The 106598-nt window shown below is 49.0% G+C and carries 87 protein-coding genes, 2 pseudogenes and 1 other annotated feature (1 of these 90 only partly in view); of the genes and pseudogenes, 18 read left to right on the top strand and 71 right to left on the bottom strand.

Annotated features, from left to right (window positions below):
• Positions 1-21: 21 nt before the first annotated feature.
• The 23 genes and pseudogenes from BKD12_RS17550 to BKD12_RS05210 form a co-directional block, all read right to left on the bottom strand.
• A pseudogene (locus tag BKD12_RS17550) lies at positions 22-3144 on the bottom strand (N-6 DNA methylase); the annotation flags it as partial.
• 1433 nt (positions 3145-4577) lie between these two features.
• Complete coding sequence (locus BKD12_RS16410) at positions 4578-4931, bottom strand: TnpV protein (protein ID WP_083262843.1); 354 nt, start codon at positions 4929-4931, stop codon at positions 4578-4580.
• Between the two features lie 871 nt (positions 4932-5802).
• The gene (locus tag BKD12_RS05310) at positions 5803-6159 is read right to left on the bottom strand and encodes an LPD28 domain-containing protein (RefSeq protein ID WP_070088284.1); all 357 of its coding nucleotides are present in this window, start codon (positions 6157-6159) and stop codon (positions 5803-5805) included.
• A complete protein-coding gene (locus BKD12_RS05305) occupies positions 6146-6412 on the bottom strand; it encodes a hypothetical protein (protein WP_070088283.1) in 267 nt (88 codons plus the stop codon). The genes BKD12_RS05310 and BKD12_RS05305 overlap by 14 nt, the downstream gene beginning before the upstream one ends.
• Entirely contained in the window at positions 6409-6618 is a 210-nt protein-coding gene (locus BKD12_RS05300; RefSeq protein WP_070088282.1) for a hypothetical protein, read from the bottom strand. The genes BKD12_RS05305 and BKD12_RS05300 overlap by 4 nt, the downstream gene beginning before the upstream one ends.
• A gap of 152 nt (positions 6619-6770) precedes the next feature.
• Entirely contained in the window at positions 6771-11000 is a 4230-nt protein-coding gene (locus BKD12_RS05295; RefSeq protein WP_070088281.1) for a SpaA isopeptide-forming pilin-related protein, read from the bottom strand.
• A 212-nt stretch (positions 11001-11212) separates the two neighbouring features.
• Positions 11213-12145 (bottom strand): ParB/RepB/Spo0J family partition protein, encoded by a 933-nt coding sequence (locus BKD12_RS05285; RefSeq protein WP_070088279.1) that lies wholly within the window; start codon positions 12143-12145, stop codon positions 11213-11215.
• Positions 12099-12926, bottom strand: a complete 828-nt coding sequence (locus BKD12_RS05280) for a ParA family protein (RefSeq protein ID WP_070088278.1) — start codon at positions 12924-12926, stop codon at positions 12099-12101. The genes BKD12_RS05285 and BKD12_RS05280 overlap by 47 nt, the downstream gene beginning before the upstream one ends.
• Positions 12927-13069: 143 nt before the next feature.
• Positions 13070-13579, bottom strand: a complete 510-nt coding sequence (locus tag BKD12_RS05275) for a hypothetical protein (protein ID WP_070088277.1) — start codon at positions 13577-13579, stop codon at positions 13070-13072.
• Positions 13580-13589: 10 nt separating this feature from the next.
• Complete coding sequence (locus BKD12_RS16405) at positions 13590-14105, bottom strand: hypothetical protein (RefSeq protein WP_083262840.1); 516 nt, start codon at positions 14103-14105, stop codon at positions 13590-13592.
• 158 nt (positions 14106-14263) lie between these two features.
• Complete coding sequence (locus tag BKD12_RS16400; protein WP_083262839.1) at positions 14264-14803, bottom strand: DUF4062 domain-containing protein; 540 nt, start codon at positions 14801-14803, stop codon at positions 14264-14266.
• Positions 14804-14970: 167 nt separating this feature from the next.
• Positions 14971-15240: pseudogene (locus BKD12_RS05265) on the bottom strand (DEAD/DEAH box helicase family protein); the annotation flags it as partial.
• 28 nt (positions 15241-15268) lie between these two features.
• Entirely contained in the window at positions 15269-15637 is a 369-nt protein-coding gene (locus BKD12_RS16700; protein ID WP_070088275.1) for a hypothetical protein, read from the bottom strand.
• 150 nt (positions 15638-15787) lie between these two features.
• Positions 15788-16780: a virulence RhuM family protein gene (gene rhuM, locus BKD12_RS05255; RefSeq protein ID WP_070088274.1), complete on the bottom strand. Its 993-nt coding sequence runs from the start codon at positions 16778-16780 to the stop codon at positions 15788-15790.
• Positions 16781-16878: 98 nt separating this feature from the next.
• Positions 16879-18360: a MerR family transcriptional regulator gene (locus BKD12_RS05250; protein ID WP_070088273.1), complete on the bottom strand. Its 1482-nt coding sequence runs from the start codon at positions 18358-18360 to the stop codon at positions 16879-16881.
• 264 nt (positions 18361-18624) lie between these two features.
• Entirely contained in the window at positions 18625-20322 is a 1698-nt protein-coding gene (locus tag BKD12_RS05245; protein WP_070088272.1) for a carbon starvation CstA family protein, read from the bottom strand.
• A 173-nt stretch (positions 20323-20495) separates the two neighbouring features.
• Complete coding sequence (gene ytvI, locus BKD12_RS05240; protein WP_070088271.1) at positions 20496-21644, bottom strand: sporulation integral membrane protein YtvI; 1149 nt, start codon at positions 21642-21644, stop codon at positions 20496-20498.
• 29 nt (positions 21645-21673) lie between these two features.
• A complete protein-coding gene (gene yihA / locus BKD12_RS05235; RefSeq protein ID WP_070088270.1) occupies positions 21674-22258 on the bottom strand; it encodes a ribosome biogenesis GTP-binding protein YihA/YsxC in 585 nt (194 codons plus the stop codon).
• On the bottom strand, positions 22255-24609 hold the full coding sequence (lon, locus tag BKD12_RS05230; protein ID WP_070088269.1) for an endopeptidase La: 2355 nt from the start codon (positions 24607-24609) through the stop codon (positions 22255-22257). The genes yihA and lon overlap by 4 nt, the downstream gene beginning before the upstream one ends.
• 62 nt (positions 24610-24671) lie before the next feature.
• Positions 24672-25931 carry an ATP-dependent Clp protease ATP-binding subunit ClpX gene (gene clpX, locus BKD12_RS05225; protein WP_070088268.1) on the bottom strand — a complete coding sequence of 420 codons (1260 nt, stop codon included), beginning with the start codon at positions 25929-25931 and terminating at the stop codon, positions 24672-24674.
• A 26-nt stretch (positions 25932-25957) separates the two neighbouring features.
• Positions 25958-26539 carry an ATP-dependent Clp endopeptidase proteolytic subunit ClpP gene (gene clpP, locus BKD12_RS05220; protein ID WP_070088267.1) on the bottom strand — a complete coding sequence of 194 codons (582 nt, stop codon included), beginning with the start codon at positions 26537-26539 and terminating at the stop codon, positions 25958-25960.
• A gap of 31 nt (positions 26540-26570) precedes the next feature.
• Complete coding sequence (tig, locus tag BKD12_RS05215) at positions 26571-27857, bottom strand: trigger factor (protein WP_070088266.1); 1287 nt, start codon at positions 27855-27857, stop codon at positions 26571-26573.
• A 155-nt stretch (positions 27858-28012) separates the two neighbouring features.
• Positions 28013-28561 (bottom strand): DJ-1 family glyoxalase III, encoded by a 549-nt coding sequence (locus BKD12_RS05210; protein WP_070088265.1) that lies wholly within the window; start codon positions 28559-28561, stop codon positions 28013-28015.
• 130 nt (positions 28562-28691) lie between these two features.
• Between BKD12_RS05210 and BKD12_RS05205 the strand changes: the two genes are divergently transcribed.
• Positions 28692-29147 (top strand): CYTH domain-containing protein, encoded by a 456-nt coding sequence (locus tag BKD12_RS05205; RefSeq protein WP_070088264.1) that lies wholly within the window; start codon positions 28692-28694, stop codon positions 29145-29147.
• 70 nt (positions 29148-29217) lie between these two features.
• Here BKD12_RS05205 and BKD12_RS05200 read toward each other — a convergent pair whose 3' ends face one another.
• The 11 genes from BKD12_RS05200 to BKD12_RS05150 all read right to left on the bottom strand — a co-directional run bounded on the left by BKD12_RS05200 (position 29218) and on the right by BKD12_RS05150 (position 42464).
• Positions 29218-30426 (bottom strand): aspartate kinase, encoded by a 1209-nt coding sequence (locus tag BKD12_RS05200; RefSeq protein WP_070088263.1) that lies wholly within the window; start codon positions 30424-30426, stop codon positions 29218-29220.
• Positions 30420-31631, bottom strand: a complete 1212-nt coding sequence (locus BKD12_RS05195; RefSeq protein WP_070088262.1) for a cofactor-independent phosphoglycerate mutase — start codon at positions 31629-31631, stop codon at positions 30420-30422. Before BKD12_RS05195 ends, BKD12_RS05200 begins: the two co-directional genes overlap by 7 nt.
• Before the next feature lie 10 nt (positions 31632-31641).
• Positions 31642-32874 carry a homoserine dehydrogenase gene (locus BKD12_RS05190; RefSeq protein WP_070088261.1) on the bottom strand — a complete coding sequence of 411 codons (1233 nt, stop codon included), beginning with the start codon at positions 32872-32874 and terminating at the stop codon, positions 31642-31644.
• 12 nt (positions 32875-32886) lie between these two features.
• A protein-coding gene (gene prfB / locus BKD12_RS05185) for a peptide chain release factor 2 (protein ID WP_408606938.1) occupies positions 32887-33994 on the bottom strand; the annotation gives its coding sequence in 2 pieces (ribosomal slippage) (positions 32887-33930 and positions 33932-33994; 1107 coding nt in all).
• Positions 33995-34047: 53 nt separating this feature from the next.
• On the bottom strand, positions 34048-36615 hold the full coding sequence (gene secA / locus BKD12_RS05180) for a preprotein translocase subunit SecA (RefSeq protein WP_070088260.1): 2568 nt from the start codon (positions 36613-36615) through the stop codon (positions 34048-34050).
• A 144-nt stretch (positions 36616-36759) separates the two neighbouring features.
• Positions 36760-37530, bottom strand: a complete 771-nt coding sequence (gene hisA / locus BKD12_RS05175) for a phosphoribosylformimino-5-aminoimidazole carboxamide ribotide isomerase (protein ID WP_070088259.1) — start codon at positions 37528-37530, stop codon at positions 36760-36762.
• A gap of 88 nt (positions 37531-37618) precedes the next feature.
• Positions 37619-37912, bottom strand: a complete 294-nt coding sequence (locus tag BKD12_RS05170; RefSeq protein ID WP_070088258.1) for a hypothetical protein — start codon at positions 37910-37912, stop codon at positions 37619-37621.
• A gap of 128 nt (positions 37913-38040) precedes the next feature.
• Positions 38041-39993, bottom strand: coding sequence for a fructose-bisphosphatase class III (locus tag BKD12_RS05165; RefSeq protein WP_070088257.1), 1953 nt, complete (start codon positions 39991-39993; stop codon positions 38041-38043).
• Positions 39994-40015: 22 nt separating this feature from the next.
• Positions 40016-40774 (bottom strand): 4-hydroxy-tetrahydrodipicolinate reductase, encoded by a 759-nt coding sequence (gene dapB, locus BKD12_RS05160; RefSeq protein ID WP_070088256.1) that lies wholly within the window; start codon positions 40772-40774, stop codon positions 40016-40018.
• Positions 40775-40797: 23 nt separating this feature from the next.
• The gene (gene dapA, locus BKD12_RS05155) at positions 40798-41688 is read right to left on the bottom strand and encodes a 4-hydroxy-tetrahydrodipicolinate synthase (RefSeq protein ID WP_070088255.1); all 891 of its coding nucleotides are present in this window, start codon (positions 41686-41688) and stop codon (positions 40798-40800) included.
• A gap of 143 nt (positions 41689-41831) precedes the next feature.
• Positions 41832-42464, bottom strand: coding sequence for a single-stranded DNA-binding protein (locus tag BKD12_RS05150; protein ID WP_070088254.1), 633 nt, complete (start codon positions 42462-42464; stop codon positions 41832-41834).
• A 159-nt stretch (positions 42465-42623) separates the two neighbouring features.
• Here BKD12_RS05150 and typA point away from each other — a divergent pair, with 159 nt between their 5' ends.
• From typA to hpf, 3 genes are all read left to right on the top strand, one after another.
• Positions 42624-44450 (top strand): translational GTPase TypA, encoded by a 1827-nt coding sequence (gene typA, locus BKD12_RS05145; protein WP_070088253.1) that lies wholly within the window; start codon positions 42624-42626, stop codon positions 44448-44450.
• Entirely contained in the window at positions 44447-44872 is a 426-nt protein-coding gene (locus tag BKD12_RS05140) for a hypothetical protein (protein WP_242872711.1), read from the top strand. The genes typA and BKD12_RS05140 overlap by 4 nt, the downstream gene beginning before the upstream one ends.
• A 123-nt stretch (positions 44873-44995) precedes the next feature.
• Positions 44996-45529, top strand: coding sequence for a ribosome hibernation-promoting factor, HPF/YfiA family (hpf, locus tag BKD12_RS05135; RefSeq protein ID WP_070088252.1), 534 nt, complete (start codon positions 44996-44998; stop codon positions 45527-45529).
• An 83-nt stretch (positions 45530-45612) separates the two neighbouring features.
• On the opposite strand, the gene BKD12_RS05130 is transcribed toward hpf, so the two are convergent.
• Positions 45613-46272, bottom strand: a complete 660-nt coding sequence (locus BKD12_RS05130; RefSeq protein ID WP_070088251.1) for a YigZ family protein — start codon at positions 46270-46272, stop codon at positions 45613-45615.
• Between the two features lie 162 nt (positions 46273-46434).
• Between BKD12_RS05130 and BKD12_RS05125 the strand changes: the two genes are divergently transcribed.
• Positions 46435-49086, top strand: coding sequence for a transglycosylase domain-containing protein (locus tag BKD12_RS05125; protein WP_070088250.1), 2652 nt, complete (start codon positions 46435-46437; stop codon positions 49084-49086).
• 90 nt (positions 49087-49176) lie between these two features.
• Here the strand turns inward: BKD12_RS05125 and BKD12_RS05120 are convergent, their stop codons facing one another.
• From BKD12_RS05120 to ftsH, 8 genes are all read right to left on the bottom strand, one after another.
• On the bottom strand, positions 49177-50106 hold the full coding sequence (locus BKD12_RS05120) for an ROK family glucokinase (RefSeq protein WP_070088249.1): 930 nt from the start codon (positions 50104-50106) through the stop codon (positions 49177-49179).
• A gap of 16 nt (positions 50107-50122) precedes the next feature.
• Entirely contained in the window at positions 50123-51049 is a 927-nt protein-coding gene (gene hprK / locus BKD12_RS05115) for an HPr(Ser) kinase/phosphatase (RefSeq protein WP_070088248.1), read from the bottom strand.
• 174 nt (positions 51050-51223) lie between these two features.
• Positions 51224-53062 (bottom strand): excinuclease ABC subunit UvrC, encoded by a 1839-nt coding sequence (uvrC, locus tag BKD12_RS05110; protein ID WP_070088247.1) that lies wholly within the window; start codon positions 53060-53062, stop codon positions 51224-51226.
• 42 nt (positions 53063-53104) lie between these two features.
• Entirely contained in the window at positions 53105-53785 is a 681-nt protein-coding gene (locus tag BKD12_RS05105; RefSeq protein WP_070088246.1) for a hypothetical protein, read from the bottom strand.
• Positions 53785-54108, bottom strand: coding sequence for a PadR family transcriptional regulator (locus BKD12_RS05100; protein WP_070088245.1), 324 nt, complete (start codon positions 54106-54108; stop codon positions 53785-53787). Before BKD12_RS05100 ends, BKD12_RS05105 begins: the two co-directional genes overlap by 1 nt.
• A gap of 204 nt (positions 54109-54312) precedes the next feature.
• On the bottom strand, positions 54313-55086 hold the full coding sequence (locus BKD12_RS05095) for an ABC transporter ATP-binding protein (RefSeq protein WP_070088290.1): 774 nt from the start codon (positions 55084-55086) through the stop codon (positions 54313-54315).
• A 13-nt stretch (positions 55087-55099) separates the two neighbouring features.
• Positions 55100-57523 (bottom strand): ABC transporter permease family protein, encoded by a 2424-nt coding sequence (locus BKD12_RS05090; RefSeq protein WP_141736931.1) that lies wholly within the window; start codon positions 57521-57523, stop codon positions 55100-55102.
• A 441-nt stretch (positions 57524-57964) separates the two neighbouring features.
• Positions 57965-59968, bottom strand: coding sequence for an ATP-dependent zinc metalloprotease FtsH (ftsH, locus tag BKD12_RS05085; protein ID WP_070088243.1), 2004 nt, complete (start codon positions 59966-59968; stop codon positions 57965-57967).
• A 177-nt stretch (positions 59969-60145) separates the two neighbouring features.
• On the opposite strand from ftsH, the gene BKD12_RS05080 reads away from it, so the two are divergent.
• Complete coding sequence (locus tag BKD12_RS05080; RefSeq protein WP_070088242.1) at positions 60146-61639, top strand: DUF1846 domain-containing protein; 1494 nt, start codon at positions 60146-60148, stop codon at positions 61637-61639.
• 45 nt (positions 61640-61684) lie between these two features.
• On the top strand, positions 61685-63301 hold the full coding sequence (locus BKD12_RS05075) for a CTP synthase (protein WP_070088241.1): 1617 nt from the start codon (positions 61685-61687) through the stop codon (positions 63299-63301).
• 57 nt (positions 63302-63358) lie between these two features.
• Here BKD12_RS05075 and glf read toward each other — a convergent pair whose 3' ends face one another.
• Genes glf through BKD12_RS05060 form a run of 3 tightly spaced genes read right to left on the bottom strand, consistent with a single transcriptional unit; the run spans position 63359 to position 68836 of the window.
• Positions 63359-64492 carry a UDP-galactopyranose mutase gene (glf, locus tag BKD12_RS05070; protein ID WP_070088240.1) on the bottom strand — a complete coding sequence of 378 codons (1134 nt, stop codon included), beginning with the start codon at positions 64490-64492 and terminating at the stop codon, positions 63359-63361.
• A gap of 50 nt (positions 64493-64542) precedes the next feature.
• Positions 64543-67686 (bottom strand): AAA family ATPase, encoded by a 3144-nt coding sequence (locus BKD12_RS05065; protein WP_083262837.1) that lies wholly within the window; start codon positions 67684-67686, stop codon positions 64543-64545.
• A 4-nt stretch (positions 67687-67690) separates the two neighbouring features.
• Positions 67691-68836, bottom strand: a complete 1146-nt coding sequence (locus BKD12_RS05060; protein WP_070088238.1) for an exonuclease SbcCD subunit D — start codon at positions 68834-68836, stop codon at positions 67691-67693.
• Positions 68837-68943: 107 nt separating this feature from the next.
• On the opposite strand from BKD12_RS05060, the gene BKD12_RS05055 reads away from it, so the two are divergent.
• From BKD12_RS05055 to BKD12_RS05035, 5 genes are all read left to right on the top strand, one after another.
• On the top strand, positions 68944-69606 hold the full coding sequence (locus BKD12_RS05055; RefSeq protein ID WP_070088237.1) for a YkgJ family cysteine cluster protein: 663 nt from the start codon (positions 68944-68946) through the stop codon (positions 69604-69606).
• Positions 69603-70607 carry an asparaginase gene (locus BKD12_RS05050; protein WP_070088236.1) on the top strand — a complete coding sequence of 335 codons (1005 nt, stop codon included), beginning with the start codon at positions 69603-69605 and terminating at the stop codon, positions 70605-70607. The genes BKD12_RS05055 and BKD12_RS05050 overlap by 4 nt, the downstream gene beginning before the upstream one ends.
• 121 nt (positions 70608-70728) lie before the next feature.
• Entirely contained in the window at positions 70729-71424 is a 696-nt protein-coding gene (locus BKD12_RS05045; RefSeq protein ID WP_070088235.1) for a response regulator transcription factor, read from the top strand.
• Positions 71411-72466 carry a sensor histidine kinase gene (locus BKD12_RS05040; protein ID WP_242872710.1) on the top strand — a complete coding sequence of 352 codons (1056 nt, stop codon included), beginning with the start codon at positions 71411-71413 and terminating at the stop codon, positions 72464-72466. The genes BKD12_RS05045 and BKD12_RS05040 overlap by 14 nt, the downstream gene beginning before the upstream one ends.
• A gap of 125 nt (positions 72467-72591) precedes the next feature.
• On the top strand, positions 72592-73590 hold the full coding sequence (locus BKD12_RS05035; RefSeq protein ID WP_070088234.1) for a D-alanyl-D-alanine carboxypeptidase family protein: 999 nt from the start codon (positions 72592-72594) through the stop codon (positions 73588-73590).
• A gap of 138 nt (positions 73591-73728) precedes the next feature.
• Here BKD12_RS05035 and leuS read toward each other — a convergent pair whose 3' ends face one another.
• The gene (leuS, locus tag BKD12_RS05030; RefSeq protein ID WP_070088233.1) at positions 73729-76158 is read right to left on the bottom strand and encodes a leucine--tRNA ligase; all 2430 of its coding nucleotides are present in this window, start codon (positions 76156-76158) and stop codon (positions 73729-73731) included.
• A 47-nt stretch (positions 76159-76205) separates the two neighbouring features.
• Positions 76206-76501: a binding site (T-box leader), on the bottom strand.
• A 193-nt stretch (positions 76502-76694) separates the two neighbouring features.
• Between leuS and BKD12_RS05025 the strand changes: the two genes are divergently transcribed.
• Together BKD12_RS05025 and BKD12_RS05020 are read left to right on the top strand one after the other, a co-directional pair.
• Positions 76695-77117, top strand: coding sequence for a P-loop NTPase family protein (locus BKD12_RS05025; RefSeq protein WP_070088232.1), 423 nt, complete (start codon positions 76695-76697; stop codon positions 77115-77117).
• 122 nt (positions 77118-77239) lie between these two features.
• Positions 77240-78436, top strand: coding sequence for a CapA family protein (locus BKD12_RS05020; RefSeq protein ID WP_070088231.1), 1197 nt, complete (start codon positions 77240-77242; stop codon positions 78434-78436).
• 67 nt (positions 78437-78503) lie between these two features.
• On the opposite strand, the gene BKD12_RS05015 is transcribed toward BKD12_RS05020, so the two are convergent.
• From BKD12_RS05015 to BKD12_RS04995, 5 genes are all read right to left on the bottom strand, one after another.
• Positions 78504-79436 (bottom strand): AEC family transporter, encoded by a 933-nt coding sequence (locus tag BKD12_RS05015; RefSeq protein ID WP_070088230.1) that lies wholly within the window; start codon positions 79434-79436, stop codon positions 78504-78506.
• Between the two features lies 1 nt (position 79437).
• Complete coding sequence (locus tag BKD12_RS05010) at positions 79438-81051, bottom strand: hypothetical protein (RefSeq protein ID WP_070088229.1); 1614 nt, start codon at positions 81049-81051, stop codon at positions 79438-79440.
• A 12-nt stretch (positions 81052-81063) separates the two neighbouring features.
• Entirely contained in the window at positions 81064-82506 is a 1443-nt protein-coding gene (locus BKD12_RS05005; protein ID WP_070088228.1) for a TrkH family potassium uptake protein, read from the bottom strand.
• A gap of 20 nt (positions 82507-82526) precedes the next feature.
• Positions 82527-83885, bottom strand: coding sequence for a Trk system potassium transporter TrkA (trkA, locus tag BKD12_RS05000; protein ID WP_070088227.1), 1359 nt, complete (start codon positions 83883-83885; stop codon positions 82527-82529).
• A gap of 171 nt (positions 83886-84056) precedes the next feature.
• Entirely contained in the window at positions 84057-86135 is a 2079-nt protein-coding gene (locus BKD12_RS04995) for an elongation factor G (RefSeq protein ID WP_070088226.1), read from the bottom strand.
• A gap of 191 nt (positions 86136-86326) precedes the next feature.
• Between BKD12_RS04995 and BKD12_RS04990 the strand changes: the two genes are divergently transcribed.
• From BKD12_RS04990 to BKD12_RS04980, 3 genes are read left to right on the top strand one after another with little or no spacing between them, the layout of a single operon-like run.
• Positions 86327-87421: a prephenate dehydrogenase gene (locus BKD12_RS04990; protein WP_070088225.1), complete on the top strand. Its 1095-nt coding sequence runs from the start codon at positions 86327-86329 to the stop codon at positions 87419-87421.
• Positions 87411-88715 (top strand): 3-phosphoshikimate 1-carboxyvinyltransferase, encoded by a 1305-nt coding sequence (gene aroA, locus BKD12_RS04985; RefSeq protein ID WP_070088224.1) that lies wholly within the window; start codon positions 87411-87413, stop codon positions 88713-88715. Before BKD12_RS04990 ends, aroA begins: the two co-directional genes overlap by 11 nt.
• A gap of 54 nt (positions 88716-88769) precedes the next feature.
• Positions 88770-89687 carry a DMT family transporter gene (locus BKD12_RS04980; protein ID WP_070088223.1) on the top strand — a complete coding sequence of 306 codons (918 nt, stop codon included), beginning with the start codon at positions 88770-88772 and terminating at the stop codon, positions 89685-89687.
• Here the strand turns inward: BKD12_RS04980 and BKD12_RS04975 are convergent.
• The 5 genes from BKD12_RS04975 to BKD12_RS04955 all read right to left on the bottom strand — a co-directional run bounded on the left by BKD12_RS04975 (position 89622) and on the right by BKD12_RS04955 (position 94259).
• A complete protein-coding gene (locus BKD12_RS04975; protein ID WP_070088222.1) occupies positions 89622-90323 on the bottom strand; it encodes a YitT family protein in 702 nt (233 codons plus the stop codon). The two genes, BKD12_RS04980 and BKD12_RS04975, sit on opposite strands and share 66 nt — an antisense overlap.
• A 91-nt stretch (positions 90324-90414) precedes the next feature.
• On the bottom strand, positions 90415-91392 hold the full coding sequence (gene hemB, locus BKD12_RS04970; protein WP_070088221.1) for a porphobilinogen synthase: 978 nt from the start codon (positions 91390-91392) through the stop codon (positions 90415-90417).
• The gene (gene cobA, locus BKD12_RS04965; RefSeq protein ID WP_070088220.1) at positions 91389-92900 is read right to left on the bottom strand and encodes a uroporphyrinogen-III C-methyltransferase; all 1512 of its coding nucleotides are present in this window, start codon (positions 92898-92900) and stop codon (positions 91389-91391) included. The genes hemB and cobA overlap by 4 nt, the downstream gene beginning before the upstream one ends.
• Positions 92900-93805 carry a hydroxymethylbilane synthase gene (gene hemC, locus BKD12_RS04960; RefSeq protein ID WP_070088288.1) on the bottom strand — a complete coding sequence of 302 codons (906 nt, stop codon included), beginning with the start codon at positions 93803-93805 and terminating at the stop codon, positions 92900-92902. Before hemC ends, cobA begins: the two co-directional genes overlap by 1 nt.
• On the bottom strand, positions 93798-94259 hold the full coding sequence (locus BKD12_RS04955; RefSeq protein ID WP_242872709.1) for a precorrin-2 dehydrogenase/sirohydrochlorin ferrochelatase family protein: 462 nt from the start codon (positions 94257-94259) through the stop codon (positions 93798-93800). Before BKD12_RS04955 ends, hemC begins: the two co-directional genes overlap by 8 nt.
• A gap of 153 nt (positions 94260-94412) precedes the next feature.
• On the opposite strand from BKD12_RS04955, the gene BKD12_RS04950 reads away from it, so the two are divergent.
• Positions 94413-95225, top strand: coding sequence for a sirohydrochlorin cobaltochelatase (locus tag BKD12_RS04950; protein WP_070088218.1), 813 nt, complete (start codon positions 94413-94415; stop codon positions 95223-95225).
• Here the strand turns inward: BKD12_RS04950 and BKD12_RS04945 are convergent.
• The 14 genes in view from BKD12_RS04945 to BKD12_RS04885 are tightly spaced (at most 38 nt apart) and all read right to left on the bottom strand, a layout consistent with a single transcriptional unit that may run on beyond the window.
• A complete protein-coding gene (locus tag BKD12_RS04945; protein ID WP_070088217.1) occupies positions 95146-96006 on the bottom strand; it encodes an energy-coupling factor ABC transporter ATP-binding protein in 861 nt (286 codons plus the stop codon). The genes BKD12_RS04950 and BKD12_RS04945 overlap by 80 nt on opposite strands.
• A gap of 35 nt (positions 96007-96041) precedes the next feature.
• A complete protein-coding gene (gene cbiQ, locus BKD12_RS04940; protein WP_070088216.1) occupies positions 96042-96803 on the bottom strand; it encodes a cobalt ECF transporter T component CbiQ in 762 nt (253 codons plus the stop codon).
• On the bottom strand, positions 96800-97129 hold the full coding sequence (locus tag BKD12_RS04935) for an energy-coupling factor ABC transporter substrate-binding protein (RefSeq protein ID WP_070088215.1): 330 nt from the start codon (positions 97127-97129) through the stop codon (positions 96800-96802). Before BKD12_RS04935 ends, cbiQ begins: the two co-directional genes overlap by 4 nt.
• On the bottom strand, positions 97116-97889 hold the full coding sequence (locus tag BKD12_RS04930; RefSeq protein ID WP_070088214.1) for an energy-coupling factor ABC transporter permease: 774 nt from the start codon (positions 97887-97889) through the stop codon (positions 97116-97118). The genes BKD12_RS04935 and BKD12_RS04930 overlap by 14 nt, the downstream gene beginning before the upstream one ends.
• A 23-nt stretch (positions 97890-97912) precedes the next feature.
• Complete coding sequence (locus tag BKD12_RS04925) at positions 97913-98542, bottom strand: precorrin-8X methylmutase (RefSeq protein ID WP_070088213.1); 630 nt, start codon at positions 98540-98542, stop codon at positions 97913-97915.
• A gap of 3 nt (positions 98543-98545) precedes the next feature.
• Entirely contained in the window at positions 98546-100063 is a 1518-nt protein-coding gene (locus BKD12_RS04920; RefSeq protein WP_070088212.1) for a cobyric acid synthase, read from the bottom strand.
• Positions 100045-101085, bottom strand: a complete 1041-nt coding sequence (locus tag BKD12_RS04915) for a pyridoxal phosphate-dependent aminotransferase (protein WP_070088211.1) — start codon at positions 101083-101085, stop codon at positions 100045-100047. The genes BKD12_RS04920 and BKD12_RS04915 overlap by 19 nt, the downstream gene beginning before the upstream one ends.
• Positions 101086-101100: 15 nt before the next feature.
• On the bottom strand, positions 101101-102018 hold the full coding sequence (gene cbiB, locus BKD12_RS04910) for an adenosylcobinamide-phosphate synthase CbiB (protein ID WP_242872712.1): 918 nt from the start codon (positions 102016-102018) through the stop codon (positions 101101-101103).
• The gene (locus tag BKD12_RS16395) at positions 101909-102595 is read right to left on the bottom strand and encodes a histidine phosphatase family protein (RefSeq protein WP_242872708.1); all 687 of its coding nucleotides are present in this window, start codon (positions 102593-102595) and stop codon (positions 101909-101911) included. The genes cbiB and BKD12_RS16395 overlap by 110 nt, the downstream gene beginning before the upstream one ends.
• Positions 102592-102969: a bifunctional adenosylcobinamide kinase/adenosylcobinamide-phosphate guanylyltransferase gene (locus BKD12_RS04905; RefSeq protein ID WP_070088209.1), complete on the bottom strand. Its 378-nt coding sequence runs from the start codon at positions 102967-102969 to the stop codon at positions 102592-102594. Before BKD12_RS04905 ends, BKD12_RS16395 begins: the two co-directional genes overlap by 4 nt.
• Before the next feature lies 1 nt (position 102970).
• Positions 102971-103726, bottom strand: a complete 756-nt coding sequence (locus BKD12_RS04900; RefSeq protein WP_242872707.1) for an adenosylcobinamide-GDP ribazoletransferase — start codon at positions 103724-103726, stop codon at positions 102971-102973.
• A gap of 38 nt (positions 103727-103764) precedes the next feature.
• Positions 103765-104319: a bifunctional adenosylcobinamide kinase/adenosylcobinamide-phosphate guanylyltransferase gene (locus tag BKD12_RS04895; protein WP_070088207.1), complete on the bottom strand. Its 555-nt coding sequence runs from the start codon at positions 104317-104319 to the stop codon at positions 103765-103767.
• Positions 104319-105410 carry a nicotinate-nucleotide--dimethylbenzimidazole phosphoribosyltransferase gene (cobT, locus tag BKD12_RS04890; RefSeq protein WP_070088206.1) on the bottom strand — a complete coding sequence of 364 codons (1092 nt, stop codon included), beginning with the start codon at positions 105408-105410 and terminating at the stop codon, positions 104319-104321. The genes BKD12_RS04895 and cobT overlap by 1 nt, the downstream gene beginning before the upstream one ends.
• Positions 105383-106598, bottom strand: the 3' portion of a protein-coding gene (locus BKD12_RS04885) for a cobyrinic acid a,c-diamide synthase CobB (protein ID WP_070088205.1). Its footprint extends 179 nt past the window's final position; 1216 of the gene's 1395 nt are visible here — the last part of the coding sequence; its start codon lies off the right edge, out of view — the gene reads right to left on this strand; its stop codon occupies positions 105383-105385. Before BKD12_RS04885 ends, cobT begins: the two co-directional genes overlap by 28 nt.

Genomic DNA, 106598 nt, shown 5'->3' with positions numbered 1-106598 from the left:
TACAGCCCCTTACGGGCGCACTACCATAGAATTGCTGACCGGTGTTCCTGTTGAAAAGATTACCCCCTTTCCTCCCGTGATCTCATCCAGATAGCGGCATTTCATATACATATCAGAGGATTTCTGCGCTTCGGTCTGTGCGACCCCTCCCACATTCCGCATCTTGGTTGTCAGGTAAAGGTTCTTATAGCCGTCCGCCTCATCCACAAACAAACGGTCTACGCCCAGTTCCTCAAACGTGATCATATCATCTTTCCGGCTTTGGTCATGGAGCCGTTTCAGACGTGTTTCCAGTGATTTCTTGGTCCGCTCCATCTGTTTTACCGTAAAACGGCTCCCCTGGATCTTTTTTGCCTCTGCGATTCCTTCGATGATTTCGTCAATCTCCATCTGCAGCATACGTTCCTGCCGCTCGACACTTAAGGGAATCTTCTCAAACTGGGAGTGCCCGATGATCACGGCGTCAATGTCGCTGGTAGCAATCCTGCCGCAGAACTTTTTCCGGTTTTTCTTCTCAAAATCTTTTTTCGTTGCCACTAAAATATTTGCTGCCGGATAAAGCTGGAGCCACTCAGCGGCGAACTGCTCGATGATGTGATTTGGCACCACGACCATAGATTTATTGCACAGCCCCAACCGTTTGCACTCCATCGCAGCCGCCACCATCGTATAGGTCTTTCCTGCGCCCACCACATAGGCCAGCAGCGTATTCCCGCCGTAAATGATCCGGGCCACGCCGTCCTTCTGGTGTTTCCGCAAAGTAATTTCCGGGTTCATGCCATAGAAATGCAGATGGCTCCCGTCATACTCCCTTGGGCGGATGGAATTAAACTGCTCATTATAATCTGCGGTCAGCCTCTGTCTGCGCTCCGGATCTCTCCAGATCCATTCCTGGAACGCCTGCTTGATCAGATCCTGCTTTCCCTGTGCAATGGCGGTTTCCTTTCTGTTCAGGATTGGCTTACGTTTTCCCTCCTCATCCTCCACATAGTCAAACACACGGGTATCCCGCAGATTCAGCGTATCTTCTATGATCTTATAGGCATTTACCCGGTTTGTTCCATAGGTATTGGTAACACGGGGATTTCCCCGGTCCATGCTCTTCCCTTCGATATTCCATTCCCCGGTATGCCGGGAGAAATGGACTTTGATCTTCCACTGGGAATAGTTCGGCGTCTGCAACAGTTCAAACATAAAATCTGCGATATCCGATTCCGGTATCCATGTGGCTCCCAATCGTACACTGATCTCAGAAGCGGTCAGATCCTTGGGCTGTACTTTTTCCAGTGCCTCCACATTGCTCCGGTATGTTTCCGAGATTTCCGCTGCTTGCTTTGCCTCCCGCAGTTTCTTTCGCACGTTGCCGGAAAGATACTCGTCCTCAGATACAAACCGGGGCTGCTCCATGCCCTCAGACTCCGGCAGACGGAAGATCACGCCTTTTAGTTCTTCTTCCACCTCGCCGGCGCTTTTCCCGGTCAGGGAACACAGATACTCCATGTCCACGCAGGCTTTCTCAGAAAGGGACAGAGATAAAGCCTCACTTGCGGTATCCACTTTCGTTACCGTCTCGTGAGGCTTGATGGTCCGTTTCGTGAACATATCCGCCTTCCGTTCCAGCGTTCCGTCCTCTGCCACAATCTCAAGGGAACAGAGAAGAGGGTAACTGCTGTCATCAGAAAACGCCATACTGTTTGCCCTGGAATTCAGCAGTCCATACTTTCTCTGAAACAGATCATACAAATGGTTCAGCTTTTTCTGCTGTCTTTCAATCTCTTCATCGGGATACCCTTCGGTCTGGTAAGCGATCAGCTCCCTGGTACAGTCCCGGATAGCAATCATGCCTTTCACACGGTTCTGCGCTGTCACGGATAGTTCCACCGGTTTCATGCGGCTGTTTTCCCGGTAATAGATCTTCCCGTCATAAACCGTATAGGAAAAGTTTGCCACAGACGGATCAGCCGGGATGGAATGGTCCTCTTCCTCCACCAACTCTTCCGCCTCATAATCCGTGATCTCCGCCTCAAGGTTCTCCACTGCCTGCTCCAGAAGTTCCTTTAAATCCCTGTCTGGATAAGGCTTGCATACAAGCTGTGGCCCATACGGGCCGGACACGATCTCCTGCTCGCCCAGTACCATTTCCGGGTGCTGCTGAAAATAGGGATTGATACTGACCACCCGGTGTCGGCTCTCGCCCTGTTCATTCACATGGTCATTTTCATAGATCTTCTCCACTTCCACCCAGTCCGGCAGATCCACATTTAAGTCTCTCGGCGTCTCCCGCTTCTGGAAAAAGAGAATATCTGTATTGATCTCTGTACCGGCATTGGCAAGGAAAGCATTATTTGGCAGGCGGATCGCACCTAACAGGTCGCACCGCTGGGCGATATATCTCCGCACCCGGTCATCCCGCTTATCCATTGTCCCGCCGCTGATCCCGTTGGACGTAATCAGTGCAAGCACACCTTTCGGCCTCGTCTTGTCAATGGATTTTGCGATAAAATAGTCGTGGATCAGAAAGTTGTACTTATCGTATTTCCTGTCCAACACCTTATAACTTCCAAACGGCACATTTCCTATGACTACATCAAAAAAGCTGTCCGGCAGATCTGCGTCCTCAAAGCCCTGAGCAGCGATGGTGGACTTCTGGTAAAGCTGCTGTGCGATCCGGGCGGAAATGCTGTCGATCTCCACACCGTAAACCTTGCAGTCAGACAAACTCTCCGGTTGCCGTCCGATAAAATTTCCCGTTCCGCAGCTTGGCTCCAGAATGTTCCCGGATTTCAATCCCATGTTCTCCAACGCCTGATACATGGCGCTGATGACCACCGGCGGCGTATAAAAGGCGGTCAGTGTGGACTGTCTCGCAGCAGTATATTCTTCCTCTGTCAGGACCGTCTTTAATTCCAGATATTCCGTTGACCAGGAAGATTTCGTCTCGTCAAAAGCGTCAGATAAGCCGCCCCAGCCAACATATCCGGAAAGGATCTCCTGTTCCTTTGGCGTAGCAAAGCGGTTTTCTTCCTCACACTTCTTCAATAGCTGGATCGCCATGAGATTCGCACGGAACTTCTCTTTAGCGGTGCCCTCCCCCAAATGCTCATCCGTGATCCGATACTGGCTGCGGCTCTCCTGGGGAATTTCCGGGTGCAGATCAAACCCTCTTACCCTCCCGGCAGGTTTCTTCTGTGCCCATGCCGGGGCCAGATCCTCCAGAACTTCTTCCGGTTCCTTCTCAAAAGGATTGTCCTCCGGTTTTATCCCGGTAAATCCGTCCTCCTGCTCCTGCGCCATTTCCTGTGTGGGAGCCGGTTCCTCCTTGTCTTTTTCGGCTGGTTCCTCTGATGGTTTCCTGTATACCTTCAGATGATCATTCGCCGGATTTTCCCGTACCCGGCGGTCAAACACCTCTCTTGGCATTTCCTCTGTGAAGAGCGGATACATCTGGTCACGCAGAACCACCATCTCATCGGAGATAAAGTCAATGGAATATTCCTTTGTGCCTATTGTGACAATCGTATCCACCTGCAGGTCATAAGGCGGATTCATAGCAGGTAAGTCTGCAATCCCGGCGATCAGTTCAGACACTTCGGAATAGTTTTCATCCTCCGTGTCCATCCCTTCCCGGACACGGATCAGATAACTGTAAATTTCCTGCACAGACTGGGGATCTTCCAACTGTTCCTGCAACTGGCGCAGAACATCTTCCTGTGCCTCTCCTGCCTCAATTGTATCCTGATATTCATACCAGTCATATGACTGGTAAAACGCATTGAGACGTCCGGCCAGAACCTCTTCCCGGCTCTGTGCCGGGACAGGCTCCGGGGGAGCCTGCGTGTTTTCTCTTTCGGCTGGTATTGGAGTAAATAAGCTGAACGCTCCGTCCCGGTAATCCGTAAGGTCCTGGTGCGCCTGTTGCATAGACGGGTATCGCTGATCGTAATCTGCGGTTCCCGCAAGAACCTCTTCCATCATGGAAAGGATTTCTTTTACCCGGTTTGGATCATCAAGCTGCGGACGGATCTGGTCTATCGCTCTATGATAATCTGAGCCATACGGATACGGACGTAAAAACGTCTCCGGCTGATGATAGAAAAAGTTATAAATACCTCTCGCCAGAACTCCTTTTTCATACTCCGGGATATACTCCAGTTCCTTTTCTGTCATATACCGTCCGACAGAAATCAGTTCCTCGATCCGTTTTGCAACCGCTGTCCATTTCAGGGTAGTTTCATAGTCTTTCCATTTGATAAAATACCCTTTTGCACTGGTTCCCCGGTTAAATTTTTCTCCTAAATAGTCCGATCCTGATCCCCATATCCCGTATTCCTGTTTTAAAAAATCTGCTCTCTCCTTATTGCTGTGTCCTTGCAGAAAATAGGAGTAAATTCTGTATTTGCCATGTTCAAAGGAAGACCCCATCTGCAGTGCATGGTCGATGATTTCCTGTGGCATAGAAAAAGCAGGAGATTCCTCTCCTGCCAGTTCTTCCAAAAATGTCTGTTGTTCTGCCACCGTTAGCTGTGGCTCTGCAGTCGGTTCCTGCCTTTCCTCTTCCGACTGTGGTTCCTGTCCGGTTAGCTGTAGATCAGCTCTTTCATCACGATCTCTTCCGCTGCCTGCCGGATGTTGTTCATCTGCTGTACCCACGCCATCTGGTCTTTCGCTTTCAGTTCCTCTGTCACGCCCCAGGCTGCTTTCATCTGTTCGGTCAGAACTTCCATCCTCTCCTGTGCCTCTCTCTGCACTTCGTTCAGATGTCGGTTCAGTTCTCCTTTTGTCAGCAGGTTCAGATACATCCCATACCGGTAATTTTTCAGATAAGTATGACGGAGGGAAGCGTACTTCCCACGGTGTACTTCCGGTTCGTCCGGCACGGTCAGATCCGGAAGAAGATAATCGCCCTGTCTGCTGTATGTGATCGCTCTCATGTGTAACGCCCCTTTCTGTAATCTGTTCTCTGTTTTCGCTTTCATTATATCGGCCTGCCTCTCTTCCGGCAAAGGTACGATTTTTCTTTCTCTCTGCCTTTCTCAGCTTATGGACGGTATCGGAAATCTCGGATAATGCCATTTCCGCCACATCACTGGCCGCAACGCCAAACAGGTTGACCATTTCCGGCGTATTAAAATCCGTGATATTCCGGAAATCCTCTGTGTCCAGATACAGGTCAGTATCCACGCCGCACCGTACCATGACCATATAAGCAGTGCTGGCCGCTAAAAGCTGTCGGGCTTCCACCTCTACGTTGTACTCGTCCACCTCTTCCAGATAACTGCCTTTCCGTCCTGCAAGCAGATCCGGCAGATAATCCGCCAAGTTATCTTCTGCCGCAATCTTTGCCGCCTCCAGTATGGTTTCCGCAAATCCTGTCACTGTCTCATCCACACCAAAAGCATTGGCAAGGGTTTCCCGCACATCCGGCTGATATTCTTCCGGCACTTCCCACAAAGGCACTGGCCGGAGCAGGCGGCGGAAACGCCCTTCTTGCGTATCGGAAACGTCATAATAATATTTCAGCCGCAGTTTCGGACTGTCCTTGTCAAAAACGGCGATTCCTTTGGAATCCCGCTTTACCCACCGTCCAAACTTCTCATTCCAAACTTTCATAGGCAGCACTGCGGACGCCTGTGGGCGCTGTGCATAGATTAGAATCTGGTCATCAAAAGGCAGCCGGAAGTTCCGGCAGGCAGAGCGCAGGAAAGACAGCCAGTTTTCCGGACTGGCAGTTACTTCCTTGACCGCCTCAGCATAGAGGTCTGTGATCAGATCATATTTCTTCTTTGCCACAACTCTGTCCTCCTATCGTTCCTGTTCTTTTTCCTTCTGCCGGGCAGGTGGGTATTTTTCCATAAACTCCCGGACTGTGCGGCAATCTCCATCACAAAAATCCCAGTCCTTTTCTGGATCAATATCTAAATACCCGTGTGGTGGCAGTCTGATGGGTTCACGGGTAATAATAGAGCCAAAATGATTGACCATGATCCCCTTTGCAATCTGCACCGGATCTCCCCACCCTTCATCATCATGCCGCACTTCATATAAATACAGCCCTTTTGGTACGGTACTCCGGTCAATCCTCAGATCATGAAAAAGGGCTGGTTTCCCTAACACCCGGACTTCTGTAAAGGTTTCTTCCATTGCGTTATATCTTGCCATGTGTTCTGACTCCTTTCCTCTTTTTCTCACTCATGGGCCGATACCGGATTCCATTCTTCTCCATCTGCTTTGCAAACTGACGGATATTCCTGCACTTTCCATCTATTTCCACCTGTTCCTCACTGTGGTAACGACAGAAAGCGCAGGAGCAATCCCCGTTGTCATACTCCAGACGCAGAAAAGAACTGTCTGAGAGAGAAAAAAGCGGGGTTTCCCGGCTGTCTGTAAAGCAGATCATGTTTCCACTGCTCATATCTCCCCTCCTCCCAAAAATGTGATAAATTTCCCGGCTTTTACTGCTTTCTGGATCTCATTGATCATCCCGATTTCTGCCACTGTGATCCCCGGCAGAGACAAAATATCATCCATTGTCATATTTAAGACTGTTTTTTCACTGTCAAATCCCGCCTCCATCAGCTTTGAGAGGGAACGGACAGCCTTATGGTTGATCTGTGCCAACTTTTACACCTCCTTTCGTCCGGTATGTAAAGAGGCGGCTGACCGCCGCCTCCTGTCACATTCTGTCTATTTCTTACGGTTCCGCAGATTCAGCCAGATCAATGCCCCTGCGATAAATACCACTAAAATGACCGTGATCCACATCTTTGCGTTCATGCTTTATCTTCCCCCTTCCTTTTTCTCATTTTCACTGCGGTCAGAATACCAAAGACTGCCACACCTGCTCCGGACAGGGCAGATAACCCGATCCACAGGCCCGGTCTGCTGTCATCCCCGGTCTTTGGTGTCGTAATCAATTCCTCCGGGATCTTTTCATTGGTCATAGTAGCCTTTACGATCTGTCCGTCCTCCTTGATCTCAAAGGCGTATTCGGACTCATCAATCTCATAGCCTTCCGGCGCATTGTACTCCTGATAGGTGTATTTTCCATACCGCAGAGTAAAGATGGCGATCCCGTTCTCATCTGTTACGCCTGTGGCAACGATATTTCCATCTTCGTCCTTAATGCGGAATCCGGCGTTTGGAAGAGGTTTCCCATCCGCAACATCTGTCTTGGTCAGTTCCAGTTTCCCGGTAATCGGCTGATTTATAAAGCCAATGCCCGCCTCATTTTCCACATCTACAATCTTTCCGTCCTCGCTGATCTCAAAGTAATAGGCGTTCTCATCCAGCTTAAAGCCTTCCGGGGCAGTCTTTTCTTTCACAAAATATCCTCCGTAGAGCAGACCGTCCGTCTGGTAAATGCCTTCTGAGATTTCCGGGATTTCTCCCACAAGTTCATCCTTTTCGGTCAGTTTCTGGTCTTTGTCCGTATCCTCATACAGCTCAAATACAGCGCCCGTCAGCTTGTTCGCCGGATATTCTGCGTCCACTTTTGTAAGACGGACACTGCCCTCAATGAGTTTGTTAATCAGCTCCACCTCGATCACTTCCTCATCTTCCGTAACCGATACATAGTGGAGGGCCTCATTCAGCACATATCCTTCCGGGCTTGCAATCTCCCGGACGATCCATCTGCCAAAGGGTACATCCTCAAATGCAAAGGCTCCGTCCTCATCAGAAGTTGTTACCATTAAGGCGGTTTCTTCCGTAAATTCTTCTGCACCTGCGGAAAACAGACCGATTGTTGCGCCTTCCAGTGCCTCCCCGTCCGTATCTACTTTCCGTCCGGAGATTTTTCCCCGGATCAGTTCATTCTCAATGGCATTTCCCTCATTTGCAGAAATATGGACAACAGCGGTATCCTGCCCCTGGTAGGTAAAGTCCACAGGATAGGTTTCTTCTGACAAAAGATAATGCTGATCCGTGGCAACTTCTTTCACATAATACTTGCCAAACGGCAGGTCTGTGTGAAATGCGGCGGTTCCCTCTGCACTGCAGAACACGATCTCGATCAGACCGTCCGCCGGGATCACGGAACCGTCCGCTGCTGTCAGATCCTCTGCGGCATACAGTCCAAAGGCTACGTTCTGGATTTCTCCCGCATTTCCGATTCCAAAGATCTCATCCTGTTCCAGTGTCTTTGTGAGGTCAACCGTCACTTTCTGCCGCTCATTATAGAAAGCGGTGTCCGCTTCTGTTACAGATACCTCCTGTCCGGCATAGGTCAGCTCCACCTCATGGGTTTCTGTATTCAGCACCAGACCGTCCGGCGCTGTCTTTTCCACGATCTGGTATTTTCCCAGATACAGTTCTTTTGTCTCTGCCTTGCCTTCCTCATCTGTGGTAATGGTATCCACCACATCCCCGGCGTTTGCCCGCACGGTTCCGTCCGGCGTCACAATGTCCTCGGCGGCGATCACTTCATATACCGCCCCGGCCTGCCCGGTTACTGCATAAACAGGCGTGTAAATATTCTCGCCTTCCGCAAGGTTCCCGTCTTTGTCCACCACACCGTCTCCGGACACCTGCACAGAAGAAAATTCCTCGCCGGTTTTGCTCACAAGGATCTTGCCTTTCTGCGGCATATCCTCTTTTTCCACCGTGATCACAGTCACTCCGCTGTCCTCCCCGGACTGTTCCTCAGATACTGTAAATGGAACCGGCGTACTGTCCAGTACATACCCATAAGGAGCCTGTACCTCCACTAATGTGTAATTTCCATAAGGCAGTACCTCCGGTGTGATCAGATAACCGTCACTTCCGGTATAGAAAGTATCCAGCTTTGTGACTTCCGGATAGGTATACTGCATGGTCACAAGGTTCCCGGATTCGTCATAGATCTGGAACCCGGCTCCCGCAAGGGGGATGGTGTTTCCCGTTTCTGCGTCTTTCTTGACTACTTTGATATAGGATTCAAACAGGCGGTTGTTGATGAGGTAGCGGTAAACTTCTCCGTCACTGCTGATATACACATCAAAGTCTCCGATCATCTCCCGGCCTTCCCAGCCTTTTGTCTGGTGTACCGTATAAATGCCATAAGGCAGGTCTTTCGTCTCGGCATATCCGTTCTCATCACACACCAGCGTATCCCGCTCGCTGTCCTTTGCGCTGTCATAGTTGCCTGCACTCTTTAAATACACTTGGAACTCTGCGCCTTCCTCCGGTGTTTCGATCTGCGTACTTCCGTCATCCGTGTGCTTGATGATAGAAATTCTTCCCTTGATAACCTGTTCCGTCACATCATTGGAAGTATCGTTCAGCTCTACCGTATAAAGGGTTGCCTCCGCTCCCACATGGTAGGAAGTCTCATCCAGCAGATACCCTTCGGACGGGCTGATCTCCCGGATTGTCCAGTTGTCTCCACACACATAATATTTCGTGGTAAAACTGCCGTTGCCGTCTGTGGTGTAAGTGTCGATCAGCGTATCCCCGTCATAAATCCCGTATACTGCGCCTGCCAGCGTAGCGTCTCCCTGCGGGGTTCCTGTCTCCCGGTCTGTCTTTGCGACGGTTACCCGGAACTTTTTCAGCACGTTATGGACGGTAGCGTTGGTCACTTCATTCCAGTTGACCGTCACGCTCTGGTCCGCCGGAACCACATACCGGTCTGCTGTCTCCACTTCCTCCAGCGTATAGGGCGTATCGCCGGAGATCAGAATATCAGAAAACATGGCAACACCTGCGCTGTCCGTAACCGCATACTCATCCACCGGAATACCGGAAAGAGAGGTTCCGTAGAGATGGAACTTCATGCCTTCCACCAGGCCGTCCTCAGAAGTCTTGGTCACTTTCAAATCTCCACGCTTGAGGATATTGGAAAAATCCACCGCAGCGGTTTCCCCGCCTTTGACCTCCACTGTCTGCGCTTTCTGCGGTTCATACCGGTTCTCCGTCAGCTCCGTTACCGTATAGGTTCCCGGCTGAAGGTTCTCCACCTTGATCGTTCCATCCTCTCCGGTGGTAACGGTCTGGTCAATCCCGTTTCCCGTGATCTGGAATTTCAATCCGGCCACCACACCGTCCTCGGAAGTTTTCACAATCTGGATATGCCCATAAGGGATTTTCACATTCAGATATGCTTTCACGGCTGCGGTATTCTCCACGCCCGTGACAATATCCTGTAAAGACGGATCTCCATAGGCGATCAGCTTGGCGCTGCTGCTCACGGTGGGGATCTTCTTGGTTGCGGATAACTGCACGTTCCCGGCAATCGCTTTACTGGATGTGATGGTCAGTGTATTTCCGGACGTGCTGAGTTTCACATCACTGTTGGATGATGTGAAATTGAATTTTGACAGAACGCCGTTGCTGTCTGTCAGTTTCAGCACATACTGTTTGCCGTCCCATTTCAGTTCCTGGGGGGCGCTGTCTGTACTTCCGGACGCAAAGCTGGGGATGGTTCCGTGGCTGACCATACCGGAAATTATCTGCTGATAGGCCCCCGCTATCCCGCTGTTCGCCCCGCCTACGCAAAGGCTGTTATAAAATTTGGCGTCCGTCTGAGCATACGGGGCGCTGGCATTCCTGCACCCGGTCACGATCTCCCAGATGACCATCTGTGTCGCAAGGACTTTCTCATCTTCCGTGCCAGACAGACTGCCCATGCTGCCCTGCGCGCCATACAGCAGGGCAAGATTTACAGCGTCCTGTTTCGCCTTTCCTAAGTTGTTCCACACCACAGAAGCGTCCTTCTCCAGTGTGTTCCCGGTATGCAGGGAGATTCCCGGCTCGATACAGTAGGCATTATCCCCGTCTGCATAGATCCGGGTTCTGGCCTCTCCCGCATGGCTGAACGTAATTCCGTTATGAGACGCCGTCTGCTGATAACGGATGGTATTCCCGTTCCCGTCATAGCAGTAAGCGAATGTGATCGTTGCCCGCTGGGACGCAGCCGATACCGTGGCAGCCGGAAGGACGGACAGTGTCGTGACCGCCGCCAGTGCCAATGCGACTCCTTTCCTGAATAACTGTTTGATTTTCTTCACTTCATTCTCCTCCATTTCTGAGCCTTTCGGCCCACATAAAAAAATCCCTGCTTGCTGGCAGGGCTGGGTACTGATCCGGCGGAATGTGGATAGCCACCGGCTCCTTATTCTTTTTTCGGCTGGTAAACTGCTGGTAATCCGGAAGGGGTAGGGTGTGGGGAGGGGAAACCAGAAAATCGGGAAAACTGGAAAGCCACATAGGAACCCACTTTCCCCCTGGTGTCCTCTTATCTCTCCCGTCCTCTCTCCCGTCTGCGGTACAGTTCCAGTGCCTTAATGATCGTGTCCTCCATCTGCTTTGGCGTAGTTCCCGGAGAGAAATATTTGTCAATCCTCTTTTTCGGGATTTTAAACTGCTCCACCTGGTTCGGCTTTTCCTCAGTCATAATCGACAGGATCACATCTTCATTCAGCTTTCCCGCCTCCGCAAACTTCCGCATTTTGATTGCCTGTGCGTGGCTGGGGGTACAATCTTCCAGTTCCATGGTGTCAAAAAGTATCTGCTGTTGCTCTTTCGGCAGGTAAGACAGCTCTACTGCCGGACGCATGGCAATCTTTCCCTCATCCACCATATCCAGAATAGGTGGAATGAGTTCGGTTAGGCGGATATATCTTTGTATTTGACTTCTACTTTCTCCAACAACCTCTCCTAAAATCTCAACTGAATACTTTGATAACTTCTGCTCCACTGGGGTAGAAGTTAAGTCTGTCCGTTGTCCTTGCCGTTTCATTGCGTCCAGTTTCATCTTATAGGCAAAGGCTTTTTCTGACGGTAAGACTTTCTCCCTTTGCAGGTTCGAGTCCACCATGATGATCGTAGCCTCGTCATCTGTCAGATTTCGCACAATACAGGGCATATTCGTTTTCCCGGCAAGCTCACTGGCGAATTTTCTCCGGTGTCCTGCCACCATTTCATAACCGCCTTCCGGTTTCGGGCGCACCAGAGCAGGATTGACCACGCCTTTTTCCCGGATACTTGCCGCCAGCTCCAGCATACTTTCATCCTGCTTTACCTTATACGGATGGTCAGGAAAGTCGCTGATCTCTGTCAGAGGAATATCTGCGATAAACTCCCGTTTCGCCTCGTCACGTTCCTCCTGCGTACTGAACAGATCATCTGCTGCGGGAAGGGGCAGTTTTATTTCTCTGCCTTTCGCCATCCCGTACCACCTCCCTTGTAAATGACGCATAGGCTTTTGCTACTGTACTGTTTTTGTCATAGCTGTAAATGCTCTGTCCTGCGGCACTTGTTTCCGCTGCTTTCACGCCAACCGGAATGACAGTCTGATAAACCTTAACCATTCTCCCGTAATTCTGCCGGATACTCTCTGCGGTCACACGAGCCAGATTGGTCCGCATATCCGCAAGTGTCAAAAGAACACCATCCACCTTCAACGCCGGATTGATCTGTCTTTGTACCTTACCGATTGTTTTCATGAGCTGTGTCATTCCCTTTGCTGGAAGATACTGGGCCTGTACCGGTACAATCACACTGTCAGACGCTGCCAGTGCATTAATCGTCAGCATACCTAAACTCGGCATACAGTCAATCAGCACATAGTCGTATCCTCTTTTCACTTCATTGAGATAGTTTTTCAGAGTGAGTTCCCGGCTCATGGCATTGACAAGCATAACTTCCAGTCCTGCCAGTTCAATATTGGACGGGATCAGATCGACGCCTTCTTCATGGTGTAAAATCCCGGCGTGGCTATCCATTTCCCGGTCAGCCACAATCCCCTCTAACTGTGTGGCAAGTGTCACAGAAAGATTATCCTGCTCCGGCCATCCCAGTGAGGTTGTCAGATCGCCCTGTGGATCAGCGTCCACCAGAAAAACCTTTTTCCCTTCTCTGGCAAGTCCGATCCCTAAATTGACGGTGGTAGTGGTTTTCCCTGTTCCGCCTTTCTGGTTGGCAATCGCAATCACTTTGCAATTCGCCATAACGGTTTCCTCCTTTCCTAAAAATTTAATAGCCATCTTCCTGTGTAGGGAAATGGCTATGTATAAAAATGGGCATGAAAAAAGCCGGAAAATTTTCGTAAATTGAAAACCTTCCGGCTATGTAATTTCTGTATTCTGAATTATTATTGGCCTGGTTTCGTGTTTGTATATCTTACTATGTGTGAACTATATTGATTGATAAAAGCCTTTCCTATAAATATAAATGTACTACTTTGCTTTTCTTTAGACTTTACAATTAATTTCGGTTGTTCACTCTTTAACACAAACCACTCTGGAACATAAAAATTAATATGTGGATATGTTTCTCTATACCATTCAATTTGCTTCTTTGCAAAGTCTATAAACCCCTGATCAGCATATAATTTACGAAGTTCCTTTTTCTTTAGTTTGCCTATACTATTTTTTCTTTCTTTTCCTGCGGGATAAATGTTCCCAGTCCAAACATCCAATCTATATCCCACATCCTTTGCATGTCCGTGTGGTACAGATGGTTTGTCATCTGGATCCCCAATTTTAAAAATCCAGATATAATTTTGCACCTTTTCACGTGGAGAATATAATTGAGGACTAAATGGCTTAGTATTTTTGAATCTCGGAGAAATTCTTTTCCATAATTTTACTCTTTTTTTCATAAATTCTTTTTTAACTCATACCAGATTGAATATTTTCTGTTGACAACAAACTCAATAATCGATGAATTTCTGAATCGATTTTAGTCATATCTGGACTTCGTAAAGTAAGCGAAAATGACAAACTCTCCTTTTTAGAGCTTTCTTCTAATCCATTAACCGCTTCATTTATTCTCTTATCATAATCCTCAATAAAATGTTCAATATCTTCAATAATAGATTTACTTAACTCCGAAGCATAATCAAGCAATTTCTGAAATACCTCTGGCACAACAATATTCTTAAATTCTAAAGACCACATATGAATACTTTTATATACTTCAATTAATTTTTCTGCCACATAAATTATATATTCTGCATTTCCCGGTTTCCCAGGTTCTCCAATGGCTTCTTGAAATGCTTTATTGATCACTATACCAAGTAACCTGCTCCTATTAATTAGTTCATTACATTTCAATTCTACAAAATCTAAAATTTCTTGAGGTTCACTATATTGAACAGTTTTCTCAAAAGAAATACCATATTTCATATCATATCGTAAATCATCCAGTTTTTCGATATTATCTTTCAGTGCTGCGGCAAATAGAAGATATTCCCAAAAATCCGGTTTTTCAATAGATAATTCAAATACTTTTCCTGAGTATTGTAATATTTTAAATGATACCCCTTCTTTATTTAAACGACGTCTTAATATAAACTATCATTAACTAGATATGCCAGTTGTTTTTTTAGGCAATTTTTAATATCTTTTCCCGTATTAAACTCGTGAACCCAGTTGCTGTCTTTATTCCTTAATAAATCAACGAACTCAAAGATTTTAGAAGAATCCACAACATTTGAAAAATCTGCTGTTTTATTTTTTTTCCATATTGGAAGAATATCTATAACTTTTCTATCTACGAAAACAAATATTGGAATACCTTTTGATTTTGCCCTTAAATATTCTAAATTAGTAATTGATTTATTTCCATGATCTGTTATATATCCATATCTTCCGCCAACGATGAGCACCATTATATCAGCTCTTTGCTCTACTACTCTGAGACAATTGTTAATAGTATCCTTGTCGGGATCAATAGGAAAGGAATCATATTCCGATAATATAGCCTCATATCCTAAATCGTCTTCTATAAAATCTCTTATATCCTGTCTTATTTGCTTTAAATCATAACAAGTAGAACTTACAAATACAGCCGGTCTGCGTGCTTCTCCAGAATTATATTTCATTTTATATTACCTCTTTCTTATTACGAATTCTCCCTGCAAAAAGTCACAAAATCTTTTTGTCCACATGATATCATCTAGTCTATTCCATCCTGTTCCCTCCACAAAATATGGACAAATCAGAGCCAAATAACACCAGATATCCCCCATTTTCCGGCTCCGGCACACTAGGAGACGAAATACTCTACGGCATTGTTCGGGAAGAATTCCTTGAACTCGCCGTAGAGCTGTGCCGCCAGAGTTTTGTTATGAGCAATGATAAGCGTCGGTTTATTCAGTTGCTGGATGACATTTGCCATCGTGAAGGTTTTACCGGAGCCAGTGACACCTAAAAGGGTCTCGCACTGGTTTCCTTCCTTAAAACCTTTGACTAAAGCCTCGATCGCCTGGGGCTGGTCGCCGGTTGGTTTGTATTCTGATACTAATTCAAAATGATCCATGATGATTTATCCTTCTATTTGTTAATGATTAATCCATTCTTTTTATAATCCAATAGCCATTTCTATTAGAGCCTTTGCGTTCTAAAATGCCTTCATTTCTCAATTCCTTAATATCCGTTTGAATCTGCTTTCTGGTTAATTCCCATTTATCTATGAGGTCTGTTTGAGTCATGATTAGATATTCAGACAAAAGTTCTAGCATTATCTGTTTTCTTTCAGCTCCCTTTTTCAGCTCTTTTTCGGCTCCTTTTTTGGCTCCTTTTTTGGCACATTCTGAAATCCGGTATTTCTTCCCTCGGTCAAATGCAATTCTTTTAGGGAATCGCCAATTCTTCGATTTCTGCACCGACGGTTGGACGTGCGATAAGATTTCAAGCCTTCTATTGCGATTAATCATTTCCCTCTTTCTTTTTCTTCTAAAAAATTTTTATATTTAAATGGCTTTCTCATGGAAAAACGAAAAGTTTTTTCTTCATTATGCATTATTCCTCCCCCAAAATTACAACTTGCTATCAATTAGGGAAACCTCGTTTCCCTAATTCCAGTTTTAATATTTCTCTTCTATTTTTCTCAATTTACCTATACTCTCAATAAACGCCTGTTCTACTGGTGATAATGTGTCTTCTTGTTTTTTCTTATATTTTTCATACTCACTATGAGCTTTTTCTAATGCTTGCTTATGTGTAACAGCCCCTTTAGTCTTAAGTATATCTCTTCTTGTCATTTTCAAGTAGTCATCTATGGTTTCCAGCCAGTCTTTCATATACATAGGCTCATGATTTAATGCATGTACCTCCGCAATATCCAAATAAGCGGTAACAATTTTATTTAATGCATCCAATTCATCTTTATTCAAATAGTTTTTTGCGATTTCCACATCTGCTCTCTTTATGGATTTCCCCTGCCAGGAAGTTAATCCCATATGTTCTTTCTCAGCATCCGCTCTTTGATATATCACTTCTGCAGCTGTATGCTTATGTGCAGCCCAATGCATTTTGTTCTGCACCTGTTTAAAGAAAAGAATCGAACTTTCTGCTCTTGGATCATAATCAATACTAGTTGCATAAATCTCCAACACTTTTCTCCAAAAAACCTTTTCTGATGACCGAATATCACGAATACGTTCTAATAATTCATCAAAATAGTTTCCACCCCCTAAGCGTTTTAACCGGTCATCATCTAAAGCAAAGCCTTTTTGCATATATTCTTTCAAAATATTCGTTGCCCAAATTCTAAACTGGGTACCACGTAAAGATTTTACTCTATACCCCACAGATATAATCACGTCTAGATTATAGTAATCCACCTGATAGGTTTTCCCATCATCGGCAGTATGGGCAAATTTTGCCCATACTGATTCCTTTTTCAGTTCCCCCTCTTTAAATATATTACGTATATGCTTTCCAATGACACTTCTATCTCTTTGAAACAATTCAGCCATTTGCTCGACAGAAAGCCATACCGTATCGTTAACAAAAGTCGCCTCGATTTTTGTTAAACCGTCTTCTGTCGTATACATTAGTAAATTCGATTCCTGCATCCATTTTACCTCTTTCCCGCTTTGCTCCTGGGAACAAATGTTCTTTCTCCATTCTATCTTATCTCCTATTCCCTGTCAATGCTGCTTATAAGTGATCTTTACAGCTTTCTGACAGAAAACTCAAGCCAATAGGAAGAGGCTTCTCCATACACCGGAGTCCGCACCTCTCCGCCCTCTGCCCAGCTGTAACCAGTTTCCTCCACCTGACACTCCACAACACATCCTGCCGCTGAGACTGTGAAATCCTGAAACTGGTCGGCGTTTGCCCGCACTTCACGATAGATTTCCTGCGGCGGATTCCGGACAATGGAATATTCTTCCTGTGCACAGATAAAAGAAAGTGCGGCCAGCGCCATAAAATCTCCGTAGGAGGTCACTGTAACATTTTCATTTTCATAGGCGAGTGAAAACTGGATTTCCCTGACTTTTCCCTGTTCTTCCTTGAACTCAAGAACCGGAAGCGCAGAATATCCCCCGCCAAAGTTCTGGGAAATCCCGGGGAGTTCCTGCCATTCTCCCTTCTCGTCTAAAACCATTGGATGTGCCACTGATTGATAAAGCGGAGTATCCGGCAGATTGACCGGCCTGTGGATTCCGTAATACTCCTGCATCTGATTGTAGTTCTCGCAGAATTCTCTCCGGGTAAGCTCTCCTCTGTTTTGCGGGATAGCTCCTGCCTGCCAGATAAAAAATCCGGCAGCTGCAAGAAATGCTGATACCGCCACATATAAGATTCCACGGACAGGAAGGCGACAGCTGCTCTTCGTTATCCGGGACTCCTCTTCCCATCCCAGAAGCTTTCCGGCCTTGCAGGCCTGATAAGACCGATACAGGCAGATCCATTCATATATAGGAATCTGAAGTCCGTATCCCTGCTTCAGTACCTGCCAGGTACGGCCAAGCGCTTCCCTCCAGGTAAGACGCCGTCCCTCAGTCGCCGCCACCCGAAATCCAAACAGGCACTTTCCAGGCGTCGTCCCAGTTAAGCAGAGCAGAAAAGGTTCCACCAAAATCAGAAGCAGGATCTGCATCACAATCCCTAAGATCATCATTCCCACAGACAACTCTCTTATATTCACATGCATCCCCAGCGACAGGAAACAACTCCAGATCAGGCCGTAAATACTCAGATCCAGCTCTCTTGCAAAAAACCTCTGCCACGGATACGCTGCATCAGATCCGTATTTTTCAAAGCCAATATCCTCTCCGGCAGGGTCCTTCTCCAGCAGATCCAGATAAGGGACCGCGTCAAAAGAAGCAAACTCAGCCTGTTCCACACACAGCTTTTCACAGATTTCCCTGGAACTCCTGTGATCTTCCTCCTGATCTCTTAGGGCGCGCAGATGAAAGTTCAGCACATCCTCCAAATGCCGTTTTCCGGAAGCCACCTGCCGGATATTCTCCAGGCTCACATGCAACGCTCTCAAAAGCCGGATCTTTTGCAGAATCCTAAGATCCTCTTCTGAATAATTACGGTAGCCATTCGTATCACGGTCCGGTCTTAATAATCCTTCCGCCTCGTAAAACCGGATATTCGCACGGGGCATCCCGGATAGCTCTTCGATTTCCCTGATCGTCATTTTCCTCCCCCTCCTGTTCTGCAGCGCCTTCCCGTATACCACATACTAGTCTGCCTATACACTTTCTGGATACAAAATAAGCTGTCAAGCCACTTTACAGTCAAGCGAAACTTCTCTCGCCCCGCACATATCTATCGATTTTCGCAAGATAAGCTTGTCTCTTCTCAAGTATAGCAAATCCTTCTCCAAAAGAAAATACAGGACAGCATCCCGCCTGTCCTGTATCTTTTCACTTCAAATTATATTACTGTGTCGGGCACCTCTTTATACAGCCGGCTCTCCCGCTTTCTTCCGGATCAGTTCCTTTCCGGAGGTATATACGATAGTTACGCCCAGGATCATCAGAAGCACAGCCACGATCAGCTGCAGGCCTTCCACCATAAACACACCTGTTCCGGCTGAGAAAGCCTGAACCAGCGCAATAAACCTCTGGATCAGTGCCGAGAATGTTACCACCAGCATGATCACGAACGGAGGTACCAGTGTCTTCAGCTCCCTTCCGGTCACTTTTAAGAATACACAAAGTGTGATCAGCACCAATGCGCTCAGCAGCTGGTTGGCACTTCCAAACAGCGGCCAGATATTCGAATAACCAACCTGTGTCAGAATATATCCAAACACCAGTGTGATCAACGTGGCAAAATATTTATTGCAGAGAACCTTTCTCCATCCTTCCGCATGTTCCATATCATCTATACTGAACAATTCCTGGAAAGACATCCGGCCAATCCTGGCAACCGAATCCAGCGTGGTAAACGCCAGCGCAGACACACACATAGTCATAAAGCTCTGTGCTACATATACCGGAATCCCGAACATCTCCAGAAATCCTGCCACGCCGGAAGAAAAGATCTGGAACGGAGTCCCCACTGCTGCCGTTCCGTCAGCTCCAGCCGCGGCCCCGGCAACGCACAGTGCGATAACCGCAAGCAGGCTTTCCAGCACCATTGCCCCATATCCTACTTTAAGCATATCTTTTTCATTCGATACTGTCTTAGAGGAGGTTCCTGATGAAACAAGGCTGTGGAATCCGGAAACCGCTCCGCAGGCCACCGTAACAAACAAGATCGGGAATAATGTCCCCAGTCCTTCATTCTGAAACCCTGTAAATGCCGGAAGGTTCATCGTCGGATGTGCAAAGACCAGTCCAAGGACTGCTCCGGCGATCATCCCGATAAACATAAAGGTAGACATATAGTCTCTTGGCTGCATCACAAACCACATCGGAAGGACTGCCGCCAGAAAGATGTAGATAAATGCAATATATACCCACATCTCTTTCCCGAGAATTACTGGAAAATTCATACCGAAAACAAACGCCAGTACGGTGCAGAGCAGGCCAAACACAACTTCCTTCCATCCGGTCAGTTTAATTTTGTGCTGTACGACCCCAAATACCACTGCAAACAGAATGAAAAACAGCGAAATACTACCTGCAGCGCCGTTGATCTTTGCATTCTCAGCAAGTGTCTGTACACCGTCTGTCACAACATATGCATTAAACGTATCTGCCACCATATCCGCAAATGCGGCAATTACGATCAGGCAGAACAGCCAGCAGAATCCCAGGAACAGCTTCCTTCCTGTTTTTCCAATATACTTCTCTATCAGAAGCCCCATGGATTTCCCGTCATTTTTAACACTGGCATACAGCGCCCCAAAGTCAGTAACAGCTCCAAAAAAGATGCCCCCCAGGATGATCCACAAAAGAACCGGTAGCCAGCCAAAGGCGGCCGCCTGGATCGCACCGGTAACCGGCCCGGCACCTGCAATAGATGAGAACTGATGTGCAAATACGGTCCACCCGTCCGTCGGCACATAGTCCTGCCCGTCATTATGTATAACAGCCGGTGTCTTTGCTTTCGGGTCTATCCCCCATTTTTTCGCAAGCCATCTGCCATACAGTACATATGCCGCAAAGAGGCAGACTGCCGCGATCAGTACAATTACTAATGTGTTCATAATCTCCACTCTCCTTTAATCTCGTAAAACATATGATTAAGAACACCCCTCGTCTGACCATACCCGTCAGAAAAAAATAGAAAGCTCTCCTGGCAGAATACTCTGCCAGAAGATGCTTTCTATTATAGCTCATATTTTTCAATTGTCAACAAAAACAGAGCACAATCTGTTTTTTATTCTTTTTCCCTGAGACTAAGGACTCCCTCTGCCAGTATTTTCACATCATCCAGGATGTAATCAAACGCACCCGCTTTATAAAGGTTGATAATGATCATGCCAATAGGAACGGCAAAGATCATACCCAGCACACTTCCCACTTTATAACCGATAAACAAAAGCGCCAGGGTGGGAAGCGGGCGAAGCCCCATGCTGTCCCCCACCAGCTTAGGCTGTATCAGCTGGCGCACCAGCTGGGTCACTCCATAGAGGATCAGAAGCCCGATCAGCATCCGATAGTCCCCGGCTATCAACTGATAAGCCGCCCATGGGATCAGTGCGGTGCCTGTCCCGAAAAACGGCAGGAAATCCAGGAATGCGATGATCAATGCCAGCAGGAAAGAAAAACGTACATTCAGGATTGCAAAGCCGATCACTAACAGTACATAAACAACGAACATGATCTTAAACTGCGCTTTAAAGTAGCCCCCTACTGCATATTTCAGATTTGACATCACCATGCTCATCCGGTGTACCAGCGGGTCCGGCGCTACTTTTTTTGCCCATACGATCAGATCTTCCCTCTCTGCGATGAAGAAATATGCTGAAATGATCGTTACGATGGTGCTGACAAGCCAGGTCGGGATCCTTTTTGCCACATTTCCAGCCGCTGTCACGGTCGGTTCACTTAGATTCCCCATCATATTACCAATGGACTGATCCAGATTTCCCATCATCTCTCTCCAGCCATTCTGGATCCCTGCAGGCAGCATCTGAAAAAGGCCGTTCAGATTCTGTCCGATATCATCCATCACCTGCTCCAGATCCGCATACATAGCAGGCATATTCCGAGTCAGGGAAGAGATTTCCCTCCACATCCTGCTTACGATAAAATATATCACAAAGACCAGAGCAGCCAGCACCAGAATGATGATCAGTGCCGATCCTAATTTTTTTACCAGCTTCAGCCGTTTTTCCAGCCAGTTGACCAGCGGACTCGCAATATAGGCTATAAACCATCCAACTACAAACGGCATGAAAAAGGCCAGCAGACGGACGCCTACATACACAAACAGAATTGTTCCGACCAGGCTGACGGCCAGACTGACCGCCACCTTCCACAGAGGCCGGTTGTCACCTAACTGTTCTCTGAAATTCGTCTCCATTGATATAACTCCACCTCTTTATATTTTTCTTACAGATATTCCGTTTCTACCAGCTCCCAGATCTCATCTCTCCCCTGTTTTGTCATTGATGAGAATGGGATGATCTTTGTCCCCGGCACCAGTGAAAGGCCTGTCCGCAGCATTTTCAGATGCTTATCTACCTGACTTCTCTTGATCTTGTCAAGCTTTGTGGCAATGATGATCGGATGATAGCCCTGAGATACTACCCACTCATACATCATTTTATCATTGGCGGACGGTTCATGTCGGATATCCACCAGCAGGAACACCGCCTTCAGCTGGGAGGATCCATGGAGATAGCGCTCGATCAGCTGTCCCCATTTTTCCTTTTCCTGTTCCGATACCTTTGCGTATCCGTAGCCTGGCAGATCCACCAGATACAGCTCTTCATTGATATTATAAAAATTGATCGTCTGCGTCTTCCCCGGCGTGGCCGAAATCCTGGCATAGGATTTCCGGTTCATCAGAGCGTTGATCAGAGAAGACTTCCCCACGTTGGACTTCCCTGCGAACGCGATCTCCGGCCGGGTATTTTCCGGCAGGACACTGGTGATCCCGCAGACTGTTTCCAGATTCACTGATTTGATGATCATAGGTTCCTCCTTTTCGGTTTCGACAACGCCTGTTTCAGCACTTCTTCCATATGGGACACAAAGATGATCTGGAGGCCTCTGGTAATCTCAGAAGAAATCTCTTCCACATCCACCTCATTTTCCTTTGGCACCAGAACTGTCTTGATCCCGGCATTTTTTGCAGCCAGCAGTTTTTCCTTCAGGCCTCCGATGGGAAGCACCCTTCCGCGCAGGGTAATTTCTCCTGTCATAGCCACGTCAGAGCGCACTTTCTTTCCTGTTATAGCTGAAAACATCGCTGTTGCCATCGTGATTCCCGCAGAAGGACCGTCTTTAGGAACCGCTCCCTCCGGGATATGAATATGTACATCATGCTCTTTAAAGAAGTCTTCCGCGATCCGGTGCTTTTTACTCACAGAACGGATATAACTGATACCGGTTCTTGCGGATTCTTTCATGACATCTCCCATCTGTCCGGTCAGAAGGATTTCTCCCTCTCCCGGCATGATATTAACCTCGATCTCCAGTGTATCTCCGCCCACACTGGTCCACGCCAGTCCCCGGACAATTCCCACTTCATCAGATTCTCCGGCCATCTGATAGGTATACAGCTCTTTTCCCAGATAAGCGGCCAGGTTTCTCTCTGTGACATGCACTTTTTTCTTTTTGCCTTCCAGGATCTCTTTTGCGGTTTTCCGGCAGATGTCACCAATCTTACGCTCCAGCTGACGCACGCCTGCTTCCTTCGTATAATTTCTTGCCATCTTCCAGAGCGCTTTTTTGCTGATGGTCAGCTCTTCTTCCGTAAGGCCGTGCCGTTCCAGCTGTTTCGGGATCAGATGCTCCATCGCAATGTGCATCTTTTCATTTTCCGTATAGCTTGACACCTCAATGACTTCCATTCGATCCAGAAGAGGACGCGGGATCGTCTGCAGTGTATTAGCCGTCGTCACAAACAAAACTTCCGAAAGATCTACCGGAACCTCAAGATAATGGTCCCGGAACCGATTATTCTGTTCACTGTCCAGCACCTCCAGAAGCGCCGAAAATGTATCTCCTTTATAGTCATTGCTGACCTTGTCGATTTCATCCAGAAGCATCAGCGGATTTTTGACTCCCGCCTGTTTTAGTCCTGATGCAATGCGCCCCGGCATGGCTCCTACATAGGTTCTGCGATGCCCGCGGATTTCAGCCTCATCTCTCACACCGCCAAGAGAAATCCTGACATATGGCTTCTTAAGCGCCCGGGCCAGAGATTTGGCGATCGACGTCTTTCCGGTTCCCGGAGGTCCGACCAGACAAAGGATCGGTGTATCCCCCTTTTTGGTGAGTGCGCGGACTGCCAGGAATTCCAACACCCGCTCCTTCACCTTCGTAAGCCCGTAATGGTCTTCGTCCAGAATCCGGCTGGCATAAGCTATATCCTTATGCTCTTCGCACACCTGATCCCAGGGCATCTCCAGAAGCGACTCAATATATGTCCGGATCACCCCTGTCTCTGCCGGGCTGTTCATGGTATTCCGGAATCTCTTGATCTCCTTATTCAGCTTTTCCTTTACCTCCTCCGGCGCCTTGAGAGCGTCCGCAGCCTGCTGAAACTCATCTGCGTCTGAGAGCATGCTATCATCTCCCAGCTCCTCACGAATCCACTTCATTTCCTCACGCAGAATGTATTCTCTCTGGTTCTGGTCCACCCGCTCTTTGACCTTTGCCTGAATCTCTTCTTTGACGTTCAGGACCTGGATTTCCTTTACCAGCTTGTATACCAGAAGCTCATAACGTCTTGCCAGATCATTCTCTTCCAGAAGCTCCTGCGTATCTTCCCACGGAAAAGGGGTATTCGCCGCCACCAGATCTACCAGCTGCTTTAATTCCGAGATTCCTTCCAGCTGTGCGCCGATTTCTTTGGAAATCTTCGGCTCCTTTGCAAGATACTCCCGAAATACATCACGAAGCCCTCTCAGCATAGCTTCTTCACTCAGCTTTTCCTTTTCTGCCGGCAGTTCTTCACTCAGGCTGTCCGTATCCGGCAGCACCGTCACATTGGCACGCAGATAAGGCTCTTCAAATTCAATAGTATTGATCACCGCTCTTGCTTCTCCTGAAATAAGCACACGGCTGATCTTCTTTGGAAGCTTTACGATCTGCCGTATCGAGGCGATACAGCCTACCTGGTACACATCTTCTGCCCCGGGATCTGCAACCTCGATGTCCTTCTGGGCAGCCAGAAAAATCTTCTGGTCTCCTTGTACCGCTTCTTCAATGGCAAGCAGAGATTTCTCCCTGCTTACGTCAAAATGGCGCACCATCTCCGGAAGGACTGCCAGTCCCCGGAGCGCCACCATGGGCAGACTTCTTGTCTCTTTGCTCATGAATCTTTCTCCTTTGATATAAAAAGGCAGGCGCAAATTTCCTTGCACCCGCCCTCGTTTTTTTATGCACTCTCACTTCTGACAGAGTTATGCTCCAAAAGGGGAACTCCCCCTCCTTTTACGACATCTTCTGTGATCCGGCACGCTTTCAGCGTTTCATCAGACGGAGCTTTATACATGATATCCATCATGACATTTTCCATGATCGCCCTTAAGCCTCTTGCACCGGTTTTCCTCTTGAGAGAAGTCTCCGCAATGGCTTCCAGTGCCTCATCATCAAAGGTAAGCTCCACGCCGTCCAGTTCCAGCATCTTCTGGTACTGCTTGGTGATCGCATTTCTTGGCTCTGTTAAAATACGGATCAGGGCTTCCTTATCCAGCATTTCCAGAGACACGACCACCGGCACGCGTCCCACCAGCTCCGGTATCAGTCCATACTTGACCAGATCCTGCGGCAGGACCTGCTCCAGCAGCTTATCGATATCATCTTCATGTTTCTCTGCGATCTCCACATTGAATCCAATAGATTTCTGGTCGATCCGCTTCTCTATGATCTTATCGATTCCTTCAAAAGCTCCTCCGCAGATAAACAGGATGTTCGTAGTATCGATCTGGATCAGCTCCTGGTGCGGATGCTTGCGTCCTCCCTGCGGAGGCACATTTGCCACCGTACCCTCAATAATCTTAAGCAGCGCCTGCTGAACACCCTCTCCGGATACATCTCTGGTAATAGACGGATTTTCAGACTTCCTTGTAATCTTGTCAATCTCGTCGATATAGATGATCCCGTACTCCGCACGTTCGATGTCGCCGTCAGCGGCCTGGATGATCTTCAGAAGGATGTTTTCCACATCCTCTCCTACATATCCGGCCTCCGTCAATGCTGTCGCATCTGCGATCGCAAACGGAACATTCAGGATCTTTGCAAGCGACTGCGCCAGCAGTGTCTTCCCGCAGCCGGTAGGTCCCAGCATCAGGATATTACTCTTGCCAAGTTCCACACCCAGATCCTTCCCGGCCATGATACGCTTATAGTGGTTGTAGACCGATACGGACAGCACCTTCTTGGCCTCGTCCTGACCGATCACATACTCATCCAGGAATTCCTTGATCTCTTCCGGCTTCAGAAGATTAATGTCTGAAAACGGATTCCAGGATCTCCCATTGTCATATTCAAATTCTTCTTCCAGAATCTCGGTACATACATCAATACATTCGTCACAGATGTATGCCCCGTTCGGTCCGGCAATTAATTTCCGGACCTGGCTCTGGGTCTTATTACAGAACGAACACCTGATCTGATCGTCGTTCTTTCCTATCATACTCTCACCTCATAATAAACTGCCTGCTAACGGCGTGAGATCACTTCGTCGATCAGACCGTATGCCTTCGCCTCTTCCGCAGTCATAAAATTATCTCTCTCGGTATCGATCCTGATCACGTCCAGCGGCTGTCCGGTATTCTCGGAAAGAATCTTATTCAGATTCTGTCTGGTCCGCAGGATATGTTCTGCCGCAATCTGGATCTCAGTTGCCTGTCCCTGGGCCCCGCCTGACGGCTGATGGATCATGATCTCCGCATTCGGCAGTGCAAGACGCTTTCCTTTGGTACCGCCTGCAAGAAGGAACGCACCCATGCTGGCCGCCATTCCCATACAGATCGTCTCCACGTCGCACTTGATATACTGCATGGTGTCGTAGATCGCCATACCTGCCGTTACAGATCCTCCCGGACTGTTGATGTATAAATGGATATCCTTCTCCGGATCTTCGGCTTCCAGGAAGAGAAGCTGCGCCATAACGATGTTCGCCGACACATCTGCCACTTCTTCTCCCAGAAAAATGATCCTGTCTTTTAATAATCTTGAATAGATATCGTAGGAGCGCTCTCCCCTGCTTGTCTGTTCAATGACATAAGGTACTAAACTCATATACACGCCTCCTGTTGCTTAATTCCATATGTTATTTCTCTGTGGCATTTTCTACGAGGAAGGTAATCGCCTCCTGAACAGCCATATCTTCCTTCATCTGCTTCTTCTCGTTTTCACCCATAAATTCTTTGATCTTATCCAATTCCATCTTATAGGTGTCCGCCATCTTCTGAAGCTCTTCGTCCAGCTTCTCATCACTGATCTCAATGTTCTCTGCTTTTACGATCGCCTCCAGCACCAGACGGGTCTCAATTCTCTTTAAAGCCTGCGGACGTAATTCTTCCATCATCTTCTCTGCTGTCATTCCAGTAAACTGGAAGTACTGCTCCATGGTAAGTCCCTGTGACTGGATTTTCTGTGCAAACTCGTCTGCCATCTGAGAAGCCTGGGTATCGATCATAGCATCCGGGATCTCATAGGAAGCATTTTTAACCGCCTGCTCCACTGCCTGATCTTCCTGTTTTCTTCTTCCTTCAGAAGCTTTCTCTTCTTTAATCTTTGCCTTTACGTCTGCCTTATATTCATCCAGGGTATCAAACTCGGAAACCTCTGCCGCAAACTCGTCGTCGATCTCCGGCAGTTCTTTCGCCTTGATCTCATGTACAGTACACTTAAATACTGCATCCTTGCCTTTCAGATCCTCTGCATGGTAATCCTCCGGGAAAGTAACCTTTACTTCCAGCTCTTTCTCAGCCTCGGCACCGATCAGCTGATCCTCGAATCCCGGGATAAAGGAACCGGAACCAATGGTCAGCGGATAATTTTCACCCTTGCCGCCTTCAAAGCTTTCTCCATCTACAAATCCTTCAAAGTCCAGGATAATTTCATCTCCATCCTGCACACCGCGGTCAGTTACCGTAACGGTTCTTGCATTCTTCTCTGCCTCTTCCTGGATCTTTGCGTCTACTTCTTTCTGTGTCACACGCGTAGATACCTTATCTACTTCCAGTCCTTTATACTCGCCAAGTGTAACTTCCGGCTTGGTAGCTACTTCTGCCGTAAAGATAAACGGTTTGCCTTTTTCGATCTGCACAACCTGGATATCCGGTCTGGATACGATCTCCAGTTCGCACTCATCATAAGCATCCGCATATGCCTTCGGAATCAGCGCATTCGCCGCGTCATCATAGAAGATCTCTGCACCGTACATCTTTTCGATCATCTGACGCGGAACCTTTCCTTTACGGAAGCCCGGAAGGCTGATCTTGTTCTTCTGCTTCATATATGCACCCTGCAGTGCTTTTTCTAAATCATCAGCAGAAACCTCGATGGTCAGTTTCGCCATGTTTTTTTCTAATTTTTCTACCTGTAAACTCATCTACTTATTTCCTCCTGATTCTATCCCTGTCTGCCGGTAAGCGCAGGAAAGGGCATACTACATTACATTCACCACGAAATTATAACACAAACAATCTCAAATATCCACCCCTGTTTTTCGGGAAAAGGCCGGATTTTCCATCATTTTTCATCTTTTTACTGATAAAGGATAGCCTCTGCAATCTCACGCGCCTTATCCGGACCTGACAAAGCATCGATCAGCTTCAGCGCAAAGTCAATTGCTGTACCCGCACCGCGTCCTGTGATGATATTCCCATCTACAGTAGCCGGCATCCGGGTGATAACTGCTCCCTGGATCTGATTCTCCACCGTGGGGAAGCAGGTGATCCTTTTTCCTTTTAATATTCCCAGGTTTGCCAGGACGGTCGGAGCCGCACAGATCGCAGCCACATATTTTCCTTCCTCATAAAAGTCCTTCACTACTCTGCGCACGCCCGCATGGTCATTCAGATTTGTAGTCCCCGGCATACCTCCCGGAAGGACGATCATATCAGATTCCACAAAATTTACCTCTTCAAACAAATCCTCCGTCTGAACATTGATGCCGTGCGCACCGTGCACAATATATTCATCTGTCGCGGACACAGTTCCCACATAGATCTGGGCTCTTCTTAAGAGATCCACGACAGTCAGAGCTTCAATTTCTTCAAATCCGTCAGCCAGTATTACACTTACCTTTTTCATTCCTAATCATCCTCCTTATTTTATATTTCCATATTACCATCGTTTACATCCATTGTAAATTATTGTATGATGATACCGGAGTTAAAAGATCGGCGCTCCCCATCACATTACAAGACAGGAGGCATTTACCTTGGAAATCGAACGCAAATATCTGATCCTTCATCTGCCGGAGCATCTTACCGCTTACCCCTGCCGGATTATTGAACAGGGATATCTGAATACAAATCCGGTGATCCGCATCCGCCGGGATAACGACCGCTATGAGCTTACATATAAATCCGGGGGACTGATGACCCGGGAAGAGTACAATCTTCCGCTTACAAAAGAAGCATATCATCATCTGCTCCCTAAAATCGACGGACGGCTGATCCAGAAAAAACGCTTCATGATTCCTCTGGATGAACACCTTACCGCGGAACTGGATATCTTCGAAGGAGACCTTGCTCCTCTCGTTCTCGCAGAAGTCGAATTCTCCACAGAGGAAGAAGCACTTTCTTTCCTTCCCCCGGACTGGTTCGGCGAAGACGTCACCTTTTCCGGGAAATATCACAACAGCAATCTGAGCCGCATCGAATCGTCACTCTAGACTCTTCCGGCAAAAAAACCGGACGAACCATTGTCGCCGGTTTTCTCAAAAGCACCGCAGGCTCTGCGGATTAATCTCCCATTGCAAATGCGTCATGAACGGCGTTCATGGCTTTTTCAATATCGTTCTTTGCCACCAGGACCGTGATCCGGATTTCAGATGTAGAGATCATGTTAATATTGACTCTGCTGCTGTACAATGCTTCAAACATTTTTGCAGCTACTCCCGGATTGCTCATCATTCCGGCTCCTACGATGGACAGCTTTGCCACATCCTCATTCCAGGTCACCTGCTGGATCGTCAGACGTTCTTTATTTTTTTCAAGAATTTTTATTGCCTCTTCCATATCGTCTGAAGCCACGGTAAAGGAAATATCCTTTGTTCCTTCTCTTCCTACGGACTGCAGGATGATATCTACGTTAATATTGTTTTTCGCAAGTGTATCAAAGATCTGGAAAGCGATTCCCGGCCTGTCCTCCACGCCGATCACAGAAATTCTGGCTGTATTCTTATCGGCCGCCACACCTGTCACTAATAATTTTTCCATATTTGAAGCCTCCTTGACTACGGTACCCTCCGAGCGGTTCAGACTGGACCGTACCACTAATTCTACATTGTATTTTTTTGCCATTTCCACGGAACGGTTATGGAGCACCTTTGCTCCGAGGCTGGCAAGCTCAAGCATCTCATCATAAGTGATCACATCAAGCTTTTTCGCATTTTTCACAACCCGTGGATCTGCCGTAAACACACCATCCACATCGGTATAAATCTCGCAGCGGTCCGCATGGAGAGCTGCCGCCAGCGCCACCGCCGTCGTATCGGATCCGCCGCGTCCAAGAGTCGTGATGTCATCATACTTATTGACTCCCTGGAATCCTGTTACGATCACGATCTTCCGCGAGTCCAGCTCATGCTGGATCCGTTCGGTGTCTACTCTTTTGAACCGGGCATTTCCATAACGCGAGGTAGAATGCATCATCACCTGGAACGCATTGAGTGAAACAGCCGGCACATCCAGGGCATGCATGGCCATGGCCATCAGCGCTACAGATACCTGCTCCCCGGTCGTAAGCAGCATATCCATTTCTCTTTGCTTTGCTTTTGGATTGATATCCTTTGCCTTTTCAATCAGCTCATCCGTCGTGTCTCCCATGGCGGAAAGCACTACCACCACGTCATTTCCTTCTTTATATTCTTCTATACAGCGCCTGGCCACATTAAAGATTCTCTCTTTATCAGCCACGGAACTGCCGCCAAACTTTTTAACAACTAACATAATTCCTCCTGCAGTAAATGTCCGATCAGCCGAAATCCATCTTTCCATTCCCTTCCGGTTCCGGCAGCGGTTTTTTCACAATATATTCTCTCTCCCGGCTCTTCCTTTGTACTGTCATACAAAAGATAGGGTACCGGATCTGCGGTATGCGTCCGGACTTCAATAGGCGTGGGGTGGTCAGGCAAAAGCAGAAGCCTGAACTCCTCACCAGCATCCCTCAATCCTCCGATCACTGTTCCCAGCACTTTTTCATCGATCGCTTCGATTGCCTGGATCTTCTCCTCTATCTTTCCCTGATGTCCCATTTCATCCGGAGCCTCTACGTGGATATAAGCAAAATCGTAACCGCCTTCTGTCAGTGCCCTCACGGCGGCATTTGCCTTCCCGGAATAATTGGTATGAAGCCCTCCGTTCGCTCCTTCCACACGGATAATATCCATTCCGGCTCCTACGGCGATCCCCTTTAAAAGATCAACCGCTGAAATCATAACGCCTTTTTGTCCTGTCCTCTCTTTAAAGGAGGTTAGTTCCGGTCTTTTTCCCGCACCCCAGAACCATGCCGCATTAGCCGGCCGCTGGCCATTCCGGCGGCGTTCCTCATTTAACGGATGCCGTTCCAGGATTTCATAGCTTTTCTCCATCATCTCCCGCAGCACGGCATCTGACGGAAGATATTCCCCGATCCTTTTTCCAAGAATATCGTGGGGCGGAGTCAGATCCATGACCTGCCCCCGTTCCCATAAAAGCAGATGCCGGTAACTGGTCCCGGCATAAAGCCGGTAGCCATCCCGCAAAATGCCTTCCTTAAGCGCTTCTAAGAGAACAGCCGCATCTTCACTGCTGATCTCATCTGCACTGTGGTCCAGGATCGTCCGGTCTTTGTAAGCTCCCTCTTCCTCCGAGAGTGTCACAAGATTGCACCGGAATGACACATCCGTATCCTCCATCTTCACGCCAATACTCAGGGCCTCCAGAGGCGAACGCCCTGTATAATAAATCCTCGGATCATATCCTAAGACCGCCAGATTCGCCGTATCGCTTCCCGGCGCCATCCCCTTTGGCACCATGGAAGCCATTCCTATTTCAGATACCCTGGCAAGCCTGTCCATCACCGGCGTCTTTGCCGCCTCCAGTGTTGTACGCCCGCCAAGTTCCCCAAGAGCTCTCCCTGCCATACCATCGCCTAAAACAATGATATATTTCATTTCTTTGCTCCTATCCTTTATGCTCCTCAATCCGGATCATATGTAAAATCTGGTCACGGTAGATTCCCGCCCTTGCTTCATAATCTCCCTCTGTCATAACAGGAGTTACAAATCCAAACTCTTCCTTAAGCTCCGGGATCCGGATCATTTCTATTTCACCAAAGGAATCTTTAAGCGCAGACGTCATCTCTTCTGCGTCTCCCTTCATCCGCACAAAGAACCTGCGCCTGGAATCTGCCTTGTTTTCCAGATGGAGTTTATCCTGTTTCCACATCGTCATAATATTCCGGTTCAGGTGCTTCGCCGCATCTACCACGTCCGCCACTACGGCGCTGGCCGTAGGCAGTTTCCCTGCGCCGCTTCCGTAGAACATGGCGTCTCCAAGCACGTTTCCATGAACAAAAATAGAGTTAAACACTCCATTTACATTATAAAGAGGATGATCCGGGAAGATTATGCACGGTGCCACGATCGCATGCAGCCGGTTTCCCGCATAGCGCTTGCTGGACGCCAGCAGTTTAATGGTACCTCCCATCTTCCTGGCATACGTCATGTCTTCCACCGTGATCTTCGTGATACCTTCGCAGTAGATATCCTCAAAATCCACCTGCTGCCCGGAGATCAGAGAAGAAAGGATCGCAATCTTCCTGCAGGCGTCATAGCCTTCCACATCTGCCTCCGGATTTCTCTCCGCATAGCCGTTAGCCTGCGCCTCCCTCAGAACGGTATCATAATCCGCCCCCTCATAAAACATCTTGGTCAGCATATAGTTGGTCGTACCATTCAAAATCCCGGTGATTTCCTCAATCTCATCTGCCGTCAGGGAAGAATTCAAAGGACGGATGATCGGGATACCTCCTCCCACGCTGGCCTCAAACAAAAAATTGATCTCGTTTTCCTTCGCAATGGACAAAAGCTCAGCTCCGTGCTTTGCCACCAGCGCCTTATTGGACGTGGCTACACTTTTGCCCGCCTGGAGGCAGCGCTTTACAAATGTATATGCCGGCTCGATCCCGCCCATAACCTCGACAACGATCTGTACATCATCGTCCTGAATGATCGTCTCGAAATCATGGATGATCTTTTCCTGTACCGGATTTCCCGGGAAATCCTTCAGATCCAGTACATACTTAATATTCAGTTCATCTCCGATCCTCTGATTGATCCGGGCCCCATTTGTATTTACTACTTCTACCACTCCGGAACCTACCGTTCCATAACCCATAACCGCTATATTGATCATAAATTCCTCCCTTTAGCTATTTGCCGTTTCCTTCAGATACGCATTGATAAACGGATCAATATTTCCATCCAGCACAGCCGTCACATTGCTGCTCTCCACATTGGTCCGGTGATCCTTCACAAGAGTGTAAGGCTGCATCACGTAAGACCGGATCTGGTTTCCAAAGCCGATCTCTTTTACCTCGCCGCGGATGTCCGATACCTTCTCAGCCTGCTCCTGTTCTTTCAAAAGCTGCAGCTTCACTTTCAGCATCTGCATGGCCTTCTCTTTATTGTGATGCTGGGAACGCTCATTCTGGCACTGCACTACGATCCCTGTAGGCAGATGGGTGATCCGGATGGCGGAAGAGGTCTTGTTGACATGCTGCCCGCCTGCTCCGCTGGCACGATAGGTGTCAATCTTCAGGTCATCATCGGAAATCTCGATGTCAATCTCATCCTCGATATCCGGGACCACATCGCAGGATGCAAAAGAGGTCTGTCGCTTCCCCGCAGAGTTGAACGGCGAGATCCGCACCAGCCGGTGCACACCTTTTTCAGATTTCATATATCCATACGCATTTTCCCCGTTCACCTCAAAGGTTACCGTCTTGATCCCCGCAATATCCCCGTCCAGGAAATCCAGCACCTGGATCTGGAACCCTTTGCGCTCCGCCCATCTGCTGTACATCCGGTACAGCATACTGGCCCAGTCACAGGACTCGGTTCCTCCTGCTCCGGCATGGATCGTCACAATGGCGTTGCAGGAATCATATTCTCCGGATAACAGAGTCTGAATCTTAAGTTCCTCAAAAACCTCCGCAAACTTCTGCAAATCCCGCTCTGCCTCCGTTGCGATTTCCGGGTCATTCTCCTCATATCCCATCTCGATCAGCGTTCCGATATCCTCATACGACCGGTAAAGCTCCCGGATCTGCTTTACCAGCTCCTGCAGATATTTTAATTCCTTCATCAGCTTCTGGGATTCCTCCGGGCGGTCCCAGAACCCCGGCTCCTCTACCTTTCTCTCCAGTTCCTCCATCCTGTGCTCTTTTCCAGCCAGGTCAAAGTGAATCCCTCATTTCGGCAAGAGGTTCTTCATATGCGTTCAGACTGCTTTTTAACTGATCTAATTCAACCACTTTCCCACCTCTTTTCAATCTATGATAACGTTCCGTCCGGATTTACTCCGGCGTTACGCTTTTCGTCCGCAGCACTGCTTATATTTTTTGCCGCTTCCGCACGGGCACGGATCATTGGGGTAAACCTTCTTCTCCGTCCTCTTCTTCGGCGCCCGGGCCGCACTGTCGTCTTTGTTCGTGCCGGTCACCTTGGCCACCTGCTCTCTTTCTACTTTCTGCTCCAGCCTTACACGGAACAGGGTACGGACCGTATCTTCAGATATCCCCTTCGTCATGGCGTCAAACATGTCATAGCCAAGTAGCTTATATTCCACCTTGGGATCCCGCTGTCCATACGCCTGGATACCGATCCCCTGACGGAGCTGATCCATGTCATCGATATGATCCATCCATTTTGCGTCAATCACTTTCAAAAGAACGACACGCTCAATCTCACGGATATGCTCCGGCTCCGGAAATTCTGATTCTTTTGCCTCGTAGGCCTTGGCCGCGCGCTCCTTTAAAAGATGCTTCAGTTCCTTCTGGTTCATATCCTTTACATCCTCAGGCGTTACAGCTGCCATAGGAATGGTCCCCTGGATAGAAACGTTCAGCTCAGTCAGGTCCCATTCATCATAGTCCTGATCCGCTCCGATCACCTTATCCACCACATTTTCGATATAATCGTTCATCATGTGGAAGATGGAATCCCTCATGTTTTCTCCATCCAGTACCTTGCGGCGCTCTTCATAGATGATCTCTCTTTGCTCATTCATAACCTGGTCGTATTCCAGAAGATTCTTACGGATACCAAAGTTATTGCTCTCAATTTTCTGCTGAGCCTTCTCTATAGCGCTCGACAGCATCTTATGTTCAATCTGCTCGCCCTCTTCTACGCCCAGTGCATTGAATACATTCATCAGACGCTCGGAACCAAACAGACGCATCAGATCATCTTCCAGGGAAATGTAAAATCTGGACTCTCCCGGGTCGCCCTGACGTCCGGAACGTCCCCGCAGCTGGTTATCAATCCGCCTGGATTCATGACGCTCTGTGCCAATGATCTTCAATCCTCCGGCAGCTCTTGCTTCATCATCCAGCTTAATATCCGTTCCACGTCCGGCCATGTTGGTGGCGATGGTCACAGCATCATGCACACCCGCCTGAGCCACGATCTCTGCCTCCAGCTCATGATATTTCGCATTTAATACGTTATGCTTGATTCCTCTTTTCTTTAACATTCCGCTCAGAAGCTCAGAGGTCTCAATGGTAATCGTACCCACCAGTACCGGCTGATGCCTTTCATGCGCCTCCTCGATGGCGTCACATACCGCACGGAACTTTTCCTTCTGTGTTTTGTAAACCACATCCTCCAGGTCAACACGCTGCACCGGAACGTTGGTCGGAATCTCGATAACATCCATGCCATAGATCTCACGGAACTCCTTTTCCTCTGTAAGCGCGGTACCGGTCATACCTGCCTTTTTCTCATATTTATTAAACAGGTTCTGGAAAGTGATCGTTGCCAGCGTTTTACTTTCCCGCTTAACCTTCACATGTTCCTTCGCCTCGATTGCCTGATGCAGCCCGTCAGAATAACGGCGTCCCGGCATGATACGTCCGGTAAACTCATCTACGATCAGGACCTCGTCATCCTTCACCACATAGTCCTGATCCTTAAACATCAGATTGTGCGCTCTCAGAGCCAGGATAATATTGTGCTGGATCTCCAGATTTTCCGGATCCGCAAGATTTTCTATATGGAAGAACTTCTCTACCTTCTTGACACCGTCTTCTGTCAGGTTGATGCTTTTTTCCTTTTCATTGACGATAAAATCTCCGGTTTCCTCGATCTCCTCGCCCATGATAGCATTCATCTTGCTGAATTCCCCGCTGGCTTCCCCCCGCTCCAGCTGCCTTGCCAGTATATCGCAGGCCTCATAGAGTCTGGTGGATTTCCCACTCTGGCCGGAAATAATAAGAGGTGTTCTGGCCTCGTCGATAAGAACCGAGTCCACCTCGTCGATAATCGCATATTTCATGCCCCTTTGCACCAGCTGTTCCTTATAGATCACCATGTTATCACGCAGGTAATCGAATCCCAGCTCGTTATTAGTCACATAGGTAATATCACAGTTGTACGCCTCGCGCCGTTCATCACTGTTCATGCTGTTCAGCACCACGCCTACCTTCAGGCCCAGGAATTCATGGATTTGTCCCATCCACTCCGCGTCACGCTTTGCCAGATAATCATTGACCGTAACGATCTGTACGCCTTCCCCGGTCAGCGCGTTTAAGTATGCCGGCAGAGTAGATACCAGCGTCTTACCTTCGCCGGTCTTCATCTCCGCGATCCTGCCCTGATGCAGGATAATACCGCCGATCAGCTGTACACGGTAGTGGCGCATTCCCAGTGTCCGGACTGCCGCCTCTCTGACAGCGGCAAATGCCTCCGGAAGGAGATCATCCAGTGTTTCTCCCTCTTCCAGACGCCGCTTGAACTCCTTTGTTTTCTCCTTAAGCTCCTGATCCGACAGCTTCTGCATCTCCGGCTCCAGTGCTTCGATGGCATCCACGATCGGATAGATCCGCTTCAGCTCATTCTCACTGTGTGTTCCAAATATTTTCTGTATCAAACCCATATATCTAAATGCTCCTTGTCAAGAATTTGCCATAAAAATGACCAATCTATTCCTTATTTTAGCACTATACAAACCCCAATTCAACTAATTTATGCAGTGTTCACAAAACGGTTACACTTCTGCCACAGATGCAGATCCGTTGCATTAACGGTATTTTTTCACTTCCTGATACGGTATCGCCCCTCCAAACAGATCCAGCGCACTTCCTATGGTAAAGTCCACCTTCCCCTCTGTCAGCTTTTCAAACCGCATCAGATCTTCAGGGCTTCCGATCCCGCCGGCATAGGTAACCCTGCGCTTTTTATGCGCTGACAGGAGGCGGGCCAGTTCTTCATCCACTCCGGCAGCCTGCCCCTCTACATCCACCCCGTGCACCAGAAATTCGTCGCAGTAATCTGCAATCTCATCCATGATCTCCCGGGTCAGTCTGACTTGGGTAAACGTCTGCCATCTATTGGTCACGATATAATAATCACCGTCCTTTTTGCGGCAGCTCAGATCGATCACCACCCGCTCTCTTCCCACGGTATTCTTAAGCCTCTCCATCCGGTCCAGACGAACCTCGCCGTCCAGGAACACATAGGAAGTCACGATCACATGGCTTGCCCCTGCCTCCAGATATTCTTCCGCATTTTCAGCAGTAATTCCTCCTCCGATCTGAAGACCTCCAGGATACGCCTCTAATGCCGCAAGTGCCTGCCTCTTTGTCGCCCCGAAATAATCAGAAGAAGGCGGGTTCAAAAGAATGACATGCCCGCCTTTCAATCCGTCTTCCTTATATAACTGCGCAAAATACTCCGCCCCCTGGCTTGAAATGTAATTTTCCCTTGCCTCATCTCCGGAATCCCGGAGGCTTCCTCCCACAATCTGTTTTACCTTTCCATTATGTATGTCAATACAAGGCCTGAACCTCATTTCTTTTGTCCTCCTGTATCAGCCGGGGGACCGCCTTCCATGCAGTCCCCCGGCTATTTTTGCTGTTTTTACTGTATTTCTACTCCGTTTACCGTGCGTTATCTGTCCGGTCGTCAGTTCCATCCGCAGCATCATCTGCACGGTCCCGGACGTCATCCACGCCATCCTTTACGTCGTCGCCAATCTCTTCCGCGCTGTCTCTTACATCATCGCCAATCTCCTCCGCACCGTCTTTTACATCATCGCCGATATCATCCGCCACACCATCACCAGTGCCGTCGGTAATATCATTGGTCTGATTATTCTCACTTCCACATGCGGTCACTACTCCCATCACAGCCACACACATCAGGGCCAACAGGAACTTTCTGAACTGTTTCATATTCTACTCTCCCTTTCGTTTTCATGTATCTCTATCATCAATCCGCTTAAGCGGCCTTGTTGATAGTAATATTTGCAGATTCCGGCAGATTATACCGCAGGAAGAGTTCCATTTTCTTACAGTTATTTTTATATACGTTCCGTGATCCGCCCGCTGCGGTACGCTTCCAGGAGCATCTCCAGATCCGCGATCTGTTCTTTCAATTCCCGGCCGATATCTGTGTCGCCCACCAGTTTTCTCTGCACCACCCGCTTGACAATGATACTGTCCGAATGGATATCGCTTTCCTTTTCAATAGCCGCCTCTGTTGACTCAAAAGGCTCGTGGGCCGCCAGGATCAGTCCATAGGAATTGTAGATCAGTGTATACCCGGCAATTCCGGTCTCCTTCTGATACGCCTTGGAAAATCCTCCGTCAATAACCAGCACCTTGCCGCCGCATTTGATCGGATTCTCACCATTTTTGGATTTTACCGGAACATGTCCGTTTATGATATGTGTTCCCTCTGCCGGAAGCCCGAACTCGGCCAGGATCCTGTCTACCACCTCTTCATTTTCCAGCATGGAATAATATGGATTTTTCTTTTCCTTGTGCGTTTCCTTTTCCGCCAGAAAATACCGTTCAAACGTAGCCATCTTATCTTTGCCAAACAGAGGAGACCCTTCTCCAAGCCAGATATACCACATCAGGTCTCTCCCCCGCTCCTTTTCCCTGGGATCCAGTGCATAGAAGCCTTTCCTTACATAACTTTCCATAGCTTCATAAAGCCCTTTCCCCTTATAAGAGTGGCCATACACCCGGACAGACTTCAGCTCTCCATTCTCAGTAAGAGGTACGCAGCCATGATAAAGCAGATTATTATTATAGACCTTGTAAAGCCCTCCCTTATTCAGCAGGAACCTCATATGCCTCTGAAGCTTCTCGCAGTGTATAAACGCCTTCTGGAGCCGCTCCATAATATCTTCTTCTTCCCTGGTTAATGTATAGGGCTTTTTCGGATCAATGGTCGGAAAATTCATATCCAGCATCTGATATTCTTTTCCGTCAATTTCGATCATGCCGGTCTCAAAATTGATGTGGTGCAGAAGATTCCGGCTGTTTAGCTTAAATCCCGGATTTTTCCGGATGATCTGTCCTTCCACCTTAAATTGTATGATCGAAATGGCTTTATGCATTTTTACGTCCAGAAGCATCTCTCCCTCGCTGTACCCCGGCTCTCCTTTCAGTCGGAAACAGGTACAGGGGTCATCTCCATAAGTATTCATCGCAAACGTAGCAAGCGGCAGCAAATTGATGCCATACCCGTCTTCAAGGATATCCAGATTGCCGTATCTTGCACAGATACGGATCACATTGGCAATGCATCCCCTCTGCCCGGCGGCGGCACCCATCCACAGCACATCATGATTTCCCCACTGAATATCAACAGAATGGTACTTGATCAGTTTTTCCATGATAATATGGGGGCCCGGTCCCCTGTCGTAAATATCACCCACAATATGAAGATGGTCTACCGTCAGCCTCTGGATCAGCTCACTTAAAGCAACAATAAATTTTTCCGCTCTTCCGATCCGGATAATAGTGGTAACAATCGAATTGTAATAGGACTCCTTGTCCGTAATTTCTGACTTTTCCGTAATCAGCTCTTCGATCACATAGGCAAAATCCGGCGGCAGCGCCTTCCTTACCTTGGATCTGGTATATTTACTGGCTGTCCGTTTACATACCTCGATCAGACGATACAACGTGATCTTATACCAGTCCTCCATGTTATCTTCTTCCTGCTTAATCCGATCCATCTTCTCTTTCGGATAATAAATAAGAGTAGCCAGGGACTGTTTGTCCCTGCTACTCATAGTATTCCCGAAAACGTCATCAATCTTACGGCGCACAGAACCAGACCCATTCTTCAGAACATGGGAAAACGCCTCATGTTCGCCATGGATATCCGTCAGAAAATGCTCTGTGCCCTTTGGCAGGTTCAGGATTGCCTGCAGATTGATAATTTCCGTTGATGCTTTTGCGATAGTCGGATACAGCTGTGAAAGTCTTTCCAGATATCTTGCTTCTAATTCTTTCATAGAGATCCTCCCCGATGGTATTTTATAATTGGATCACATCCGACATGTCATACTTTCCGGCCTTCTTTCCAGCCAGGAATTTTGCCGCCTCCACGGCTCCCTTTCCGAAAACAGCCTTGGAATATGCCGTATGCTTAAACTCGATCACTTCATCCGCTCCGGCGAAGATCACTTCGTGATCTCCCACGATCGTGCCTCCCCGCACGGCTGAAATGCCGATTTCCTTTTCTCCTCTTTTCTGTCTTACCTGGGAACGGTCAAACACATAAGTATACTGATTGTCCAGAGCTTCGTTGACAGAATCTGCCAGAGCCAAAGCCGTTCCGCTGGGGGCGTCTACCTTCTGATTGTGGTGGCGCTCCACCAGTTCAATATCAAATCCGGCCGGCCCCAGCACCTTTGCCGCATTCTGAAGAAGCTTCAGGAGAAGATTGATCCCCAGCGACATATTTGCAGATTTTAATACAGCGGTCTGCTCTGCAGTTTCTTCCACCTTCCGAAGCTGCTCTTCCGAAAGTCCGGTGGTGCAAAGTACCACTGGAAGCTTCTTCTTTGCACAGTAATCCAGCAGATGATCCACTGCAGACGCATTGGAAAAATCAATCACCACATCCGCTTCCACATCACATGCCTCAATGCTTTCAAATACCGGATAATCATTGGCAGTACCCGTATATGTATCAATTCCTGCCACAATCTCGATCGCGTCATCATCCCGGATCAGACCGGTGATCACTCTGCCCATTTTTCCGTTACATCCATGCATGATCGCACGTACCATTTGTATCTTCCTCCTGTCTTCTGTTATGCCAGTGTAATCCCAAAATCCTTCATTGCCTGTGCCAGCGTTTTCTCATGCTCCGGCGTAAGCTCAGTCATCGGCATCCGCAAAGGACCGCAGTCCATTCCCATAAGCTTCATTGCTTTCTTTACCGGGATCGGATTTACCTCACAGAACAGCTGATCGATCAGCGGCACCGCTTTTAACTGAAGCGCTGCACTTCCGGCCACGTCGCCTGCAAAAAATTTCTCACAGATATCATGAGTCTCCTTCGGCGCCACATTGGACAGCACCGAGATAACTCCTTTGCCGCCAAGAGAAAGCAGCGGCACGATCTGATCATCGTTTCCGGAATACAGATCAATGTTTCCGTCGGTCAGGGACATAATCTTTGCCACCTGGGAAATATTACCGGAGGCTTCCTTGACACCAACAATATTTTCCACATTTTTTACCAGATGCGCTACCGTTGCCGGCTCAATATTACATCCGGTACGGCTCGCCACACTATACATGATAATCGGAGCCTTTGCAGCATTCGCCACCGCCGTGTAATGAGCGATCAGACCAGCCTGAGTCGCTTTGTTATAATACGGCGTTACGACCAGAAGTCCGTCCGCTCCATAATCAGCAGCCTCCTTTGACAGCTCCACCGCAGTCCTCGTACAGTTGGAACCTGTCCCTGCAATGACCGGGATACGCCCTTTTGCACGGTCGATTGCAAATTTGACACATTCCAGATGCTCTTCCTCTGTCATAGTCGCTGACTCACCTGTCGTCCCGCAGATGATAATACAGTCAGTCCCATTCTCACAGTGAAAATCAATCAATTCATCCAGTCTATCATAATTAATACTTTCATCCTCATGGAACGGTGTGACGATCGCCACTCCGGCGCCTGTAAATATAGCCATATTCATCCTCCTGACTTTCTAAAGATAATGATGTCGGGGCTAAAAGACATTTAACCCCGTGATAATCTATAAAAATATTACCATCAAACCAGGTGGATGTCAACGGAAGTCTATAGCCCCGGGACGCTTGATTTCCGGCGGGATTATTCACTGTCCGGGCACTCCAGCTTGCTGACGGACACCTCGTAGGCCGTCCGCTTCTGGGTCTCTGTTTCCGACAGCCTTTTGATATACTCCCGGCTCTGGATCCGCCCGATTACCTGCACATGCTCTCCCACCTCAAAGGAAGAGGCGAATCTGGCGTTTCTTCCCCAGCAGATGCAGGGTATGTAGTCTGATTTTCCATACGGACGGTTCACTGCCAGAAGAAGATCCGCTATCTCCCTTCCAAGCGGGGTCTTTCGGTAGACCGGCAGTTTGCAGATATACCCGTCCAGAAAAATCTGGTTTGTCTTTGCTCCGTCCAGCTCTTCATCAATGAAGGACACCTCCCGGACAAAGAGGGACAGCACCAGACGGTTCTTCTGCTCCTCGTGCCGGTTGTAGGAACGGAACTGGCCGCTGGCCATAATGAATTCACCGGTGTAATCCCTGGACACGTCGATCAGACGCTCCGAGATCATCAGCGGGATACAGTCCATGGAATTACTCAGCCGCCGGACATTCACACTCACCATGTAGAAGCCCTCCCCGAACACCTCGTGGCTGAACGTAAATGGCGTCGCCACTTCTCCCATGATCGTTACCTGGTTGTTTTCAATAATCTTATCTGACATAGTCTTACAATCTCCCTTTCTTCTGAATCGTATATTACATACATAGTTTATGAACGGTACTTTCAATTTAGAACTAAATACTTGTAAATTTTTTGAAATATGGTACACTATTTAAGTTACGTAAAACATCGCATTAAAATAAGAAAAGGAAGCGCTATCATGAAGACAAAACGTGAAGATATCCGTAATATTGCAATCATTGCCCATGTCGATCACGGAAAGACGACATTGGTAGATGAACTGTTAAAACAAAGCGGTGTGTTCCGTGAGAACCAGGAAGTGGCCGAACGGGTCATGGATTCCAACGATATCGAAAGAGAACGCGGGATCACCATCCTCTCCAAGAACACCGCCGTTTACTATAAGGGAACCAAGATCAATATCATAGACACACCAGGACACGCCGACTTCGGCGGAGAAGTGGAGCGTGTTTTAAAGATGGTCAACGGCGTCATCCTGGTGGTGGACGCTTTTGAAGGCGCAATGCCTCAGACAAAGTTTGTTCTCCGCAAAGCCCTGGAGCTGAATCTCCCGGTAATCGTATGCATTAACAAGATCGACCGTCCGGAGGCAAGGCCCGACGAAGTCATTGACGAGGTACTGGAACTCTTTATGGATCTGGACGCCTCCGACGAGCAGCTGGACTGTCCTTTCGTCTTCGCATCTGCCAAAGCCGGTGTCGCCGTCCTGGATCTGACTGATGAAGAACGGGATATGAAACCTCTCTTCGAGACCATCCTTCAGTATATCCCGGCTCCGGAAGGAGACCCGGATGCAGATACCCAGGTACTGATCAGTACCATTGATTACAACGAATACGTGGGCCGCATCGGTATCGGCAAGGTAGACAACGGAACGATCCGCGTAGGCATGGACGCCGTTGTTGTCAACGAACACAACCCCGATCGTATGGAAAAAGTACGTATCAGCAAGCTGTATGAATTTGACGGATTAAATAAAGTGGATGTAAAAGAAGCCACCATCGGTTCTATCGTAGCCATCTCCGGCATCGCAGACCTTTCCATCGGCGATACCATCTGCTCCCCGGAGAATCCGAAGGCTATCCCCTTCCAGAAAATATCCGAACCCACTATTGCTATGCAGTTTATCGTCAACGACAGTCCTTTTGCCGGACAGGAGGGAAAATATGTCACCTCCCGCCACTTAAGAGACCGTCTTTTCCGCGAATTGAACACTGACGTCAGCCTCCGGGTGGAGGAATCCGACAACACAGACAGCTTCAAGGTCTCCGGCCGCGGGGAGCTGCATCTGTCTGTCCTGATTGAAAATATGCGTAGAGAAGGCTATGAATTTGCTGTCAGCAAGGCCGAAGTCCTCTACAAAAAGGATGAAAACGGAAAGCTCTTAGAGCCAATGGAGCTGGCCTATATCGATGTTCCCGACGAATTCACCGGAACTGTTATTGACAAGCTGAGCCAGCGGAAGGGTGAACTCCAGAACATGGGCTCCGCAAGCGGCGGCTATACCCGTCTGGAATTCCGGATTCCGGCCCGCGGACTCATCGGATACCGCGGCGAGTTTCTGACAGACACAAAGGGCAACGGTATCATGAATACTGCCTTTGACGGATATGCTCCTTACAAAGGGGATATACAGTACCGCAAACAGGGCTCACTGATCGCCTTTGAGACCGGAGAATCTGTCACCTACGGGCTGTACAGCGCCCAGGAACGCGGCACCCTGTTTATCGGCCCCGGAGAGAAGGTATACTCCGGAATGGTAATCGGAGAGAACGCCAAAACAGATGATATCGAAGTCAATGTATGCAAGACCAAGCATCTGACCAACACCCGCTCCTCCGGTTCTGACGAGGCTCTCCGCCTGACGCCGCCAAGAATTTTAAGCCTGGAGCAGGCTTTGGACTTCATTGATACTGACGAACTTTTAGAGGTAACTCCCGACAATCTCCGGATCCGCAAAAAGATCCTGGATCCCAAAATGCGTAAACGAGGAAACCGTTCATGAAAAAATATATAAATACCATTTTCAAACATTTGTCCGCTTTCCTGGAGTACTTCATTGCATTTATGCTGGCCGCAGGCATTATCCTTCTGTGTCTGCGGATGGCCTTCTCTCTGGGAAACATACCGAACCTGGACGTCTGGCCCAATTACGATGACCTGCTGGAGACCTGCTTTAACCTGATCATTGGTGTAGAGCTGATCCGCATGATGTATTACCATACGGCAGATTCCGTCTTTGAGGTGCTTTTATTTGCCATTGCAAGGCAGATCATCATAGACCACTCCTCTATCTGGGTGACTTTTGTAGGCGTGTGCTCCATTGCGGTTCTCTACGCTACCAGGAAGTTTCTTTTTTGTCATTTTCATATTTCAGATGAAGCAGATGAAAACTCCGATACTTCCACAGATGTTTTGAAAGATTAACGCAATAGATGCTATACATTGTCCTTTAAACATGCTATACTGTTTATATCAGATAGATTTGTGTCGTGGCATTTAATTGTCAGACATTATTATCTGAAATCATGTCGCAAAGGAGTGGACAGCATGAAGTTTATCATTATTGGAAAAAACATCGACGTAACGGCAGGTTTAAAGGAAGCCGTAGAAAACAAGCTTGGAAAGCTGGAAAGGTATTTTACTCCTGATACGGAAGTTCACGTAACCCTGAGTGTTCAAAGAGAACGCCAGAAAATTGAAGTTACAATCCCTGTGAAGGGCGGAATCATCCGCTCCGAGGAAGAATGTAACGATATGTATGTATCCATCGATCTTGTAGAAGAGATCATCGAGCGTCAGCTGAGGAAATATAAGACTAAACTGATCGCAAAACATCAGGAAGGCGGAAACTTCAAACAGGAATTTTTCGATAAAGAGGAGCCGTCTGAGGACGATGGAGAAATCAAGATCGTCCGTACGAAAAAATTTGGCTTCAAGCCTATGTATCCGGAAGATGCCTGCGTACAAATGGAACTCCTTGGACACGATTTCTTCGTATTCCGCAATGCGGAAACCGACGAAGTCAATGTCGTGTACCGCAGGAAGAACGGTACATTTGGTCTGATCGAACCAGAGTGCTAGATCAAATCAAAAAGCTGATTCGAATAAAGAATGAAGAAACACAAGCGAGGCGGGATTCCCGCCTCGTTTTTTTTACTCAGTTTTTACTTCCCCTCCAGAATCACCGGCTCCCCGTCAATCATCGCAAAAACACATTTCTCTTTCTCCTCCAGTTTTGCCGCGCCGCTGGTAGCTTCCGTGATTTCCTGCTTCAGTACCTCTATCTCTTCGTCCGGGACCAGGACGCTTAACTCTACCGCATCGGTATATCGGGACTCCAACGTCTTGATCCCCCTCTGCCCCAGCAGATACTGGATCTTCCCAAGGCCGGTATAGTCTGTGCCGATCAGGAGGTGTATGCCCCGAAGCCTGGTAATCAGTACAGATGCGTCAAGCCCTGCCCGTACCGCCCCCGAGTAAGCCCGCACCAGTCCTCCTGTCCCAAGAAGAGTTCCGCCGAAATATCTGGTCACCACCACAGCCACATCAGATAAGCTTTCTCCCTCCAGCACATCCAGCATGGGCCGGCCCGCCGTGCCCGACGGCTCCCCGTCATCACTGCAGCGCTTTAAAGGTGTTCCTCCGCTTATAATATATGCAAAACAGTTGTGAGTCGCATCCCAGTACTTTTTCTTCAGCGACTCGATAAACTCCAGAGCTTCCTCTTCTGTTTTTACCGGCTTTACCGTGGCGATAAACCGGGATTTTTTTTCGATGATCTCTCCCTGCCCGCCTTCATAAACGGTACGATCTTCTCTGTCCATGGTCATTATCTCCTGTCTTTTTTCTGATGCTCGGTTTTCTTCCACTTATAACTATAACGAAATTCTTAAGATTTTCCTACCTAAATATGAACTTTTTATTTTTTTCTTTATAATCCGCCGTTTCTTTGCTATAATGTCTGGGTATGAAGGAGGTCAGAATTCATGAATTATGGCAGGAAAAAAGCTTCTCAAAAACAGAAGAAGATAACGTCCAAATCCACCATGCAGGGCAAACGTGTCGGCGTCCGCCTGTTCAAAGCGTTTTTGCTCTGCCTGGTCGTAATCGCTGTCGCGGGCGTGGTCGGTGCCGGCGTTTTTGCCAAACGGATCATAGATAACGCTCCGGAAGTCACTCCGGAAAGCGTAAAGCCACAGGGCTATGCCACATCCGTCTATGCAGATGACGGTACGACACAGATCCAGGAACTTGTCACTTCCGGCTCGAACCGCGTTTATAAAACGATCGACGAAATCCCCAAAGACCTGCAGCATGCTTTCGTTGCGATCGAGGATGAGCGTTTTTATGACCACAACGGTATCGACCTTCAGGGAATCGCCCGTGCGGCTGTTGTCGGCCTTACTTCCGGAAACTTCTCCGAAGGCGCCAGTACGCTGACACAGCAGCTGATCAAAAACAACGTGTTCCCGGAATTTGTAAACGAGGATACCTTCTATGAACGGCTGGAACGAAAGCTTCAGGAACAGTACCTGGCTCTTCAGATTGAAAAACAGATGAGCAAGGACGAAATCCTGGAAGCATATCTGAACACGATCAACCTGGGCCAGAGCACTCTGGGCGTACAGTCTGCTTCCGAGAGATACTTCGGAAAGGATGTTTCGGAACTGACTTTATCTGAATGTGCGGTTATTGCGGGGATCACTCAGAACCCTACCCTGTATGATCCGGTAACGAATCCGGAAGAGAATGCAAAACGCCGGGAGAAAGTCCTTGGCAATATGCTGGATCAGGGATATATCGACCAGGCTGCCTATGATGAAGCAATGGCAGACGATGTCTACTCCAGGATCCAGACAGTCAACACTACTATGGCTGCGGATACTTCTTACAGCTATTTTGTAGATGCATTGATCGAGCAGGTTATGGAAAATCTGCAGACACAGCTCGGGTATACAGAAACTCAGGCATATAATGCTGTTTACAGCGGCGGCTTAAGCATCTATTCCACACAAAATCTTGCGATGCAGCAGATCTGTGATGAAGAGATGAATAATGATGCTAACTACCCCGGTCTAAAAGAATATGGTCTGGATTATGCACTGACAGTCACGCGCGCTGACGGTACTGTGGAAAACTATTCCTCCGGCCACATTAAACAATATGTACAGAACACCTACGGTGATGACCAGGGACTCCTCTACTCCAGCGAGGAAGAGGCCCGTGCGATGATAGAAGAATGGAAGTCCACCATTGCACAGGAAGGAGACACCTACAACGAGGTCGTCAACATCACTCCTCAGCCTCAGGCGTCTGTCACCATTATGGATCAGGCAAATGGACAGATTAAGGCCATGGTAGGCGGCCGCGGCGCCAAAAACACCAGCCTCAGTCTGAACCGCGCTTATACCGGTTCTACGAGACAGCCGGGATCTACCTTTAAGATCCTTGCATCCTATGCTCCGGCCATTGATACCGGCGCAGCATCTCTGGCTACCATCATCAAGGACGAGCCTTACACTCTGAGCAGCGGACAGGTCTTAAGGAACGCGAACAACCGATACAGCGGTAACCGTACAGTCCGGGATGCTATCACATGGTCTGTCAACGTCTGCGCCGTTAAGCTGAGCGATCAGATCGGCCAGCAGCTGGGATATGATTACTGTGAAAACTTCGGCATCAGCACTCTGGTAGACAGAGAGGAACGGAACGGCGCCGTATTCACCGACCTGACTCAGACACTTGCTCTTGGCGGTCTGACGGATGGTGTCTACAACTATGAACTCTGCGCCGCCTATGCTACTATCGCAAACGGCGGTGTTTACAACGAGCCTATGCTGTATTCCAAGGTTCTGGATCACGACGGAAATGTACTGCTGGACGGCACCGGCGAAAGCCGCACCGTTCTCAAAGAAAGTACAGCTGCAGTCCTGACCAGCGCTATGGAGGATGTTGTAAACAGCGGTACCGGTACAGCATGCCGGATCAGCAACATGCCGGTTGCAGGCAAAACAGGTACTACCTCCGATAACAAGGACCTCTGGTTCTGCGGATACACTCCATATTATACCTGCGCAGTATGGGGCGGATATGACGATAACAAAGAATGTAGCTACGATACAAATTTCCGTTTCCGTCTCTGGCAGAGCATCATGAGTCGTGTGCACAGCGGTCTTCAGACAAAAGACTTTACAATGCCGTCTACAGTGCAGCAGCAGTCCGTCTGCAGCGTGACGGGACTCCTTCCAGGATCTGGATGCCCGACTACGACCGAACTGATCGGCGTAGATGTGACCACCAAACGATGTGACGGCAATCATGGCGGACTGAGCTCTGGAACCGACACTGAAACAGACAGTGGAACAACTACCGATGACGGTTCTACAGATGCAAATACCGGCAATACCGGCAACACCGGTAATACCGGCAATACCGGCGACACCGGCAATACTGGCGGCGGTAACACCGGCGGCGGCAATACCGGTGGCGGCGGCAATACCGGCGGCGGTGGCGAGACCGGCGGCGGTGGTGAAACCGGCGGCGGTGGTGAGACCGGCGGCGGTGGCGAGACCGGCGGCGGTGGTGAGACCGGTGGCGGTGGTGAAACCGGCGGCGGTGAAGCTGGCGGTACCGGTTAGATCATTTCGCAAATGGATAAAAAGCAAAAAAACAACTCTGCATCCTGTCAGATGCAGAGTTGTTTTTTACTTTGTTCTATAAGAAAGATTCTACAGGATCAGCTTTGCGGCTCCACAGATCCCGGCATCATTTCCCAGCTTTGCCAGTACAAATTCTGTTTCCTGATTCGCAAAAAAAGCTTTTTCATGAAAATATTTTTCCACATATTTAATCAGGATTTCGCCTGCTTTTGATACCCCTCCGCCAATCACGATAACTGCCGGATCTGCAATTACTGCAATATTTGCCAGTGCATGTCCCAGATAACTTCCAAATTCTTCTATAATCTCCTCTGCTACCTGATCCCCTTCCTTCAGTGCATCGAATACTGCTTTGGCACTGAGTTCCTTACCACGCAGTAAGGAAGGCTTTTCGTCCTTCTCAAGCCGTTTCCCGGCCAGTCTGGTAATCCCCGTAGCAGATGCATATTGCTCCAGACATCCCGTCTTTCCACAACCGCATTTTTCTGTTTCTTCATAGTTCATACAGAGATGGCCGATCTCTCCTCCGGCTCCATGCGCCCCGGACAATGGCCGTCCATCAATGATGATCCCGCCGCCTACACCTGTTCCCAGTGTAACCATGACTACATTTTTCTGGCCTTTCCCGGCTCCCAGCCACATCTCGCCAAGCGCCGCCACATTGGCATCATTTCCTGCTGCCGCCTTAAGCCCGGTCAGCTCTTCCATCTCCCGGCAGACCTCTTTGTAGCCCCATCCAAGATTCGCCGTTTTCTGGACAATGCCGTTTTCCATTACCGGCGCCGGAATACCGATCCCGATCCCCCGCATCTCATATGAGCCGATTTTTCTTTCCGTCATCTTATTCTGCAGAGCCTGTGCCACATCGGGGAGGATCCTCTCTCCCTGATTCTCTGTCCGAGTGGGAATCTCCCATTTATCCAGAAGGGTTCCATCCGTGGAAAACAGCCCTATCTTTACCGTGGTTCCTCCAATATCTACACCAAAACAATATTCCATCTTACTTAATCCTTTCCTATTTTCTTGCCAGATTCTGCTGTACACGTTTGTACAGTTCCTGTGCCGCATTATATCCCATCTTCTTCTGCCGGTAATTGATTGCGGCCGTCTCTACGATCACCGCCAGATTTCTTCCTGGCCGGATCGGCAGCTGATGACATACTACTTTATTGCCCAGAAATTCTGTATACTGTTCTTCCAGACCAAGTCTGTCATATTCTTTTTCCTTATTCCACTCCTCCAGAGTAATGACCAGATCAATATTCTGGGTTTCACGTACGCTAAGCACACCAAACAAAGTTTTTACATCCACAATCCCGATTCCCCGGAGCTCAATAAAATGCCGGGTGATATCCGGTGCCGAGCCTACCAGGGTCTCATCACTGACCTTTTTAATCTCTACCACGTCATCGCTGACCAGACGGTGGCCACGTTTGACCAGCTCCAGAGCCGCCTCGCTTTTTCCGATGCCGCTTTCTCCCATGATCAGAACTCCAACGCCATATACATCCACCAGCACTCCATGAATAGAAATACACGGAGCAAGCTGTACATTCATCCAGCGAATGATCTCTGCCGTAAATGCGGAAGTCTTCTTCTCTGTAATAAAGATCGGCACATCCGCCTCCACAGCCATATCAAGCAGCATCTGCTCCGGCGGAAGATTACGGCAGAATATGATACAGGGAATCTTATAAGACAACAGCGTCTTGTAGACTTCCTTTTTCTTTTCCATATCCAGCTTTTCCAAAAATGTATATTCTACATACCCGATGATCTGGACGCGTTCGGAATCAAAATGCTCAAAATATCCGGAAAGCTGCAGCGCCGGCCGGTTAATATCCGGCACCTCGACTTCTTTGTCATTCAATTCCACGTCTGGCGTCAGATTCTTCAGATTCATTTTCTCAACAATTCTTTTCAGTTCCACTGTCTTTGCCATAGTTTTCTCCTTCCCTCCCAAAACCTTGTGCGATCATGATACCACATGCGCAGGGAAGGAAGCGGCTGCGTATGCAGACATTTACTTCCCAAGCTGTGGCCTGCCGGTATAATTCCTGCAAAGCAGGGCGGGCCGACCGGACCGGATCGCACCTTGTGCGATCATTATACCACATCAATGAAAAAATTTATACACATCCTGTGCCGCTTTTTCATTCATGGAAGGCAGTTTCTTCAGTTCTTCTACCGTTGCATTTCTGACAGCTTCAATGTTTTCAAAATGGCGCATCAGATCCTTTCTTCTGGCTGGTCCCACTCCGGGGATGTCATCCAGAATTGAATGTACCTGGCTCTGACTCCTGAGTTTGCGGTGAAAGGTGATGGCAAACCGGTGCGCCTCGTCCTGGATCCTGGTGATCAGCTTAAAGCACTCAGAGTTCCGGTCGATGGGAAGTTCCACATTCTGATAATACAGCCCTCTTGTTCTATGGTTATCATCCTTTACCATACCGCAGACCGGAATCTGAAGCCCCAGATTTTCCAAAACCTGAAGTGCGATATTGACCTGCCCTCTTCCGCCGTCCATCAGGATCAGATCCGGAAACGCGGTGAAGCCTCCCAGTTCTTTCCCTTCTTCCTGCTCCTTCAGCCCATGGGTAAACCGTCTGGTCAGCACCTCTTCCATGCTGGCATAGTCATCCGCTCCCTGTACGCCTTTGATCTTAAACTTCCGGTAATCGTTCCGTTTGGGTTTTCCTTTCTCATAAACGACCATGGATCCTACCGAAGCAAATCCGCTGGTATTGGAAATATCGTAGGCCTCCATGCGCACGATCCCCTGGATTCCCAGCAGCTTTTCCAGCTCCTTTACCGCGCCGATGGTCCGGCCTTCTTCCCGTTTTAACCGCTCCTTGTCCGTACTTAAGACCATCTTTGCATTCTTGGCAGCCAGCTCCACCAGTTTTTCCTTCGTTCCCTTTTTCGGCACCTTTAGATGAACCTTATGCCCCCTCTTTTTCGTCAGCCATTCTTCGATCAGCTCCAGGTCATCGATCTCTTCCGGCAGCATCAGCTCAGAAGGAATATATGGGGTTCCGGCATAAAACTGCTTGATAAAGCTGGACAGTGTCTCTTTAGTCGTTTCTTCCTTGGCAATCTTCAGATAGAAATGATCTCTTCCGATCAGCCGACCGCCCCGGATAAAGAAGACCTGTACCACTGCGTCCTCTCCTTCTACCGCCATGGCCAGGATATCCCTGTCGTCTCCCGCCGTATCTGTGATCTTCTGCTTCTGCGCGATTTTCTGGACACTGGCAATCAGTTCCCGGTATTCGATGGCTTTTTCGAACTCCAGAGCCTCCGAGGCCTCTTCCATGCTCTTTTTCAGTCTGTCCAGGATCTCATCATAGTTCCCATTCAGGAACCGCAGAACCGACTGGACTGATTTCTGGTACTCTTCCGCAGAAATATATCCCTGACAGGGCGCCTTGCACTGGTGGATGTGATAATTCAGGCAGGGACGTTCCTTCCCGATATCACGGGGCAGCCTGCGGTTGCAGCTGCGGATCTGGTACAGCTTCCGGATCAGCTCGATGGTATCCTTCACTGCCCCTGCACTGGTGTAGGGGCCGAAATACTTCGCCTTATCCTTTGCCATCCTGCGGACCATCATCACCCGCGGAAACGGCTCGTCCACCGTCACCTTTATAAACGGATAGGTCTTGTCATCCATCAGCATGGTATTATATTTTGGACGGTGCTCTTTGATCAGATTACACTCCAGCACCAGCGCCTCCAGCTCGGAATCTGTTACGATATATTCAAACCTGGTGATATGAGTCACCATCTGCTCAATCTTCACGCCCTTATTCCGGCTGCTCTGAAAATACTGCCGCACCCTGTTTTTCAGGCTGATCGCCTTTCCCACATAGATGATCTCATCCTTCTCATCATGCATGATATAGACGCCGGGCTTGCCGGGCAATTTTTTTAACTCTTCCTGTATGTCAAACATATGATGTGTCTCCTTTATATTTCTGCTGGATCATATCCCAACTTATTTCCAGTCATACTGGGCGGAACAGCGGTTCCAGTAACGGCAATTGATGAACCAGATCCCGGCCGCAGCTGCCAGCAAAATGACGAAGATCAGCCAGCCATGTCCGGGGAAAAATGCAATCCCCTTCATCCCTATACTTATCCATCCGACATAGAATAGGACTATTATAGCATAACAGAGGAAAACAATCCTGCTTTTCTTTTTCGAATCCTGATATCCGCTGCGCCGACGTGCAACAGCTCTTAATACTTCTCTTCCAATTTCACAAAAAACAGCAAAAAACACCACATCTATTTCCAGCCCGGTCTGATTCGAAAACCCGTTAAATACAAAATCAAAGGTATAGAAAATGAACAGCGCTAAAATAGCATCTCTCGCTATTAACAATAATTTCTCCACGCTTCGTGAAGTCTTCCCTTCCTCGATCAGTGCCTTACAGAACTCTTCTTCCGGAACCCCTAGTTTTTCTTCCAGGCTTATTTTTTCCATATCCGCTTCCGATGCCAGCCCTATCAGATCCTTTTTGACCACTTCCAACTGAAACAATGACACGGGAAATGCAGCAACATACCAAAACATCCGAATAAGTGCGACTCTGTTTTTTCCTGACACTCCGTCCAGGCGCTTCTCATTCTCCCAACAAATTCTGTCATAATCATTTCTCCAAAAATCCTTCATCACTGATCCCTCCTCATCACCTGATCCACCGACCTTTTTAACTGTTCCCACGCATCGTCAAACTCCCTGACATATGCCTCACCTTCTTTGGTCAAATGATAATACTTTCTCTTTGGCCCCATGGGGCTTTCTTTAAAGGCAGCGGCTATATACTTTTTCTTTTCCAGGCGAAGGAGCAGCGGATACAAAGTCCCCTCTTTCATTTCCTCAAATCCGTACTTTTGCATCTGGTCTACGATCTCATATCCATAAGTTTCTTTATCTCCGATCACTTTCAGGATACAGCCTTCCAGGATCCCTTTCATCATCTGCGATCTGTCCATGTCCTCACCTTCTCCCGCTACCTTGCATTGCAATATTCTTAACTATATTGTATCACAAGATAGTTAAGTGTCAACCCTATCCTGACTTTTTACAAATATGAAGGTGCTATCATACCAAAAATTGGTGCGGCAGCATTTTTATGCAAAGAATAAGAGCCAGGTCTGTGCAAGACCGGCTCTAGTATTCATATTAGCATTATAAAATCATAACATTTTCATGTGTTCAAGTATCTGTTTATAAAACATCTCGGTTGTTCCAGTTTTCCTCAGATCCTCAAGGATCTGTCCATCTTTCAGAAATAGGATCCTGCTGCAGTGGCTGGCCATCTGCGGATCGTGTGTAACCATGACGATTGTCTTCCCCATTTCCTGATTGATATGCTCAAGTGCCTCTATAACTGTCTGTCCGGACTTGGAGTCCAAATTTCCAGTGGGTTCATCCGCCAGAATGAGATCCGGATTATTAATCAACGCCCGACTGATAGCAGTTCGCTGTTTTTCGCCTCCCGACAGTTCGTGGGGATATTTCTCCAGCAGATGCGTAAGCCCGAACTTCCGGGCATATTCTTCTCCCATCTCCGTACATCTGCGGCTTTCGCATTTATCCAGAACCATAGGAAGCATGATATTCTCCCGGACAGACAGGCTGTCCAGCAGATAAAAATCCTGAAAAACGAATCCCATCTTCTGTCTACGGATATCTGACAACTCATCACTCCACAAGTCCGCGATGCTTTTTCCGCAAAAATACACCTTCCCGCTGGTAGGCTTATCGATCAAACCGATCACCTTCAGAAGCGTGGTCTTTCCACATCCTGATTTACCCATTATACCAACAAATTCCTGCCGGTTTACGCAAAAATCCACAGCTTTTAGGACTTTTACCGCCGATTCCGCCTTCTCAGATTCTCCTGCTTTTCCATAATTTTTCACCAACTGTTCTACCCGGACAAGTTCTTCCCCTTCAGTTTCGCACATATTTTTTCTGTAATCACCCATTTTTTCCCTCAACTTTCCGAACATACCACTGCCCAAGTATCCATATGTATACTCCCTGTGCAGCCACCCAGACAGCCAAAGTCCACCATCCGTTTCTAAGATATTCCCTGATCACACCGCCAGAATACATCCTTGCATGAAATGTTGCTGCGGTAAAACAGACATTCAGCACCAGTGCAATTAGCATCGGCAGCCAGAACAGAAGATACCATTCTCCTCTCAGAACCTGGATCCTCTCTTTTCTCCTCATTCCCATACATTTCAAAAATACGGCACGTTCCTTCTTTTCTTCCATTTCAGAAATTGCTTTTACATATAGAAGAAACATCCCAGCTGCCAACAGTACCAGGAAAACAAAAAGATTCACAATCCGGGTCAGCGCCTGTTCAGTTTTCATGTCTGTGACGGCCGTTTCTTTGGAATAATAGCTGCTCACCTCAGAATCAAACTGTTTTTCATAAGAGTGCATTTCTGTAAATGTCTGCATTTCCTTATCTAACTTTTCCAGATCCTTCTGCGCAGAACAAATGAGAACCAACTGGGAAGGTCCTTGTCGGATGGTCACCCCTTCAATCCTCTCTTCTTCATTCTCAATAAAATCTCCAGTATAGATATTGGTATATTTCCACATATCCTTTGCTTCTTCAAAATATTCATCTGAAAACACCACTATATTTTCCAAGTTGCCCTGTCGGAAACAGCCGATCAGACTCCCGATCTCCTCTCCTGCAATCTCCCTCTCAGTAAATGCCCGGCTTGGAGATTCCGGTATATAAGACGGACAAGGCAGACCGATATGGAGAAATGGCTCTTTGCTTCCATACAGCCAGTCGATCGGCTGAGCCTTGATGGAACGGTCCTGCTGGTGCACGATATAGATCCGCTCTCCCTCTGGGTCCAGCTGCAGATCTGAAGCCTGATATTCTGGATCCAGCAATTTTTTCAACTGGTGATATGTCGTCTCCGAGATTCCAATCTGCTGCCCCTGTGCTCTTCTCTGTCGCGGCTCTGGCTTTTCCGTCCGGTCCGCATTGGACACCCGCACCATCGGGAACCGAATGGTCTCAACCTCGTATTCCCGTTCCAGACGGTCAAAAAATTCCGTATCTTCCTCATCCGCTATACAGACATACTCATAAGGGAACAGAGATTCCGGCTCTTCTGCAATATCAACGGACACGATCTGAAAGGAGAAGTAAAAGATTCCACAGGTATTTAATATCGTCAGTACCGTCAGATACCAGGAAATCGTTTTTGATCTGTGATAGAGATGATTATGGCGCATCAATTTTGCAAGGTAACGATTCCCAGACTTTTCTTTTCTTAAATACCATGTACCGCCAAACCGTATCATAAGAAATACTCCCGCAAAACAAAGCAGCAATAGCAGAAAGCTCTCATGTCTGGTTAACTGTGCATATAATATCATACTGAGCAGAATCAGGAACACGCCAAAAACTGCTGGCAGCTTCACATGTTTGCCTGGCTCTTTTTCCTTTTGGATTCTGCGGGCCGCGGCACGGATCAGGTTAAACTCCCGCATAATATCGCGTGTAGCCATCAAGGAAACCACATACAATACCGTCAGCACACCCGCCATAATCAAATATGACCGTACTGTGACCGGTGCAAGCGTTGTCTCCGTCCCCAGTTCCCGAATCAACTCGATTTTCAGAAACCGTGTCAGGATATTTCCAGATATACTCCCAAATACAATAGAAAACAAATAGCAGAACAAAATTTCCACTGCGAGGATTATATAGAGTGTTTTCCGCCGAATTCCAAGCGTCATGAAAATGCTGCAGCCCGCCATCCATTTCCTCAGATAAAAGATCAGCAGAAACACCATCAGGAAGCAGCAGCCGACTGCGATAGGAATCATGCCTTTCAGAAGGATCATACCCAGTCCTTGCCCTATCAGAAAATTTTCCTGACGGTGAAGTCCTGCAAGCATCTGATAACAGCCCGCTCCCGCAAATGCCAGCATGGCCGCCATTGCACTGCTGGTCAGGAACAATGCATAATCCTTCCAGTCATGCCGGAAATTTTTCCACATCATCTGATAAAACTGCCTGGGATAATTCCCCGGAAAATACAGCCGCTGCTCCTTCTCCTTCTTCGCTTTCTTATCCCTTTCAGATCTCTCCTTTGCCATGGCTGACGCCTCTGGCCAGGCGTCCATCATCTTTGTGGTCAAAAACTCCAGACCACATATAATCAGGAGTACCATCGACAGAATCATCTGTCCTCCATTCTCTACTATAGTACCAAGCGCATCAAAGCTTATAAACAAATGTGCAAGTGCCAGTACCAGAGCTGCCACATTGAGATACAGGTTTTTCCGTAGCAGAATTGTCACCAGATAGCCAATACAGATAAGCTGAAACAATAAAATCAGAACAAATTCAATCTGCAAAAGAGTAAATTGCGTAAACGTATATTTATCTGTTTTATTATATAATTCATATACATAAAAAAATAGTTGAGTAAAATTATATTTCCGGCCATTTATCAAAAAGAGTGGTGAGTATATTATAATAAAAGGAAACAGGTAAATTATAAATGAAATTATAGCCCTTTTTTTATTAAAATTATTTTTATTCATATAATTATGCCTCTTCTTAACCAACTACTTTAATCAAGCAAATATTTGTCCTGTATTTACGTCGTATACATAATATCCAAACGGAACTTTCTTTACATAATCATCTTAATATTAATATATATCTATTGATTTGTTTGCGCAATATATTTTTTATCCCATTATTTTTTGTCTTTTTTAGCTCAAAAAATGCAAAAAGATGCTGCCGCATCTATGATTTTTAAATCATTAATGCGGCAGCATCTTCACAAATAATTAACCCTCTATCATATTATTTTCTGTCTGAACATCATCCGAAGCTTCCGCCACGGTTTCCTGCACGTCAGCTTCTTCCGCCTTTTCTTCCTGGCTGCTTTCTTCAATGCCTTCTACCGGGTTCATTGCGATCCGTTCTTCCTTCTTCTTTTCCTTAGTCTCCGGATCTATTCCTTCTACCTCGTAAAAGATTTGCATAAACTCTTTTCCGGTGATGGTCTCTTTCTCGATCAGAAAAGCTGCGATCTTATCCAGCGAACTTCTGTGTTCGCTGAGCAGACGTTTTGCTTCCTCATAGGAAGATTTCAGGATCTTCATGACCTCATGGTCAATTTCAGATGCAGTCTCCTGTCCGCAGTTGCTGACCGGACGTCCGTCCAGGTAACGATTCTGGATGGACTCCAGACCGATCAGACCGAACTTCTCACTCATACCATACTGGGTGATCATCGCGCGGGCGATGCTGGTGGCTTTCTCAATATCATTTGCCGCGCCGGTGGTAACCGTATCAAACACGATTTCCTCTGCCGCACGGCCTGCCAGCATACCTACCAGCATAGCTTCCAGCTCTTTCTTCGTGTTCAGGAACTTCTCTTCCTCCGGTGTCTGCATCACATAGCCAAGCGCTCCCATGGTCCTTGGAACAATGGTGATCTTCTGTACCGGTTCTGCATCTTTTTGCAGCGCGCTTACTAATGCGTGACCGACCTCATGATAAGAGACGATCCTTCTCTCTTCCTGGCTCATGATCCGGTCTTTCTTTTCTTTTCCGACTAAGACGACCTCTACCGCCTCAAAAAGATCGGCCTGGCATACAGCATTTCTTCCATGCTTTACTGCATTGATCGCCGCTTCGTTGATCATATTTGCAAGATCGGATCCTACTGCTCCGGAAGTTGCAAGTGCAATCTCTTCCAGATTTACGGTTTCGTCCATCCGCACATCCTTGGAATGTACCTTCAGGACATCGATCCTTCCTTTCAGGTCCGGCTTTTCTACAATGATCCGGCGGTCAAACCGTCCCGGTCTTAAAAGCGCCGGATCCAGGATCTCCGGACGGTTGGTAGCCGCCAGAAGCACCAGACCTTTGTTGCTCTCAAAACCATCCATCTCTGCCAGCAGCTGGTTCAGCGTCTGTTCTCTTTCATCGTTGCTGCCCAGCTGATTATCACGGCTCTTTCCGATCGCATCGATCTCATCAATAAATATAATACACGGAGCCATCTGCTGTGCCTGCTTGAACAGGTCGCGCACACGGGAGGCTCCCACACCTACATACATTTCCACAAATGCGGAACCACTTAAGGAGAAGAACGGCACATTTGCCTCCCCGGCTACCGCCTTCGCAAGCAAAGTCTTACCAGTTCCCGGAGGTCCCACAAGAAGCGCGCCCTTCGGCAGCTTTGCTCCTACACTGGTGTATTTCCCCGGATTATGGAGAAAATCTACTACCTCCTGCAGGGATTCCTTGGCCTCATCCTGTCCGGCCACATCCCGGAACGTCACGCCGGTCTGCTTTTCCACATACATCTTGGCATTGCTCTTGCCGATTCCCATCATGCCGCCGCCCTTGCTCATCCGCCTGGTCATCCAGACGATCATTCCTACCAAAAGTGCGATTGGCAGGAAGGTTGCAAGAAGCTGGATCACAATTGCCGAAGTCGTATCCGGAATCTCCTGCTCATAGTCAACCCCCGCATCATACAAACGTTCAGACAGGGTATCATCCTGTACCAGACCGGTATAATACTCTCTTCCGACCCGTTCTCCGTCCTCCGGTTTTGCGGTGATCACGATCTGATTACTCTGGATCACGACTTTTTCCACGTCTCCGTCATCCACCATTTTCAGAAATTCATTATAACTGATTTCCTGATCTGAACCAGCACCCTGGAACTGATAAAGCGCCATGACCAAAAGAGTGGTAACCAGCGTTACTATAAGAATAAACGACAGGCCCTGCCTGTTATTTTTATTATTTTGATTTTTATTCTGGTTGTCCATTTTTATCCTCCTGTATTACTCTTCCATTATAAGGACAGCCCTTCTGGAAATCAATAAAAACATTATGAAAAGATTGTAAACTCACCATATCTTGTAGTATACTTGATATATTAATGCTTATACTTCATAGTAAGTAAAAATAAACCACCATATATAGTAGTAGAGGAATGAGTACATATGAAAATAGGATTTGACAACGAAAAGTACCTGAATACCCAGTCTTCCCATATCAGGGAACGAATCGGCAAATTTGATAACAAGCTTTATCTGGAGTTTGGCGGAAAGCTGTTTGACGACTACCATGCTTCCCGCGTTCTTCCCGGATTTCAGCCGGACAGCAAACTGCGCATGTTAAAGCAGCTTTCTGACCAGGCGGAGGTCATCATTGTCATCAGCGCCGAGGATATTGAAAAAAACAAAATCCGCGGGGATCTTGGCATCACCTATGATTCGGACGTGATGCGCCTGATCAGCGTCTACCGGGAACACGGCCTTTTCGTAGGAAGCGTTGTCATCACCAAATATGCCGGGCAGGAAAGCGCTTCTTTATTCCGGAACCGTCTGAAGAAGCTGGGCATCAAGGTCTACCGGCATTATGTGATCCCCGGATATCCAGCAAATGTGCCTCTCATCGTCAGCGATGAAGGTTACGGAAAAAATGAATACATCAAGACCTCTAGACCACTGGTGGTTGTCACTGCCCCGGGACCTGGAAGCGGAAAAATGGCCGTCTGCCTCTCTCAGCTGTATCATGAGCACAAACGGGGCATCCGCGCCGGCTATGCCAAATTTGAGACCTTCCCTATCTGGAATCTCCCACTGAAGCATCCGGTCAACCTTGCCTATGAGGCAGCTACGGCAGACTTAAATGATATTAATATGATAGACCCCTTCCATCTGGAAGCTTATGGGGAATCCACCGTAAACTATAACCGGGATGTCGAGATATTCCCGGTCCTGAATGCCATGTTCCAGCAGATTTACGGCACCAGCCCGTATAAATCCCCTACTGACATGGGTGTAAATATGGCCGGAAACTGTATCTGTGACGATGAAGCCTGTAGAGATGCTTCCAAGCAGGAGATCATCCGCCGGTACTACGACTCCCTGCGCCGCCTTCTGATCGGCGCCTGCTCCGATGATGAGGTCTACAAAATTGAAATGCTGATGAATCAGGCCGGTATCACGGTGCATGACCGTCCGGTCGTAGACGCGGCCCTAAAGCGCGCGGAAGAGACTGGCGGGCCTGCTGCCGCCCTGCAGCTTGCAGACGGGCGGATGGTAACCGGAAAGACCTCCCATCTTCTGGGCGCCTGCGCGGCACTTCTTCTTAATGCATTAAAGGAGCTGGCCGGCATTGAGCACGACTGCCATGTGATCTCGCCGGAGGCCATTGAACCAATCCAGAAGCTGAAGACCAAATACTTAGGCAGCCGCAACCCCAGACTTCACACAGACGAGGTCCTGATCGCCCTGTCCGTGAGCGCAGCAACCAATCCAAACGCACAGCGGGCCTTAGACCAGCTTCCAAAACTTGCCGGCTGTCAGGCCCACACCTCCGTTATGGTCGGTTCTGTTGATATGAAACAGTTCCGCAAGCTCTCCATCCAGGCAACTTTTGAGGCAAAATATGAAAATAACTCTGTATTTTTCAAGAAAACCGGTGTATAATCGAAAAGTATTTTTTTAATCGAGAATTCACTAAAGGAGGGAACTATGGCAGTAAAATATGTGTTTGTTACAGGCGGTGTCGTTTCCGGTCTCGGGAAAGGCATTACCGCCGCATCTCTAGGAAGACTCCTGAAGGCCCGCGGATATACCGTGACCATGCAGAAATTTGACCCTTACATCAACATCGACCCGGGCACTATGAATCCGGTACAGCACGGAGAGGTTTTCGTAACAGACGATGGCGCTGAAACAGACCTGGATCTGGGACATTATGAAAGATTTATCGACGAAAGTCTCAGCAAAAATTCTAATGTCACCACAGGAAAGATTTACTGGTCTGTTTTACAGAAGGAGCGCCGGGGAGATTTTGGCGGAGGAACCGTTCAGGTGATTCCACACATCACCAACGAGATCAAGAGCCGTTTTTACCGCAATCCCGCTGCCAAAGATACAGAAATTGCCATCATCGAGGTGGGCGGCACAGTAGGCGATATTGAAAGCCAGCCCTTCCTGGAGGCAATCCGGCAGTTCCAGCATGAAAAAGGCCGGGAAAATGTGGTACTGATCCACGTAACCCTGATCCCTTATCTTCGGGCTTCCCAGGAAATGAAGACCAAACCCACCCAGGCCAGTGTCAAAGACCTGCAGGGAATGGGGATTCAGCCGGACATCCTGGTCTGCCGCTCCGAATATCCTCTGGATATCGGCATTAAGGACAAGATTGCCCTGTTCTGCAACGTACCTTCAAATCATGTCTTGCAGAATCTGGATGTAGAATATTTATATGAAGCTCCGCTGGCCATGGAAAAGGAAAATCTGGCAGGCGTGGTATGTGAATGTCTGAACCTGCCCTGCCCGGATCCGGACCTGAAGGACTGGACAGAAATGGTCGATTACCTGAAGCATCCCAACACTGAGGTTACCGTTGCCCTGGTCGGAAAATATATCCAGCTCCACGACGCCTATATCAGCGTGGTGGAAGCCCTGAAGCACGGCGGTATCTTCAGCCGGGCCACCGTAAATATCAAGTGGGTGGATTCGGAGACCGTCACTGCAGAAAACGTAGATGATCTTCTGGGCGATGTCAGCGGTATCCTGGTTCCCGGAGGTTTCGGACTCCGGGGTATTGAAGGCAAGATCGAGGCTATCAGATACGCCCGCACCCACCAGGTTCCCTTCCTGGGATTATGCCTTGGTATGCAGCTTGCCATCGTAGAGTTTGCAAGAGACGTACTGGGCTATAACGATGCCCACAGTGCGGAGCTGAAGCCAGATACTACCCATCCGGTGATCCATATCATGCCGGATCAAATCGGCGTAGAAGATATCGGAGGAACTCTGCGGCTTGGAGCCTATCCTTGTGTTCTGGACAAGGATTCCAAAGCCTATCAGCTGTATGGCACGGATCAGATCAGTGAACGCCACCGCCACCGCTATGAAGTCAACAATGACTATCGGGATGCCTTAACAGAACATGGCATGAAACTCTCCGGCCTGTCCCCGGATGGACGGATCGTGGAAATGATCGAGATTCCGGAACACCCCTGGTTCCTTGCTACCCAGGCCCATCCGGAACTGAAATCCAGACCTAACCGCCCGCATCCTCTGTTCCGCGGGTTTATTGAGGCCTCCCTGGAGTATCAAAACCAGAATCATAAATAAAAAGACAGCCGCAGGTTCGTTATTTGGAATCCTGCGGCTTTTCCATTATTTCTATTTTTATGAAAGGCTTCTTCTTACACATTCCAGCGCTTCTTTTACCACCTGATGCATGTCATAATATCGATACATTCCCAGGCGTCCTCCAAAGATCACATATTCTTCCTGGTCAGCCAGCTCGCGGTACCTTGCATACAGTGCGTTATTCTTCTCGTCGTTCATGGGATAATAGGGTTCTTCTCCTCTGCTCCAGGCGGCCGGGTACTCCCGGGTGATCACAGTCTTGTCGGAAACTCCCGATCCATCGCCGCCGTATCCGCCCTGGCATCCATATTCAAAATGCTTATGTTCGATGATTCTCGTATAAGGCACCTCATATTCTGTATAGTTGACCACCGCATTTCCCTGGTAGTTCTCCATATTCAGGACCTCCGTCTCAAACCGGAGGCTCCGGTATTCCAGTTCTCCAAAGCAGTAATCATAGTAAGCGTCGATCATGCCGGTAAATACGATGTTTTCCGCCTCTTTCGCAAGGATTTCCCGGTCCGCAAAGAAATCTGTCATAAGCCTCACCTCAGTTCCTTCCAGCATGCGCTCGATGATCTTCGTATAACCGCCGACAGGGATTCCCTGATACTTGTCATTAAAGTAATTATTGTCATAGACATAGCGCACCGGAAGCCTGCGGATAATAAAGCTGGGAAGCTCTGTGGCGCGTCTTCCCCACTGCTTCTCTGTATAACCCTTGACCAGCTTTTCATAAATATCTTTCCCTACCAGGGAAATCGCCTGCTCCTCCAGATTCTTTGGTTCCGTGATACCGGCCTCCTTAATCTGTCTTTGAATGATCTCCTTTGCTTCTGCCGGAGTCCTGACGCCCCACATCTTACTGAACGTATTCATATTGAAAGGCAGGTTATAAAGTTCATCTTTATATCTGGCCACCGGGCTGTTGGTATAGCGGTTAAATTCGGCAAATTGCTGGATATAATCCCAGACCTCCTTGTCTGAGGTGTGGAAAATATGTGCCCCGTACTGGTGTACCTGGATGCCCTCTACTTCTTTTGTATAAATATTTCCTCCAATATGGTCACGCCGGTCAATGACCAGCACCTTTTTCCCTGCCTTCTTTGCTTCATGTGCAAAAATAGCACCAAACAGTCCCGCTCCAACGATGAGATAATCGTATTTCATGTCTGCTTCCTCCTATATATATGAAAAGTTTCATGTCTATTCTCTTAACTTTAATCCATGCTCCATGCAGCCTTGCTCCCATGCTCCGTCTTCGTGATGACAAGCTTTCTGTCAATCTGCTCCTTCAGTTCATTAACATGAGAAATGATACCCACCAGGCGCCGTTCGCCTGCAAGTTCTGTCAGCACCCGGATCGCCTGCTCTCTGGCCTCATCATCCAGCGAACCGAACCCTTCATCCACGAACATCGTTTCAATCCTGACGGCACCTGCTGTGTTCTGGACAATATCGGAAAGCCCCAGCGCCATGGCAAGAGATGCCATAAAGGATTCTCCCCCTGATAACGTCCGCACATCACGCACCGAATCGCTTGCCATATGATAGATATCCAGATCCAGTCCTGCCTGTCCCTGGCTCCCCAGATGTTCGATATCTCTGCACTGAAGAAGAAATTCTCCGGAGGTCATACGGACCAGACGCTGGTTTGCCGCCTGTATGATCTGTCGGAAATACTGTCTCTGGACAAAGGTTTCGAAATCCAGTTTTACAGATCCGCTTAAGGTGCCATTTGCGGTTTTACTTAGCCTGCTGACCTTCTCATACTCTTTCCTCAGATCTCCATCCAGCTGTTCGCGTCGTTTTAGCGATTCCAGCACTTCCCGGTTTTTCTGATTCATTCCGTAGGTCTGAAGCTCAGACTCTCTCGTCTTTTCATACTCCAGCCTTGCTTCTTCCATCTCTTCTGCAATGACTTTCAGATCTACCGGATTCTTTCCCTTCAGCTGTTCCTCAAGGCTTGCAATTCTTCCTGCCGCTTCTTTTAAGGATTCCCGGTAGGCCATCAGCTGCTGCTCCTTTTCTTTGATCTCTGACGGCATCATCACTGCTCCCCGGTAGGAGGCTTCATCCTGAAACCCTTGTTCCGCAATGGTCTGACGGTATTCTTCCTGCCGTTGTTTCCTGTCTGCCCGATTCTGTTCCCAGGTATCCTGCATACGCGCCTCCTGGCCCCTGAGATGGTTCCAGTTTTCAGCCAGCCTTCGATATTCCTCCTCTGCCTTCCGCCATTTGTCTCCGGCAAGCTTTACCGAGTCTTCCATATGTTTAAGCTGTTCCTTCGCTTCCCTTTCGTCTGTCTCCGGAAGTTCACGGCTCCTGGTACGGATCGCCGTCTCCGCCTCTTTTCTCTCCAGCAGCAGCTGCTCCTTTTCCTCCTTAAGCCGCTCTTCGTCTGCTCTCATCTGCTCCTCAATATGCCGGAGCTTTTCCTCGGTTTCCCGTGCCTTCTCATACTGCTTCAGGTCATCGTCCGCACGTTTCATCTTCTGATTCAGCTCTTTGTCTCTCTGGCAGGATTCTTCTATCCCGCTCTTTATTACAGATTTTTCCTCCCCGGTTTCCTCCGGAAACAATTTGTCAAATTCCTCCCGGAAAACCAAAAGAAGTGTCTGGTAACCGGAGGCTGCCTGTTGATAGCTTTGTGCACATTGATTGCGGATTTCTTCTGCGTCGTCCCTAAGCTTTTTTGCCTCCTTCACTTCCGCCTCTGTCGGAAGTTCTTCCGGCAAAAGAGATGGAGACGGATGTTTGAGAGCCCCGCAAACCGGACAGGGAATTCCTTCTTCCAGCTTCTGGGCCAAAATCCCGGCCTGCCCGTCCAAAAATGCCTGGTACTTTTTCTCGTATATTCTATGGCAGCTCAGATATACTTCTTTTTTCTGCTCCAGTATCCTTCTGCTTTCTGCACAGTCCTTTTCTTTTTCCTCCAGTTCCCTTTGCCGCTTCAGCAGTGCCTCCAGCTGCCGCCGCCGATTGTCCAGTTCTTTCTTCTGATAAGACAGAATATCCAGCCGGCTTTTTGCATCATTACAGGTCTCCCGGATCCGGATGGCTTCTTCCTTCTGCACTGCAACCTGCTTTTTTCTTTCTTCCAGCTCCTTCTCCTTTCGCTCCTTCTCCCGGATTTTTTGCTCAGTCTTTTTTTCCTCTTCTCTTAGTTTTGCAACCTCGCTATAGATCGGAAGGGCATTTCTCAGGAAGATAATCTTTTCTCCATATGCCTCTTCTATTCTTTTCTTCTCCAGTTCTGCCTCCTGATAGCCTTTTTTCGCTTCTTTTCCCGCTTCTTCTGTCTCTGCAAGCTTTCTTTTTACCTCCTGGAGCTCTGCCTTGTTCTTTTCACAGATTGCTTTTATCTGTTCAAACAGCTGCTCTGCCCGTGCCGCCTGTTCTGCCCTCTTTCCAAGATCCAGCTTCCGCTCAAGATTTTGATAAATCTCTTCCTTTTCTGCCAGCGCCTCTCTCCTTTTCGTTTCCCTCTCCAGCGATTCTATTAACCTCTGCCAGGTTTCTCCCTTCTCCTTCTTTTCTGTTAGTTCCCGGATCCTCTTCTGAAGCTTATCACTCTGTCCGGAAATCTCCTTTTCTTTTGTCTCTCCTTCGGTGATGATTTCCTCAAGGATCTGGAAGATCTCCTGATAAGAAGGCATCTCACTCTCTTTTAACTCCTGCCATCTTTCCATAGCATGGAATGTATTTTCCACACGTTCCAGCTCGGTTTTTACATTTATTTGATTTTCTTCCAGTCTGGCAGCCAACTCTCCTGCACGCTTTTTCAGTTCTTCCTGGACTCTGCTGCAGACTTCCGTTTGAAAAATCCTGGAAAAGATTTTCTTCCGCTCTCTGGATTCTGCCAGCAGAAGCTTTAAGAAATCTCCCTGGGCGATCATGGCTGTCTGGGTAAACTGCTCTGCAGTCAGTCCCATGATCTCTATGATCTTCTGATCGGTTTCCCGTTTTTTCCCGCGGAATACCTGTCCGTCAGGCATGATAAGTTCCACCTTAGCGGCTTCCCTGACCATGCGTACCTCCCCGTCTTTTCCCCGGCGCTTTCCCGCCCGGAGATATTCCGGATTTCTCCGTATCTGAAAGACCTGGTCCTGATAGGAAAAGGTATACTCTACATAGGTGTCCGCCCCTTCCTTCGCATACTGGCTCCGCATCATATTTCCGTCTCTTCTTCCGCCGCTGGTACGGTCATAGAGCGCATACGTGATCGCATCAAAAATGGTGGTCTTTCCCGCTCCGGTGTCTCCCGTCACCAGGAAGAGGCCTCCCGATATATTTGAAAAGTCAATCACTGTCCTGCCCGCATAGGATCCAAAGGCAGACATTTCTAATCGTATTGGCCTCATGCGCCTACTCTCCCTTCACCTGTTCGAATATTTCATCCATGAACCGTTCTTCCTCTTCGCTCATTCTGGTTCCCTGCATTTTCTGGTAAAATTCTCCAAAGGCCTCCGCCGGACTTTGAATCTTCACTGTCTCATCCAGTTCCTCAAGCTTCCGCCTGGTCCTGGTATTTTCAATCCTCATCTCCAGAATATGAGAATAGACCTGATCCAGCTGCTCTCTTGGCTTGTACAATTCTTCTTCATCAGTCAGTGTGATACTGATAAAATCATTCCGTTCATCAGGCGAAACCTCTGCCAGAAGTTCTGAGAGTGTTCCTTTCTTTTTCCGGACCTCACGCAGTGGATGAAGCGTAAGCTTCTCAATCTTAAGAGGATCTCCTTTCTCTCCAAGCGTCACCAGATGGAGCGCCTTTTGATGAGACGCTTCACTTACAGAATATTTCAGCAGCGTCCCACAGTAACGGATTTTCTCCTCCCCGACACTCTGTGCCCCGTGCAGATGACCCAGCGCCGCATAGTCGAATTTCCGTATCACAGAAGCATCCACCTGATCCAGTCCCCCTACAGAAAATATTTCCGAATCGCAGGTCTCAGGATCCGAAATCCCCCGGTAAAACTGATGCGAAATCAATACATTTCTTTTATTTATAAAATCAATATTTTGATTACGAATTAATTTCTCCACCGCTTCCGTGTACGTCTCCGGTTCTTCCCCGGGGAACAGGTGCCGCACATGGGACGGTTTGATAAACGGAAGAAGATAAAATGTGACGTCTCCATACTCGTCTGTCAGTGTCACCCTGGTCATTCCCTGCTCTGTCACTTCTCCTGCCAGATAGATCTTTTGCCCCTTAAGAAGAGCTGATGCATACTGAAGCCTCTCTGCCGAATCATGGTTCCCGCTGATAATCAGAATCGGAATCCTGGGGCTGATCACAGAAAGTCCGGTCAGAAATTCGTCCCACAAACGGACGGCCTCTGCTGAAGGCACAGATTTATCATACACATCCCCGGCAATTAAGATCACATCCGGATGCAGCTGTCTGGCATACTCTGTCACCTGGCCAAGAATCTCCCTCTGGTCCTCTCTCAGGCTGTAATGATGCAGCTGTTTTCCAATATGAAGATCCGACAAATGGAAAAATTTCATGAAAACATTCCTTTCTACTTTACATCTGAATCTATCTTACACTATAATCTTCTTAGCTATCAAGAGCTATTCCAGGTAAATTCATATCGAAAAAGGATACATATATTATGTTAAGAGAACTGGATTTCAACGAGATATCTGACGGTAAATTTTATCAAAGCCAGGATATGGTCCGGGCAGACTGCGGCGGCTGCAAGGGCTGCTCTTCCTGCTGCCGGGGCATGGGATCCTCTATCGTGCTGGATCCCCTGGATGTCCACCGGATTGCTTCCGGCCTCGGGAAGTCCTTTGATGAACTTCTGGCATCCCATCTGGAGCTCCAGGTGGTAGACGGCATCATCCTGCCAAATTTGAAAATGACAGGCCCCGGGGAAGCCTGTACATTTTTGAATGACCAGGGCAGATGCTCCATCCATCCCTTAAGGCCCGGCATCTGCCGGATCTTTCCGCTGGGACGGTATTACGACGGGACAGGATTCCAGTATTTTTTACAGGTCCACGAATGTCCAAAGCCAAACAAATCCAAGGTCAAGATCCGCAAATGGATCGATACTCCGGACGTCAGACGCTATGAGACTTATATTTCCGACTGGCATTATTATCTGAAGGGGCTTCAGGAAAAAGCAGCCGCTTCTGAAGGACCGGAAATGGTCAAGACTTTAAGCATGTCTGTCCTGACCGCATTTTATGTCCGTCCTTTCCGGACTGATCAGGATTTCTACGAGCAATTTTACCAGAGATTAGAAAAAGAGAGGTTGAACAACAAATGAAGCAGATACTTATGATCGCAACCGGAGGCACCATCGCCTCCAAGGAAGGCGGGGACGGGCTGACCCCTGCCATGACAGGGGAAGAACTGGCAGCCAACGTGCCGGGCATCGAAAAAAAATGTGACCTGACCGTACTGCAGCTGATGAACATCGACAGCACTAATATGCGCCCGCGCCAATGGCTGATGATCAGCGAGGCAATTCTTTCACATTACGACAATTATGACGGCTTTGTAGTCCTGCACGGAACGGATACCATGGCATATACGGCTGCCGCTCTGTCTTATCTGATCCAGGACTCCAGGAAGCCTATCGTTCTTACCGGATCTCAGAAACCCATGGGAGATCCTTATACCGACGCCAAGCTGAATATCTATCAGAGTATCCTGTACGCCCTGGATGACAAATCCTGCCGGGTTTCGATCGTCTTCAACGGCAAGGCTGTCATCGGTACCCGGGCGAGAAAACAGCGCACCAGAAGTTTTGACGCCTTTGAGAGCATGAATTTCCCGCCACTTGCCATCATCCACGACGACCGTATCATCCGCCATTATACCGGCGTGATACCAAAGCCGTCTGATCTTAAGACTTATCACCAGCTGGACGACCGCGTCTTTGTCCTGAAGCTGACCCCAGAGGTCAAAGCCGATATTTTCTATCTTTTAAAGGATCATTACGACGCCATCATCCTGGAGACCTTCGGGATCGGAGGCATTCCGGAATATGACGATTCTTTCCAGAAAGCGATTTTTGACTGGGTAGACTCTGGAAAAACTTTAGCCGTGACTACACAGGTTCCGGAAGAAGGCTGTGATCTCCAGGTGTACCAGGTCGGTAAAAAATACAGCGATTATCCCGGCATCCTGCAGGCCGGGGACATGACTACGGAAGCCATCGTGGCCAAGATCATGTGGGTACTGGGACAGACAGACGACCGCGAAAAGATCCAGGCCATGTTTGAAAAGGTCATCAACCTGGACCGTCAGGAGGATATTTATTAATCTCCGGACGCTTTTATAAAATCTTAAGATTTTAAAAGGAAAACCTTAATCTCTTCCTGCTACGATAGAGACAACAGTGCCGCACCGCTCAGGTGCCGGCAAGCAGGAAGGAGGCAATTTCATGAATGAACGCATCTTAGTGGCAGACGATGAACCGGATATTGCGGATCTCGTCTGCCTTTATCTTCAAAACGAAAATTTCCAGACAATCCCCTGTTACTCCGGGCGGGAAGCCTTAGAACAGATTCAGAAAGAAAAGCCTGACCTAGCTATCCTGGATATTATGATGCCGGGTACCAGCGGACTTTTTGTCTGCCGGAAAATCCGGGAAACTGACGCCTATCCCGTCATCTTCCTCACAGCTAAGGGAGAAGAAATCGACCAGATCAACGGCCTGGCCATGGGCGCCGACGACTATATCACAAAACCATTCCGCCCTCTGGAAATGGTAGCCAGAGTCAAGGCCCAGCTCCGACGCTATAAAAAGTACAACGCACCACGGGAAGAAGAAGATATCCTGGCCCGCGGCGCCCTGACCATCAATGTACGGACTCATGAGTGTCATCTCGGAGGAAAGGAGTTAAAGCTGACACCCACCGAATTTTCTGTGCTTGAGATCCTGTGCCGTAAAAAAGGCAGTGTCGTCAGCTCCGAGGAATTATTCCATGCAATCTGGCAGAACGAATACTACAGCCGGAAAAACAACACGATCACCGTACACATCCGGCACCTGCGCGAAAAAATGGGCGATTCTATTGAACACCCGAAATACATTAAAACAGTCTGGGGGTGCGGATATAAAATTGAAGATCACTAAAATACTCTGGAAGCCAGCTGCGGCAGCTGTCTTCTCCCTGATCGGCGTTTATCTTTTGTATGGTTTTGCAGACCATGTCCTAAATGGCATGTTTGTAGATTGGTTCACCAGGAACTTCACAACTACCGTTGCTGCCTATTATGACCCTCAGGCAGGCTATGTAGGAACCCATGAGGAAATCTACTGGCCTGCCTTAAAAAGCTTTCTTCTCTGGACATTATGCCTTCTGGCAGTCCTGGTGGCGCTTCTGATCTTTTTCCTTACAGAAAAAAGCCGAAGGAAATTAAAATGTGAACAGGCAAAGGAATTGGAAAAACTCAGAGTAGAACAAAAGCGCCAGCAGGAAATTCTTAAAGGCGAAATGCAGAGAAAAGACGATCTGATCGCTTATCTGGCCCACGACCTGAAGACACCTCTCACCTCCGTGATCGGCTATCTGAGCTTTCTTACAGAGACACCAAAGATGCCGGAAGAACAGCGGCAAAAGTACCTTGACACAGCTCTTTCCAAATCTGAACGCCTGGAGGGGCTGATCAACGAGTTTTTTGACATCACCCGGTATAATCTGCAGAAAATCCCGCTGGAAAAGCAGAAGGTCAACCTCTGCGCCCTTCTGGTACAGGTGACTGAAGAACTATATCCCATACTGGAACAGCATGTAAATACCATACAGAACGATGTGGACGAAGAAGAATATCTCTATGCCGACCCTGAAAAGATGGCCCGGGTGTTCAACAATCTTCTGAAAAATGCAGCGGCCTACAGTGATCCGGGCACTCCTATCGTGATCCGTTCTGAGCGAAGCGTCGATTCCATTTCTATTATGATCGAAAATACCGGCGTCACCATCCCGGAGGAAAAGCTGGAGATCATTTTCGAAAAATTCTTCCGCCTGGATTCTTCCCGTGCTCAGGACACCGGCGGTTCGGGCCTGGGCCTTGCCATCGCAAGGGAGATTGCCCGGCAGCATGGCGGAGATATCACAGCAAGGAGCAGGGATCGACGTACCTGTTTTGCCGTCCAGCTTCCCGCATGGGTCTAGGGAATCAGTCCTATTAGTAAAGCCTCAACGAAACCTTAATCTTTCCTTAGTAATTTAGCAATGTCATATTAAAGTTTCCCTCGTCTCTCTCCGGTAAACTAATACCGGAAAGGAAGATCGACGTTATGACAGAGCAAAAAAGATCACAGACAACACCAAGACACGGAAAAAACTCCGTTCACAGCCGCAGCAGGCGTCAGAAAAGAAGACACCAAAGGAAAAGGCGCCGCCTCTTTCTTTGGTGTCTTCTGGTACTTTTTATCATATTAGGATTCAGAAATTTTCTGGAGATTACAGGTTTTTCCCTCCCCTTTCACAGTACCCGCGGAGAATTATCCAGTTATCTCGACGACCTTTACAGTCCACAGACAGTACTTGTCGATGCCGGAACAGGACAGGTGCTGGGCAGCCGGAATGAAAACCAGAGGGTATATCCTGCTTCGCTTACCAAGATCATGACCGTCCTTGTAGGACTGGAACATATTGAGGATCTGAACGGGACCGCCAGTGTCCCTGCGGATATTTATCAGGATCTGTACGAGGAAGGGGCTTCCATGGCCGGATTCCAGCCCGGTGAGTCCGTCACATACCGGGATCTTCTCTACGGCGCTCTTCTCCCCTCCGGGGCAGAATGCTGCCTTACCCTTGCACAGGAAATTGCCGGTGATGAGGAGGCTTTTGCATCCATGATGAACGAAAAGGCAGACGAACTTGGAATGTCAAGAACTCATTTTACCAACTGCACAGGCCTCCAAAACAATCGCCATTATTCAACGGCGGGAGATATTGCAAAGCTTTTAGTCTATGCCCTTAAGAATCCGGATTTCCGGCAGATATTTACTACAAACACCTATACCGCTTCCCCCACCGTCTCTCATCCGGACGGCCTCACCTTTGTAAGCACCCTCTCCCAAAGTCTCCCGGATCCGTCTGTGACCGGTGGCAAAATCCTGGGCGGAAAGACCGGGTACACCGAGGACGCCGGTCTCTGCCTTGCAAGCCTGGCAAGCATAAATGGCCGGGAATATATCCTGGTGACCACCGGCGCGCCAGGAGACCACGAGACAGAACCTTATCATGTCCTGGATGCCATAAAAGTATATGACCGGATCGGCGCTGCTTAAAGCTATTGTCAAACCCATACCCGGCACATATACTGGAAAAATAAGTTATTCAAGGATAGAACAGGCAGCTATCACGCCCTAGCGGTCTTAAAGAGATGCCGGAGTGCCACCCGGCTGGATAACTTATCTTTTGTCATCTTATTTCTGCACAATATTTATAATCTTCTTCGGCACATAGATTTCCTTAATAATATTTCCAGTCAGTTTGTCTGCCACAGCGGCCTTTCCGGCTGCGATAGCGTCTTCCTTGGAAATATCCGCGGAAATAGAGATCACGGCTCTGGTCTTGCCGTTGATCTGTACCGGCACCTCTACCTCGTCATCCTTCATAGCCTCTTCATCATAGGTCGGCCATCCTGCACGGAACACACTTCCTTCATGGCCTAGCTGTTCCCAGATTTCTTCTGCGATATGAGGTGCAAATGGAGACAGCAGCACTGCCATAGTCGACAGCGTCTCTTTGTCGATTCCGCCTTCCTTCTTGGCAATCTCAAGCAGCTTATTGTTGTGCTCCATGAATCCGGAGATCGCGGTATTTAAGCTGAAGCTCTCCAGACGGGTAGTAATGTCATATACCAGTCTGTGTCTTTCCTTGATCATTTCTTTTGTAGCCTTAATATCTGCATCCTTGCTGTCCTGTACCAGGTTCCAGAGACGTTTCAGGAAACGGTTCACGCCGTCGATTCCACGGTCGTCCCATTCCGCATCCAGTTCCGGCGGTCCTACGAACAGCTCATACATTCTAAGGGAATCGCATCCGTAATCTCTTACCAGATCATCCGGTGATACCACGTTTCCTTTAGACTTACTCATCTTGATACCGTTCTTTCCGGTGATCATTCCCTGATTGAACAGCTTGTGGAACGGCTCATCAAAATCAATCACTCCGATATCGCACAGGAACTTGGTGTAGAACCTCGCATACAGTAGGTGGAGTACTGCGTGCTCCACACCGCCGATATACATATCTACCGGCAGCATTTCATCCGCTTTCTCTCTGGATACCAGTTCCTTATCGTTGTGATTATCCACATACCGCAGGAAATACCAGGAAGATCCTGCCCACTGCGGCATGGTATTGGTCTCTCGTTTTGCATCCGCTCCGCAGACCGGACACTTGCAGTTTACCCACTCGTCGATAGCCGCCAGCGGAGATTCTCCGGTTCCGGTAGGCTCATAGGACTGTACATCCGGCAGACGAAGTGGCAGTTCTTCTTCCGGCACCGGCACATTGCCGCAGTGCGGACAGTGAATGATCGGGATCGGCTCTCCCCAGTATCTCTGACGGGAGAATACCCAGTCACGCAGCTTGTAGTTTACGGTTGCGCGTCCGATTCCTTTTTCCTCAATGATATGCGGTCCCTCTTTTTTCAGGACAGAGGACTCCATACCATTCCACTCACCGGAATTGATCATGATTCCTGATGCTTCGGTATAAGCTTCGGTCATATTTTCGATCTCTTTTCCGTCTTTGGCGATAACCTGGATGATCGGGATTCCAAATTTCGTAGCGAACTCAAAGTCACGGTCATCGTGTGCCGGTACACACATGATAGCTCCGGTACCGTAATCAGCCAGTACATAGTCTGACAGCCAGATCGGAACCTTCTTGCCGTTGATCGGGTTGACAGCATAGCTTCCCGTAAATACACCGGTCTTCTCTTTATCCTGCATACGGTCCACGTTAGACTTCATAGACGCTTCATAAATATACTTCTCTACTGCTTCTCTTGTCTCATCTGTGGCCAGCTCTTTTGCCAGTTCATGCTCCGGCGCAAGCACCATGAAGGTGGCTCCGTGAAGTGTATCTGGTCTGGTCGTATAGACTGTGATCTTCTCTTCCCTGTTCTCGATCGGGAAATCCACCTCTGCTCCATAGGATTTGCCGATCCAGTCGGTCTGCATCTTCTTTACCTTTTCCGGCCAGTCCAGCTTATCCAGATCATTGAGAAGGCGCTCTGCATACGCCGTGATTTTCAGCATCCACTGGCGCAGGTTTTTCTTGGTCACCTCTGCTCCGCAGCGCTCACATTTTCCATTCACCACTTCCTCGTTAGCAAGGCCGGTCTTACAGGACGGACACCAGTTGATCGGGAATTCCTTCTCGTAAGCAAGGCCCTCCTTGAACATTTTTACAAAGATCCACTGTGTCCACTTATAGTAATCCGGGTCTGTGGTGTTCACTTCACGGTCCCAGTCATAAAGAGCTGCGATCTGGTTGATCTGTTCCTTGATATGCTTAATGTTTTCTGCTGTAGATACCGCCGGATGCACACCCATCTTAATCGCATAGTTTTCTGCCGGCAGGCCAAACGCATCCCATCCCATAGGATGGATAATATAATAGCCCTGCTGCAGCTTATACCGGCTCCATACATCGGAGATCACATAGCCTCTCCAGTGTCCTACATGGAGACCATTTCCGGACGGATATGGGAACATATCCAGACAATAATATTTCTCTTTCTTATTGCCGTTTTCGTCTGTTTTAGGGTTGACCGGATTCTTTTCCCAGTTCTCACGCCATTTTTTTTCGATTGCCTTATGATTATAAGGTACTCTTGACATTTTTTATTCCTCGCTTTCTGATTACATATGAAAAGCCTTTCCATCTCCAAAGAGACGAAAAGGCTTGTTTTCCGTGGTACCACTCTTTTTCACCCGGATAACTTTTCCTGCGAAAGCAGTCTTTTCATCCGATGTGCACTCATTCTTTCTATAACGGGAATACCCGCTTCCGCCTACTTGCGTCTGTCTGCCTGTATAGGATCCCTGATGGTCTTACACCATGTCAGACGGTTCAGCAGAAGAACTCCGAGGCCAGTTGGGAGACGCTCTTTACTGCCTTGCAGCGGCCGGCAGCTCTCTGGGAAAGCAGCAGACTCTTACTATTCCTCTTCTTTGCTTCTATCTGTATTTCCAAAGATTTCTTACTTATTATAAGAATAACATTAAAATAAGTCAAGTGCTATTTTCCCACTTATGCAAACCGACGAAAAAACACATTTTCTTGTTGTGGCATTTATCACTTTCGTGTATAATGGATATAAGTTAATCGTGCTGAGGTTTTCAGTAAATATGATACATAAAGGAGAGTGTTTACCATGGTAAATTTATTAACAGGACCGAAAGGCACCGGAAAGACACAGATCATGATTGAAAAAGCCAATGAGGCGGCGAAAAAATGCAGCGGCAGCGTCGTATTCATCAAAAAGACTCACCGCGACACTACCAGTGTAGATTTCAATATCCGCACCATCTGCATGGATGACCTTCCGGCAATCAAAAATACAGACAATTATGTTGGATTCATTTATGGAATGTACAGCTCCAATCACGACATCGAATGCATTTTCATCGACGGCGTTCTGAAGCACGCAGACATTACTCTGGAAACTCTTCCAAAATTCATCCAGGATCTGAAGGGTATTTCCAAGGAATGTGGCATTGATTTTTATGTAAGTGTAAGCGCAGAAAAAGATGACGTAGCAAACGTGATCGGCGAGGACTGCTGCTATCTGAATTAGTAACACACTCTCCTGCATCAGAAGAGAATATTTACAGGCAGTCCGGATCCGGGCTGCCTGTTTTTTATGGCATATCTAAAGGACAACCCTTAAACGGGCAGGCAAACAGAAGATAGAATCGTATGGGTGGAATTAAAGATGCAAAAAAGAAAAGAAAGCGGCGCAGGCGGCTCAGAAAGGCCCGCCTTATTTTTTGTGCTCTCCTTTTTCTCTTCCTTGCCGCCGGACTTGTCCTCGGAATCCGGACCGCGGCTCCGAAAGTTTCCGGATATATCATGAATCTTGCAAAAGAACTTCAAAGCTCTGCCAGGGAAGAAAAGAACCCGCAGGATAAGAGCGACGAGACAAAAAAGCCGGATGTTGAGGTAAAAGCTCTCGTGATCAACACTGACGAGCCCGTCTTTTCCGGCGAGCCAGTATCTGTTACTGTCAGCTCCATGGGTGACTGTACACTGGGAACTGATGAGTCTTTTGCCCGTTCCACCAGCCTGAATTCTTACTACGAACAGTACGGCCCCGATTATTTTTTCCAGCATGTACGCTCCATCCTCCAGCAGGATGACCTGTCTATTGTAAATATGGAAGGCACTCTGACAGAATCGGAAAACCGCCAGGACAAAACCTATGCCTTCAAAGCCCCTGCCGAATATGCGTTGATCCTTTCCGGAAGCTCTGTAGAAGCTGCAAACCTGGCTAATAATCACAGCTACGATTACGGCGAGCAAAGCTACAATGATACCATCTCTGCTCTGGAAAATGCCGGAGTTGTCACCTTTGGCTATGAACACACCAAACTGGTGGATGTAAAAGGCATCAAAATTGGCCTTACCGGAATCTATGAGTTGGCAGAACATCTGAACAAAAAGCAGCAGGTAAAGGATAATATCGCTTTATTAAAGGAATCCGGCGCACAGCTTATCATCGTTAATTTTCACTGGGGACTCGAAAAAGAGCATGTTCCCAATGCAGTACAGAAGGAGCTTGCTCACTATGCCATAGATCAGGGCGCAGATCTGGTCATAGGCCATCATCCGCACGTACTCCAGGGGATCGAAAAATACAAAGGAAAATATATCGCCTACAGTCTTGGCAACTTCTGCTTCGGAGGAAATTCCAATCCGGCAGATAAAGACACCATTATCTTTCAGCAGACCTTTACTTTCCAGGACGGTGCACTGATCATGGATGATCAGACAAATATCATTCCCTGTTCCATTTCTTCCTCTCCGGATAAAAATGATTATTGTCCGGTTCCGCTGGACGGAACAGAACGGCAACGAGTCCTGGACCGGCTCCAGGAATACAGCCAGAAACTGTGAACAAACTGTGAAGGGGGACGTACACTTTTGGCAAAAGTGTACGTCCCCCTTCACAGTTTGTTCACAACTAGATCAGCAGTTCATATATCAGCACGGCCAGCGGCATCGTAAAGATGCAGAACACAACGGACATAACATTGATCACACTTGCATACCTTACATCTCTGTCATAAATCTGTGCAAGCTGTGTGATGATTGCCGCCACTGGAGCCGCCACCGCAATCAGGACGATCAGCAGGATATACTCAGCATCTGCATGAAGTCCTGCCCTTTCTACAGCCGCAAAGCCGGCTGCGGCAGCCAGCGGGATCACTACCAGGCGGATGAGACAAATCAGATATGGCCGTTTCTGGCAAAATACCCATCCAAGATCCACATCTCCTATCACCATCCCTATCACCAGCATACTGGCCGGCGTCACCAGGCCGCTCATGCTCTCCACGCAGGAAGCAAGGACCGCAGGAAGCCGGATCTGCGCCGCAAACAGCAAAATTCCCGCTGCCAGCGCAATAATATTGGGATTCAGCAGGATCTTGCGGTAGTTTCTCTCAGATTCCCCCTTCAGCACACTAACCCCATGGGTCCATGTCAGGAGATTCTGTACCAGCAAAAATGCCGTGGTATAAAACACCCATTCTTCTCCCAGCACGGCACTGACCAGCGGAATCACCAGATATCCCGCATTGGTATAAATGATAGACACCTTTTCTATACTGTTCAGCCTAAGCGGCTTTTCCAGAATCCATACTGCCAGGAGCATAAAAGCATGGGCGGCCGCGGCAGCCGCCACAGCCAGCAGAAGCCCTTTTGCGGTCCTGGCCGTCAGTTCAATCTGGAAGGAATTGATGATCACACAAGGGAAGCATATATACACCACCAGATTGGAAAGAACACTGCTGTCCTCCGTTTTGAATAATCTTATTTTTACAATAACGTAACCGATCGCCATCATCAAAAAGATGACGACGATCTGTTCCGCCAATAAAACACTTAATTCCATGTTATGGACCTTCTTCTGCCAATTCCAGAGAAGTGACGGTATTCGCCTTCTTCCCTTCCTGATACCCGAGTGTTACATTCATCCCCGGTTCCAGCCGGATCACGTCAAGGAACTTTTCCACCGACACATCATAAATTGCATCCGAGCCTTCCAGCATCAGATAATAATGAGAGGTGCCCTCAATGACCGCCTGTGCAACCTTTTCCACTGTTCCCGTCACTGTCTGTTCTTCCGTCCCTGTTTCTTCCGACGTCTTAACTCCGTTGCTTGCAAGAAGATCCAGATAGTTTTCTTCACACTGACTTACACTGTCACCGATAGCCACGATCTGATACTGCTGTACGTTGACCATCGCATATTTTTTCACCAATCCGGCATCATCCTTTAAGGAAAGGAAATAGGTCGGCTCATCTGAAATATTCAGAAGCAGCGGAAACGTGGCCTTATATTTCAGATTCTGTACCTGCCCTTCCGCTGAAGACATTGCTGCCGCTTCGGTCGCTCCTTCCACTTCATAATACTTCGTTTCCATTGTTCTCTGGTTGGACAGCACAAACCCTACATTTGACTGATCCTGATTCACAGAAGTTACACCAGTATACATCCACACATCATCATTCAGCGCCAGATAATTATACCCCTCTGTCGTTTTCAGGCAGTCCTTCTGGCTCAGCACACTATTCCAGAATCCATGCTTCAGTGTGCCATAGTAATCGAACAGATCCACCAGCAGATCCGCAGAATATACCCGATCGACCCACTGAGGAACATCTTCGATGTCATAGGTCTTCATCTCGCCGTTGACAGCATTGCAGATAACTACCTTTCCAACGGTTTCTCCGCCGAACAGGCCAATGTTAAACTTTTTCACCGGTGCGATCCAGTAGGGCACGCCTTCTTCATCAATCTCAAAGCTCAGCTCTCCATATATATAAGTTGGATGTGCAAATCTGAGATGACGGTATATATTACGGTTCAGATGTTCACTGGTCGTATATCTGATCCCCTCTTCAAGCTGTACCAGCTCCGTGGTCTGATCCGCCATATTGATCCGGATATACGCCGGAATTCCTTCAGAGCGGTTTGTAAACCACTTGATAATGCTGGCATACTTAAGAGGCGTTACCCGGTAAGGCCTGTCCTGGTAATTGATCTGACTGTAAATATCATCCACGTCAAACTGGGATACCATGTCCACCATGCTTCCCATCTTCCGGTCTCCCAGAATTGCAGCCGTATCCCGGTCAAGGATCGGAATCTGGTCAAAAGAAAGCTCCTCGATATCTTCTGTGAATTCTCCTTCTTCCACCTTCATCAGCTGCTGGAACTTTTTTGCGTTCACGATCGGCGAGGAAAGAAGAGTTCCCGCCAGATAAACGATCCCAAGTGCAAGGATCAGAAAGGCAAATCCTTTCAGTACCTTATTCTGCCTGATCTCTCCTCTTCCAGGTCTCTTCTTTACCAGATATAAAGCCGCCAGAATGACCAGCAGGAACAAAAGTGCAAACCAGGTCTCAGAGGAGTGCAGGTTGACCGCCGGCAGCGCCACATAATAATACAGGCCTGCAGCCAGGATCAGAACCACTCCGATGAGTACTTTTCTTTGTTTCGTCATGGACAACCTCCATTAAAATTTATTCCTGCGGAACGGAACGGTAAACAACAACAGGAACGGGAATATTTCCAGACGGCCGGCCAGCATATCAAAGCAGAAAACCAGCTTTGACAGAGGCGAGAACTCTGCAAAACTTCCCAGAGGGCCTACCAGCTCCATACCAGGTCCTACATTGCCGATGGTCGTTAAGACCGCTGAAAATGTAGTTGTAAAATCAAAATTGTCAACTGCTACTATCATCACCGAAAGCATAAAAATCAATGCATAGGCGATCAGAAAAACATATACGGTCCTCAGCACATCGCTGCTGACCTTCTTGCCGTTTACACGGATAATATTGACCGATTTGGGGTGTACCATCTGCTGGATCGAGCGCTTAATACTTTTAACCGCCATGATCAGCCTTGAAACCTTAATTCCTCCGCCGGTAGAAGATGCACATGCTCCCACCACCATCAGGAACATCAGGATCGTCTGTGACAGCATCGGCCATTCCACATAGTTCGCCGTTGCAAAACCTGTGGTTGTTATGATGGAGGCCACCTGGAAAATCGCATATCTGAACGAAGTCAGCGGATTTCCATAAATATAGTTGATATTTGCAGTAATGATCAGCGCCGCCGCAAGGATAATCCCCAGATAAGTCCGGAGCTCTTCGTTTTTCCATACCGGTTTGAATTCTCTCAGCAAAAGCAGATAATACAAGCTGAAATTTATACCAAACAGGATCATAAACACAGTGATAACGCCGTCAATGTAGGCGCTTTCAAAATGTGCGACACTGAGTGCATAATTAGAGAATCCTCCGGTTCCGGCTGTTCCGAAAGTATGGATCAGGCTGTCAAAAAGATTCATCCCTCCAAACAGAAGAAGGATGACCTGGATCACTGTCAGTCCAAGGTACATTCCGTACAGGATCCTGGCATTTGTCATCATCTTCGGCGCCAGCTTATCCTTCTCCGGTCCCGGCACCTCTGCTCTCATCAGGACCATGGAATTTTTGTCAAACGATGTCAGCACCATAACAAATACCAGCACGCCCATTCCTCCGACCCAGTGTGTAAAGCTGCGCCAGAACAGCATCCCCTGCGGAAGCGCCTCTACATCTGTCAGCACTGTGGAACCGGTCGTTGTGAATCCGGAGATTGTTTCAAACAAGGCGTCAATATAATTGGGAATACTTCCGGAAAGAGTAAACGGCAGGGCGCCAAACATCGACCAGAGGATCCATGCGCTGGCTACGATCACCATTCCCTCCTTCCCGTAGATCTCCGGGTTTTTCGGCTTTCTGACGCCTGTAAACAAATATACCACTGCAAGGATTGCCGCCGGTATGAGAAAATATATGCCATCTGTCTCCCGGTAAAGCAAAGAGACAAACGCAGGCAGGAGCAAAAGCAATGCTTCTACTCCTAACATTTTACCAAGTATGTACCGTATCATTTTTGTATTCATGTCTTCTCCCCGTGTCTCCTCTACGCCAGTATATCGCTGAATTTATTAATCATCTGATTTGTTGTTACAACCACAACACTGTCTCCGACCTCCAGATGATCGTTACCATTTGGGATGATCACCCTTCTCTTTCGTCCGATGCAGGCGATCAGATAATTTCTCTTCGTCGGCAGGTCCTTCAGCGGAACATTCGTAATCTCACATTCCTTTTTAATAATGAATTCCAGCGCCTTTACTCTGCCGCCCAGAAGCTGATACATTGTCTCCACGTTTGCACTGGCATAGGAATTATTCCGGGCAATAACATAGCTCATGATTTCATCCGCCGTAGCGCTCTTTGCCGAAATGATACTGTCAATCCCCATATTCTCTACCATCTGAGCCCTGGAATCCTCGTTTACTTTTGCCACGATCTTCGGAACCCCGCGGCTCTGGGCAAATAGTCCAAGGATAATATTTTCTTCATCCATACCGGTCAGTGCCACAAACGCATTACATTCATCCAGCCCCTCCTCAATCAGGAGTTCCTGATCCGTGGCGTCCCCGCAGATCACCGTTGCTTTTGGCAGAAGTTCACAGAGCTCCTCGCACCGTTCAGGTTTCTTTTCAATAATCTTCACCTGTCTTCCCGCCTGCAGAAGCTGAGTCGTCAGATAATAGCACATATGTCCGCCGCCGCAGATCAGAACCTTCCTTACCTTTTCACTCTTCTTTCCAAGTGATTTAAAGAAGCTTTCCAAATCCTGGTGACCGGCTGCGATATGCATCTTATCTCCGGCTTCCAGCACGAAATCTCCATCCGGAATATAGACATCTTCCCCTCTCTTCACCGCACATACCAGTATTTTGATCTGATATTTACGATAAAGCTCAGCCAGAGACATACCGATAATCCTGCTGTCTTCCTTCAATTTAAACTCAACCAGCTCTACCCGGCCTTTCATAAATGTTTCTACCTTACTTGTCGCCGGGAACAAAAGGATCCTGGCCACCTCGTTGGCCGCCGCAAGCTCAGGATTTACCGCCATGCTCAGATGAAGATCTTCTTTCAGAATCCCGATCTGTCGATAGTACAGGGGATTCCGCACTCTGGCAATCGTATGCTTTGCGCCAAGCCGTTTTGCAATGAGGCAGCTCAGCATATTTAACTCATCTGTGGATGCACAAGCGATCACCAGATCCGCATGAGGAACATCCGCCTGCTTCTGCACTTCAATATCAACACCATTGCCGGTGATACAGTAAATATCCAGCTGGTTCAGTGCTTCCTGGAGCTTTCCCTCATTCTGATCGATCAAAATTATGTCATAGCCTTCTTCCGATAACTGAGACGTCAGCTTATGACCGACTTTTCCGTCTCCAATGATTACTATTTTCATCTCTCTTTTCCTCTTTATTTTTTAGTCAGGACCGCACCGCTGACAACCTGATTGTCTGCGGCCCGGCCCTACAGTATAGAGATTATAGCACTTTTGTTTCAAGAAAAAAAGCCCCAAAGGGCTTTTCTTCTCAAGTTAATTTTGTATCAAAATTCTGCTAATTTTTTGCTCTTATGCTTCCTCTGCTGCACGCTTTTTGATCTCTGCTTCCTGGACGTCGGAAGGTGCCTGTTCGTAACGTGCAAACTCATAGGAATAGGTTCCTCTTCCACCGGTCATGGAACGTAAAACTGTACAATATCCAAACAGTCCTGTCATCGGAATATCGGCAACAATCTCCTGACAGCCTCCGGACACAGGATTCATTCCCAGCACACGGCCGCGGCGTTTATTCAGATCTCCCATCACGTCGCCGGTATAATCATCCGGAACGACCACTTTCACAGAAGCGATCGGCTCAAGAAGAATCGGTCCCGCTTCCATGAATCCTTTCTTAAATGCCTGGATCGTAGCTGTCTTGAAGGCCATTTCTGAAGAATCTACCGGATGATAGGATCCGTCATATAATGTGGCTTTGACTCCCACTACCGGATATCCGGCCAGAGGTCCTTTCTGAACAGATTCCTGAAGCCCCTTTTCTACTGCCGGGAAGTAATTCTTCGGAACAGCTCCGCCTACTACAGTCTCTTCAAATACATAAGGCGCATCCAGATCACCGGACGGTTCAAAGGTCATCTTAACATGACCATACTGTCCGTGTCCGCCGGACTGTTTCTTATATTTCGTATCTACATCTGATTTTTTCTTGATCGTCTCTCGGAATGCAACCTTTGGCGTCTCCAGCGTCACTTCACATTTATAACGCTCTGCCAGCTTGCTGACAGCAATCTCCAGATGCTGGTCTCCCATTCCATAGATCAATGACTGACGGTTTTCACTGTCATTTACTGCCTTCAGTGTTACATCCTCCGCCATCATCTTCTGGAGCGCCTGGGATACCTTGTCCTCGTCTCCTTTGTTTTTGGTTACATATCTCATATATGTATATGGCTTGGAATACTCTGTCTTTCCGTAAAGGATCGGCGTAGCCTTAGTAGACAGGGTGTCGCCCGTCTTCGTGTTCGCCAGCTTGCCGATGGCGCCGATATCTCCCGCAAACAATTCACTGACTTCCACCGGCTTATTGCCGACCATCGTGTAAATCTTTCCAAGCTTCTCGTCTGCTTCAGAATCGGAATTGTAAAGAACATCCTCTCCCTTCAATACACCGGAGCACACTTTGATGAAAGAATACTTTCCAATAAATGGATCCACCATTGTCTTAAATACATATGCGGACTTTGCTCTGGCGAAATCGTAGTTGGCTTCATAAATCTCATTGGTCTTGCGGTTGATGCCTGCACATTCTCTGCAGTCCGGGCTGGGGAAGAATCTGACAATATCAGACAGCAGGTTTGCCACGCCCTGCGCCTGGATGTTGGATCCCATAGCCACCGGTACGATATCTCCCTCCATAACCTCTGTACGCATGGCGGCACGGATCTCTTCTACTGAGAACTCTTCTCCGGCAAAATAGCGCTCCATAAACTCATCACTGGTCTCTGCAACAGCTTCCAGAAGCTTTTCACGGTAGATTTCCAGATTCGGTTTGCAGTAATCCGGGATCTCACACTCTTCTCTCTGTCCGATTCCGGTATACCGCCGTCCTGCATTTTTAATGACATTGACATATCCAACCAGCTTTTCATTTTCACGGATCGGCTGGAAATGAGGTGCGATCACCTTTCCATACCGGTCAGTCAGATCCTGCACTACCTGACGGAAGCTGGCATCGTCCACATCCATTTCCGTGACATAGACCATACGAGGCAGATTGTACTTGTCACACAGTTCCCATGCTTTTTCCGTTCCCACTTCCACGCCGGCTTTCCCGGATACGACGATGACAGCTGCATCCGCCACGCTGACCGCTTCTTCTACCTCTCCGACAAAGTCAAAATATCCAGGAGTATCCAGGATGTTGATCTTTGCCTTCTCCCACTCGATAGGTACCAGTGTAGTGCTGATCGAAAATTCACGTTTCTGCTCCTCTTTATCAAAATCGCTGATCGTATTTCCGTCCGTAACTTTTCCCATACGATTCGTGGCTCCGGACACGTAGGCCATCGCCTCTACCAGACTGGTCTTTCCGCATCCGCCATGTCCCAGCAGGACTACGTTTCTAATTTCATCCGTTCTGTAAACCTTCATATTGTGCTGCCTCCTTATTGGTAAAATCTCATGTGTACATTGTACTAAAAATTTCAGGATATTACAACTCATTTATGCATTTTTTACAGTTTCTGGCGCTTTTTTACTTTAAAGTGTGAAAGGATTGACAAAGCAGTATCTGAAAGGTTACAATATTTTCTGAATAACTGACAAAGAAAGGAAGACCTTTTATGAAACCAAAGATCGGCTTTATCGGTCTCGGACTGATCGGCGGCTCCATTGCCAAGGCTGTCCGCCAGTATTATCCTGATTATGAGATCGTAGCCTTCGATAAAAATAAAGAAACTCTGGCGCTCGCTACCCAGGAATCTGTCATTGACGTAGCCGCCACCACCATTGATGACAATTTTTATCATTGCCGCTATCTGTTTCTATGCGCTCCTGTGTCCTGTAACACAGCTTACCTGAAACAGCTGGTACGCTACCTGGACACAGACTGCATCCTTACAGACGTAGGCAGCGTCAAATCCAGTATCCACCGGGAAGTGGAGCGGCTGGGAATTGAGGAATACTTCATAGGCGGCCATCCCATGGCTGGTTCGGAGAAAAGCGGCTATGCCAATTCCAAGGCCATGCTCCTGGAAAACGCATACTATGTGCTGACTCCGACAGATAAAGTTTCAGAGGAAAAAACAAAGGCCTACGCTGAGTTTGTCCAGAGTCTGAAAGCTCTGCCCATCCTTCTTGACGACCGGACCCACGACTACGTGACCGGCACGATCAGCCACCTTCCTCATGTTATTGCGGCAAGCCTGGTCGGACTGGTCAGAGATACCGATACCGAAGATGAACTGATGAAGAGTCTGGCAGCGGGAGGTTTTAAGGATCTGACCCGCATCGCTTCCTCCTCCCCTACCATGTGGCAGCATATCTGTGTAAAAAACAAGGATAATCTTACCCGGATCCTGGATTCTTATATCGCTTCTCTGAAAACAGCCAGAGAACGTATTGCTTCCGGAGATGAACAATGGATCTATCAGCTGTTTGACAGCTCCAGAAATTACCGCAATTCTATCTCCGATACATCCTCCGGACCGATCAAGAAAGCCTTTGCCGTTTACTGCGATATCATCGACGAGGCCGGAGGTATCGCTGCCATTGCCACGATTCTGGCATCAGGCGGCATCAATATCAAGAATATCGGCATCGTCCATAACCGAGAATTTGAAGAAGGGGTTCTGCGGATTGAGTTCTATGAAGAGGCCGCCCAGGAAAAAGCGGCTGAACTGCTGCAGAAATTCAGGTATATAGTATATGAGCGTTAAAGAAATCAAAGCAATGGGAGCATTAAAAGGAGAAGTACAGATACCCGGCGATAAATCTATTTCTCACCGGGCCGTAATGCTGGGTTCCATCGCCAGAGGCACCACTGAGATCTCCCACTTTTTAAACGGGGCGGACTGTCTTTCCACCATCCACTGCTTCCAGAAAATGGGGATAGAGATCGAGCAGTCCAAAGACCTTGTCCTGGTGCATGGCCGGGGACTTCGCGGACTGAAAGCGCCGCGGGGGATACTGGATACCGGAAACAGCGGAACCACCACCCGCCTGATCTGCGGCATTTTATCCGGACAGAATTTTTCTTCCGTACTCTCCGGTGATGATTCCTTAAACTCCCGGCCTATGAAACGGATCATGGATCCGTTGAATCAGATGGGCGCCCGAATCACCAGCATCCAGGATAATAACTGTGCGCCTCTTCGCATCGAACCGGGAACACTCCACGGGATCCGATATGTCTCTCCCGTGGCATCTGCCCAGGTTAAATCATCTGTTTTACTGGCAGGATTGTATGCAGACAGTCCGGTCTCTGTCACCGAGCCTGTCCTTTCCAGGAACCACACGGAACTGATGCTTGGCAGCTTTGGCGCAGATATCTCCTCTGAACTCCATGCAGACGGCAGCGCTACAGCCAGTGTGTCTCCCTGCGCAGAATTATACGGACAGAAAATACAAGTACCCGGCGACATTTCTTCTGCTGCTTACTTTATCGCTGCAGGTCTCCTGGTTCCAGGCTCCCGGCTTCTGGTAAAAAACGTGGGCATCAACCCCACCCGTGCCGGATTCCTGGAGGTATGCCGGAAAATGGGTGCGGACATTGGTTATCTTAACCGCCAAAGCCAGGGAGGGGAGGAAACAGCCGATCTCCTGGTTACGCCAAAGCCTCTGACCGGTACTGTCATCGAAGGAGCCGTGATCCCCTCGCTGATCGATGAGATTCCGATCCTGGCTGTCATGGCAGCTTTCGCCGAGGGTACTACCGTGATCCGTGACGCTGCCGAGCTAAAGGTAAAAGAGACCAACCGTATCCAGACCGTAACTGAAAATCTACTTGCTATGGGTGCAGAGATTATCCCCACTGAGGACGGCATGATCATTCATGGTACCGGGGCTCTGAAGGGCACACAGATCCAGAGCCATCTGGATCACCGGATCGCCATGGCATTTTCTGTCGCCGCACTGGCCGCTGAAGGAACCACAACGATCCTGGACAGCCAGTGTGTGGATGTATCCTACCCAGGATTCTTTGCCCAGCTTATGGATCTCTCCGGCAAATAGATCAAATATGCTATCATGGCTGTATTACGAATAAGAAAGAAAGCAGGAATATTTATGTATCATAAAACCGACTCGCCAAAATTCAGGGTGATTCTGATCCTTCCGGTGCTCTCCGGCATTATGTGGGGCTCCGGCGGTGTTTTTGTACGCAGATTTGACGCCATGGGTATGGACAACTTCACTATGCTGTTTACCAGGATCATCGTATCCGTCACTTTGCTTGGTATTGGCCTCTTTCTCTACGACCGTTCTTTCTTAAAGATCCGCCTGAGAGATCTTTGGGTATTCCTGGGTGGCGGAATCTTAGGGATGTTCGGCATCAACCTTACCTATAATGAAGCGATAGGACACGGCACACTGGCTCTTGCTTCTGTGCTTCTTAGCATGTCGCCTCTGTTTGTCGTGACTTTTTCTGTTCTCTTTTTCCACGAAAAAATGACCCTGCAGAAAGGGATCTGCATGGCCGTCGCTTTGCTCGGCTGTGTACTTGTAAGCGGGGTGCTGGAAAATATTTCCGGATCCCCAGTCTCTCCTATTGCCGTCCTGTGCGGGATCGGATCCGCCTTTTTCTACGCCCTGTACAGTATTTTCAGCAAGGCGGCCATGGAGCGGGGCTATCACGCTCTGACCATTACCTTCTACTGTCTGGCGGCCTCCCTGATCTTTCTGATTCCCGGGACTGACTGGGACTGCATTGGCACAACGATTGAAAAGGGATGGCCCTGGATGCCCTGGTTTATGCTGCTCCACTCTTTGATTACCTCCACCCTTCCCTATGTGTTTTACACGATAGGATTAAGCTGCATTGACGCAGGGACCGCCTCTATCCTGGCGGCCAGCGAACCGGCCGCCGCAATGCTGTTTGGCTTTCTTTTCTTTGCCGAACAGCCCACGCTCCTGTCCTTTCTAGGCCTGGTCCTCACTACGGCTGCCATTATCATTCTCAGCCGTACTCAGGCCGGCAGTTCTTAAGAAATCCTGGAGGGATATACTTTTTACCAGATCCAGAAGCGTAGAGGATAAGGTTACTGTAATGAGCGAAAATGCGATCTGCCGGAAAGGAATATAGCTAAGAGACAGCAAAAGCACTGTCAGGTCTGTAAAAAGATACGCCGCCGCGATCCGGCATCCTGACGCTTTTGATATAGCCATGGCAAGGGCATCATCCCCGCCGGATGATGCGCCGCGGCGAACGACCAGACCTACTCCCAGACCGATAAATGCCGCGCCGGCCACTGCTGCTGCCAGCGGATGCCCTGACAGATCCGGAAGGAAATACGGCAGCCGTTCCCAAAGGAAGAACCATCCTGCCAGACAGACACTGGCCAGAGCCGACGTTTTTAGAAAGTCTTTTCCAAGCAGCCTGAATGCTGCAAAATAACAGATCAGATCCAGCACCGGTGACGCAATGGCTGCCGGAATTCCGAACCAGTGATGAAGAAGCAGGATCATTCCCAACACGCCTCCTTCTGTAATCCCTGTTCTCTGATGGATATTGTGAAGTCCGAAAGAGGCAATGGCCGTGCCAATCACAATACACAGTATCGTCTGCGGGGTAAATACCCGTTTACAATCTTTTAAAACCGCGGAAGCGATCCGCCGAAACATATTATCATTCCTCCTGTTTTTTATCTCACCACAAGAATAAACCCTGGTATCATACCAGGGTCAACTCTTTTTTTCTTCTTTTTTCTATTTTTTATCCAATCCGGCCCTCTTTGATAAATCCGGCCAGTTCCTTTGCATAATAAGTCAGATAGCTCTGAGCGCCGGCACGGAAAGCCGCCACTGCAGTCTCACATACGATCTGGTCTTCCATGATCCATCCTTTTTCTGCCGCCGCCTTGATCATGGCATATTCTCCACTGACGCTGTAGGCGGCGATCGGAAGATTTGTGGCTTCCTTTGCCTTGGCGATCATATCCAGATAGGCAAGCGCCGGCTTGACCATAACAATATCTGCGCCTTCCTCTTCATCCAGCAGGATCTCTTTGATTCCCTCCCTGCTGTTATGATAATCCATCTGGTAGCTTTTCCGGTCCCCAAATGCCGGAGCGCTCTTTGCCGCATCACGGAAAGGCGCATAAAATCCGGAGGCATATTTCACCGCATAGGACATGATCGGAATGTCTTCATATCCTTCTGCGTCCAGAACCGTCCGGATCTTTCCCACCCGGCCGTCCATCATATCGGAAGGAGCGACCATGTCCGCGCCGGCCTGCACATGGGAGAGGGCCGTCTTAGCCAAAAGTTCCAGAGTGGAGTCATTGTCCACCTCACAACCTTTAAGCATCCCGCAGTGTCCGTGAGAGGTATACTCACAAAGGCAGACGTCCGTAATATAGTAAAGATCGGGAAATCTTTTTTTCGCCTCCCAGAGCGCTCTCTGGATCACGCCGTCTTCGGCATAAGCCTGACTTCCCTTTTCGTCCTTATGATCCGGAATCCCAAAGAGCATGACCGCCCCTACTCCCGCATCGCTTAGCTTCTCCAGTTCCTCATACATCCTATCTACACTGTAACGGTACTGTCCCGCCATAGAAGGGATTTCTTCCCGGATTCCCTCTCCGTCCCGGACAAACATGGGATAGATCAGGGATGCCTGATCTATTCTGGTTTCCCGCACCATTTTCCGAAGTATTTCTGTTTTTCTTAATCTTCTGGGTCTTTTTATCATCTGTCTTTCTGTATCCTTTCTACTAATTCTGTCAGACTTTCTATCGTAGCCTTCTCGGCCATCCGGCAATTCATGCCGTAGCTTTCTGCCGTCTCCATGGTCTGCCGTCCGATGCAGGCGGCGGTAAATCTGGTATAGTCCGCCCCCTCACTGACCGCGGCAAAACCGTGGACCGTGGAGCTGCTGGTAAACGTCACACAGTCAATCTTCCCGGCGTCAATCTCCCGGCAGATATCCAACGCCTGACACGGTTCATATACGGTCTCATAGGTCGGAATATCCTCCGTCCGGGCTCCTGCTTTTTCCAGGATCTCTGTAAGCTTAGGATTGCCGGATGCCGACCTGGGGATCAGGATCCTTTTCCCTTTGACGTCCAGGGCTTCCAGACTGCGGGCCAGGGCTTCCCCTTCATAGGTTTCCGGCATCAGATCTGCCCGGATGCCATATTTTCCAAGAGCCTTCCTGGTTCCTTCTCCGATCACGGCAAAACGGGCCGGATAAGTATTCCTGATATCCAGGCCATGTTCTTCCAGGTACTCGAAAAAGACGCGCACACCGATCTGGCTGGTAAATACGATCCAGTCGCAGCTTTTTGTTTCCTTCAGGCACTCTGCCAGTCTGTCGCTTTTTACGGCACGTGTGTTGATCGCCGGAACCTCCAGCACCTCCGCACCTTTCTTTCGCAGTCTTTCTGCCATAGAAGAGATCAGTTCTCTTGGCCTGGTCACCAGTACCCGCATCCCGGAAAGAGGAAGCTTCTCATACCAGGAAATCTCTTCTGACAGCCGGCACACCTGGCCCACTACAATAATGGCCGGCGGCTGGATCTCTTCCTTCCAGCAGGCTTCTAAAAGCTCTGCAAGCGGCGCCAATACTTTTCTCTGTCCGGCCAGGGTTCCCTCCTGTATGACAGCGGAGGGCATCTGCGGATCCATCCCCGCATCGAGGAGTCCTTTTACGATATCGGGAAGCGCCGTTACTCCCATCAGGAAGACGAGGGTCCCCCCCGCCTGCACCAGAGCCGGATAGTCACACTCCAGCTCTCCGTTCTTCTTTTTATGCCCGGTCACGATATGCAGAGAGGAAACATAGTCCCGGTGAGTCACCGGAATCCCTGCATAGGCCGGGACAGCCAGGGCGGACGTCACCCCCGGGATGACCTCGAATGGGATTCCCGCTTCCTTAAGCTTTAACAGCTCTTCTCCTCCCCTGCCAAACAGGAAGGGATCCCCGCCCTTCAGCCGGACAACCTGCTTCCCCTGCCGGGCTTCTTCCACCAGGATCTGGCCTATCTCCTCCTGCGGGATCGGATGGTGCCCGGAGATTTTTCCCACATTCACGGCTTTCTGATCCGGCCTGATCCTGGCCAGAATATCCCGGCCCACCAGGTGATCGTAAACCACCACGTCCGCCGACTCCAGCACCTGCTCTGCCTTGCGTGTCAGAAGTCCGGCATCTCCAGGCCCTGCGCCTGCAAGCCATACTTTCCCTGTCTCTTGATGTTCCATTATGCTCCGGCACCTCCCTTTCTTCCATACTTTCGCTCCATTTCCTCTGCCAGAAGGACGCCGATCTCTTCCGCATCCTCCGATCTTCCTTCTCTGCTTCCGAGAGTATAGGAACCTTTCTCTTCTATATAATAAAGTCCCCGCAAATACAACCTGCCTTTCTCTACTCTGGCATAGGCTGCCACCGGCGAAGAGCATCCCCCGTCCAGATACCGGACAAAGGCTCTCTCTGCCAGAGCTTCCGCCCCGGCCCCTTCCTTTGCCAAAGTCTCCAGGAACCCATAATCCTCTCCGGCGCGTCCCTGGACAGCCAAAATCCCCTGCCCGGCCGCCGGAAGGATCTCTTCTGCAGAAAAATAGCGGCAGATCCGATGTTCAAGTCCCAGCCGTTTTAAGCCTGCCGCAGCCAGGATCAGTGCATCGTATTCTCCCCGGTCCAGCTTCTCAAGCCTGGTCAGGACATTTCCCCGGATACTCCGAAACTCTGCCTGCGGGAACAGCCTCTCGCCCTGGATTCTCCTTCTGAAGGAAGAGCAGCCGATCACGCCCCGGCCCTCCCAGGGTTTTCCGCTCTCCGGAAGCACCAGCACATCCCGGACATCCTCTCTCTTTGTATATCCCAGGATAGGGATCTTTGAAGACTCTTCCATCGGCATATCCTTTAAGCTGTGGACCGCCAGGTCGATCCTGCCCTCAAGAAGAGCCCGGTCCAGTTCCTTGACAAACAGTCCCTTACCGCCGATCTTATCCAATGTCACGTCCAGCCGGCGGTCCCCGGTGGTTTCCATCGTGATAAGCTCCAGCTCAATCTCCGGATGGGTTTCCCGGATCATTTCCATCACAAGTTCTGTCTGTATCACCGCCAGACGGCTTTTCCTGCTGCCGATTCTGATTTTCCTACTCATCATGCTCTGTCTCTTCCTCTAGTTTTATTAATATCTTTTCGATTTCCTCCCGGGCTCTTTTCGCCTTTCCATGGTCCCGCCCGCTGGCCGTGACTCCGGCTGTCAGATCCCCGCACACCGCGGTCCCCGGGAAATAGAAATCACACAATTCCTTTTTGTGGGACACATTGACCGGAATCCCACGTCTCCTGCACTCGTCTGCCGCCTGTTCATTGCAGACCGGATCATCCGTGGCCGCCAGCAGAAGATCCGCATCCTGGATCAATCCCGGCGCATACCGGGTTTTCAAATGGGTGACCCTTCCTTCTTTTATATAACCTTCAATCTCTTCCGTCACCTCAGGCGCGATCACACAGATCTGCCCTGCAAATGACAGGAGCGTCCTGATCCGCCGTCCTGCGATGCGGCCTCCGCCGATGACCACTACCTTCTTTTTTGACAGATCAATAAACATTGGGAAAAAAGGCTTTTCCACTATTCTCCACCTCCCGCGCCATTCCTTCATATCCTTTCATTTTCAGTTGCGGTCCTCTCTTCTCCCCTGCTATAATGACAGCAGTGCAATTTTCTTTTTTGCACCTGTCAATTTCGAAAGGAGACTCTCTTTATGATAACAAAAAATACACCTTCTGACACAGCGATTTCTCCCAAAAAAGGTATCCTTGTCGTCAGCTTCGGCACCAGCCATCCGGATACCCGGGCAGTCACGATCAACGCCATCGAAGAAAGCATCCGGAATGCCCATCCGGATCTTGCGGTATACAGTGCCTGGACCAGCCAGATGATCATCCGAAAGCTTTCACGCACCACCGGTGAGCATATCCCCACCGTCACAGAGGCTCTGGAAAACATGCGCCGGGACGGCATTACCGACGTCTGCATCCAGCCTACCCATATCCTGAACGGCATCGAAAACGACCGGATGACGGCGGACGCCCTGGCTTTCCGGGATCAGTTTTCTTCCATTAGCTTCGGCGCCCCTCTTCTGTCCTCTACGGAAGATTTGAAAGAAGTCATCTCGACCCTCGCTGGAGAATATTCTTTCTTGAAAGAAGATGAGGCCCTGATCCTGATGGGCCATGGCAGCGACCACTTCTCTAACACGGTCTATGCCGCCCTGGACTATATGTGCAAGGACTTAAGGCTCTCTCATATCCACGTGGGAACGGTAGAAGCCTATCCCGCCCCCCGGGATGTGCTCCGCCATCTGGAAGGCAGCCCTATCCGCTCCCTTCATCTTCTGCCCCTTATGATCGTGGCAGGGGACCATGCAAAAAACGATATGGCAGGAGACGATCCAGACTCCTGGAAGGAGCAGTTCCGGTCAGCCGGTTATCAGGTTACCTGCCATCTGAAGGGGCTGGGAGAATTTCCGCAGATCCGGAAGATATTCCTTCGCCATCTGGAAGCAATTCTTTAAGAGTCTTTGGCAAAGGCGAAATTCCATAGATCTTTCCTACCTCGTAGAGAAGCGGCTTCTTAAGGCCGCTTTTTTCTATCAGCGCTTCGTCTGCAAAGATTTCCTCTCCTCTGCCGTCTGCCACAAGCCTGCCCTGATGGAAGATCAGGATCCGTTTTGCCCACCGCCAGGCAAAATCCACATCGTGGGTGGCCACCACCAGAGCGATTCCCTTCTGGTGAAGCTTTTCCAAGTTCTCCTCCAGGAGGCTTTGGTTCACCGGATCTAAGCTGGATGCCGGTTCGTCCAGGAGCATCAGCTCCGGCTCCATCGCCAGGATGTCGGCAATGCTGACCCGCTTTTTCTCCCCGCCGGAGAGTTCATGAGGGGCTTTTTCCTGATACTTAAGAAGCTCCATGGCCGCAAGGGCTTTTTCCACTCGGTTTCTTACCTCCTGTTCCGAAAGCTTCAGATTCATGGGGCCAAAGCTGACCTCTTCTGCCACCGTTCCGGCGATCAGCTGATGATCCGCTTCCTGGAAGATCAGCCCCACACTCTGGCGCAGATTCAGGATTTCCTTCTTTTTCCAGGAAATCTTCTCCCCTTTCAGATACAGACTGCCTTCCTTTGGTCTTAAGATTCCGTTGCAGCACCGGAAAAACGTACTCTTTCCGGCTCCGTTATTCCCAAGGACCGCAATTTTTTCACCGGAGGAAATAGAAAGGCTTACCTCCTTAAGCGCCCATGCCTTTTCTTCCTCATACCGAAAAGACAGGTCTTTCAGTCTTAAAATTTCATCCATTCCTTGTCTCCTCCCTTCCAGCTCCTGATCGTCCACTAGATTGCCGGCCAACTGCGCCAGCAGATACAGATTCCTATTTCTAAAAGGACCAGAATCACAAGAATCACTGTCTTCCTCCAGTCTTTCCGGTATTTCCCCGAAAGGAACCGAACACTTCCATCAAAGCAGCGGCTTTCCATAGCGTCAAAATTTGCCCCTGCCTGTCGGTAACTGTAGGCCAGAAGATTTCCATAGATCCCGGCTGTGGTACGAAGAGAAGTCCGGTAATCCATGTATCCCATTCTTCCTTCCGCCGCCTGCTTCATATTTCCATGTACCTGATACATCAGAAAAATATAGCGGTACATCAGATACATCAGGCTGCAGATCAGATCCGGGCAGTGCAGGCGCTTCAAAACACCGGTCAACTCCGTCACCGGCGTAGTCATTCCTAATGCAAACAAGGCAGACACCGCTCCCAGGGCCCGGAAAGTAACAAGAATTGTCCTAAGCACCGTCTCCCTAGTCATGCTAAGATATCCCGGCCCAACGGAAAAGCTTAAGATTCCTTCCCTCACGCCAGAATATTCCCACAAAAGCACCAGTCCGGAAAGCGCCAGAAACCCAAGCGGCAGCCGGAACATCCGGAGATATTTTCCTACCGGCACCTTCCCGTATACCCTGGCCCACAAAAACATGACCACCGAAAGCTCGGCCCCCAGAAAAGGATGGGCCGAGCAGACTGCTGTTACCATCATACCCAGACAGAACAGGACTCTTGGCATAGGGGAAAGACCGCCTTTTTCCCCTCGCATCATTCCTCTTGTCCCCTGGAGTATTTCTTGCGGGCCACCAGGTAGCCAAAGCAAAACGCCAGGATCCCTACGCCAATCCCAGTCTGCACACAGAAGATCAGGCTTTCAATCTCGCCAGGGATCTCTCCTCCGATCAGGTTTTCCAATACCGGAGTGAACCAGGGCTCATACTCTGTCCCTGTTACTTCGTTTACCATCTGGCTTCCCGCGTCGTCGCTTCCGCCAAATTCCGCCCCTCTTAAGGCAAGAAAGGGAACCACCACCAGCAGGATACTGACCAGGATCAGTACGCACACCAGTCCTTTATTTGATTTCTTATGCTCTGCCATTCGTCTTCTCCTTTCTGAAAAATCCGATCGCCCGAAGTTCCGGAGCCGCAAAGCTTTCCATCCCGATCACGATCAGCACCGTCAGGATTCCCTCCAGCACTGCCAGCGGCAGCTGCGTCGGGGCAAATACACCCAGAAACTTCACAGCGCTTGCTGCCACTCCGCCCGTCTCGCTTGGATAGGCAAGCGCCAGCTGGATGCTGGTGACGCAGTAGGTCAGAAGATCTCCCAGAAAAGCAGCCGCAAAAATCACTGCCTTCCGGTTCCAACCAAACCGGATGCCAAGCTTATAGATCCCAAAACTGAAAAGCGGTCCTGCAATCGCCATGCTAAAAGTGTTGGCTCCCAGCGTGGTGAGCCCTCCATGGGCCAAAAGCACCGCCTGAAAGACCAGTACGATGATGCCTAAGATACTGACTGTGGAAGGCCCAAACAGGATGGCTCCAAGCCCAGTCCCTGTCATATGACTGCAGCTTCCGGTGACCGATGGGATCTTCAGCGATGAGATCACGAAGATAAACGCCCCGGACATAGCCAGCAGGATCAATGCTTTCTTCTGCTCCTTTACCAGCTTCCGGATCCGAAGGTACCCCGCCGCCAGAAACGGAAGGCAGACTGCTCCCCAGGCAATGCAGTAGCCTGCCGGAAGATACCCTTCCATGATGTGCATGGCCTTCGTATCAAGACCGCAGACATACACGGCAGCCGCAAGTGTGACGGCAAACAGCAGTCCTTTTTCTGATTTGCTCCATTTGTTCATTTGTTTTCATCCCTCCAAGTATTTTAACATTGATACAGTAAGGCGTTGCAGATGCAGGCTGCAATATTGCTGCCGCCCTTTCTTCCCCGGGCCACGATGTAGGGCGTATCCTTTAAGGTCAGGATCTGCTCCTTGGACTGCACCACATTGACGAACCCTACCGGAGCGCCGATGACCAGTTTGGGAGCGATTCGCCCTTCCCGGATCAGCTCATACAGACGGATCAGCGCGGTAGGCGCATTGCCGATGGCAAAGATCAGGTCCTCTTCTAAGGCACAGGCCTTCTCCATGCTGGCGACGGCCCGGGTAGTACCGGCCCTCTTCGCCTCCTCTGCCACATCTGTATCCGACATGAAGCAGTATACTTGTCCGCCGTATTGCTCCAGTACCCTTTTATTGATGCCGGACCGGGCCATCTGGGTATCCGTGACGATGGACGCACCATGACGGATCGCTTCCTTTGCTTTTTCAACTGCCCCCTCGGAAAACGTCAGATTTCTGGCATAATCAAAGTCTGCGCTGGTATGGATGCACCGCTTGGTCACTGCCTCCTGGTCTTCTGGCAGGGTCATGCCCTGCGCCTTTAACTCTTCCGAAATGATCGCGAAACTCCGCTTCTCGATCTCTTCCGGCCGTACAATCTCAATCTCCATCGACTACTCTTCCTCCTCCAAGATCTGATAAATGGCCTTCATGTCAAGATGCTCCCTGAGGGCATCTGCCAGCAGGTCGTACTGTTCTTCTTTCCAGTCTTTTAAGCTCTTGTTTTTAATCTCCTTTAAGCTTACGCCTTTCTTTTTTGCCAGGCTTTCTGCGATTTCCTCTGCCACGCCTTCCCGGTCAAAGATGCCATGGATATAGGAGCCGTACACATTTCCCCGGCTGTATCCATCCATGCTCCTCCTGCCGCTGACCTGGTCTTTGATCTGACTCATAGCTGCCTGTTCTTCCTGTCCGTCCCTTTTTCTGGTCACGCCCATATGGATCTCGTAGCCTTCCAGCTCTTTTCCTTCCAATGACTTTAATGCCCCATCCACATGGCAGAACCTTCCGCTGACCCTGGTCCTTGTTTTTTCCTTTGTAAATACCGTCTCCAGAGGAAGGAGTCCCATTCCCCGCATGGTTCCTCCTTCTTCCACTTTATCAGGGTCTCGCAGCTCTTCTCCTAACATCTGATAGCCGCCGCAGATGCCAAAGATGACCGTTCCCTGATCTGCTTCCTTTAAGATGGCCGCTTCCAGCCCATTTTCACGCATCCATTTCAGGTCTCCCATGGTATTCTTGGTTCCCGGAAGCAGGATCATATCCGGGCGTTTTAGCTGCCCGGGATGTTCCACATACCGAAGGGTCACTTCTTCCAGATGCTCCAATGCAAGAAAATCTGTAAAGTTGGAGATCCGCGGCGTGCGGATCACCGCAATGTCTATCTTTCCGCCGCTGCCTGTCTTTCTAAACCGTTCTGTCAGGCTGTCCTCATCCTCAATATCCACATGCAGATATGGAGTCACACCCAGCACCGGCACCCGGCACCTTTCCTCCAGCATCTGTATTCCCGGATCCAGGATGGTCTTATCTCCCCGGAATTTATTGATGATCAGGCCCTTCACCCGCTCTCTTTCTTCCTGCTCCAGCAGCATCAGGGTTCCCAGAAGCTGTGCGAACACACCGCCCCGGTCGATATCTCCCACCAGCAGGACCGGTGCATCCAGCATCTTTGCCAGCCCCATGTTGACGATGTCGTTTTCTTTCAGATTGATCTCCGCCGGGCTTCCGGCTCCTTCGATAACGATCAAGTCATACTCCTTTTCCAGCTTCCCGTATGCTTCCAGGATCTGCGGGACCAGCCGGCGCTTGCAGGCAAAATAATCCCGGGCGCTCATATCCTGCCAGACCTTCCCGTTTACGATGACCTGAGATCCTGTATCGTTGGTGGGCTTTAGCAGGATGGGATTCATCTCTACTCTGGGTCTGATCTTCGCCGCCTCGGCCTGAACCACCTGCGCCCGGCCCATCTCCAGTCCATCATCGGTGATAAAAGAATTCAATGCCATGTTCTGGGATTTAAAGGGCGCCGCCTTGTATCCGTCCTGATGAAAGATCCTGCAAAGGCCCGCACAGATCAGACTCTTTCCTGCATTTGACATGGTTCCTTGTATCATAATCCTTTTCGCCATGCGATCCACCTCTCGTTTTCTTCCTTTGTCCGGACGGCGATCCGGTAATATCCCTCTCCAAGTCCTCTGTAATTTCCACAGTTCCGTATCAAGAATCCGGCCTCCAGAGCTTTTTCATAAAGTCCTTTCTCACTGGCAAAAAACAGGTAGTTGGCCCGGGAGCCGATCACCCGGTCGCCAAGTTCTTCCATCTGACGGCGCAGCTTTTCCCGCTCTTCTTTTAGAAACATCCGGGTTTCTTCCAGATATTCTTTATGATTCTTCATGGCGGCCACCCCTGCGATCTGCGCCGGCACCGACACATTCCAGGGCTGCAAGAAACGGTCCATCTCTTCCAGCAGGCCCGGGTCACTGCAAAGGCCATACCCAAGCCTCAGTCCCGGCATACAGAATATCTTGGTAAAGGCCTTCACGATCAGAAGATTAGGATACTCTTTTAAAAATCCTGTCATGGTCGCCTGATCCGGATGATCCAGAAAGTCCACAAAGCACTCATCCAGAAGAAGGGTCACGCCTGCCTCTTTGCACCGCTTCAGGATCTTAAGAAGCAGCGGGCGCTCCACCACCTGCCCGGTTGGGTTATTGGGATTACACAGGATCAAAAGATCCATCTCCGGTGTGATCGCCTGCAGGATCTCTTCTGTCACCAGAAAATCCTGCTCTTCCCGCAATGTATATTCATGGATCACTGCGTCCACAGACCGAAGCGACCGCTCATACTCCGCAAAGGAAGGCTCGGGAAGCAGCACATGCTTTGGCTTTAATGCAAAGGCAGCGGCGAAAAACAGCTCCGCCGCGCCGTTTCCACAGAGCACCTGCTCCTCTTCCACCTGTTCGAACCGGCAGATCTCCCGGATCAGCGCCTCGCACTTAATATCCGGGTAATGGGCAATTTCTCCCAGCTGCTCCTTAAGAGCCGAAAGCACCTCTTTTTGCACGCCCAGCGGATTACTGTTCACCGAAAAATCCGTCACCCCCGGGTTGCGGTAAATATCTCCTCCGTGAATCTGTTCTTTCTTCATCGTAACCTCCTGTCATCACAGCCAAAGCAGGCAGCATTTGATTCCCATAAAGACTGCCAGGGCCAGGATACTGGTGCCGTAAAGCAGCCGGTGGGACCTTCTGATATCTTCGATCTCAATGGGCCTTTTCGGATCCCCGATGGTGGGCTTTTCATAAAGTTTCCCAAAATACCAGGCATTTCCCGCAAGCTCCACTCCCAGGGCGCCTGCCATGACAGACTCCGTCTGCGCCGCATTGGGGCTTTTGTGATTCTTCCGGTCCCGGCAGTAGATCCGGAATGCCCCTGGCCCGTCCATCCCCAAAAGGAAGGAGGCTGCGATCATCAGAAGCGCCGCAAGCCGGGAGGGAAGAAAGTTCGCCGCATCATCAAGCCTTGCCGCTGCCGTCCCGAAATACCGGTATTTGTCATTCTTATATCCGATCATGGAATCCATGGTGTTCACCGCCTTATAGGCAAATCCAAGTACAGCGCCGCCGATCACCATGTAGAACAGCGGAGCGATCACGCCGTCAGAGGTATTCTCGGCCACCGTCTCCACCGCAGCCTTTGTCACCCCTTCTTCCGATAATTCTTCCGTATCCCTTCCCACGATCATGGACACCGCTTTTCGCCCGCTTATCAGGCCCTCTTCCTTTAGCGCCCGGCAGACCCGGTCACTTTCCACCTTAAGCGACTTCACCGCCAGGATCTGGTAGCAGAAAAAGGTCTCGATCAAAAGTCCCAGGGGGACAAAAAAGCGGTACACCGCCAAAAGGATCCCCAGAGGAACGAGCGCGCTTATACTCACTACGAAAATCACCAGGACCACTCCGCCCAGGCGCTCACCGCCTCTGGTCTTTGGCAGACATTTTCTGATAATTTTTTCTCCCTTTTCGATCAGAAGCCCGATCAGCCGCACCGGATGATAGAGCCATGCCGGGTCCCCCAGCAAAAGATCCAGGACAAATCCCGCAAGTACCGGCACCGTCATCTGTAATAACCAGTTCATATCCCTCTCCATTTCCCACTTGAAAATCATAATAAGAGCCCTTAGGTCTGGCATAAGCCTCCATGATGCTCATGATGGTGCCTCCATGGACGATCAGAGCCGCCGTCTCTATGCCATCCCGCCGGCAGTCTTCCAGCACCTTATCAAATCCTTCCACGCAGCGTCTCCGGAATCCGCCGGGCTCCTCTCCTCCCGGGAATCCAAGCGTCCCGCCGCTGTCGATCCAGGCCTGATACACCGGATCCCCGCTTAGATCCTGATAATTTTTTCCCTCAAAGCTTCCGAAATCACATTCCCGGAATTCTTCGATCTTTACCGGAGCCCGCCCCGGATACAGGATCTTCGCTGTCTGGATGCACCGCCGCATCGGACTTGCATAAATCCTTTGAACCTCCGGCGCCTCCTGTCCTTTCAGAGCAAGGATTCCTTCCTCACACAGGTCTTCCTCTGTCCTTCCGATATACTGGTGTTCCCTGTTCCCCGGCGTACTGCCGTGCCGGATGAGATACATCCTTATCATCCCTTGATCACCGTCCCTATACCGCAGATTACCCGGTGAACCCGGCTGGCCTTCCCTGCAAGCGCCGTGCAGACCCGCCCGGTCTGCTCCCTTACTTCCCTCTGGAAGGGATCCATAGGCACGATGCCGCAGCCGATCTCATCGGTCACGATCACCAGCTCCGGATTCTCCTGATACAGAATTTCCGCCAGATCCGCCACCGACTCTCCTGCTGCCATCCGCCGTTCCAGATAGTGGTGAAATTTCAGGATCCCCTGACACTGACAGAGCTCCTCAAAGGAGCAGTCTTCTCCGTCTGCCCAGGAAATGTCCGGGAATAAACGTCTGGCATACTCTGTTTTCCCCTGATAGGCTCCTCCTACGATCAGTTCCATTTTACCAGCCCGCTCCTTTCCATAAGATATCGGCAATCACTGCCGCCGCTGCCATCCAGATTTCACAAAGCTGGAGAAAATACCCGGCCAGGTCTCCTGTCATGCCACCAAAAATCCGTCTGGTCATCCGCGCATAATAGAGGAATACACCCCCGGCGGCCAGGACAGCAGACACTCCCGGCACGCCTCCGGCAAAGATCATCACTCCGGCGGCCAGGATCACATATAGGATCAGCACAAGACAGCTTCCCTTCTTCTTCGCTCCATCAGAGAAATCCGCAGCTATTCCCTTTTTTCTTGCCTGGGGAAAGCAGACGACGGAAAGTCCGCTAAGCGCCCGCGACAACACAAAACCTGCCGCGATCACCCGGACACTTTCTGCCGTCAGACCGCTGTAAATCCCCAGATCCAGCACAAAATAGCAAATCCCGGCGATCACCGCAAAGGCTCCCGTATGCGGGTCCTTCAATATCTCCAGCTTCCGCTCCCTGGATTGGTAGGAATGAAGGGCATCCTGAGTATCCAGATAGCCATCCAGATGAATCCCACCGGTAACCCATACAGGAATCAGCACCAGAAGCGCCGTAAAAAAGAAGTCCGGAAATCCAAATCCGGCCTGATGCATCCACTCTTTCAGGGAATACACGGCATAAGTCAGCGCTCCGATCACAGCCCCCACCCAGGGGAAAAAGCACATCACATAAGCCTTGTTTTCTTTGGTCCAGTCTGCAGGGGGCACAGGGATCTTACTGTACATCGAACATGCAATTTGAAAACTATTCCACACTCTGCTTTTCATACTTTCAACGGTACGGGGATCCCGTACACCACCTCCGTGATCTGATCGGCCATCTCTCCGATCTTCTGATTGGTCTCTCCCAGAATCTTCTGATAGGTTCTGGTTTCCTCCGAATAGGAATCAATGTCCCCATCCACCTGCCCTGTCACTACAGCCAGATACGCCGTATGTTCCGAAAGGTGACGGATTCCTTCCAGCACCTTTTCTGCCACCTTATCTTCCCCTTTTTCCTGTGCATCTTTTTCGTCTTCCCGGTAAGATTCATTGGCCGTCAGGTTCATGACACATTCCAGCAGGATCCCTGCATTTTCCGGAATCTCCAGGGCTTCCAGATCCTGGTAGCACTCCAGGGTGGCAAAGCCCTTCCCGGCCCGCTGATTTCTGTGGCGCAAAATTTTCTGTCTGCTCTCCTGCCCGAAGGGACGCATGGTCGCAATATAGAGAAAGGGCTTCTCTTTCCCGCACGCTTCCCGGCCGCCCTGCCGGATCAGCCAATTCTCCGCATAAACGGACTTTCCGCTTCCGCTTCCGCCTGTGATCAAATGTATCATTATTTATCTCCCAGCTCCTGATATTCTTCTACCTGAATGTCCGCAAAGGTGCTCATCTGACGGTAGACTGCCGCCGCCATGTCAAGCACCGGGAAAAAGGCCACGGCCCCGGTGCCTTCTCCCAGGCACATATCGCAGTCCAGAGACGCAGAAAGCCCCAGCGCCTTCAGGAGGATCTGCATTCCCGGCTCCTTGGATTTGTGAGAGGCGATCATATATTCCTTTGCCTCCGGACAAAGCCTGCAGGCAAGAAGCGCCGCCGTCCCGGAGATAAATCCGTCGATCAGCACCGGAAGACGCATCTTTGCCGCTCCCAGATACACGCCCGCAAGGCCGCCGATATCAAAGCCGCCCACCTTTGCGAGTACATCCACCGGATCGTTCGCGTCCGGCTTATGTAAGGCAAGCGCCTGGCGGATCACCTGGATCTTTCTGGAAAGCCCCGCGCTGGTAAGCCCGGCGCCTCTTCCCGTCACTTTTTCCGGATCTATCTGAAGAAGAGCCGCAAGCACCGCGCTGCTGGTGGTGGTATTTCCGATGCCCATCTCTCCGGTGGCCAGAAGCGCCACGCCCGCCTTTTTTTGTTCCTCCACGATCCGGACTCCGGTCAGGATACTTTGAAGCGCCTGCTCCCTTGTCATGGCAGGCTCCTTTGCAAAATTCCTGGTACCGCAGGCCACCTTATGGTCCGGCACTTTTGTTTTTCCTGCCATGCCAATATCGATAGGAAGGATCCTGGCTCCCGCTTTCTTACACATAATAGCCGCACTGGTTTCTCCGGACAGGAAATTCTCCGCCACGATGGCCGTCACTTCCTGCCCCGTCTGGGTCACGCCTTCTTCTACCACTCCGTTGTCCGCACACATAACGATCAGAGCCTTTTCTTCGATCTTCACATCCGGATCTCCAGTGATCCCGGCGATCCGGATGATGTGCTCTTCCAGCTTTCCTAAGCTGTGCAGCGGCTTTGCAATAGAATTCCACTGCTTCTTTGCCTGTTCCATGGCATGTTCATCCAGCGGTCTGATCTGCCGGATGACCTGTTCCAAATCTGTTTCCTGATTCAAAGCTCCTTCCTCCTGTTCCTGCATACATCCAGAAAGTTTTCTGCAAACTTCCGGTTTCCTCCATAGTGAATGTGCGGATAACCCGCCCACAGACGCCCGGTGCTGACGATACATCTCCAGCTTCTTTTGGACAGTGGCTTGCTTGCCAGATACGCATTTCCTGCATCCGTGGAATCATAATAGTGAAATTCATGCGCCGGGATCTCTCCTGCATCCCCTCCAAAGGCCGTCCCGCCGGACAGGGTCACATAGCCGAATCTTAAAAGACGCCCTGTGTAATGGCTCCCTCCGGGTAATACACCCGTCATGGGAAAACGCTGTCCCTCTTTTGTTTCCAGATATTCCTGCAAATATAAGAAACCTCCGCACTCTCCGATACAGGGAAGCCCCTCGTTCACTGCCATGTGAACGCTGTCTCGCATGGAACTGTTCCGGCTAAGCTTTTCGGCATACAATTCCGGGTAGCCGCCGTAAAAGATGAGTCCGTCCACGTCTGCCGGAATCTTTTCATCCCGAAGCGGGGAAAAATACACAAGCTCTGCCCCCATATCTTCCAGAATCTTTAGGTTGTCCTGATAAAAGAAACAGAAGGCTTCATCCTTTGCGATCCCGATCCGGACTTTTTCTTTTGCAGGCACTTTTCCGTCAGTCTCCCCGCATCCTTTGGATGTCCGGCGCTCTTCCTCTTCCATCATCCCGGCTGTTTCTGCCAGGGAAAGGAGTCCTGCAAGGTCGATGGTCTCTTCTGCCTGGCTTCCCAAACGCTTCAGCGTCTCCTTCATCGTTTCCATCTCTCCGGGAAGCCGAAGCCCCAGATACCGGCTTTCTACCTGAAGCTCCTTTTTCTCCGGAAGATAGCCGTACACCAGAAGTCCGGTCTGTTCCTCGATCATTTCTTTTAATCTGGGATACATGGAAGGCGAGATCCGATTCAGGATCACACCCCGGATATGGCTTTCTTTCCGGAAGTTTTGAAATCCCTGGATCTCCGCTGCCAGAGAAAGGCTCTTTCCCCGACCGTCCACCACCAGGACCACCGGCGTTCCCGTCGCGTCCGCCACCTCATAAGAGCTGGCTCCATCTGAGATCCCGCCGATGCCGTCGTAATATCCCATCACGCCTTCCAGCACCGCAAGCTCTGCTTTTTTTGCATTCTTCAGAAGTCTCCGGCGGATATAATCCTTTCCGCATAAAAACGTATCAAGATTAGCG

Origin of the sequence: Merdimonas faecis, assembly GCF_001754075.1 — a bacterium.
GTDB lineage: Bacteria > Bacillota > Clostridia > Lachnospirales > Lachnospiraceae > Merdimonas > Merdimonas faecis.
Note: the sequence above shows the minus strand (reverse complement) of the source record. Positions and strands in the feature narration are given on the sequence as shown.

What these genes read in the sequence shown, in the direction of transcription:
- BKD12_RS04930 (WP_070088214.1), bottom strand. Translation starts at nt 97,889, where the DNA reads ATGAACAAATGGAGCAAATCAGAAAAAGGACTGCTGTTTGCCGTCACA.
- BKD12_RS05130 (WP_070088251.1), bottom strand. Translation starts at nt 46,272, where the DNA reads ATGGACAGAGAAGATCGTACCGTTTATGAAGGCGGGCAGGGAGAGATC.
- BKD12_RS05295 (WP_070088281.1), bottom strand. Translation starts at nt 11,000, where the DNA reads ATGGAGGAGAATGAAGTGAAGAAAATCAAACAGTTATTCAGGAAAGGA.
- leuS (WP_070088233.1), bottom strand. Translation starts at nt 76,158, where the DNA reads ATGTCAAGAGTACCTTATAATCATAAGGCAATCGAAAAAAAATGGCGT.
- BKD12_RS16395 (WP_242872708.1), bottom strand. Translation starts at nt 102,595, where the DNA reads ATGATAAGGATGTATCTCATCCGGCACGGCAGTACGCCGGGGAACAGG.
- hprK (WP_070088248.1), bottom strand. Translation starts at nt 51,049, where the DNA reads ATGGCAAAGACAGTGGAACTGAAAAGAATTGTTGAGAAAATGAATCTG.
- BKD12_RS04915 (WP_070088211.1), bottom strand. Translation starts at nt 101,085, where the DNA reads ATGAAGAAAGAACAGATTCACGGAGGAGATATTTACCGCAACCCGGGG.
- tig (WP_070088266.1), bottom strand. Translation starts at nt 27,857, where the DNA reads ATGAGTTTACAGGTAGAAAAATTAGAAAAAAACATGGCGAAACTGACC.
- hemC (WP_070088288.1), bottom strand. Translation starts at nt 93,805, where the DNA reads ATGAGTAGGAAAATCAGAATCGGCAGCAGGAAAAGCCGTCTGGCGGTG.
- ytvI (WP_070088271.1), bottom strand. Translation starts at nt 21,644, where the DNA reads ATGGAGACGAATTTCAGAGAACAGTTAGGTGACAACCGGCCTCTGTGG.
- BKD12_RS05080 (WP_070088242.1), top strand. Translation starts at nt 60,146, where the DNA reads ATGAAAATAGGATTTGACAACGAAAAGTACCTGAATACCCAGTCTTCC.
- BKD12_RS05025 (WP_070088232.1), top strand. Translation starts at nt 76,695, where the DNA reads ATGGTAAATTTATTAACAGGACCGAAAGGCACCGGAAAGACACAGATC.
- BKD12_RS04950 (WP_070088218.1), top strand. Translation starts at nt 94,413, where the DNA reads ATGATAACAAAAAATACACCTTCTGACACAGCGATTTCTCCCAAAAAA.
- BKD12_RS04945 (WP_070088217.1), bottom strand. Translation starts at nt 96,006, where the DNA reads ATGGATGAAATTTTAAGACTGAAAGACCTGTCTTTTCGGTATGAGGAA.
- BKD12_RS05010 (WP_070088229.1), bottom strand. Translation starts at nt 81,051, where the DNA reads ATGACGAAACAAAGAAAAGTACTCATCGGAGTGGTTCTGATCCTGGCT.
- yihA (WP_070088270.1), bottom strand. Translation starts at nt 22,258, where the DNA reads ATGATCATCAAATCAGTGAATCTGGAAACAGTCTGCGGGATCACCAGT.
- BKD12_RS05035 (WP_070088234.1), top strand. Translation starts at nt 72,592, where the DNA reads ATGACAGAGCAAAAAAGATCACAGACAACACCAAGACACGGAAAAAAC.
- BKD12_RS05285 (WP_070088279.1), bottom strand. Translation starts at nt 12,145, where the DNA reads ATGGCGAAAGGCAGAGAAATAAAACTGCCCCTTCCCGCAGCAGATGAT.
- BKD12_RS04905 (WP_070088209.1), bottom strand. Translation starts at nt 102,969, where the DNA reads ATGGAACTGATCGTAGGAGGAGCCTATCAGGGGAAAACAGAGTATGCC.
- BKD12_RS05100 (WP_070088245.1), bottom strand. Translation starts at nt 54,108, where the DNA reads ATGGACAGATCGCAGATGATGAAAGGGATCCTGGAAGGCTGTATCCTG.
- hisA (WP_070088259.1), bottom strand. Translation starts at nt 37,530, where the DNA reads ATGAGGTTCAGGCCTTGTATTGACATACATAATGGAAAGGTAAAACAG.
- BKD12_RS16410 (WP_083262843.1), bottom strand. Translation starts at nt 4,931, where the DNA reads ATGAGAGCGATCACATACAGCAGACAGGGCGATTATCTTCTTCCGGAT.
- lon (WP_070088269.1), bottom strand. Translation starts at nt 24,609, where the DNA reads ATGAGCAAAGAGACAAGAAGTCTGCCCATGGTGGCGCTCCGGGGACTG.
- dapA (WP_070088255.1), bottom strand. Translation starts at nt 41,688, where the DNA reads ATGGCTATATTTACAGGCGCCGGAGTGGCGATCGTCACACCGTTCCAT.
- BKD12_RS05065 (WP_083262837.1), bottom strand. Translation starts at nt 67,686, where the DNA reads ATGAGGCCAATACGATTAGAAATGTCTGCCTTTGGATCCTATGCGGGC.
- BKD12_RS04925 (WP_070088213.1), bottom strand. Translation starts at nt 98,542, where the DNA reads ATGGAGATTGAGATTGTACGGCCGGAAGAGATCGAGAAGCGGAGTTTC.
- BKD12_RS04895 (WP_070088207.1), bottom strand. Translation starts at nt 104,319, where the DNA reads ATGATACATTTGATCACAGGCGGAAGCGGAAGCGGAAAGTCCGTTTAT.
- BKD12_RS05245 (WP_070088272.1), bottom strand. Translation starts at nt 20,322, where the DNA reads ATGAACACATTAGTAATTGTACTGATCGCGGCAGTCTGCCTCTTTGCG.
- BKD12_RS05275 (WP_070088277.1), bottom strand. Translation starts at nt 13,579, where the DNA reads ATGAAAAAAAGAGTAAAATTATGGAAAAGAATTTCTCCGAGATTCAAA.
- hemB (WP_070088221.1), bottom strand. Translation starts at nt 91,392, where the DNA reads ATGATAAAAAGACCCAGAAGATTAAGAAAAACAGAAATACTTCGGAAA.
- BKD12_RS05280 (WP_070088278.1), bottom strand. Translation starts at nt 12,926, where the DNA reads ATGGCGAATTGCAAAGTGATTGCGATTGCCAACCAGAAAGGCGGAACA.
- BKD12_RS16405 (WP_083262840.1), bottom strand. Translation starts at nt 14,105, where the DNA reads ATGAAATATGGTATTTCTTTTGAGAAAACTGTTCAATATAGTGAACCT.
- typA (WP_070088253.1), top strand. Translation starts at nt 42,624, where the DNA reads ATGAAGACAAAACGTGAAGATATCCGTAATATTGCAATCATTGCCCAT.
- BKD12_RS05020 (WP_070088231.1), top strand. Translation starts at nt 77,240, where the DNA reads ATGGGTGGAATTAAAGATGCAAAAAAGAAAAGAAAGCGGCGCAGGCGG.
- aroA (WP_070088224.1), top strand. Translation starts at nt 87,411, where the DNA reads ATGAGCGTTAAAGAAATCAAAGCAATGGGAGCATTAAAAGGAGAAGTA.
- BKD12_RS05165 (WP_070088257.1), bottom strand. Translation starts at nt 39,993, where the DNA reads ATGAAAGAATTAGAAGCAAGATATCTGGAAAGACTTTCACAGCTGTAT.
- BKD12_RS05125 (WP_070088250.1), top strand. Translation starts at nt 46,435, where the DNA reads ATGAATTATGGCAGGAAAAAAGCTTCTCAAAAACAGAAGAAGATAACG.
- trkA (WP_070088227.1), bottom strand. Translation starts at nt 83,885, where the DNA reads ATGAAAATAGTAATCATTGGAGACGGAAAAGTCGGTCATAAGCTGACG.
- cobT (WP_070088206.1), bottom strand. Translation starts at nt 105,410, where the DNA reads ATGCAGGAACAGGAGGAAGGAGCTTTGAATCAGGAAACAGATTTGGAA.
- secA (WP_070088260.1), bottom strand. Translation starts at nt 36,615, where the DNA reads ATGGGTTTGATACAGAAAATATTTGGAACACACAGTGAGAATGAGCTG.
- BKD12_RS05075 (WP_070088241.1), top strand. Translation starts at nt 61,685, where the DNA reads ATGGCAGTAAAATATGTGTTTGTTACAGGCGGTGTCGTTTCCGGTCTC.
- BKD12_RS05005 (WP_070088228.1), bottom strand. Translation starts at nt 82,506, where the DNA reads ATGAATACAAAAATGATACGGTACATACTTGGTAAAATGTTAGGAGTA.
- BKD12_RS16700 (WP_070088275.1), bottom strand. Translation starts at nt 15,637, where the DNA reads ATGATTAATCGCAATAGAAGGCTTGAAATCTTATCGCACGTCCAACCG.
- BKD12_RS16400 (WP_083262839.1), bottom strand. Translation starts at nt 14,803, where the DNA reads ATGAAATATAATTCTGGAGAAGCACGCAGACCGGCTGTATTTGTAAGT.
- dapB (WP_070088256.1), bottom strand. Translation starts at nt 40,774, where the DNA reads ATGGTACGTGCGATCATGCATGGATGTAACGGAAAAATGGGCAGAGTG.
- BKD12_RS04975 (WP_070088222.1), bottom strand. Translation starts at nt 90,323, where the DNA reads ATGTTTCGGCGGATCGCTTCCGCGGTTTTAAAAGATTGTAAACGGGTA.
- ftsH (WP_070088243.1), bottom strand. Translation starts at nt 59,968, where the DNA reads ATGGACAACCAGAATAAAAATCAAAATAATAAAAATAACAGGCAGGGC.
- BKD12_RS05150 (WP_070088254.1), bottom strand. Translation starts at nt 42,464, where the DNA reads ATGTCAGATAAGATTATTGAAAACAACCAGGTAACGATCATGGGAGAA.
- BKD12_RS04980 (WP_070088223.1), top strand. Translation starts at nt 88,770, where the DNA reads ATGTATCATAAAACCGACTCGCCAAAATTCAGGGTGATTCTGATCCTT.
- BKD12_RS05210 (WP_070088265.1), bottom strand. Translation starts at nt 28,561, where the DNA reads ATGAAAAAGGTAAGTGTAATACTGGCTGACGGATTTGAAGAAATTGAA.
- BKD12_RS05015 (WP_070088230.1), bottom strand. Translation starts at nt 79,436, where the DNA reads ATGGAATTAAGTGTTTTATTGGCGGAACAGATCGTCGTCATCTTTTTG.
- BKD12_RS05045 (WP_070088235.1), top strand. Translation starts at nt 70,729, where the DNA reads ATGAATGAACGCATCTTAGTGGCAGACGATGAACCGGATATTGCGGAT.
- BKD12_RS05195 (WP_070088262.1), bottom strand. Translation starts at nt 31,631, where the DNA reads ATGAAATATATCATTGTTTTAGGCGATGGTATGGCAGGGAGAGCTCTT.
- BKD12_RS05140 (WP_242872711.1), top strand. Translation starts at nt 44,447, where the DNA reads ATGAAAAAATATATAAATACCATTTTCAAACATTTGTCCGCTTTCCTG.
- BKD12_RS05055 (WP_070088237.1), top strand. Translation starts at nt 68,944, where the DNA reads ATGTTAAGAGAACTGGATTTCAACGAGATATCTGACGGTAAATTTTAT.
- clpP (WP_070088267.1), bottom strand. Translation starts at nt 26,539, where the DNA reads ATGAGTTTAGTACCTTATGTCATTGAACAGACAAGCAGGGGAGAGCGC.
- BKD12_RS04995 (WP_070088226.1), bottom strand. Translation starts at nt 86,135, where the DNA reads ATGAAGGTTTACAGAACGGATGAAATTAGAAACGTAGTCCTGCTGGGA.
- BKD12_RS05305 (WP_070088283.1), bottom strand. Translation starts at nt 6,412, where the DNA reads ATGAGCAGTGGAAACATGATCTGCTTTACAGACAGCCGGGAAACCCCG.
- BKD12_RS04920 (WP_070088212.1), bottom strand. Translation starts at nt 100,063, where the DNA reads ATGGCGAAAAGGATTATGATACAAGGAACCATGTCAAATGCAGGAAAG.
- BKD12_RS05250 (WP_070088273.1), bottom strand. Translation starts at nt 18,360, where the DNA reads ATGACGATCAGGGAAATCGAAGAGCTATCCGGGATGCCCCGTGCGAAT.
- glf (WP_070088240.1), bottom strand. Translation starts at nt 64,492, where the DNA reads ATGAAATACGATTATCTCATCGTTGGAGCGGGACTGTTTGGTGCTATT.
- uvrC (WP_070088247.1), bottom strand. Translation starts at nt 53,062, where the DNA reads ATGTTTGACATACAGGAAGAGTTAAAAAAATTGCCCGGCAAGCCCGGC.
- clpX (WP_070088268.1), bottom strand. Translation starts at nt 25,931, where the DNA reads ATGATAGGAAAGAACGACGATCAGATCAGGTGTTCGTTCTGTAATAAG.
- BKD12_RS05120 (WP_070088249.1), bottom strand. Translation starts at nt 50,106, where the DNA reads ATGGAATATTGTTTTGGTGTAGATATTGGAGGAACCACGGTAAAGATA.
- BKD12_RS05190 (WP_070088261.1), bottom strand. Translation starts at nt 32,874, where the DNA reads ATGATCAATATAGCGGTTATGGGTTATGGAACGGTAGGTTCCGGAGTG.
- BKD12_RS05170 (WP_070088258.1), bottom strand. Translation starts at nt 37,912, where the DNA reads ATGAAACAGTTCAGAAAGTTCCTGTTGGCCCTGATGTGTGTGGCTGTG.
- BKD12_RS04900 (WP_242872707.1), bottom strand. Translation starts at nt 103,726, where the DNA reads ATGTACAGTAAGATCCCTGTGCCCCCTGCAGACTGGACCAAAGAAAAC.
- rhuM (WP_070088274.1), bottom strand. Translation starts at nt 16,780, where the DNA reads ATGCAGGAATCGAATTTACTAATGTATACGACAGAAGACGGTTTAACA.
- BKD12_RS04955 (WP_242872709.1), bottom strand. Translation starts at nt 94,259, where the DNA reads ATGTTTATTGATCTGTCAAAAAAGAAGGTAGTGGTCATCGGCGGAGGC.
- BKD12_RS04935 (WP_070088215.1), bottom strand. Translation starts at nt 97,129, where the DNA reads ATGGCAGAGCATAAGAAATCAAATAAAGGACTGGTGTGCGTACTGATC.
- cobA (WP_070088220.1), bottom strand. Translation starts at nt 92,900, where the DNA reads ATGGAACATCAAGAGACAGGGAAAGTATGGCTTGCAGGCGCAGGGCCT.
- BKD12_RS05060 (WP_070088238.1), bottom strand. Translation starts at nt 68,836, where the DNA reads ATGAAATTTTTCCATTTGTCGGATCTTCATATTGGAAAACAGCTGCAT.
- cbiQ (WP_070088216.1), bottom strand. Translation starts at nt 96,803, where the DNA reads ATGATGCGAGGGGAAAAAGGCGGTCTTTCCCCTATGCCAAGAGTCCTG.
- hpf (WP_070088252.1), top strand. Translation starts at nt 44,996, where the DNA reads ATGAAGTTTATCATTATTGGAAAAAACATCGACGTAACGGCAGGTTTA.
- BKD12_RS05310 (WP_070088284.1), bottom strand. Translation starts at nt 6,159, where the DNA reads ATGGCAAGATATAACGCAATGGAAGAAACCTTTACAGAAGTCCGGGTG.
- BKD12_RS05050 (WP_070088236.1), top strand. Translation starts at nt 69,603, where the DNA reads ATGAAGCAGATACTTATGATCGCAACCGGAGGCACCATCGCCTCCAAG.
- BKD12_RS05095 (WP_070088290.1), bottom strand. Translation starts at nt 55,086, where the DNA reads ATGTGCGAAACTGAAGGGGAAGAACTTGTCCGGGTAGAACAGTTGGTG.
- BKD12_RS04990 (WP_070088225.1), top strand. Translation starts at nt 86,327, where the DNA reads ATGAAACCAAAGATCGGCTTTATCGGTCTCGGACTGATCGGCGGCTCC.
- BKD12_RS05200 (WP_070088263.1), bottom strand. Translation starts at nt 30,426, where the DNA reads ATGTTAGTTGTTAAAAAGTTTGGCGGCAGTTCCGTGGCTGATAAAGAG.
- BKD12_RS05105 (WP_070088246.1), bottom strand. Translation starts at nt 53,785, where the DNA reads ATGAAGGATTTTTGGAGAAATGATTATGACAGAATTTGTTGGGAGAAT.